At 65.5% G+C, this 115,343-nt stretch carries 98 protein-coding genes and 1 pseudogene (1 of these 99 cut by a window edge); 44 read left to right on the plus strand and 55 right to left on the minus strand.

The genetic code is table 11. The annotated features are described in order from the left end of the window. Together LV28_RS40705 and LV28_RS40710 are read right to left on the minus strand one after the other, a co-directional pair. Positions 1 to 83, minus strand: partial view of an EamA family transporter gene (locus tag LV28_RS40705; protein ID WP_023873583.1) — the start only. The gene continues 766 nt to the left of window position 1, outside the view; the window shows 83 of its 849 coding nt (coding positions 1–83); it begins with the start codon at positions 81 to 83; its stop codon lies off the left edge, out of view. A 351-nt stretch (positions 84 to 434) separates the two neighbouring features. Further along, positions 435 to 911, minus strand: coding sequence for a hypothetical protein (locus LV28_RS40710; RefSeq protein WP_023596931.1), 477 nt, complete (start codon positions 909 to 911; stop codon positions 435 to 437). Between the two features lie 331 nt (positions 912 to 1,242). Here LV28_RS40710 and LV28_RS40715 point away from each other — a divergent pair, with 331 nt between their 5' ends. Next, positions 1,243 to 1,746: an SLOG cluster 4 domain-containing protein gene (locus LV28_RS40715; RefSeq protein WP_081326917.1), complete on the plus strand. Its 504-nt coding sequence runs from the start codon at positions 1,243 to 1,245 to the stop codon at positions 1,744 to 1,746. Here LV28_RS40715 and LV28_RS40720 read toward each other — a convergent pair. From LV28_RS40720 to LV28_RS40740, 6 genes are all read right to left on the minus strand, one after another. Continuing rightward, positions 1,730 to 3,016: a ShlB/FhaC/HecB family hemolysin secretion/activation protein gene (locus LV28_RS40720; RefSeq protein ID WP_144347384.1), complete on the minus strand. Its 1,287-nt coding sequence runs from the start codon at positions 3,014 to 3,016 to the stop codon at positions 1,730 to 1,732. The two genes, LV28_RS40715 and LV28_RS40720, sit on opposite strands and share 17 nt — an antisense overlap. A gap of 239 nt (positions 3,017 to 3,255) precedes the next feature. Beyond that, positions 3,256 to 3,420, minus strand: coding sequence for a hypothetical protein (locus LV28_RS48840; protein WP_155252878.1), 165 nt, complete (start codon positions 3,418 to 3,420; stop codon positions 3,256 to 3,258). A gap of 82 nt (positions 3,421 to 3,502) precedes the next feature. After that, the gene (locus tag LV28_RS40725; protein ID WP_038620496.1) at positions 3,503 to 5,116 is read right to left on the minus strand and encodes a bifunctional aspartate transaminase/aspartate 4-decarboxylase; all 1,614 of its coding nucleotides are present in this window, start codon (positions 5,114 to 5,116) and stop codon (positions 3,503 to 3,505) included. 135 nt (positions 5,117 to 5,251) lie between these two features. Then, positions 5,252 to 6,937 carry an aspartate-alanine antiporter gene (aspT, locus tag LV28_RS40730; protein WP_038620493.1) on the minus strand — a complete coding sequence of 562 codons (1,686 nt, stop codon included), beginning with the start codon at positions 6,935 to 6,937 and terminating at the stop codon, positions 5,252 to 5,254. Between the two features lie 156 nt (positions 6,938 to 7,093). Then, positions 7,094 to 8,782 carry an aspartate-alanine antiporter gene (aspT, locus tag LV28_RS40735; RefSeq protein WP_038620491.1) on the minus strand — a complete coding sequence of 563 codons (1,689 nt, stop codon included), beginning with the start codon at positions 8,780 to 8,782 and terminating at the stop codon, positions 7,094 to 7,096. An 819-nt stretch (positions 8,783 to 9,601) separates the two neighbouring features. Further along, positions 9,602 to 9,934, minus strand: coding sequence for a YXWGXW repeat-containing protein (locus LV28_RS40740; RefSeq protein WP_063599102.1), 333 nt, complete (start codon positions 9,932 to 9,934; stop codon positions 9,602 to 9,604). Between the two features lie 283 nt (positions 9,935 to 10,217). Here LV28_RS40740 and LV28_RS40745 point away from each other — a divergent pair, with 283 nt between their 5' ends. Beyond that, positions 10,218 to 11,549 (plus strand): MATE family efflux transporter, encoded by a 1,332-nt coding sequence (locus tag LV28_RS40745; protein WP_023596938.1) that lies wholly within the window; start codon positions 10,218 to 10,220, stop codon positions 11,547 to 11,549. A gap of 67 nt (positions 11,550 to 11,616) precedes the next feature. Here LV28_RS40745 and hisN read toward each other — a convergent pair whose 3' ends face one another. Continuing rightward, positions 11,617 to 12,426, minus strand: coding sequence for a histidinol-phosphatase (gene hisN, locus LV28_RS40750; RefSeq protein ID WP_038620488.1), 810 nt, complete (start codon positions 12,424 to 12,426; stop codon positions 11,617 to 11,619). Between the two features lie 210 nt (positions 12,427 to 12,636). Between hisN and rarD the strand changes: the two genes are divergently transcribed. The 3 genes from rarD to LV28_RS40765 all read left to right on the plus strand — a co-directional run bounded on the left by rarD (position 12,637) and on the right by LV28_RS40765 (position 14,723). After that, positions 12,637 to 13,557, plus strand: coding sequence for an EamA family transporter RarD (gene rarD / locus LV28_RS40755; protein WP_038620485.1), 921 nt, complete (start codon positions 12,637 to 12,639; stop codon positions 13,555 to 13,557). A gap of 136 nt (positions 13,558 to 13,693) precedes the next feature. Then, positions 13,694 to 13,948: a hypothetical protein gene (locus LV28_RS40760; RefSeq protein ID WP_023596941.1), complete on the plus strand. Its 255-nt coding sequence runs from the start codon at positions 13,694 to 13,696 to the stop codon at positions 13,946 to 13,948. A 313-nt stretch (positions 13,949 to 14,261) separates the two neighbouring features. Next, complete coding sequence (locus LV28_RS40765) at positions 14,262 to 14,723, plus strand: universal stress protein (RefSeq protein WP_023873578.1); 462 nt, start codon at positions 14,262 to 14,264, stop codon at positions 14,721 to 14,723. A 102-nt stretch (positions 14,724 to 14,825) separates the two neighbouring features. Here LV28_RS40765 and LV28_RS40770 read toward each other — a convergent pair whose 3' ends face one another. The 14 genes from LV28_RS40770 to LV28_RS40835 form a co-directional block, all read right to left on the minus strand. Then, positions 14,826 to 15,710, minus strand: a complete 885-nt coding sequence (locus LV28_RS40770; protein WP_255315213.1) for a carbohydrate ABC transporter permease — start codon at positions 15,708 to 15,710, stop codon at positions 14,826 to 14,828. Then, on the minus strand, positions 15,707 to 16,603 hold the full coding sequence (locus LV28_RS40775; RefSeq protein WP_223272123.1) for a carbohydrate ABC transporter permease: 897 nt from the start codon (positions 16,601 to 16,603) through the stop codon (positions 15,707 to 15,709). Before LV28_RS40775 ends, LV28_RS40770 begins: the two co-directional genes overlap by 4 nt. Positions 16,604 to 16,696: 93 nt before the next feature. Further along, positions 16,697 to 18,001: an ABC transporter substrate-binding protein gene (locus LV28_RS40780; protein WP_023873577.1), complete on the minus strand. Its 1,305-nt coding sequence runs from the start codon at positions 17,999 to 18,001 to the stop codon at positions 16,697 to 16,699. An 85-nt stretch (positions 18,002 to 18,086) separates the two neighbouring features. Continuing rightward, positions 18,087 to 19,274 carry an ABC transporter ATP-binding protein gene (locus tag LV28_RS40785; RefSeq protein ID WP_023596947.1) on the minus strand — a complete coding sequence of 396 codons (1,188 nt, stop codon included), beginning with the start codon at positions 19,272 to 19,274 and terminating at the stop codon, positions 18,087 to 18,089. 235 nt (positions 19,275 to 19,509) lie between these two features. Continuing rightward, the gene (locus LV28_RS40790) at positions 19,510 to 20,379 is read right to left on the minus strand and encodes an alpha/beta hydrolase (RefSeq protein ID WP_023596948.1); all 870 of its coding nucleotides are present in this window, start codon (positions 20,377 to 20,379) and stop codon (positions 19,510 to 19,512) included. Positions 20,380 to 20,381: 2 nt separating this feature from the next. After that, positions 20,382 to 21,263: a DUF4118 domain-containing protein gene (locus tag LV28_RS40795; protein WP_023596949.1), complete on the minus strand. Its 882-nt coding sequence runs from the start codon at positions 21,261 to 21,263 to the stop codon at positions 20,382 to 20,384. A 255-nt stretch (positions 21,264 to 21,518) separates the two neighbouring features. After that, a complete protein-coding gene (locus LV28_RS40800) occupies positions 21,519 to 22,337 on the minus strand; it encodes a M55 family metallopeptidase (RefSeq protein WP_023873573.1) in 819 nt (272 codons plus the stop codon). A gap of 24 nt (positions 22,338 to 22,361) precedes the next feature. Next, on the minus strand, positions 22,362 to 23,510 hold the full coding sequence (locus LV28_RS40805) for a DmpA family aminopeptidase (RefSeq protein ID WP_023596951.1): 1,149 nt from the start codon (positions 23,508 to 23,510) through the stop codon (positions 22,362 to 22,364). Between the two features lie 20 nt (positions 23,511 to 23,530). Further along, on the minus strand, positions 23,531 to 24,439 hold the full coding sequence (gene gsiD / locus LV28_RS40810; protein WP_023596952.1) for a glutathione ABC transporter permease GsiD: 909 nt from the start codon (positions 24,437 to 24,439) through the stop codon (positions 23,531 to 23,533). Positions 24,440 to 24,449: 10 nt separating this feature from the next. Next, positions 24,450 to 25,370 carry a glutathione ABC transporter permease GsiC gene (gene gsiC, locus LV28_RS40815; RefSeq protein ID WP_023596953.1) on the minus strand — a complete coding sequence of 307 codons (921 nt, stop codon included), beginning with the start codon at positions 25,368 to 25,370 and terminating at the stop codon, positions 24,450 to 24,452. A 95-nt stretch (positions 25,371 to 25,465) separates the two neighbouring features. Further along, entirely contained in the window at positions 25,466 to 27,025 is a 1,560-nt protein-coding gene (gene gsiB / locus LV28_RS40820) for a glutathione ABC transporter substrate-binding protein GsiB (protein WP_023873572.1), read from the minus strand. A 197-nt stretch (positions 27,026 to 27,222) separates the two neighbouring features. Then, positions 27,223 to 29,109, minus strand: coding sequence for a dipeptide ABC transporter ATP-binding protein (locus LV28_RS40825; RefSeq protein ID WP_023596955.1), 1,887 nt, complete (start codon positions 29,107 to 29,109; stop codon positions 27,223 to 27,225). A gap of 117 nt (positions 29,110 to 29,226) precedes the next feature. Further along, on the minus strand, positions 29,227 to 30,183 hold the full coding sequence (locus LV28_RS40830; RefSeq protein ID WP_025249460.1) for an isoaspartyl peptidase/L-asparaginase family protein: 957 nt from the start codon (positions 30,181 to 30,183) through the stop codon (positions 29,227 to 29,229). Then, positions 30,180 to 31,319 carry a MurR/RpiR family transcriptional regulator gene (locus LV28_RS40835; protein ID WP_023596957.1) on the minus strand — a complete coding sequence of 380 codons (1,140 nt, stop codon included), beginning with the start codon at positions 31,317 to 31,319 and terminating at the stop codon, positions 30,180 to 30,182. Before LV28_RS40835 ends, LV28_RS40830 begins: the two co-directional genes overlap by 4 nt. A 424-nt stretch (positions 31,320 to 31,743) precedes the next feature. Here LV28_RS40835 and LV28_RS40840 point away from each other — a divergent pair, with 424 nt between their 5' ends. Then, positions 31,744 to 32,154: a hypothetical protein gene (locus LV28_RS40840; protein WP_038620482.1), complete on the plus strand. Its 411-nt coding sequence runs from the start codon at positions 31,744 to 31,746 to the stop codon at positions 32,152 to 32,154. Here the strand turns inward: LV28_RS40840 and LV28_RS40845 are convergent. The 3 genes from LV28_RS40845 to LV28_RS40855 all read right to left on the minus strand — a co-directional run bounded on the left by LV28_RS40845 (position 32,128) and on the right by LV28_RS40855 (position 35,161). After that, positions 32,128 to 32,685 (minus strand): YggT family protein, encoded by a 558-nt coding sequence (locus LV28_RS40845; protein WP_023596959.1) that lies wholly within the window; start codon positions 32,683 to 32,685, stop codon positions 32,128 to 32,130. The two genes, LV28_RS40840 and LV28_RS40845, sit on opposite strands and share 27 nt — an antisense overlap. A gap of 64 nt (positions 32,686 to 32,749) precedes the next feature. Continuing rightward, the gene (locus tag LV28_RS40850; protein WP_038620478.1) at positions 32,750 to 33,922 is read right to left on the minus strand and encodes an enoyl-CoA hydratase/isomerase family protein; all 1,173 of its coding nucleotides are present in this window, start codon (positions 33,920 to 33,922) and stop codon (positions 32,750 to 32,752) included. Between the two features lie 105 nt (positions 33,923 to 34,027). Beyond that, positions 34,028 to 35,161, minus strand: coding sequence for an acyl-CoA dehydrogenase (locus LV28_RS40855; RefSeq protein ID WP_023596961.1), 1,134 nt, complete (start codon positions 35,159 to 35,161; stop codon positions 34,028 to 34,030). Between the two features lie 447 nt (positions 35,162 to 35,608). Between LV28_RS40855 and LV28_RS40860 the strand changes: the two genes are divergently transcribed. The 3 genes from LV28_RS40860 to LV28_RS40870 all read left to right on the plus strand — a co-directional run bounded on the left by LV28_RS40860 (position 35,609) and on the right by LV28_RS40870 (position 39,253). Continuing rightward, entirely contained in the window at positions 35,609 to 37,270 is a 1,662-nt protein-coding gene (locus LV28_RS40860) for an AMP-binding protein (protein WP_255315212.1), read from the plus strand. 67 nt (positions 37,271 to 37,337) lie between these two features. After that, the gene (locus LV28_RS40865) at positions 37,338 to 38,105 is read left to right on the plus strand and encodes an SDR family NAD(P)-dependent oxidoreductase (protein ID WP_038620475.1); all 768 of its coding nucleotides are present in this window, start codon (positions 37,338 to 37,340) and stop codon (positions 38,103 to 38,105) included. A gap of 137 nt (positions 38,106 to 38,242) precedes the next feature. Next, positions 38,243 to 39,253: an AraC family transcriptional regulator gene (locus LV28_RS40870; protein ID WP_023596964.1), complete on the plus strand. Its 1,011-nt coding sequence runs from the start codon at positions 38,243 to 38,245 to the stop codon at positions 39,251 to 39,253. 89 nt (positions 39,254 to 39,342) lie between these two features. Here LV28_RS40870 and LV28_RS40875 read toward each other — a convergent pair whose 3' ends face one another. From LV28_RS40875 to LV28_RS40885, 3 genes are all read right to left on the minus strand, one after another. Continuing rightward, positions 39,343 to 40,698 carry an MFS transporter gene (locus LV28_RS40875; RefSeq protein ID WP_023596965.1) on the minus strand — a complete coding sequence of 452 codons (1,356 nt, stop codon included), beginning with the start codon at positions 40,696 to 40,698 and terminating at the stop codon, positions 39,343 to 39,345. A gap of 89 nt (positions 40,699 to 40,787) precedes the next feature. After that, positions 40,788 to 41,870 (minus strand): porin, encoded by a 1,083-nt coding sequence (locus LV28_RS40880; protein WP_023596967.1) that lies wholly within the window; start codon positions 41,868 to 41,870, stop codon positions 40,788 to 40,790. A gap of 406 nt (positions 41,871 to 42,276) precedes the next feature. Further along, complete coding sequence (locus tag LV28_RS40885; RefSeq protein ID WP_023596968.1) at positions 42,277 to 43,092, minus strand: IclR family transcriptional regulator; 816 nt, start codon at positions 43,090 to 43,092, stop codon at positions 42,277 to 42,279. 726 nt (positions 43,093 to 43,818) lie between these two features. Between LV28_RS40885 and LV28_RS40890 the strand changes: the two genes are divergently transcribed. Then, complete coding sequence (locus LV28_RS40890) at positions 43,819 to 44,214, plus strand: transposase (protein WP_024788698.1); 396 nt, start codon at positions 43,819 to 43,821, stop codon at positions 44,212 to 44,214. A 280-nt stretch (positions 44,215 to 44,494) separates the two neighbouring features. Here the strand turns inward: LV28_RS40890 and LV28_RS40895 are convergent, their stop codons facing one another. The 8 genes from LV28_RS40895 to LV28_RS40930 form a co-directional block, all read right to left on the minus strand. After that, complete coding sequence (locus LV28_RS40895) at positions 44,495 to 45,598, minus strand: NAD(P)/FAD-dependent oxidoreductase (RefSeq protein ID WP_025249465.1); 1,104 nt, start codon at positions 45,596 to 45,598, stop codon at positions 44,495 to 44,497. Positions 45,599 to 45,787: 189 nt separating this feature from the next. Continuing rightward, on the minus strand, positions 45,788 to 46,720 hold the full coding sequence (locus LV28_RS40900) for an electron transfer flavoprotein subunit alpha/FixB family protein (RefSeq protein ID WP_023873462.1): 933 nt from the start codon (positions 46,718 to 46,720) through the stop codon (positions 45,788 to 45,790). A gap of 14 nt (positions 46,721 to 46,734) precedes the next feature. Next, complete coding sequence (locus tag LV28_RS40905; RefSeq protein ID WP_025249466.1) at positions 46,735 to 47,484, minus strand: electron transfer flavoprotein subunit beta/FixA family protein; 750 nt, start codon at positions 47,482 to 47,484, stop codon at positions 46,735 to 46,737. 75 nt (positions 47,485 to 47,559) lie between these two features. Then, positions 47,560 to 48,789 carry an MFS transporter gene (locus LV28_RS40910; protein ID WP_023873564.1) on the minus strand — a complete coding sequence of 410 codons (1,230 nt, stop codon included), beginning with the start codon at positions 48,787 to 48,789 and terminating at the stop codon, positions 47,560 to 47,562. Positions 48,790 to 48,885: 96 nt separating this feature from the next. Continuing rightward, the gene (locus tag LV28_RS40915; protein WP_023873563.1) at positions 48,886 to 49,785 is read right to left on the minus strand and encodes an amidohydrolase family protein; all 900 of its coding nucleotides are present in this window, start codon (positions 49,783 to 49,785) and stop codon (positions 48,886 to 48,888) included. Between the two features lie 109 nt (positions 49,786 to 49,894). Beyond that, positions 49,895 to 51,307 carry an FAD-binding oxidoreductase gene (locus LV28_RS40920; protein WP_038620468.1) on the minus strand — a complete coding sequence of 471 codons (1,413 nt, stop codon included), beginning with the start codon at positions 51,305 to 51,307 and terminating at the stop codon, positions 49,895 to 49,897. 62 nt (positions 51,308 to 51,369) lie between these two features. Further along, complete coding sequence (locus LV28_RS40925) at positions 51,370 to 52,101, minus strand: FadR/GntR family transcriptional regulator (protein ID WP_023596976.1); 732 nt, start codon at positions 52,099 to 52,101, stop codon at positions 51,370 to 51,372. Positions 52,102 to 52,267: 166 nt separating this feature from the next. After that, positions 52,268 to 52,567: an antibiotic biosynthesis monooxygenase family protein gene (locus LV28_RS40930; protein WP_023596977.1), complete on the minus strand. Its 300-nt coding sequence runs from the start codon at positions 52,565 to 52,567 to the stop codon at positions 52,268 to 52,270. 410 nt (positions 52,568 to 52,977) lie between these two features. Between LV28_RS40930 and LV28_RS40935 the strand changes: the two genes are divergently transcribed. Further along, positions 52,978 to 54,180 (plus strand): ammonium transporter, encoded by a 1,203-nt coding sequence (locus tag LV28_RS40935; protein ID WP_023873560.1) that lies wholly within the window; start codon positions 52,978 to 52,980, stop codon positions 54,178 to 54,180. A gap of 116 nt (positions 54,181 to 54,296) precedes the next feature. On the opposite strand, the gene LV28_RS40940 is transcribed toward LV28_RS40935, so the two are convergent. Then, positions 54,297 to 55,592, minus strand: a complete 1,296-nt coding sequence (locus LV28_RS40940) for an MFS transporter (RefSeq protein ID WP_038620465.1) — start codon at positions 55,590 to 55,592, stop codon at positions 54,297 to 54,299. Positions 55,593 to 55,688: 96 nt separating this feature from the next. On the opposite strand from LV28_RS40940, the gene LV28_RS40945 reads away from it, so the two are divergent. Beyond that, positions 55,689 to 56,675, plus strand: coding sequence for a LysR family transcriptional regulator (locus LV28_RS40945; protein ID WP_081326919.1), 987 nt, complete (start codon positions 55,689 to 55,691; stop codon positions 56,673 to 56,675). 77 nt (positions 56,676 to 56,752) lie between these two features. On the opposite strand, the gene LV28_RS40950 is transcribed toward LV28_RS40945, so the two are convergent. Continuing rightward, complete coding sequence (locus LV28_RS40950) at positions 56,753 to 58,792, minus strand: hypothetical protein (protein ID WP_155765759.1); 2,040 nt, start codon at positions 58,790 to 58,792, stop codon at positions 56,753 to 56,755. On the opposite strand from LV28_RS40950, the gene LV28_RS40955 reads away from it, so the two are divergent. Further along, positions 58,755 to 59,714, plus strand: a complete 960-nt coding sequence (locus LV28_RS40955) for a flagellar brake protein (RefSeq protein WP_081326920.1) — start codon at positions 58,755 to 58,757, stop codon at positions 59,712 to 59,714. The two genes, LV28_RS40950 and LV28_RS40955, sit on opposite strands and share 38 nt — an antisense overlap. Next, positions 59,714 to 60,505 (plus strand): IclR family transcriptional regulator, encoded by a 792-nt coding sequence (locus LV28_RS40960; RefSeq protein WP_038620458.1) that lies wholly within the window; start codon positions 59,714 to 59,716, stop codon positions 60,503 to 60,505. Before LV28_RS40955 ends, LV28_RS40960 begins: the two co-directional genes overlap by 1 nt. A 118-nt stretch (positions 60,506 to 60,623) precedes the next feature. On the opposite strand, the gene LV28_RS40965 is transcribed toward LV28_RS40960, so the two are convergent. From LV28_RS40965 to LV28_RS40980, 4 genes are all read right to left on the minus strand, one after another. Continuing rightward, positions 60,624 to 61,370 (minus strand): aspartate/glutamate racemase family protein, encoded by a 747-nt coding sequence (locus LV28_RS40965; RefSeq protein WP_038620455.1) that lies wholly within the window; start codon positions 61,368 to 61,370, stop codon positions 60,624 to 60,626. A gap of 41 nt (positions 61,371 to 61,411) precedes the next feature. Next, complete coding sequence (gene hydA / locus LV28_RS40970; RefSeq protein ID WP_038620453.1) at positions 61,412 to 62,827, minus strand: dihydropyrimidinase; 1,416 nt, start codon at positions 62,825 to 62,827, stop codon at positions 61,412 to 61,414. A gap of 4 nt (positions 62,828 to 62,831) precedes the next feature. After that, complete coding sequence (locus LV28_RS40975) at positions 62,832 to 63,566, minus strand: maleate cis-trans isomerase family protein (RefSeq protein ID WP_038620450.1); 735 nt, start codon at positions 63,564 to 63,566, stop codon at positions 62,832 to 62,834. Between the two features lie 73 nt (positions 63,567 to 63,639). Further along, positions 63,640 to 64,938: an MFS transporter gene (locus LV28_RS40980; RefSeq protein ID WP_025249502.1), complete on the minus strand. Its 1,299-nt coding sequence runs from the start codon at positions 64,936 to 64,938 to the stop codon at positions 63,640 to 63,642. A 147-nt stretch (positions 64,939 to 65,085) separates the two neighbouring features. Here LV28_RS40980 and LV28_RS40985 point away from each other — a divergent pair, with 147 nt between their 5' ends. Beyond that, the gene (locus LV28_RS40985) at positions 65,086 to 65,826 is read left to right on the plus strand and encodes a GntR family transcriptional regulator (RefSeq protein WP_023596986.1); all 741 of its coding nucleotides are present in this window, start codon (positions 65,086 to 65,088) and stop codon (positions 65,824 to 65,826) included. 83 nt (positions 65,827 to 65,909) lie between these two features. On the opposite strand, the gene asd is transcribed toward LV28_RS40985, so the two are convergent. The 3 genes from asd to LV28_RS41000 all read right to left on the minus strand — a co-directional run bounded on the left by asd (position 65,910) and on the right by LV28_RS41000 (position 69,197). Then, positions 65,910 to 66,758 carry an archaetidylserine decarboxylase gene (asd, locus tag LV28_RS40990; protein WP_023596987.1) on the minus strand — a complete coding sequence of 283 codons (849 nt, stop codon included), beginning with the start codon at positions 66,756 to 66,758 and terminating at the stop codon, positions 65,910 to 65,912. A 440-nt stretch (positions 66,759 to 67,198) separates the two neighbouring features. Then, positions 67,199 to 68,218: a 4-hydroxy-2-oxovalerate aldolase gene (dmpG, locus tag LV28_RS40995; RefSeq protein ID WP_023596988.1), complete on the minus strand. Its 1,020-nt coding sequence runs from the start codon at positions 68,216 to 68,218 to the stop codon at positions 67,199 to 67,201. A 34-nt stretch (positions 68,219 to 68,252) separates the two neighbouring features. Further along, positions 68,253 to 69,197 (minus strand): acetaldehyde dehydrogenase (acetylating), encoded by a 945-nt coding sequence (locus tag LV28_RS41000; RefSeq protein WP_024788892.1) that lies wholly within the window; start codon positions 69,195 to 69,197, stop codon positions 68,253 to 68,255. 785 nt (positions 69,198 to 69,982) lie between these two features. Between LV28_RS41000 and pagP the strand changes: the two genes are divergently transcribed. Beyond that, positions 69,983 to 70,681, plus strand: coding sequence for a lipid IV(A) palmitoyltransferase PagP (gene pagP / locus LV28_RS41005; protein WP_081326921.1), 699 nt, complete (start codon positions 69,983 to 69,985; stop codon positions 70,679 to 70,681). On the opposite strand, the gene LV28_RS41010 is transcribed toward pagP, so the two are convergent. Beyond that, positions 70,657 to 71,889, minus strand: coding sequence for a sugar MFS transporter (locus tag LV28_RS41010; RefSeq protein WP_023596991.1), 1,233 nt, complete (start codon positions 71,887 to 71,889; stop codon positions 70,657 to 70,659). The two genes, pagP and LV28_RS41010, sit on opposite strands and share 25 nt — an antisense overlap. Before the next feature lie 392 nt (positions 71,890 to 72,281). Here LV28_RS41010 and LV28_RS41015 point away from each other — a divergent pair, with 392 nt between their 5' ends. The 7 genes from LV28_RS41015 to LV28_RS41045 all read left to right on the plus strand — a co-directional run bounded on the left by LV28_RS41015 (position 72,282) and on the right by LV28_RS41045 (position 78,264). Beyond that, positions 72,282 to 73,340, plus strand: a complete 1,059-nt coding sequence (locus LV28_RS41015) for a hypothetical protein (RefSeq protein ID WP_025249504.1) — start codon at positions 72,282 to 72,284, stop codon at positions 73,338 to 73,340. Positions 73,341 to 73,677: 337 nt separating this feature from the next. Continuing rightward, positions 73,678 to 74,148: an HU family DNA-binding protein gene (locus tag LV28_RS41020; RefSeq protein ID WP_023873541.1), complete on the plus strand. Its 471-nt coding sequence runs from the start codon at positions 73,678 to 73,680 to the stop codon at positions 74,146 to 74,148. A gap of 598 nt (positions 74,149 to 74,746) precedes the next feature. Continuing rightward, positions 74,747 to 75,544, plus strand: a complete 798-nt coding sequence (locus tag LV28_RS41025) for a transporter substrate-binding domain-containing protein (RefSeq protein ID WP_029754203.1) — start codon at positions 74,747 to 74,749, stop codon at positions 75,542 to 75,544. A 295-nt stretch (positions 75,545 to 75,839) separates the two neighbouring features. After that, entirely contained in the window at positions 75,840 to 76,487 is a 648-nt protein-coding gene (locus LV28_RS41030) for a PadR family transcriptional regulator (RefSeq protein ID WP_023596995.1), read from the plus strand. Beyond that, entirely contained in the window at positions 76,487 to 77,326 is an 840-nt protein-coding gene (locus LV28_RS41035) for a siderophore-interacting protein (protein WP_023596996.1), read from the plus strand. Before LV28_RS41030 ends, LV28_RS41035 begins: the two co-directional genes overlap by 1 nt. A gap of 96 nt (positions 77,327 to 77,422) precedes the next feature. Continuing rightward, positions 77,423 to 77,767, plus strand: coding sequence for a cupin domain-containing protein (locus LV28_RS41040; protein ID WP_224785326.1), 345 nt, complete (start codon positions 77,423 to 77,425; stop codon positions 77,765 to 77,767). Between the two features lie 149 nt (positions 77,768 to 77,916). Then, positions 77,917 to 78,264, plus strand: a complete 348-nt coding sequence (locus LV28_RS41045) for a hypothetical protein (protein ID WP_023596998.1) — start codon at positions 77,917 to 77,919, stop codon at positions 78,262 to 78,264. Positions 78,265 to 78,405: 141 nt separating this feature from the next. On the opposite strand, the gene LV28_RS41050 is transcribed toward LV28_RS41045, so the two are convergent. Beyond that, entirely contained in the window at positions 78,406 to 79,161 is a 756-nt protein-coding gene (locus LV28_RS41050; protein WP_038620446.1) for an SDR family oxidoreductase, read from the minus strand. A gap of 377 nt (positions 79,162 to 79,538) precedes the next feature. On the opposite strand from LV28_RS41050, the pseudogene LV28_RS49425 reads away from it, so the two are divergent. From LV28_RS49425 to dxs, 8 genes and pseudogenes are all read left to right on the plus strand, one after another. Beyond that, positions 79,539 to 80,219, plus strand: a pseudogene (locus tag LV28_RS49425) (CDP-alcohol phosphatidyltransferase family protein); the annotation flags it as partial. Then, positions 80,205 to 81,029: a HalD/BesD family halogenase gene (locus LV28_RS49100; protein ID WP_048806866.1), complete on the plus strand. Its 825-nt coding sequence runs from the start codon at positions 80,205 to 80,207 to the stop codon at positions 81,027 to 81,029. The pseudogene LV28_RS49425 and the gene LV28_RS49100, both read left to right, overlap by 15 nt. Further along, positions 81,030 to 82,052 (plus strand): flippase-like domain-containing protein, encoded by a 1,023-nt coding sequence (locus LV28_RS41060; protein ID WP_038620442.1) that lies wholly within the window; start codon positions 81,030 to 81,032, stop codon positions 82,050 to 82,052. Positions 82,053 to 82,067: 15 nt separating this feature from the next. Next, positions 82,068 to 82,832 carry a phosphocholine cytidylyltransferase family protein gene (locus LV28_RS41065; RefSeq protein WP_038620439.1) on the plus strand — a complete coding sequence of 255 codons (765 nt, stop codon included), beginning with the start codon at positions 82,068 to 82,070 and terminating at the stop codon, positions 82,830 to 82,832. Beyond that, a complete protein-coding gene (aepX, locus tag LV28_RS41070) occupies positions 82,829 to 84,538 on the plus strand; it encodes a phosphoenolpyruvate mutase (protein WP_023597003.1) in 1,710 nt (569 codons plus the stop codon). The genes LV28_RS41065 and aepX overlap by 4 nt, the downstream gene beginning before the upstream one ends. Beyond that, positions 84,531 to 85,718, plus strand: a complete 1,188-nt coding sequence (gene aepY, locus LV28_RS41075; protein ID WP_023597004.1) for a phosphonopyruvate decarboxylase — start codon at positions 84,531 to 84,533, stop codon at positions 85,716 to 85,718. The genes aepX and aepY overlap by 8 nt, the downstream gene beginning before the upstream one ends. Before the next feature lie 40 nt (positions 85,719 to 85,758). Further along, positions 85,759 to 86,832, plus strand: a complete 1,074-nt coding sequence (locus LV28_RS41080) for a 2-aminoethylphosphonate aminotransferase (RefSeq protein WP_038620436.1) — start codon at positions 85,759 to 85,761, stop codon at positions 86,830 to 86,832. A 22-nt stretch (positions 86,833 to 86,854) separates the two neighbouring features. Continuing rightward, positions 86,855 to 88,801 carry a 1-deoxy-D-xylulose-5-phosphate synthase gene (gene dxs / locus LV28_RS41085; protein ID WP_023597006.1) on the plus strand — a complete coding sequence of 649 codons (1,947 nt, stop codon included), beginning with the start codon at positions 86,855 to 86,857 and terminating at the stop codon, positions 88,799 to 88,801. 126 nt (positions 88,802 to 88,927) lie between these two features. Here dxs and hpnN read toward each other — a convergent pair whose 3' ends face one another. Beyond that, positions 88,928 to 91,591 carry a hopanoid transporter HpnN gene (gene hpnN / locus LV28_RS41090; RefSeq protein WP_038620435.1) on the minus strand — a complete coding sequence of 888 codons (2,664 nt, stop codon included), beginning with the start codon at positions 91,589 to 91,591 and terminating at the stop codon, positions 88,928 to 88,930. Between the two features lie 223 nt (positions 91,592 to 91,814). Between hpnN and LV28_RS41095 the strand changes: the two genes are divergently transcribed. The 5 genes from LV28_RS41095 to LV28_RS41115 all read left to right on the plus strand — a co-directional run bounded on the left by LV28_RS41095 (position 91,815) and on the right by LV28_RS41115 (position 97,150). Next, on the plus strand, positions 91,815 to 92,459 hold the full coding sequence (locus LV28_RS41095; protein WP_038620433.1) for an MlaC/ttg2D family ABC transporter substrate-binding protein: 645 nt from the start codon (positions 91,815 to 91,817) through the stop codon (positions 92,457 to 92,459). Between the two features lie 391 nt (positions 92,460 to 92,850). Continuing rightward, complete coding sequence (gene ispH, locus LV28_RS41100; protein ID WP_038620431.1) at positions 92,851 to 93,810, plus strand: 4-hydroxy-3-methylbut-2-enyl diphosphate reductase; 960 nt, start codon at positions 92,851 to 92,853, stop codon at positions 93,808 to 93,810. A gap of 23 nt (positions 93,811 to 93,833) precedes the next feature. Further along, positions 93,834 to 94,955: an adenosyl-hopene transferase HpnH gene (gene hpnH / locus LV28_RS41105; RefSeq protein ID WP_023597010.1), complete on the plus strand. Its 1,122-nt coding sequence runs from the start codon at positions 93,834 to 93,836 to the stop codon at positions 94,953 to 94,955. Continuing rightward, a complete protein-coding gene (gene hpnA, locus LV28_RS41110) occupies positions 94,956 to 95,951 on the plus strand; it encodes a hopanoid-associated sugar epimerase (protein WP_023597011.1) in 996 nt (331 codons plus the stop codon). It begins immediately after the preceding gene. Then, a complete protein-coding gene (locus LV28_RS41115; protein ID WP_023597012.1) occupies positions 95,948 to 97,150 on the plus strand; it encodes a glycosyltransferase in 1,203 nt (400 codons plus the stop codon). Before hpnA ends, LV28_RS41115 begins: the two co-directional genes overlap by 4 nt. A 155-nt stretch (positions 97,151 to 97,305) precedes the next feature. Here the strand turns inward: LV28_RS41115 and LV28_RS41120 are convergent, their stop codons facing one another. The 4 genes from LV28_RS41120 to hpnD all read right to left on the minus strand — a co-directional run bounded on the left by LV28_RS41120 (position 97,306) and on the right by hpnD (position 102,374). Then, positions 97,306 to 98,004, minus strand: coding sequence for a phosphorylase (locus LV28_RS41120; RefSeq protein ID WP_224785325.1), 699 nt, complete (start codon positions 98,002 to 98,004; stop codon positions 97,306 to 97,308). 23 nt (positions 98,005 to 98,027) lie between these two features. Further along, positions 98,028 to 99,992, minus strand: coding sequence for a squalene--hopene cyclase (gene shc / locus LV28_RS41125; protein WP_048806865.1), 1,965 nt, complete (start codon positions 99,990 to 99,992; stop codon positions 98,028 to 98,030). 280 nt (positions 99,993 to 100,272) lie between these two features. Further along, positions 100,273 to 101,526: a hydroxysqualene dehydroxylase HpnE gene (gene hpnE, locus LV28_RS41130; RefSeq protein ID WP_038620429.1), complete on the minus strand. Its 1,254-nt coding sequence runs from the start codon at positions 101,524 to 101,526 to the stop codon at positions 100,273 to 100,275. Next, the gene (gene hpnD, locus LV28_RS41135; RefSeq protein ID WP_024788929.1) at positions 101,526 to 102,374 is read right to left on the minus strand and encodes a presqualene diphosphate synthase HpnD; all 849 of its coding nucleotides are present in this window, start codon (positions 102,372 to 102,374) and stop codon (positions 101,526 to 101,528) included. The genes hpnE and hpnD overlap by 1 nt, the downstream gene beginning before the upstream one ends. Positions 102,375 to 102,608: 234 nt before the next feature. Here hpnD and hpnC point away from each other — a divergent pair, with 234 nt between their 5' ends. The 3 genes from hpnC (at position 102,609) to LV28_RS41150 (ending at position 105,857) form a co-directional block, all read left to right on the plus strand. Then, the gene (hpnC, locus tag LV28_RS41140) at positions 102,609 to 103,472 is read left to right on the plus strand and encodes a squalene synthase HpnC (RefSeq protein ID WP_023597017.1); all 864 of its coding nucleotides are present in this window, start codon (positions 102,609 to 102,611) and stop codon (positions 103,470 to 103,472) included. 132 nt (positions 103,473 to 103,604) lie between these two features. Continuing rightward, entirely contained in the window at positions 103,605 to 104,567 is a 963-nt protein-coding gene (locus LV28_RS41145) for a DMT family transporter (protein WP_306629538.1), read from the plus strand. A 114-nt stretch (positions 104,568 to 104,681) separates the two neighbouring features. Beyond that, the gene (locus LV28_RS41150) at positions 104,682 to 105,857 is read left to right on the plus strand and encodes an NAD(P)H-dependent flavin oxidoreductase (RefSeq protein WP_025249514.1); all 1,176 of its coding nucleotides are present in this window, start codon (positions 104,682 to 104,684) and stop codon (positions 105,855 to 105,857) included. A gap of 74 nt (positions 105,858 to 105,931) precedes the next feature. Here LV28_RS41150 and LV28_RS41155 read toward each other — a convergent pair whose 3' ends face one another. Continuing rightward, positions 105,932 to 107,362, minus strand: coding sequence for an aldehyde dehydrogenase family protein (locus LV28_RS41155; RefSeq protein WP_038620425.1), 1,431 nt, complete (start codon positions 107,360 to 107,362; stop codon positions 105,932 to 105,934). A 10-nt stretch (positions 107,363 to 107,372) separates the two neighbouring features. Next, positions 107,373 to 108,665: a 4-aminobutyrate--2-oxoglutarate transaminase gene (gabT, locus tag LV28_RS41160; RefSeq protein ID WP_038620423.1), complete on the minus strand. Its 1,293-nt coding sequence runs from the start codon at positions 108,663 to 108,665 to the stop codon at positions 107,373 to 107,375. Between the two features lie 266 nt (positions 108,666 to 108,931). Between gabT and LV28_RS41165 the strand changes: the two genes are divergently transcribed. The 5 genes from LV28_RS41165 to LV28_RS41185 all read left to right on the plus strand — a co-directional run bounded on the left by LV28_RS41165 (position 108,932) and on the right by LV28_RS41185 (position 115,278). Then, positions 108,932 to 109,666 (plus strand): helix-turn-helix domain-containing protein, encoded by a 735-nt coding sequence (locus LV28_RS41165; RefSeq protein WP_196759348.1) that lies wholly within the window; start codon positions 108,932 to 108,934, stop codon positions 109,664 to 109,666. Between the two features lie 356 nt (positions 109,667 to 110,022). Further along, entirely contained in the window at positions 110,023 to 111,750 is a 1,728-nt protein-coding gene (locus LV28_RS41170) for a hypothetical protein (RefSeq protein WP_038620421.1), read from the plus strand. Further along, the gene (locus LV28_RS41175; RefSeq protein ID WP_038620416.1) at positions 111,747 to 112,580 is read left to right on the plus strand and encodes a hypothetical protein; all 834 of its coding nucleotides are present in this window, start codon (positions 111,747 to 111,749) and stop codon (positions 112,578 to 112,580) included. The genes LV28_RS41170 and LV28_RS41175 overlap by 4 nt, the downstream gene beginning before the upstream one ends. Before the next feature lie 119 nt (positions 112,581 to 112,699). Further along, a complete protein-coding gene (locus LV28_RS41180) occupies positions 112,700 to 113,668 on the plus strand; it encodes a membrane dipeptidase (protein ID WP_038620413.1) in 969 nt (322 codons plus the stop codon). Positions 113,669 to 113,727: 59 nt separating this feature from the next. Beyond that, positions 113,728 to 115,278, plus strand: coding sequence for an acetolactate synthase large subunit (locus LV28_RS41185; protein ID WP_025249521.1), 1,551 nt, complete (start codon positions 113,728 to 113,730; stop codon positions 115,276 to 115,278). Positions 115,279 to 115,343: the final 65 nt, after the last annotated feature.

The raw sequence follows: 115,343 nt of genomic DNA on the forward strand, positions 1-115,343 counted from the left end.
GGACTTGCGTGGAGAAATGCGTTCCAGGTGGCATGCATGAGTGCCGAGAGCAGCACCAGCAGCACGACGGGCGAAGTGGTCATGTCGATGGGAGGTGGCGGGAGCGTGTCGGAAAACGCGCGGCGGCGTAGCGCTCCGGCACGGGGGAAAACGGCCATTGTCGCAGCAGCCAAATTTTCGACATAGAGCCAACAGGGCGGATTCCCACGGAGCCAGACACCCGTGGAGGCCAGGGCACGCAAAAGTTGTCCACACCCTTTGTGGATAACCCACTGGATAACCTGCCACCACCTTTCCGGATGCCCCGTGAACAGGGGCTGTCAAGAGCCTTGCTCAAAAAACGATCAGCACTGGAACAAATATTAGGCTTGACGGTCTGCCCCCTCCCTGCTCAAGCGCCCTCCCCCTGGCTTGCCGACATATCGGCCTCCTGCTTAAGCATTCGGGACCGTTTTGTCGGACGCGGACGAGGCCGCGGGCCGCGATCCGCCGGCCGGCGACTGCGGCACGGCGCGCAATGCGGCAACGACCTGACTTTGGCCGAGCACGGCGTCCGGCGCCTGCTGCAATGCCAGACGATAGCGCTCGCCAAACTCGGCGTCGGCGTTGCGGAACAGCTTCGCGGCTTCGTCGGCGAGCGCGATGCCCGCGTCCGCAACGGGCGGCGTCTGCTCCATCCACTCGTCGATCGCGACGATCAGGCGTGAGAGCGGATCGAGCCAGCGGAACCACGGATCTTCCGTGAGCAACTGCACGAAACGCCCCGTCGGCACCGGTCCGAATACTGCTTCGTATTGCTGACGATCGTTGTCGATGAGCACCTTGTGTTGTGCAAGCAGCGCGCCGCGAAGCGTCTTCATCGCGGCAATCTGGGCGGCATCGGCCGGGAGGGTATCAATCGGTTCGGTCATCTCTCGCCCCTGGAGCGTCAGAAAGGTTAGGAAACGGAATTGGAAAGCGTCTTACACGCAGTTTAGGACTTAGCCCATAGCCAAGCGCCGTCAGGATCACGATACTACACGGGTCTCGCACACACCTCGCGAGGCCAGGCTTTCACTTCCCCGTGGGAGGCCTGCTTCCTCAGCCCGCCGACCCGGCGGGTTTTTTTTGCGCCTCGTCCACGCAAACGGCCCGGCGCCGCCATCCGCCTCATCCGGTCATGCCGATTCGTTTATCATCGGCACCGCCCTCACTCCGCTTATCGCCATGTCCACTGTCCTACGTATGCAAACCGTCGGTGTCATGGGTTCCGGCAAACAGCCGTGGATCGAGCTCGCCGCACCACTGGGCCGCGCCCTCGCGCTGGCCGGTTGTCACTTGCTGACCGGCGGCGGCCGGGGCGTGATGACGAGTGTGAGCGAAGCCTTCTGCGCGGTGCCGCAGCGCGCCGGACGCAGCATCGGCGTCGTGCCGACCGAGCCCACGGGCGACGACGGCACGTACCGGCCATTGCCCGGCTATCCGAATCCGTTCGTCGAAATTCCCATCGTGAGCCCGTTGCCACGCCATCAAACCAATGCGCCTGCGGGTACCCTCTCGCGCAATCACATCAACGTGCTCTCGAGCGACGTCATCGTCGCACTCCCGGGCGCGCACGGCACCCGCGACGAGGTCGGGCTCGCCGTTCGCTTCGGAAAACCCGTGATTCTCTTCGGGGATAACGCGCACTTCGCGGACATGCCGGCAATGCTCGTGCGAACGATGTCGCTCGATGCCGTGATGGCGTTTGTCAGAACGGCACGGTGAGCTTCGCGTCGATCGACTGGAAGCGGTAGGACCACCCGGGCGGGCCGGCCGACGAGGGCATCCATGGAGCGTTCAGGCGCTGCATGACCGACAGGTCGAGCTTCGACGTGCCAAGGTAGTGCGTGTGGCTCAGGCCCACCTCGGCGTAGCTGTCGTACGTGTGGATCGCGTTCGGATCCTCGGTGCGGCTGCGGTTGTAACGCAACTCGATCCCGGTCGTGCCATTGGAGGTGACATCGAACGCACGGCGCACGCGCCATTGCAACGTCTGCGTCTGTGTAGTGCCGGCGGCGATCTGGTCGGTGGCCGCATTGGTCGAGCCCCGGATTCCGACAGTCCAGTCCGAGTCGAGCGGCACGGAATAATTGGCCGTCAGATCGCGGTTCATGGCGTCGCGACGCGCGTTCTGCAAATCCTGACTCACCGTGGTATTGAACTGTCCGTACATGCCTAGCGGGTTTTTCATCAGCAGGTTCGCGGTGCCCTGCATCTTGCCCGTGGTGGTCATGCCGCTGTTGTTCACGCCGACGTTGAACTTGTAGGGCTGCTCGTTGAGCACCTGCAAACCGACAGCACCCTCCCCGCTCGTGCGACTGCGCGTCACGATCAACGGCAATTGCTCGTCGCGCACCACGAGTCCGCGACGCATGAGCATGCGGATGTTGCGGTTCGCGAGGCTCTCGTGGCGCGGCATGCCGCGCCAGCACGACGCGCGCGCGAGAAATGCGTTCGGCGGCGCGACGTCGGGCAGCGGTGCCGGCTCGGCCGCCGCCGCGGGAGCCGAAGCGGCGTCGATGTCCACGGCGGAAATCGCGGTACCGTCGGCACTCAACTCCGGCGCGACGGCGAAATCCGCGGCCGGCAGCGGTGGCGACGCCGGTATGGCCTGCGCGCCGCCATCTGCGAGCGCGGCGCCCGCGCCAACTTGCGCGTCCGCTGACGACGCATCGGCGGCCGATGCTGCCGACGCGGGTTGCGGCGCTTGGGCTATCGCATCCGCCGGCGCCGCGGAAGGGGCCGAAGACGTCGACCGGGAGGAAGCGGAAGCAGGTGTGCCCGTGGCGTCGGAGGTGGTGGAAGTGGTGGAAGCGGCGGCACGCGACGCCGCCTCGCGATCGACCGTGGCGGCGACGGCACCCGGGTCGGCGCCTGCGAACAGGGCAATCGGATCGGTGGCGGCGCCCGGGTCCGGTGTCACCGGCTCGGGTGGCGGCGGGGGCGGCACGAGATACTGAGGCGACAGGCCGCGATCCCACAATCCGTAGGACACGGCATTCCGCTCAGTGAAACACGGCGGATTGGGATCCGAAAACAAGGATTGTGCGTGCGCGCCCACCGGGAGTCCGGCAACCAGGCACGCGGCCAGCAGGAGGCGACTCCGCACGACCGGCTTTACCGACATTCGACACCTGAAAATCCCGCCCCACGCTGGCGCCGTCCCTCGGCGTTGTGCACCGGTTCCGACACGAGAGGCGATATAGCGACAAGCCGGTATTTTACGTCGATCGCCTATCGCCCCGCCAGCCAGAAAACATCAGAAATCGCCGGGAACTCTTTCTCCATATTGCCACTCATATCGCGTGACTTCCCCTGTAGTGATTTTTGCCCGCCCCGCGCGGGCATTTTTATTAAAAAAGCCCGGGAAATGATTCCCGGGCAATGGTCGATCGTCATGGAGGGACGATCGAGGGGGGCCGACGGGTGCCTCGCCAAGGTCGCGCGGCACCGAAATCTTCGGGACGTCGCCCGGCGCGGCTTACTTCTTCTTGCCGCCCTTGCTGCCGCCCGCCAGATACCGCTCGTTGTACTCATCCATGAGTTTGCGCACCGTCGCGCCGATCTGGATGTAGTCGGGCTCGTTCAGGTTGGCAAGCGACACGCGGCCCGACGGGTGGAGTGTGCCGAAGCCTCTCCCGGGCAGCAGCACGACGCCACTTTCCTTGGCGAGACGGAACAGCACCTCCGACGGATCGATCGTCTTCATGAACCAATCGACGAAGCCCTTGCTGTAGATCTTCGTGCCCAATACCTCGAGATCGAGAATGTTGTAGTAGTCGACTGCGTTCGGCCCTGTCTCCTCCGTGATGCCGGCCGCGCGATACATAACGGCCTTGCGCCGGCGGATGATGCGCTTGACGGCGTGCTTGTAGGCTTCCGGCTCGTCCATCAGGCAGAACAGCGAGAAGAGCGCCATCTGCACCTGCTGCGGCGTCGACAGTCCGGCGGTGTGGTTGAGCGCCACGGCGCGGCTGTCAGCCACCAGACGGTCGATGAACTTGAGCTTTTCGGGTTCGGTCGTGATCGATGAGTAGCGGGCGTTGAGGCCCTCGCGCTGCGCCTTGGGCAGCTTGGCGATCCTGTCGTCGAGCAGATTCTTCTCGTGGGTGGCGATCGCGCCCAGGCGCCAGCCCGTCGCACCGAAATACTTTGAATACGAGTAGACGAGAATGGTGTTGTAAGGCGCGATGGCGAACAGCGAGCGGAAGTCGTCTGCAAACGTGCCGTAAACGTCGTCGGTAAGGATGATGAGATCCGGGCGCTTCTTGACGATGCCGGCCAGATGTTCGAGCGAGGCGTCGTCGAGCTTGACCGACGGCGGGTTGCTCGGATTCACCAGGAAGAATGCCTTGATCTTCGGGTCGAGCAGCTTGTCGAGCTCCTTCTTCGAGTATTGCCAGCCCAGCGCCGGATCGGCGTTCAGGTTCACCTCGTGCAACTGATAGTCCGCCAACTCCGGAATCTCGATGTACGGCGTGAAGATCGGCATGCCCAGCGCGATGGCGTCGCCCGCCTGCAGCAGATGGTTCGTCTTGAGTGTGTTGAACAGGTACGTCATGGCCGCCGTGCCGCCTTCGACCGCGAACACGTCGAAGTTGCCCACGAACGGGTGCTTGCCGACCATCTCCCGGCGCAGGTATTTCGCGGCGATCTTCTCGGTGTTGCGAAGCATGCGGTCAGGCACCGGGTAGTTGCAGCCGAGAATGCCGTGCACCATCTCCGTGAGGAAGTCTTCGACGACGAGCCCCATCTGGTCGCGGACATACGAGATCGCCTTCTCGAGAAACTTCACGCCCGGCGCGTGCTGATTCTCGCGCGCGAAGTCCAGCCAACGGGCCTCGACGCCCTTGCCCGGCGGAATGCCGCCGACGCCTTCGGGCATGTAGGTGAACTGGCGCTGCGCCTCCGACAGCGCGAACAGGCCCAGTTGGAAGAAGCCGTGACGCGGTTCGAGCGCGAGGAAATTCGGGTTGCCGCGGCCGGCGTTCAGCATCGAGCGCTGCGCGCCGTTGTCCTGCGCGAGTTCGATCAGCGTGTCCTTGAATTCGAACGGGCTGAGTTTGGCGAGTGCGTCGAGTTCCTTCGATTTCATAGCAATTTCTCCATGAACAACCAGTAACAACCGATGACGAATCCGTCGCAAGGGCCTGACGCGTGCGTCAGGCCGGGGGAAGACGACGGACGATCCGGGCGAATGTCCTCACGGCATCCGGCCTTGGGCCCGCCGCTAGGCGAGCGACACGACCAGCGGTCCGAGCAGCGTGAGCAGCACGTTGGCAATGGCATACGTAATGGCGAACGGCACCGTCGGTATGTTGCTCTCGGCTTTGTCGAGAATCTCGCCGAAGGCGGGGTTCGCACTGCGCGACCCCGACAATGCGCCGGCCAGAATGGCGACGTTGTCGTAGCGCAGCACGTAGCGCCCGAACAGGTACGTGAGCAACAGCGGCACGATGGTGACGATGACGCCGGCGATAAAGATCGACACACCGCTTTGCTGCAGCGTCTGCCACGCCTGCGCGCCGGCGGAAAGCCCCACGCAGGTCACGAACGTGGCCAGACCTAGTTCCTTGAGCAACGAACTCGCCGCGAGCGGCATGGCGCCGAACGTCGGGTGCTTGCCGCGCAGCCATCCGAACACCAGCCCCGCGAGCAGCGCCCCACCACCGCTGCCGAGCGTGAGCGGAATACCGCCGACCTTGACGACGATGTAGCCGATGAGCAAACCGACCACGATGCCGATGCCCATGTACACATAGTCGGTCTTCACGGAATAGGCCACGGGATAGCCGGCCTCCTTCGCGGCGCGTTGCACGTCGCTGTCGGCGCCGTATAGGGTCACCACGTCGCCGTGGTACACAACGGTGTCGTCGAGCACGGGCACGGGCTGTCCCATGCGCATGATCTTCGCGATGTACACGCCGTGCTTGACGTCGCGCTCGACGCCCGCCTTGAGTTCGCCCAGCGTCTTGCCGTTGCCGCCCTTTCGGGCGAACACCACCTCCTGCATGCGCAGCGCGATATCGAGGTCCTGCGACGGGCGCTGCTCGTCGCCGAGCAGGCGCCACGCGTCGGTGGCGGCCTCGCGGCGCCCGATGAGCATCACGTCGTCGCCCGCCTCGAGCACCAGATCGTCGGTCGCGATGATGATCTTGCCCTTGCGCCGCAGGCGCTCGATGGTCACGCCGTCGGTCAGCTGCTTCTCGACGTCGATCACCCGCTTGCCCGCGCCGGTCGTCACCCGATACACGCGACCGACGAGCGCCGGCAGCGAATCGACCTGATCGGCCGACAGCACGGCACGTCCGCCGGCCATCGCGAGCTCGGCCTTCTTCGCGTCTTCCTTGAGCGTTCGGCCCATGAGCCTGGGCACAAGCGACGCGCACACAATGATCGCCCCCAGGCTGCCGAAGATGTACGTCACGGCGTAGCCGATGGCCACCTCCGACTGCAGCCGCTTGACTTCGTCGACCGACAGGCCGAGGCGCGAGATGGCATCGCCCGCCGTGCCGATGATGGCCGATTGCGTAAGTCCCCCCCCGGCCACGCCTGCGGCAAGCCCCTTGTCGAAGCCGAAGAGCTTCGCGCAGATGAGCACCGTGACGAGGCCCGACGCCGCGAGGAACACCGCCATGGCGATCTCGCGCAGCGTCTTGCGCGAGAGCGAGCTGAAGAACTGCGGGCCGCTCTCGTAGCCCACGGCGTAGATGAACAGCGCGAACATGATGCTCTTCACACCCGCGTCCACCGAAATGCCGATCTGGGAGACGACGACGGCCACCAGCAGCGAGCCGCCAACGCCTCCCAACTGGAACGAGCCGAATTTGATCGCCCCGATGGCGTACCCGAGGGCGAGCGACAGAAAGATCGCGACCTCCGGGACATGATTGAGAATCGAATGTACTAGTTCCACCGCAGAACCTCCGTCAAGAAATGGGGGCGGCGCGCGGCGCGCCCCGGATCGTGTCCGTGAGGCCGTCGTTTGCCGATGAATTCTTGCGTCCTTCCCTGCTTGCCCCGCACACCGGGATGCGTTGTCGAGGCTTGAACCGTGCGACGTGGCCGACGATCAACGCGCGAACTGATGGGCCACGAATACCACCGCCGGCCCCATGAGCGGCAGCAGCACATTCGACAGTGCATAGGTCACCGTGTATCCCACCACCGGCAATGCGCTGTCCGCCGTTTGCACCACCGCGCTGATCGCGGGCGTGCTCGCCTGCTGACCCGCAATCGCACCGATCAGAATCGGCCCGTCGATGCGCAGCAGCTTGTGGCCGACCCAGAGCGACACCAGCGCGGGCACGAGCGACACGCAGATCCCGATGACCGGCAACGCCAGCCCGTGCTCGCGCAGCAATACGGCCGCCTGGGGTCCGGCCGACAAGCCGACGCACACCACGAAGACGGCCAGACCGAGATCCTTGAGCAATTCGTACGCTGCCGGCGGAAACGTACCCCATGTCGGACGCCGCGAGAGCAGCCAGCCACTGGCCAGTCCGCTGAGCAACGCGCCCCCGCCCGAGCCAAGGGTCATCGGAACACCGCCGATGCGCACCGACAGATGGCCGATGCACAGGCCCACGATCAACGCGAGCCCCACGAACACGAGACTCGTCTTGTTACCGTGCGGCACCGGCTTGCCGAGCACCTCGCCAGCGCGCTCGACATCGCTTTGCAGCCCCTGCAGCGTCACGACGTCGCCAATCTGCAGCGCGATCTTTCCGAGCGAGGGCAATTGCAGGCCCATGCGCTTCACGGACTTGACGAAGACGCCGTGGCGCACCTCCAGCGGCGCTTCGCGGCGCAATTCGGCGACCGTACGTCCCTCGGCGGCCTTGTTCGTCATGACATAGTCGCGCTCGACGAGCACGATCTCGTTGGTCTGCGTACCCGCCACTTCCGGGCCCACGAGCGCATGCGCTTCGAGCATGGCGTCGCGGCGCCCGACGAGAAGCAGTTCGTCGTCCACCTCCAGCACGAGCGGCTGGGCGACCGCCACCGCCGACGCGGCGCGCCACACGCGCTCGACCGCCACCCGCCCTTCGAACGCGCCTTCGACGGCCGCCACGGTCAGGCCGGGATGCGCGACGCGATAGCTGCGCCCCACCAGATCGGGAGCGGCAGGCGCCCCGAGCGTGTCGCCGTTGTCCTCGTCCATCTCGCGCGCGAGCCGCGCGCTGTCCTGCTTGAGATCGATACCCAGCAACTTCGGCGCCAGCAAATTGGTGAAGAGCACGATCGTGATCAGACCGAAAACGTAGGTAAGCGTGTAGGCCGTCACCACGTTCGCCTGCCAGGTGCTGAAATTGTCCGGCGCGAGGCCGAGGCGGTTGAGCGCTTCGATGGCCGTGCCCACCATCGCCGACTCGGTCGCGGCACCCGCCGCGAGACCGCCGGCCGTGCCCGGATCGAGCCCCAGCACCTTCACCGCGATCATCACGATGCCGAACACGAACACCACTTCGATTATGGAGAGCACGCCGAAGCGCAGCCCGCGCAGGTTCAGGTTCTCCACGAACTGAGGCCCGGCGGAAAAACCCATCGCGAAAATGAAAAGGGCGAATGCAAAATCCTTGAGCGACCCCTCTGCCATGCAGCCGGTCTGCCCGACAAGCAGCGCAACGAGCAACGCACCGCACACGCCACCGAGCTGAATCGGGCCAAGCCTGATGCGTCCGAGCCACTGGCCCAGCACCACACAGACGAACACGGTGATCAACGGCACGGCATCGAACAGCGGAATCGAACACTGCATACAGGCTCCTGCCTAAGGTGCACGATGAATCCCCGGGGGATCCACAACCGACGATACGACGAGCTTCGCAACGCAACCGGCTCACACCGGGCTTCCTGGTGCGGGTCGGGTCAGGGAAAATTCAGAAGACGACAGATCCCATGTCGCGCGACATGCGGATCGAGACAGCAGACCGGTATCTCCGGCCTAACCAGCTTGAGCATTGCACCTCGGCGTGAATCCGCCGGGCAATGTTGTGGGAACCACGAGATACCGGGAGACGAGGCGTATCCGGCAAAGGACACTTCGGTCAAAGCGTACGACGTTCATAGCGGATCCCAAGACGTTGAGACAACCCGATAATCGATGACGCTCGCCCCCTCCCGGAAGCCTTCAGGCGATACACCTCCAGTCACATGCGACGCATTGCAGTACTTTGCGCACATGCGCGATTCGCGCAACGGAACACATCAGTAATAAAAATTACGCGATCTGCGACTGTTCCGCGTTTCGTGGCGACGCGGTGTCGGCATAGTGTTGTTCAACGCTCTGGACGTGTCAATATGTTTCGCGTAACAAGCGCGCCGCGTGCGTGTCGATTGCTGTACGCATCGCGTTGAATTGGAATACTGACTAATATTCGTGCCCCCATAGGACCGCGCCGAGATGTCGATGAAGTCGATGAAGTCGCGGCACAGCGGTATCGGAAAGTTCGGTCGGCGGTCCGGGGGCGTCGTCCGCGAGGGTGAAAACGCTTCAAACAGGCGACTGACTGCGACGCCCTGTCACAGCCTTGTCACGCACGCATCGAATGCGCGTCGGAAGCCAGCGGGAGGCACATCATTCGGGTGCGCGAATTTCGTGGATCGTGCCCGGGCCCCAGCCGCTGCGATCCCACTTGCCCTCACGCAACGTCCATTGATGCTCGCCGGTTTCTTCCCAGTGCGGGGCGGTGTAGCGCATGCCGGGACGCCTGGCTTCCATGTGACCGTCGACCCAGTCGTAGCGGCCGTCTTTCCATTGCCAATACCCCGGCACCCAGAACTGCCCTTTCGGTGCGGCGGGGGGATTCTCGAAGCGCGGCGGCGGCGGGCCTCGCTGCAACGTGACATCGGCGAGCACGGGCAGGCTCGCCAGACACAATACGACAGCCAGCGCGTGGCGACGATGCACGCGTGACGTCGCGGCGCGCAGGACGCGTGTCGACAATGTCTGGAACGAGGAGCGCAGGGGGAACACGGTAGACAGGGTAGACGCGGGGGACGCTGTGGATGCAGAGGCGGACGAAGACGCACACACGGTGGGGAGCGACGCAGACGACATACGCACACGGTCAATGATGGCGAGGAAGTTATGCATTGTACCGCCCGGACTTTATAATCGGGCGCACGCACAACCTGCCGCCGCGCGCGGCTTCCGACGGGGCCGCCATGAACGGTCGCCGCACCGACATCCCATGAACCCTGCCCCCGCGGCCGCCGGTCACCGGCAATTGCTTCGCCTGGCGCTGCCGATCGTGCTCGCCAACCTCACCCAGCCCCTGCTTTCGGCCGTCGACACGGCGGTCGCCGGTCATCTGCCGGGGCCGGCCTATCTGGGCGGCGTTGCGCTCGGGGCACTGCTGCTGAACCTGATCTTCTGGGGCTTCTCGTTTCTGCGCATGGGCACCACCGGCCTCGCCGCGCAGGCATTCGGCGCACGCGACGCCCAGGGACTGCGCGACACCCTCGCCCGCGCGCTGGCGCTCGCGTTCCTCATCGGCGCGGCGCTGCTCCTGCTGCGTCATCCGCTCGTATCGCTCGGCGTGTCGTGGCTCGGCGGCAGCGAGCAGGTCCAGTCGCTCGCACGCGAATATGCGAGCATCCGCATCGTCGCCGCACCGCTCGCCCTGGGCAACTACGTCGTGCTCGGCTACCTGCTGGCGTGCCAGCGCGTGCGCCAGGGCCTGGCAGTGCAGGTATTTATCAATCTGGTGAACGTCGCGGCCGTGCTGGTCCTGGTGCGCGGCTTCGATCAGGGCGTGGCAGGCATTGCCACGGCCACGGCGCTGGCCGATGTCCTGGGCTTCGCCCTGGGCGCCTGGTTGCTGTGGCGCTCGCGCACGCCCGGACTGGCGCCGCTGCGCCTGGCCACGCTCACGGAGCGCAGCGCCCTGTGGCGTCTGTTGCGCCTGAATGTCGATATCTTCCTGCGAACGCTGTTCCTGCAACTGGCGTTCGCCTGGTTCGCCCGGGTCGGCGCCCGGCTCGGCGACACCACCCTGGCGGCCAACGCCCTGTTGCTGAACTTCCAGACGTTCATGGCCTACGGTCTCGACGGCTTCGCGCATGCGGCCGAAGCGCTGGTCGGCGCCTACGTGGGCGCGCGCGAACGACAGGCATTGCTGCACGCGATCCGGCTGTCGCTGGGTTGGGCGCTGGCGTGCGCGAGCGGTTTCGCACTGGTCTATGCCGTAGCGGGCGGTGCGATCATCGACGCCCTCACCGACCAACCGGTGCTGCGCGAGACCGCGCGCGAATTCCTGCCGTGGGCCGTGCTCTCGCCGATCGTCGCCGTGTGGTGCTTTCAGCTCGACGGCGTGTTCATCGGTGCGACCCGAACCCGCGAGCTGCTCACTTCGTCGCTGGTCGGCTTGCTGGTGTTCGGTGCGGTCATGCCTTTCACGCTCGACGTCTGGGGCAATCACGGCCTGTGGGTCGCGCTCATGGCGTTTCTCGCCACGCGCGGCATCGTGCTCGGCGCGCTGCTGCCGCGCATCTGGCGCGGCCTGCCGCATCGGTCCGCCTGACCGGTCGCAATGCCGCAAGCACGCGCGGCGCCTGCCTTGGCGCGGCGGGGTGGCGTCGGCTGCGGAGTCAGTCGACGCCAATGCACGCCAGTGCGGCGGCGTGCAAGTCCGCGTTGGCCGCGGCGAGCACGCGCCCCTGCGAGGTGAGCGTGAGCGGCTTGCCGTCCCAGTCGGTGATCACGCCGCCGGCCGCCTCGATGACGGGTGCCACGGCCAGATAGTCGTAAGTTTGCAGCCCCGCCTCCATGACCAACTCGATGTGCCCGCTGGCGAGCAGACCATAGGCGTAGCAATCGCCTCCGAAACGGCGCCGACTGACCGCCTTCGTCAACCGCTCGAAGCGCGCGTATTCGGCGGCATCGAAAATGTCGGGCGACGTGGCGTACACGGTCGCATCGGCAAGCGTCCGGACCGGACTGGTGGTGCACACCTCGCCACCGAACCGGGCTTCGCACAGCCCCGCTGCGGCATCGTTGATGCCGATCCAGCGCTCCCCCGTTGCCGGAATGTCGATCACGCCGACGACCGGCTTGCCGCGGTGCAGCAGCGCGAGCAGCGTGCCCCACAATGGGTGGCCGGTAATGAAACTGCGCGTGCCGTCGATCGGGTCGACCGACCAAACGTACTCCGCATCGAGCCCGGTCTTGCCGAACTCCTCGCCCCAGATGCCGTGCGACGGATAGCGCGCCGCGATCCTGTCGCGAAGCGCGGTCTCGACCTCGCGGTCGGCGATCGTGACCGGACTCTCGTCCGCTTTGTCGTCCACGGCAAGACGACGGCGGAACCAACCCAGCGACAGCGGCCGCACGGCGTCGGCGAGCGAGGCGGCAAACGCCGCATATTCGGCGACGGCAGGGGTGGCGGGGGCGGACGACATACACGATTCTCCTGCTGGGAAGCCACGCAAGGCGGCAACAATGGGAAACGTTCCGTAAAACGTTCGATCAAGCGCGATCATACGCGCGTGTGGATGCGTCATTCTGCACCCGACGTATGACAAGCGCCCGAATCTGGTGCAAATTTGCTATGCTCGCGGCCTGATTCCGGGGGTGCCAGGCCCCGCTTGACCTCATCTCACAGGATTCCCATGCTTTCCGGTCGCGGCGTCATGCTCTCTGTCTCGGCGTCGGTCATGTTTTCGATCATGCCGGCGCTCGTTGCGCAGTTGGCGCCCCTGTCCGGGCTGGACGTTTTCGCCTGGCGCATCCTGCTCACGCTGCCGGGCACGCTGGTCATCGTGGCCGCGCTGCGCCGCACGAACGTGCTGGCCAGCACGTTTTCCCACGTCTTGCATCGCCCCGGCCTGCTTGGCGCCGTGCTGCTTTGCGCCGCCATGCTGAGCGTCCAGTTGTGGCTTTTCGTCTGGGCGCCGCTGCAGCAACGCATGCTGGACGTCTCCCTGGGCTACTTCCTCTTGCCGCTGACCATGGTGCTGGCGGGCCGCACCGTCTACCAGGAACGGCTCTCACCGCTACAGACGGCCGCGGTCATTGCCGCCGCGCTGGGCGTCGCCCACGAACTCTGGGCAACGCGCGCCTTGTCCTGGGTCACCGCGCTCATCATGTTCGGCTATCCGCCATATTTCATGCTGCGCCGCCGCTTGCGACTCGACGCGCTGAGCGCGTTCATCATGGAGTTGCTCGCCATGACGCCCGTGGCCGCGGTCGTGCTGTGGCAGGCATGGCCGGACAATGCGCGGGTGATCGCCGAGCCGCGCTTCTGGTTCTGGCTGCCCGCGCTCGGGCTGCTCAGTGCCAGTGCCCTCGCGAGCACGCTGGCCGCCGCGCGCATGCTGCCCATCGGGGTGTACGGCATTCTCAGCTACGTGGAACCGGTGCTGCTGTTCGCCGTTTCCGTCTTCCTGTTGGGAGAGCCTTTCACCGAACGCGGCCTATGGACGTATGCCCCCATCTGGGTCGGCGTGGCATTGATCGTCTTCGACAGCCTGCGCACGCTGCGCCGCCAGCGCATCGTCGGCGCCTTTGGGAAATCGCCGCCGTCGGCCTGACCCGGGGGACCGGCGATCCGGCGATCCGACGATCCGCCGCCGTACCGGGAAGCCGGCGCGGCGAAGGCCGCCGGTGGCCCGGCGTGCAATGCCGAATCGCCGCGTTATACTCGCGAGAGCTTGTAAGACGACCCTTATGAAAAATCTCGCCAAGATCGCCATTCTGCTGTCCCCGGGGCTTCTCGCCGTCACCCTGTCCGCTTGCGGCTCGTCTGCGCCGCTGTTCACTTCGGACGGTCGTCCGACCCAGCAAATCCAGTGCTCGGCCACCGTGGCCGGCGATTGCGACCAGCGCGCGCGTACCCAATGCCAGCAAAAGGGCTACGACGTGCTTACGCGCGACGTGAGCGGCGGCGTGGCCAATATCGTGATTGCCTGCCAGCCGGGCTGATGCCGATCGTGGGCGCGCCATCACCCGGCGCCGGGGCATCGCGCTGAGGGGACCACACACCTCTGGCGTGCACACGCCGGCCGTTGGCATTACGATGCGTTATTGCGCGCGGTCAACTCCCACGCGTTGCGCGGGATGACTTTGGCCACGCGCGGTGCGAGAATGAAAGAGTCCTGAAGCGTTCCCGCCGGCCATCCGGCCACGAAAGCCTCCGGCCACCGCCCCTCCCATTTCCCTGTTGGGGAGCGACGTCGCAAGCGGCATCACGTCAGGCAGGCATTTCACGCAATCCCAGCCCAAAGAGGACACCATCATGTACGAACGCATTCTGGTTTCGATCGACGGCAGCACGCCCTCGAACCGTGCCATCGACGAAGCGGTCAAACTCGTCGCGCTCAGCCAGGGCAAGATCCGCCTGGTATCGGTTGTGCCGTCACTCGCCAACGCCTACGCCGCCGGCGCCTACAGCGGTTTCGTGCCGCTGGAAAGCCAGGAGTCGTTCGAGAAGGAAACGCACGAGATTCTCGCCACCGCTCAGGCCGACCTGAAGAAGCGCGGTGTCGATGCCGAGACAAAGATGATCACGCTCGAAGCCGGCACTGACGAAATCGCCGACGCCGTATTGCGCGAAGCGCAGGAATGGAATGCCGACGTGATCGTGCTGGGCACCCATGGCCGACGCGGCATCAACCGTCTGCTGCTCGGCAGCGTGGCGGAAACGCTGCTGCGCATCACCACCTTGCCCGTGCTGCTCGTGAAGGCCAGCGACAAGTAACTTCGCACGCCCAGGCACCCATGCGCCGGCCGGTATGTCCGGCGCAAATGAAAACGGCACGCCGCGCGCGTGCCGTTTTTGCGTGGCGCCTGCACCGCGCCGTCAGCGAATGCCGGCACGCATGAACGACTGCACGAATTGACGCTGAAACAGCAGAAATGCGATGAACAGGGGCGCTGCCGTCATCAACGTCGCCGCCGTGATCAGCGACCAGTCGATACCCTGATCGGTCGACGAAAACACCTGCAGTCCAACCGTGAGCGGACGCGTCTCGACCGAGTTCGTCACGATGAGCGGCCACAGGAAGTTGTTCCAATGGTGACTGATCGACACCAGCGCGTAGGCCACGTAGACCGGACGTGCGCGCGGCACATACACCCGCCAAAGCACTTGCCACGCACTGGCCCCTTCCACGCGCGCGGCATCGTCGAGCTCGCGCGGCACCGTCTTGAAAGCCTGACGCAACAGGAATATGCCGAACGCCGAGGCGAAGTACGGCAGCGCAATGCCGAGGATCGTGTCGCGCAGTCCCATCCAGGCGATCGTGCGGTAGTTCTCCACGATCAGCACGTCGGGCATCACCATCAATTGCAGCAGTACCACCATGAACGCGACCTCGCTGCCACGGAACGTGAAGCGAGCGAACGCATAGGCCGCGAGCGTGGCGAGTACCAGCTGCGCCGCCAGGATTACCGTCACGAGCACGAACGTGTTGACCAGATAACGCCCGAAAGGCGCGGCCTGCCATGCGTGCACGAAGTTCTCGAGCGTGAGCGGCGCGTCCAGGGAGAACCTCGTGGCATAGGCCGACGGATGAAACGCGCTCCACAGCGCATAGAGCAATGGCAGCAGCCACAGCAGGCCGAGCAGCCAGGCTCCTGCCACGTCGGGAAAACCGGTGTGGCCGGTCGAGGAAAACGCGGGCAGCGCCGCGCGGGCGTTGGCCGATGTGCCGCTCGCGGCGCCGGGATTGGCGGAAGTCGTCATTGATAGTGCGTGCGTGAGTCGAGCAGACGAAATTTCACAAGGGCCACGATGGCGAGCAGCGTCAGCAACACGACGGTGAGCGCCGCCGCATATGCGGTGTCCCAGAAGCTGAAGGCCACCTGATAGATGTAATACAGCAGCAGTTGCGTGGCGTTGTCCGGCCCGCCGCGCGTCATCACCACCACATGATCGACGAGGCGGAACGCATTGATGAGGGCATTGATCACCACGAAGACGGTCGTGGGCATGAGCAGCGGCCATTGCACCCGGCGGAAAAACTGCCAGCGCGAGGCGCCCTCGAGCGCGGCGGCTTCGGCAAGCGTGGGCGAGATCTGTTGCAGCGCAGCCAGATAGAAGATCATGAAGAAGCCGGCTTCCTTCCAGATCGTCACGACCATGAGCGCCGGGAGCGCCGTGCCGGGCTGGCCGAGCCAGTTGTGATCGCCCCAGCCCAGCGCCTGCGAGATCTGCGCAATCAGTCCGTACTGCGGTGTGTAGAAGAAGAGCCAGATGTTCGCCACGGCGATCATCGGCAGGATCGCCGGCGTGAAATACGCCAGACGCAGCAGCGCGCGCCCGGGCACCTCGCGATGCACCCACAAGGCCATGACGATCGACAGCCCGATCGCCACGGGCACGGTGACCAGTGCAAACAGCACGTTGTTGCGCAGCGCCTGCCAGAACACCGGGTCATCGAGCAGCAATTGATAGTTCTCGGTGCCGACGAAGATCGACGGCGCGCCGGCGCGCGCGGTCGAAAAGACGCTGTGCCACACCGTGGCGAGGGCCGGATAGTGCGTAAAGGCAACGAGCAGCACGAGCGCCGGCGCCAGCAGCAGCCACGGCACCCATGACGAGTGGCGCAGGTCGGCGCGAGTCACGGTACGGTTCACGGAACGGTCCATCGAATCGATGCGTGGGACCGGTGCACGAGCGACGTCTGCCGCACGACGCCGGCCCCACATGTCAGGGCATGGCGGCGGCGATCAGCGTGCGTACGGACGCAAGATGCGATCCGCTTCGCGCTGCGCGTCGTCGAGCGCCTGCTTCGGCGACTTGGTGCCGGTCAACGCCGCCTGAAGCGCGTCGTTGAGGGCCTTCGTCACGCGCTGGTTGTCGTGCGTCGAGAACTCCGCCACGCTGCTGCCGAGCTGGTCGCGCGCCACCGCGGCGGCAGGCACCTTCCGCACGTAGTCCTTCATCGCCGGCGTCTCCCACGCGGCCGGCGTGACCGCCACGTAGCCCGTGTCGATGCCGAACTGCGCGGCACGCTCCGGCGTGGTGGCCCACTTGATGAACGTCATCGCCGCCTCCTTCTCCTGCGGCGTGCTCTTCTTGAACACGTAGAAGTTGCCGCCACCGGTCGGACTGCCGCCCCGCACCTTCGACGGCATCTTGCCCACGCCGAACGGGAACGTCGCGTTGGTGCGAATGTTGGTCAGGTTGCCGGTCGTCGTGTAGATGATGGCCGCCTTCTTCTCCAGGAAGTCCTTCGGCGTGGTGCCCCATTCGATCGATCCCGTCGGCATGGCCTTGTACTTCGCCGCGAGATCCACCCAGAACTGCAGCGACTCCACGGCCTGCGGCGCGTTGAGGAACGTCTTGTTGCCCGACGCGTTCATCAGCTCGATCCCGGCCGGCGTGGTGAACGCCTGGAACAGCCAGTAGCCGAAGCCCGTCGACGGCACCTTGATGCCCCACTGCGTCACGTTGCCCGAAGCATCGCGCCGGGTGAGCTTCTGCGCGTAGCTGGCGAGCTCGGTCCAGTTCGCCGGCGCGCGCTCGGGGTCGAGCCCGGCTTCGCGGAACATGTCCTTGTTCCAGTACATCACGATGGTCGAGCGCTGGAACGGCACGCCCCAGGTGTGACCGTCGATGCGCGAATTCATCATCAGCGCCGGGTAGAAGCTGTCGAGCCACTGCTTGTCGGCCGGCGTGTTCGCAATGCTGTCGATCGGCACCACGGCGTCTTCGTCGATCAGCGTAAACACGTCGGCGGCGGCGAGCACGGCGACCTGCGGCGGCGTACCCGCCTTTGCCGCCGTCAATGCCTTGACGACGGAATCCTGATACGTCCCGGCGTACACCGGCTTGACCTTGATCGTCGGATGCGTCTTCTCGAAGTCCGCCACCAGATCGTTGATGATCTTCGTGACGGGCCCGCCCACCGCGACCGGGTAATAGAACGTCAGTTCGACCGGCTTCTGTTGTGCCACGGCCGTGCCCGTCAGGCCGCCCAATGCCAGCGTGGCCAGAGTGGCTGCAAACGTTTTCAGAATCGTGCGTCGCATATCGCTTGGTTCCCCATGTAAGCGTTGTGGTGGTGTGACTGAAATCGATGTGGGCCACGATGGCCCGTCGGTCCGAGGTCCTGGCTCAGGCGTGCGGTTCCGGCGCACACGCCGACGCGACCGTCGGGGCGAGCGCGAACGCCGCCGGGAACGTGGCCTGCGCGCCGTTCGTCCGCGCACCGGGCGGCGCGAGCTTTTCATGCGGCGCGTCGAGGGCCATGCGCGCGCCGGTCGCTACGTCGAACAGATGCTGGTCCTCGGTACGCCACTGCAACCCGATGGCGTCGCCCGGCACGAATGGACGATGCCCCGGCACGCGTGTGGCGACCTCTCCCGCCGCGCCCAGCCTGCAGGCGACAAGCGTGTCCGCCCCGAGGTATTCGACAGCGCTCACCGTGGCGAGCACCGCCCCCATCGACGTCGGCGACACCGCACGCACATCCTCCGGACGCAGGCCGAGCAACGCGGCGTCGAGCGCGCCGGCCGGCGCCAGCGCCGGGCCGGTCTGCCCGGCGGGCACGAGCGCATCGCCGTGACGCACGAGCTCGAGCAGGTGCATCGGCGGCGTACCGATGAAGCTCGCGGCAAAGCGCGTGGCCGGCGTGCTGTAGAGCGCGTGCGGTGCGTCGTTCTGCTCGATGCGGCCATGGCGCAGCAGCACGACCCGGTCGGCCATGCTCATTGCCTCGGTCTGATCGTGCGTGACGTAGATGAGCGTCATGCCAAGCTGCTGTTGCAGCGCGCGAATCTCGCGGCGCATTTCCTGGCGCAATTGCGCGTCGAGATTCGAGAGCGGTTCGTCCATGAGGCAGACCGACGTTTCGGCGATCACGGCCCGGCCAAGCGCCACGCGCTGCTGCTGACCGCCCGAGAGCTGGGACGGCTTGCGCTCGAGATAGGGTTCCAGGCCGAGCAACGATGCCACGCGCGCCAGACGCCGGGGATAGTCCCGTGCCGGCTCGCCGCGCACGCGCAACCCGAACAGCAGGTTCTCGCGCACCGACAGATGCGGAAACAACGCGTAGGACTGAAACACCATCGAGAGCTTGCGGCGTGCGGGCGGCAGTCCGGTCACGTCGTTGCCGCCGATCAGGATGCGTCCGGCGCTCGGTGTCTCGAGCCCGGCGATCATGCGCAGCAGCGTCGATTTACCGCAACCCGACGGGCCGAGCAGAACGACGAGCGTGCCGGCGTCGGCGGTGAAACTCACGTCGTCGAGCGCGTGTGTGTTGCCCCACTGCTTGCTGACGGATTCGATGACGAGCGATGACATGGAAGGCGCGCGGCGGCCGTTCGGAGACGGCGAAATCGGAAAAGCCCGACATTAACCGCCGATCGATGGCAGTTTGATGACATTGGCGTCGCGCGCGCACCGATGAAGGCCGCCGGTAGGGCGCACGGACGCCTTGCCTGTCTCGGGGGCTGGGAAAATCCGAGGAGATCGCAGTCGAGCGGCGCCGTCCGAAGACATGTGCCGCGGGCGATGGGCTGGTCCGTGCGGGCGGCTGTCAGGCCACGGCCTGACGGCGTTTGGCGCGCAGCAGCGCCTTGGAAATGATGCGGGTCTCCGGGCTCGCGGTCCCGGTGTGCCGGGCAATGGCGTCGCGGAAGAACCGACGTGTTTCGTCCGCCACGGTCTCGCGCTCGTTGTCCATCGTGAGGATGTGATAACTCTCGCCGAGCAGGCACTTCTGCTTCACTTCGGACGACACGCCGTCGTACACGATGCGCGCATTGTGCGGGCTGGCCGTATCGTCGTCGACCGCGTGCACGATCAGACAGTCCGCCGTCACGCGTTCGAGGCGCGCACGAACGTGCGCGGCAAGCCGCCGCGCGTTGTAGAGATGCGCGAGGGGCAACGAGGCCGATCCGATCTCGGAGGCGTCGTGCAACGACATCGACTTCGCGACGCGCGCGCGCAGGGCCTCGTTCTTCAGCCCGTACGGCGCCTTTTCCTGATAGCGATAGCGATGGCGCAGCGGCGTGTGAAACACCAGATCGATGAGCGGGTAATACCAGGGGATGGTCCAGCCGTCATACACCAGCGTGACGGCCAGCAGCGACAGCGCCGTCACGTCCGGCTCCGCCTGCGCGACCGCCAGGCTCAGCGTGGCCCCCATGCTCAGACCGCAGATCGATACCGTCTCGTGCGTCTCACGCAGCGCGCGAAACTTCGCGCGGGCGGCTTCGATCCAGGCGCGCCAGTCCGTGCACGGCGAGCCGAGTCCGTAACCGGCAATATGCGGCACCGATACGGTATAGCCATCACGCTGCAACGCCTTGGCCACCGGACGCATCTCGAGCGGCGTGCTGGAGAGCCCCGGCAACAGCAGTACGGCGTGCTCACCGCCCTTGTAGAAGATATCTTCCTGGAACATCGTCAAACCCCGCCGGAGACGACCGGCGTCTCATGGACATCGCGCGCATTGGCCGCCGGCGCAAGCGCATGCAGCGGCGTGACGGGACGCACGGCTGGCCCCGCGTGCAGACGCAGAATCACGTACGTGCCGACGTGGGCGCGAAAATACTGCAATTCGCAATGGAACGTCTCGTAGCCGCCTTCGCGCGTGCGGATGCGCAGATTGTGCGCACCGTGTTGCGGGCGCTCGCCGTCCGCCGAAAAAAGCCCTGCCAGTCGCACCGCATCGTCCGGGTGGAGCAAGGCGCGCAAGCCGTCGCGCCTGGCGACGTCCGCGGCAACGCCTGTCGCGCGGCGGAAGTGCTCGTCAAGGAATTCGTAATGCGTGGCCGGATTGGCCAGATAGAAGATCGTGTCGAGGTGCCGGGTCAGATACGTCATGAGCGCATTGCCCAACTGCACGGAATCGGACAGCACCATGCGCTCGTTCTCGGCGCGCAGCAGCATTTCATAGCGCGTCTGGGCCACCTCCGCGAACAACTCCGCGCGATACTGGGCGCGGCGCAAACGCTCGATCAGGACAACCGCGAGCGGCGTGACCATCAGGAAGCCCGCGACGATCATCGCGTCGCGACGGTCCAGTTGGGTCACGTCGCGAAACGGTGGCACGAAGAAGAAATCGAAGATGGGAATGCTGACGATCATCGCCATGACCGCCGGCCCGAGTCCCCAGAGAAATTCGACGATGATGACCGCACAGGCGAAAAATATGCCTGGCATCGCGTGGTCGAGCACCGGATGCAAAAGGCTGCGAACAAGGAACGCTGCCAGTACCACCATTAATGCGCCGACGTATCGTTTCGCGCCGGGTTCCGCCCAGCGTCGGGCGTTTTTGATATCCATGATTCCTCGCCGGCACGTCCCGGCGCTCGATGATCCGCTCTTGGCACCGATCATACGGTGCTGCTGTTACAAAATATTACGGATTATCGCACGCCGCCCCTTGACGTTCCGACGCGGGGAACCCTAATTCAGTGGCGCCTTAACAACAAGCCGGAGGCGGCCCAGCATCGGCGCGGGTTCGCGCGTGGCGCCGACGCGGTTGTCAGGGAAATCACGAAGGCCCGACCGCGCGGACTCCCCCAGCCGCCGCATCGTTCAGCGCAGCATGAACGACATGGCCGAGAGGCAATTGAGCATGCGCACGGCCGCTTCGACGCTCGGGGCGGCGAACTGCAGCGTCACGCCGTCGATCCGCTCCAGCGTCGGCCATTGGCAAAAGAGATCGGCCAGTGCCGTGGTCTGCGCCTGCAAACGCACTTCCACCGGCGTCTCCACCTTGAACGCATGCCATTTGCGCGGATCGGCGAGCGCTTCGCTGGCCGCGTCGCGGATCAGGTCGCAGGACTGGCTGGGGCTGAGCGTCATGCCGCTGCCCTGCCCCCAGGCAGCTTTCGTCTGCACGAAGCGCGCGTGCGGGAAGATCAGTTGCGTTTCTTCGCAGAAAACATCGTCGCCGCTGGCCATGACCACCGGCACCCCGCGCTCGCCCGCGAGCGCGCCGTAGAGCGCGGCCTCGCTGGCTTCGACGCCGCCCAGCCAGACACGTGCGAAGGCGAAGCTGTTGATCGTGTGCGCCAGAATTCCCGCACTTTGCGACTTGCCGTGATAACCGATCATGAACATGGCGTCACATCCGGCCTCGACCCCGGCGGCCATGCCGAGATAACGCGGCTTGCCCAGCACGAGGCGGGCGCGCGGATCGAGTTCGTCGGGCAGCAGGTTGCGAAAGCCGCCGTGCGAGTCGTTCACCATCACTTCGGTGGCCCCGCCAGCGAAGGCCCCTTCGACGGCCGCGTTCGCTTCGCGCGTCATCCAGCGGCGCGCACGTTCGTACTCGCCGTTGCCAGCGCGGGTCTGCTCGGCGTGGAATACGCCGGCGACGCCTTCGATATCGGTGGAGATCAGGATTCGCATGATGTCAGCCATGTCGGGAAAGGCTCACAGCGTCGCCCAGTCGGGCAGCACGTCGGCAAGCGCGCGCCGCACGTGCCCGTCACGCCCGAGCACCGATTCCGCCGCGAAGAGCGCGTGCAGAATCGCCTGTTCGGTGGCGTCGGCCGTGGCCTGAAAAATCGGATCGAGAAGGGGGTCGGGCACGAGCGCGGCCGGGGCGACACGCCCCATGGCATCGTGCGGCACGGTGTAGCCGGTGGTAAACGCCAGCGCCACGTCGCCGCTGCCGTGTCCGTAGACCGACCCGGTACGCGCCAGCCCGGCGCCGGTGCGCGTGGCCACACGGCGCAACTGGCGCGCGTCGAGCGGCGCGTCGGTCGCCACCAGCATGATGATCGACCCCCGCTCTGGCGCCGCATGCTGCGCCGGTTGTGCGAGCCGCTCGTCGAGCACCGGCCCGACGTGGCGGCCGGCGATCGTCAACTGCGATGGGCGCCCGAAATTCGACAGCACGAGTACACCGACGGTGAAGGTCGCCCCGGCCGTCTCGACGACACGCGATGCGGACCCGATGCCGCCCTTGAGCCCGAAGCTGGACATGCCGCGCCCCGCACCGACCGCGCCCTGCGCGAAGTCGGCTTGCGCGCTCGCGCGCGCCTGCGCATAGTGCGCCTCGGTCACGGCAAGCGCCTGCATGTCATTGAGGTAACCGTCGTTGCACTCGAGCACGGTCGGATTGAGCGACGGACCACCGCGCCCGATTTCCGGATTGGCGGAGATGGCCTCGCGCAACTGGCCGAGCACCACATGACTGACGGAAAAGGTGTTGGTGAGCGCTACCGGCGCCTCGATCACGCCGAGCTCGTCGATCTGCATCAGACCGACGCTCTTGCCGAAGCCGTTGATCACGGCCGTGGCGGCCGGGATCTTGGCGCGGAACGGGTCCCATCGGGCGTCGGGAACCGAGCCTGCCGGCAGGGCGGCCGCAGCGCCGGCGGAAGCGGCGGAAGCGGCGGAAGCGGCGGGCGTTGGGCACACGACGGTCACACCGGTCTGTAGCGGGCCGTCGGCCAGCGTGGCGTGCCCCACAAAAACGCCCGGTACGTCCGAGATCGCGTGGCGCGGCCCCGGGGGCAGAAGCCCCACATAGGGGGCACCGAACAAGGCCTCGCGAATGTCGGACGGCTGCGTCATGTCGCGCTCCGGCGAAATCGTCAGTGTCTGTCGAGCTTCGGATCGAGCGCGTCGCGCAGTCCGTCACCCAGCAGGTTGAAGGCGAGCACCGTCAGGAAGATGGCGAGGCTCGGGAAGATCGCGATGTGCGGCGCGTTGACCATGTCGGCGCGGGCCTCGTTGAGCATGGCGCCCCACTCCGGCGTGGGAGGTTGCGCGCCGAGTCCCAGGAACGACAGGCTTGCCGCCGTAATGATCGACGTGCCGATACGCATGGAGAAGTAAACCACGATCGACGACACCGTGCCCGGCAGGATGTGACGCATGATGATCGTCCAGTCGGAAGCCCCGATGGAGCGAGCCGCCTCGATGTACGTCAGATGCTTGAGCACGAGCGTGTTGCCGCGCACCAGGCGAGCGAACGCCGGAATCGAGAAAATCGCCACCGCCACGATCACATTGATCATGCCGTTGCCCAGCACGGCCACCACGCCGATGGCCAGCAAGATACCCGGGAAGGCGAAGAGCACGTCGGAGATGCGCATGACGATGCGGTCCCACCAGCCCTCGTAGTATCCGGCGAGCAGTCCGAGCACCGTGCCGATCACGGCGCCGAGCGCGACCGAGCCGAAGCCGGCGGCCAGCGAAATGCGCGTGCCTGCCAGCACCCGGCTGAAAATGTCTCGACCGAGCGAGTCGACCCCGAACCAGTGCGTGGCCGACGGCCCTGCGTTGAGCGCGTCGTAGTCGAAGAAGTTCTCGGGATCGAACGGCACGAGGTGCGGTGCGAGAATCGCGATGATGACCAGCAGCAGCACGAACGCCCCGGCCACCATGGCAATGTGCTGCTTCTTGAATTTGCGCCAGAATTCGCGCCACGGCGTGCGCACGCGACCTTGGCTGGCGACGGCCGCGCCATTGGCGGCGGTAGTGGTTTGACCCGCGTTCATGATGCGTGCCTCACTTGTAGCGAATGGTCGGGTTGATGACGGCGTACAGCACGTCGACCACGAGGTTGATCAGGATGAACTCGAGCGAGAACAGCAGTACCAGCGCCTGGATCACCGGGTAGTCGCGCATCTCGACCGAGTCGATCAGCAGGCGCCCCAGACCGGGCCAGTTGAACACCACTTCGACGACGATCGAGCCGCCGAGCAGAAAGCCGAACTGCAATCCCATCATCGTGACGACGGGAATCATCGCGTTGCGCAGTGCGTGCTTGAACACCACGCGCATCTCGTTCAGGCCCTTCGCACGAGCGGTGCGCACGAAGTCCTCGTGCAGCACCTCGACGAAAGCCGAGCGGGTGAAACGTGCCATCACGGCGGCCACCGCGGCGCCCAGCGTGATCGACGGCAGGATGTAGCTCTTCCACGAATCGGCGCCCATCGTGGGCAGCCAGCCGAGCTGTACCGAGAACACCTGCATGAGCAGCATGCCCAGCGCGAACGCCGGGAACGAGATGCCCGAGACGGCGAACGTCATGCCCAGCCGGTCGGGCCAACGGTTGCGCCAGACGGCCGAGGCCACGCCGAGACCCATGCCGATGATCACCGACCAGATCATGCTCACCAGCGTAAGCCACAGGGTCGGCATGAAACGGCTGCCGATCTCTTCGGAGACCGGTTGCTTGCTGCGCATCGACAGCCCGAAGTCGCCGCGCGCGGCGTGCGTGATGAAATGCGTGAACTGGGTGAGCAGCGGCTTGTCGAGACCCAGATCCTGGCGCACCAGCGCCACGGTGGCCTCGTCCGCCTGAGGCCCGGCGGCCAGACGCGCCGGGTCGCCCGGCAGCATGTGCACGAAGCCGAACACCAGCACTGCCACGATCAGCAGCGTGGGGATCAGGCCGAGCAGGCGTTTGAGAAAGTAATTGAGCATCGCAGTCTTGCCGAACGTCTTGCCAAACTAAGTCTTGCGGTTGGCCGCGCCGCCCAGTCCGGGCGGCGCGGGAACTTCACTTCAGCGCGATGCGCTTACTTCATCGAGATGTCGGTGAAGTTGAACGAACCGTCAGGCATGGTGTACACGCCCGACAGGTTCTTGTTACGCGCGTAAAGCAGCTTTTCCGTCACGAGGAACGCCCAGGGCGCGTCGTTCCAGATCTTCTGCTGCGCGTCGGTGTAGAGCTTGGTCTTCTCTGCACGGTCGGTCGTTTGCAGTGCCTTGTTGAAGTCGGCGTCCACGGTGTCGTTCTTGTAGTACGCCGTGTTGAACAGCTTCGGCGGGAACGACTCGGAGGACAGCAGCGGACGCAGCGCCCAGTCGGCTTCGCCGGTCGACGACGACCAGCCCACGTAGTACATGCGCACCGGCGCCTTCTCGGGGTCCGGAGCGGACTCGACCAGATCGACACGCTGACCGGCTTCCAGCGCGCGTACCTGCGCCTTGATGCCGACCTGCGCCAGTTGCTGCTGAACGAACTGGATCACCTTCTGCGCAGTGGTGTACGTATAGGCCGACCACAGCGTGGTCTCGAAACCGTTCGGGTAACCCGCTTCCTTGAGCAGTTCCTTGGCCTTGGCCGGGTTGTACGGCCACGGACCGGTCTTGGCCGCGTAGTCCACGCCGTTGGGCACCACACCGTCGGCCGGGGTGGCATAGCCGGCGAAGGCCACCTTCACCAGGGCTTCCTTGTTGATGGCGTAGTTGATGGCCTGACGCACGCGCACGTCATCGAACGGCTTCTGTTTCGTGTTCAGGCTGATGTAGCGCTGGATGATGGACGGGCCGGCGATCACGTCGACCTTGCCGCTCGACTTCAGGCCCGCGGCCTGCTCATACGGCACCGGGAAGGCGAAACCCGCTTCGCCGGTCTGCATCACGGCCGCACGGGTGTTGTTGTCGACCACCGGCTTGAAGGTGATCGTGTCCACCTTCGGATAACCCTTCTTCCAGTAGCCGTCGAACTTCTTCACCTTCACGTAGTCGGTGCGGTTCCACTCGACGAACTCGAACGGGCCCGTGCCGACCGGGTGCGAGGCGATGTCCTTGCCGTATTTCTTGAGCGCCTCGGGCGAGATGATCACGGCCGACGGGTGGGCCAGCGTGTTGATGAACGGCGAGAACGGCTCCTTGAGCGTGAACTTCACCGTATGCGGATCCACCACTTCCGTCTTGGCGATTTCCTTGTACAGGTTGTAACGCTTGAGCTTGTTATCGGGGTTCGTCACACGGTCGAAGTTCGCCTTGACGGCGGCGGCGTCGAAATTCGTGCCGTCCTGGAACTTCACACCCGACTTGAGCTTGATCGTGTAGACGAGGCCGTCGGGCGACACCGTGTAGCTGTCGGCCAGCACGTTGATGAGCTTCATGTCCTTGTCGAAACCGAACATGCCCTCGTAGAACGACTTGGCAACGGCCTGCGACAGGGTATCGTTCGCGTCGTACGGGTCCATCGTCGTGAACGTGGACTGCACGGCCATCACGACATCCTTGGCGGCGAACGCCGGGGCCGCACCGAATACGGCGGACGCCACGGCGACGGAAGCGAGCGCGGTTTTCCAGCGAGCGCCCAACAAAGCGTTTTTCGACATCTGTCTTTCTCCTTCTGGTCTGACGGGTTCGCCGCGAGCGAGTCTCGGGACTGCGCACCTTGGCGGGCCTAATGGCTACGACTTGCACTGCAACTGGGGACTGCCTGATCCGCCGGAACGTTTCATCGATCGACGTTCCGGACAAAACTCACATCGGGTACGGCTCACCGGACGCCGCCCCGATGCGTCGAAACTGTTCAATACGCGCCTGCCACGCGATGACGTGCGACGTAGTGCCCGGCGCCGACTTCCACGAGCGGTTGCACCTGCGGCTCGTCGCCGATGGCCCGAATCGGGCTCGGAATCTCTTCCGTGAGCAACTCGCGCTTGGCGTGACGGCGGGCCGGATCGGCAATCGGCACAGCGGACATCAGCTTCTTCGTGTACGGGTGTTGCGGATTCTCGAAAATGGCGCGGCGCGGCCCGATCTCGACGATCTGACCGAGGTACATCACCGCCACACGGTGACTGATACGCTCCACCACCGCCATGTCGTGCGAGATGAACAGGAACGCGATGCCGAACTCCTTTTGCAAGTCGAGCATCAGGTTGATGATCTGGGCCTGCACCGAGACATCGAGCGCGGAAACGGATTCGTCGGCAATCACGACCTTGGGCTTGAGCGCGAGTGCCCGCGCAATGGCGATGCGCTGACGCTGTCCGCCCGAGAACTCATGCGGATAGCGTTGAGCATACTCGGCCGGCAATCCCACGCGCTCGAGCAGCTCGGCCACCCGCCTTTCGGCTTGCGCGCCGCTCGCGACCCCATGCACCAGCAGCGGCTCCATGATCGAGAAGCCAACGGTCAGGCGCGGATCGAGCGACGCGAACGGGTCCTGGAAAATGAACTGGATATCGCGACGCAACGTTTGCAGCGCGCGCCCGGCGAGATCGTGAATCGGCTTGCCGCCGAATTCGATGGAACCGCCCTGGCTGGCGACGAGCCGCAGCAGCGCACGACCCGTGGTCGACTTGCCACAGCCTGACTCGCCCACCAGGCCGAGCGTCTCACCCGGGTACAAGTCGAAACTCACCCGCTCGACAGCATGCACGCGTTGCGTGACGCGGCCGAAGAAGCCCGACGGCACGTCGAACCGGGCCACGAGGTCCTTGACGCGCAGGATCGGGCCGGCGTCGATGCGCACGGTCTGCTGCGGCGTTTCGGCAGCGGGCTTGGCGTCCGCCGGGGCGTCATAGCGCAACAGCGGAAAACGTGCCGGCAGGTCGGTGCCCTGCATCGAGCCCAAACGCGGCACGGCCGAGAGCAGCGCCTGCGTGTAGCGCTCGCGCGGCGCGGCGAAGATCTCGGCCGAGGGCCCCTCCTCCACCTTGTCGCCCCGATGCATGACCAGCACGCGATCGGCCACTTCGGCCACCACGCCCATGTCGTGCGTGATGAACACGACGCCCATGTGCATCTCGTCCTGCAATGCACGAATCAGTTGCAGGATCTGCGCCTGAATGGTCACGTCGAGCGCGGTGGTCGGTTCGTCGGCGATCAGCAGCCCGGGCTTGCAGGACAGCGCCATTGCGATCATGACGCGCTGGCGCATGCCGCCCGAGAGTTGATGCGGGAAGCGGCCGAGCACGCGACGGGCCTCGGGAATGCGTACGAGTTCCAGCATCCGCAGCGCTTCGGCGCGCGCGGCGGCGGCGTCCTTGCCCTGGTGCAGCCGGATCGACTCGGCGATCTGCTCCCCCACCGGGAACACCGGGTTGAGGGAGGTCATCGGCTCCTGAAAGATCATTGCCATGTCCGCGCCGCGAATGCTGCGCATGGTGTGTCCGCTGGCGCGCGTGAGGTCGACGAGCTTGCCGTTGCGCCGGCGCATGATCATCGAACCCTGCGTGATTCGGCCACCGCCGTTCTCCACCAGACGCATCGCGGCGAGCGACGTCACCGACTTGCCCGAGCCCGATTCGCCCACGATGGCGAGCGTCTCGCCACGGTCGACATGGAAGGACAGGTCGCGCACGGCCGTGACCACGCGCTCGGACGTCGCGAACTGCACGGAAATGCCACTCACGTCGAGCACGCGCTCGTCGGGCAACGAAATCGTTGGGGTTGTCTTGCGCTCTGCCACGCCTGTCCTCGCTAATCTTCGCTTGCTGAATCTGATGCTCTGGGTGTTGCCGATGCCAGCGGCCGGTGTCCGCTCGCGGGTGCCTTGCACGTGTCCTGGAGGTGACTTACACGTGCTTTATGCATGGATGGCCGTGACGGGCGTTTCGCCCACGCGCGCCACACCGCGATACATGCCTTCTGTGTTGAACGGCAGCGCCACGTTGCCTTGTGCGTCCACGGCGATCAAGCCGCCGCGGCCCTGCACGCGCGGCAAACGCTCGTGGATCACGCGCTCGGCCGCGTCCGCGAGCGACAATCCGGCATAGGCCATCAACGCCCCCACGTCGTAGCACGCCACGGCGCGAATGAACGCCTCGCCCGTGCCCGTCGCCGACACGGCGGCGGTGGCGTCGTTGGCGTAGCAACCGGCGCCGATCAGCGGCGAGTCGCCCACGCGGCCGACCGCCTTGTTGGTCATGCCGCCCGTGGATGTGGCGGCAGCCACGTGCCCGTGGACATCGCACGCCACGGCACCGACGGTACCGAACTTGGTATCCGGATCGATCGGCTCGCGCTTGAGCGGAAAGTCGTGATCGAGGGCGACAGCGCTGTCCGCCAGCGCGCGCTGCCACTGAGCGTAGCGCGCTTCGGTGTAAAAGTACGACGGATCGACGAGCTCCGCGCCGTGGGCGGCCGCGAAAGCCTGGGCCGCGTCGCCGATGAGCAGCACGTGCGGGCTGTGTTCGAGCACCGCGCGCGCCGCAAGAATCGGATTGCGCACACGATGCACGCCCGCGATGGCGCCCGCTTCGAGCGTGGCACCCTCCATGATCGCCGCGTCGAGCTCGTGCGTGCCTTCGTGCGTGAAGACCGCACCGCGACCTGCGTTGAACCGGGGGCAATCCTCCAGATGACGCACGGCTTCGGTGACTGCGTCGAGGGCCGAGCCGCCTGCGGCCAGCACCGCCTGACCCGCACGTAGCACTTCGGCGAGCGCATCGTGGTAGGCGTTGAGTTCCTCGGGCGGGGTATCCCGGCTGATGGTGCCGGCACCGCCATGGATGGCGATGACCGCACGTTGCGCGTGACTCATGATGCTTTGTCCTTTCTGTCCTGATTGCCCGGCACGGGGCGGGGCGTGTTCGGTGCGCCTTGCGGGGCGACGCTCGTTGCAGTGGCTGTCTGGGTCGTCTGCGCGGACGTTCCGGCACTCGCCCGCGCAGCGCCGCTCGCATTCGCGGCCGGCACGCCCTGGGCGACGACGACGCGTCCCATCACCGAGGCGGCGGTGGCCGCCGGGGCATTGGCCGGCGCGTTTGCCAGACCTCGGCCAGGCGCCGCCGGTGCAAGCGACGCCGAGTCGAGCCACGGCAACAGGAAATCCGTCATCTCGGTCGCGCGATCGACCGCGTGTTGGGCGCGCTGAGCGACGGCGTCGCACAACGCGTCGATCATGGCCAGCACACTCGCCTCGGAGTTGCTCGACAATCGCGGCTTGCTGCGCACGAAAATCACGATGTCGCCCAGCGGCGCGAGCGGCGACGTCGGGCTGTCGGTCAACACCATGACGGGCACGCCGCGCCCGCGCAGACGCCGGCAAAGCGTGATGGTGTCCGAGACATATCGCGGGAATCCGAGCGCGATCACCAGGTCGCCTTCGCGCAGTTTGAAGAGTTGCCGTGCCGCATGCGTCGATCCGCCCACACCCACGACGGCCTGCACGTTTTCGCAATACGGATCGAGTCCGTGGTGCAACAGGCCGGCAAGATAGCCGCTCGCGCCCAGGCCTAGCACATAGATGCGGCGTGCGTGGAGTATGGCGTCGACGGCACGCTCGCACGTCGCGGCGTCGAGGTTGCGGCGCGTCCAGTCCAGATTCTCGATGGCCTGCGCCAGCGCTGCCGCCATGACGTCGGCACTCGCGCTTGCCTGCGCCTTGCTCGTGCGCAGACTCTCGATCGGCGCGAGCGTGGCTTCGAACCCCCGCACCATCGCGGCGCGACATTGCGGATAGCCGTCAAACCCCAGGGCGCGCGAGAATCGATTGACCGTGGCCAACGACACGCCGACAGCATCGGCAAATTCGTCGATTCGCATGGTCGCCGCACGAAACGTATTGTCGAGCACGAACGCCGCCATGCGCTGTTGCGCGGGCGTCAGATCGGGCATGGCACGCACGATGCGCTCGGTGAGCGGCAGATCGGCGGGCAACGAGTCGGCGTCCATCATGAAGGCAGGTAATCGATCAGAGTGAAGGAAAGTATATTTTCATTGGCACCCCGTCAAAAGAAAAAAAATAGTTCAAATGATGCGATGACACGATGCCGCGCGGCCGAAAACCTTCCAAACCCTGTCAAAACAAGGGGGACACGTCCCCACCATACGTAAAATGCGGTCATACTAGGGGAAACCCGAATGCACGAACTTGCCGGACGCTTTGCGATCCGACATCAGGACAATTGCAGTCCACGCACTACCTCGCGACGGCCATGCGTCCGCCGCGAAACGTCAGGCAGCAAATTCACCGGACAGTCGCAGGACCGCCTGGGGAGGCTTGGTCGGAGGCGAGTCGTAACGTGCGGTAAATATCGCGTAGCCAAGGGCCGGTTTCGGCCCGGTACGCTGACGAGAATTCGCCTCAAGGAGTAGGACCATGCTGAGCCCGCATGAAATTGCCACGCTGTTGCTGGCAGCCGCATCCCTTGGACGCATCGATGCCGACGCGCTCGAGCCGCCGGAACTTGCCGCGCTCGAACAGGCGCGTCTGGTGCATGTCGACGTCGATGCGGGACAAGCGAAAGTGATCGTGACCGAAGACGGTCATCGCGTATTGCGTCGTCTGGGCCTCGAGCGCCCCGTCGGCGAACGCGGCGACGCGTCGCGCATGGCGCGCAATTTGGGAGATGCCGAAAAACATGGGAACGGACGGCTTGCAACGATGCCGGCCACCGAATCGGCGAGCGCATCGTTCGACGCGCCGCCTCCGACCGGAACCGTCCGTGAATTGACGCGGGCAGCGGCGCTGCCCGCCGACGCGTCAGAGCGTCGCGAAAAACAGGCTTAGGCGCGCCAGCACGATCAGCAGGATCTGCATCAGCAGGAACAGCCCCAACGGCGACAAGTCGAATCCACCCACCATCGGAATGACGCGACGGATCGGGCGCAGCAGCGGATCGAGCAGGTGCTGCAGAATCGGCATCGCGGTCGCGCGCGGATTGACCCACGACAGCACGGCCATCAGCAGTGTGAGCCACATCACGAGGTTGGCGCCCCACTTGGCCACCAGCACCAGTGCCACCAGAAGACCGCGGGGAAACACCGATACGGGTGACACCCCCACGACCGCGGTGATCAGCACCAGATAGACGACGGCGCAAAGCCAGGCGCCAACCACGCACGCCCAGTCGATCCCGCCCACGCCCGGCAGAACGCGGCGCAACGGCAACACGATCCAGTTCGTGAACTGGAACACCCCTTGCGAGAGCGGATTACGCGGCGGCAGACGGGTGGCCTGCATCCACACACGCAGCAGCAGCAAGGCGCCGAACAGCGAGAAAACAAGGTCTAGCAACAGACGGGCGATTTCGACGAGCATCTGGACTCCAACGGATAGTGCGGTCTTCCGCAAAACCGGCATTGTCGCACGCGTTCGCCCGAGTTCAATCGTGTCCTAACGCTTTGAGCGGGTGCGCCTCGTCCGTCCAGGGTGAGACAAAGAAGGCGTCGACGGCGGACACCGGAACATCGTCCAGCGTGGCATAGCGCCAGCGCGGCTGCTTGTCCTTGTCGATCAGCAGTGCGCGCACGCCCTCGACGAAGTCGCCGGTGGCGAACGCATGATGGCCGAGCCCCAGCTCCATGCGAAACGCGTCGGCCAGATCGAGACGACGCCCCTTCTGCAACTGCCGGTCGGTCACGCAAAGGCTAAGCGGCGAGCGTTGTATGAGCATGGCCAGCGTGTCGGCTGCCCATGGCGTCTGCACATCCTCGGCGAGCGACGCCACGATACCGTGGACATCCAATGCACTGAAATGTCGATCGAGCGTGGCGCGTACTTGCGCGAGCGGTGCGGCGTCGGCCCACGTCAGGCCCAGAGGCAGGATGGCCGCGCGCAGTTGCGCGAGCGGATCGTCGGTGCCAAACGGGCCGGCCGTCATATTGCCCGCCAGGTCGCCATCCCTGTCGCCCGCAGGCGGCGCAGACCAGTCGAAACGGCGGATCAACTCGCGCAGTCGCTCCGGCGCATCGCCCTGCAGCCAGACATCGGCCAGCCCGCAGTACAACGCGTCGGCGGCGGTAACGGTCGCGCCCGAGAGTCCCAAATAGCGCGCAAGCGTGGGCGCAAGATGTCCGAGGAACCAGCTCGCCCCCACATCGGGGAACAATCCGATCCCCGTCTCAGGCATTGCCAGGCGCGTGCGGTCGGTCACGATGCGCAGCGCGGCCCCCTGGGCAACCCCCATGCCGCCGCCCATCACAATGCCGTCGAGCAGCGCGATATACGGCTTCGGATATCGGTGGATCAGATAGTCCAGACGATACTCGTCGACGAAAAACGCCTGATGCGCGTCGCGATGCTGAATGCGGCTGTCGTAAAGCGCGCGGACATCTCCACCGGCACAGAATGCCTTCTCCCCCGCACCTTCGATCAGCACCGCACGCACCGCCGGGTCGGCGGCCCACGCATTGAGCTGCGTCCACATGCTGCGCACCATGCCGTGGGTGATCGCATTCAAGGCGCGCGGCCGGTTCAGCGTAATGACGCCAAACCCATTGATCACGTCGAACAACACTTCGTCTTGCGCCTCAATGGCGCCGTCACGCAAATTCACTCGCCCTCCTTCCGGATCATGTCCCGCGGCACACCCTGCCCGCGCCAACGGGAGTCATCTCGCGAAATCGTTCGTCTCGCGCCACCACGGGTATCGATGCGTGACTCAGCCCAGCGCGCGGGCGATCACCTGGCGTTGAATCTCGCTGGTGCCTTCGTAAATCTGGGTAATGCGGGCGTCGCGGTAATGACGCTCCACCGGGTAGTCCTCGAGATATCCGTACCCACCGTGGATCTGGATCGCATGCGAGCACACCCACTCGGCCAACTCGGAAGCGTAGAGTTTTGCCTGCGACGCCTCCGACAGGCACGGCATGCCCTGCGTTCGCAGCGCCGCCGCGTGAAGAATCAGGAATCGCGCCGCATTGATGCGCGTGGTCATGTCGGCCAGCATGTTGGCGATGCTCTGGTGTTCGCGGATCGGCTTGCCGAACTGCTGACGCTCGTTCGCATATTGCAGCGCCGCCTCGAATGCCGCACGCGCAATGCCAAGCGCCTGTGCCGCAATGCCGATGCGGCCGCCTTCCAGGTTCGACAGCGCGATCTTCAGCCCCTGTCCCGGCTCGCCCAGCATCGCGTCGTCGCCCACTTCGCAATCGACCAGGGTGATCGGACACGTGTCTGAGGCCCGGATACCGAGTTTGTGTTCGGGACGCCCCACCTCGAAGCCCGGGGTGTCGGTCGGCACGATGAACGCCGAGATGCCGCGCTTGCCCGCCGCGGGGTCCGTCACGGCAAACACGATCGCCACGCCGGCCCGCTTGCCGTTCGTCACGAACTGCTTGCTGCCGTTGAGCACCCATTTGTCGCCGTGGCGCTCGGCGCGCGTGCGCAAGTTGTTCGCCTCGGATCCGGCCTGGGGCTCCGTCAGGCAGAACGCGCCGATCTTCCGGCCGGCGGCGAGATCGGGCAGCCAGCGCCGGCGCTGCGCGTCCGTGCCGAACTTCAGGATCGGCGCGCACCCCACGGAATTGTGGACGGACATCATCGTCGCGGTCGACGCACAGCCGACCGCGATTTCTTCCATTGCCAGTGCGTAGGCCGTGTAATCGGTGTAAGAACCGCCGTACTGCTCCGGCACCATCATGCCAAGCAGGCCTAGCTCGCCCATCTGCGCGACCATGGCGTCGGGCAGTGCACAGTCCCGATCCCATTGCGCGGCGTTCGGCGCCAGCTGTTCGCTGGAGAACGTGCGCGCCATGTCGCGAATCATGCGTTGGTCTTCGGTATAGAAATCCATGTTCTGTCTCCCGCGCCATGGCGTTGTCCGAATGGACCGCCGGCGCCTTTGCGATGTCGATGGATCCAGTGTAGGGATCGCACCGTATTGGCACCATAGCCAAAAACGGCAAATTGCATGAGCGGAATTGCCATCGGAATCGACCGATCTCCCCCTCGGTAAAACCCTTACCGCATCTGACGCAATGATCGGGGCCAGTCCCCGTAACGCCCGTCGCCCGGTCCCCGCGCGGGTTTCGGAGTGGATAAATCCATCACCAACTCTGACCCGTTTGGACATTGCCTGCGCCTGACGCCACGCATTACGATGAATTTCGACTTTGCCCCACCCAGCCCCGATAGCGTCGCGCCCCCACCCAGACGGCGCAAGGGGCGGTCGGCGGCCGGTATTCGCCCGATCGGATGGCGAATCCCCCGACGACCGGCTTCCGACTACAGGAGACAACCCATGATTTCGGATTATGCCGACACGTACCGGACGTTCGACCTCGATGCCACGGTGCGCGCCGTGCTGCACGGCAATCTCGAGGCGATGAACGCCTGCGTCGAGTGCTGCGACCGCCACGCGCTGCCCGGGCGCATCGCCCTTTTCTGGGAAGGCAGGGACGGCACGAGCCAGACCTGGACGTTCCGGCAATTGCAAACGCTCTCCGCACGCTTCGCCAACTTCCTGCGCGAACAGGGCGTGCAGCCGGGCGACCGCGTGAGCGGCCTGCTCCCGCGCACGCCGGAGCTGCTCGTGACGATTCTCGGCACCTGGCGCGCGGGGGCGGTGTATCAGCCGTTGTTCACGGCATTCGGCCCCAAGGCCATCGAACATCGGCTGAGCAGCGCGCAAAGCAAGCTCGTCGTCACTGACGGCGCCAACCGCGCCAAGCTCGAAGAAGTGGCCAACTGCCCGCCGGTGGCAACGGTCGGCGGCCCCCGCGGCCAGGGCGTGCGACGCGGCGACTTCAGCTTCTGGCACGAGATCGAGCGGCACGGCGCCGACTTCGAACCCGTCATGCGCCGCGGCGACGACCCTTTCCTGATGATGTTCACTTCGGGCACCACGGGCGCGGCCAAACCGGTCATGGTGCCGCTGCGCGCCATCATCGCATTCGCCGGCTACATGCGCGACGCCGTCGACCTGCGACCGACCGACACGTTCTGGAACATTGCCGATCCGGGGTGGGCCTACGGGCTCTACTACGCCGTGACGGGGCCGCTGGCGCTGGGCATCCCCACCACCTTCTACGACGGGCCGTTCACGGTCGAGAGCACCTACCGGATCATTCAGAAGCTGGGCGTCACCAACCTTGCCGGTTCGCCGACCGCGTATCGTCTGCTGATCGCCGGCGGTGACACCGCCGCCGCCCCGCTCAAGGGGCAGTTGCGCGCGGTGTCGAGCGCCGGCGAGCCGCTCAACCCCGAGGTCATTCGCTGGTTCGCGCAGCACCTCGGCGTCACGATTCACGACCACTATGGACAGACCGAACTGGGCATGGTCGTGTGCAACCATCATGCGCTGTCGCATCCCGTGCAGGCAGGCGCCGCCGGCTTCGCCTCGCCTGGCCATCGCGTGGTCGTGCTCGACGACGAGGGCCGCGAATGCCCGATTGGCCAGCCCGGCGTGCTCGCGCTCGACCGAAAGCAGTCGCCGCTCATGTGGTTCGGTGGCTACTGGGAGCGGGAAACACCGGCATTCGTTGGTGACTACTATCTCTCCGGCGACACCGTCGAGCGCAATGAAGACGGCAGCATCAGCTTCGTCGGGCGCAACGACGACGTGATCACGTCGGCGGGCTATCGCATCGGCCCGTTCGATGTCGAGAGCGCCCTGATCGAGCACCCCGCGGTGGTCGAGACTGCCGTGGTCGGCAAACCGGACCCCGAGCGCACCGAGCTGGTCAAGGCCTTCGTGGTACTGCACCCGCAATTCGCGCCAACGGACACCCTCGCGCGCGAGCTGCAGGAGCACGTCCGACACCGCCTGTCCACGCACGCCTATCCGCGTGAAGTCGAATTCGTCGCCGAGTTGCCCAAAACGCCGAGCGGCAAACTCCAGCGATTCATCCTGCGCAATCAGGAAATTGCCAAGGCCGCGCAGGCGTCGGCCGGCGCTCACTGAGCATTGACGCGGCACATCGTGGGCGTCGCACCTCGTCGCGTTTTATCACTTTCAGGACTCGCAACTCATGCAAATCAAGGATCGTGTTTTTCTTGTCACCGGCGCATCGTCAGGTCTGGGTGCGGCCACCGCCCGCATGTTCGTCGACGCAGGCGCCAGGGTGGTGCTCGGTGACATCAACGCCGAGGCGGGCGCGAAGCAGGCCGACGCGTTGGGCAAAGCCGCCCGCTTCGTTGCGACCGACATTACCCGGGAAGACGACGTGCAGCGTCTCGTCGACACGGCGACGTCAGCCTTCGGGCAACTGAACGGCGTGGTGAACTGCGCGGGCCTCGTGACCGGCGAGCGCATCCTGGGCAAGCAGGGTCCGCACCGGCTCGACAGCTTCGCGCGCATCGTCAACGTCAATCTGATCGGCACATTCAACGTACTGCGCATCGCCGCCGCCGCCATGGCGGAAGGCGAGGCGGATACCGAAGGCGAGCGCGGGGTGGTGGTCAACACAGCGTCGGTGGCGGCGTTCGACGGGCAGATCGGTCAGGCGGCGTATGCGGCGTCGAAGGGCGGCGTGGCTGCGCTCACGCTTCCCGCGGCGCGCGAGCTTGCGCGCGTGGGCGTGCGCGTGGTGACGATCGCACCGGGGATTTTCGAGACGCCCATGATGGCCGGCATGACGCCGGAAGTGCAGGCAGCGCTGGGCGCCTCGGTGCCCTTCCCTCCCCGGTTGGGCCGTCCGTCGGAGTATGCGGCACTGGTGCGCCATATCGTCGAGAACACCATGCTCAACGGAGAAGTGATCCGCCTTGACGGCGCTCTGCGCATGGCGCCGAAATGAAGCACCCGGCGCAACCCGCGCCGAAAGCGAAATCGGACAGCACCGATCCGTGATTCGGATGGTGCCGGATTCGTCGATGGAGGCCGGACTGCTAGAATCCTTGCGTCCCCCTGCTACGACGTTCCGTTTCGCGACGCATGGAAAAAGGCAGCATCTCGATACACTTCGTTATCAACGCATTGGCGCACGTCGAGCGACTCGGCGGCGATTCGGCGGCATTGCTGCGAGCCGCCGACATCGCCCCGTCGTTGCTCAACCATCCGCAGGGCCGCGTGTCGGCTGACCGCTATGCGCATTTGTGGCGACTGATCAGCCTCGCACTCGACGACGAATTCTTCGGGCAGGATTCGCGGCGCATGAAGGTCGGCAGTTTCGCGATGCTGTGTTACAGCGTTGTCGCCTGTCATACGCTGGAGCAGGCGTTGCAGCGTGCGTGCCGCTTCATGGGTCTGCTGCTCGACGACCTCGAAATGCAACTCGTGCAGGACGGCGATCTGGCGCGGCTCGAAGTGCATGAGCGACCGGATATGCAGGCGCCGAGGATCTTCGGTCATGAAACCCTGCTGATTCTGTTCTACGCCCTGACTTGCTGGCTGATCGCCCGCCGTGTGCCGTTGAGCACCGCCTATTTCGCCTATCCCGAGACGGTCTACAGCGACGAATACCGAACGATGTACTCGCCGCGGCTGGTCTTCAACGCGCCGCACACGGCCATCGAATTCGACGCGACGTGCCTCGCGTTGCCGGTGGTGCAGAACGAGGTCTCCGTGAAGGACTTTCTGCGCGCCGCGCCGGGCAACATCATCCTCAAGTACAAAAACACGAAGGGAATGGTGGCTCGCGTGCGCCGACGCCTGAAGGCGATGCCGACAGACAGCTGGCCGGCATTCGACGCGTTGGCTGGCGAATTCCACACCACGGCCTCGACGTTGCGACGTCGGCTGGAAGAGGAAGGCCAGTCGTATCAGTCGATCAAGGACCAATTGCGACGCGATCTCGCGATCCATGCGCTGTGTCACACGTCCAAGCCGATGATGGAGATCGCCCTGTCGTTGGGTTTCGCCGATCCGAGCGCGTTTTTTCGCGCCTTTCGGAAGTGGACGGGGGCCCGTCCGGGCGATTACCGGCGGCAGGCCGTAGAGGCCTGACGCGGCGCGACCGACCCGGTCCGCGCCGACGGATACCGCTCGCGCCCGATTCGGCCGGATCGGACTTCAGCCGTTGGGCGAACCTGACTTCAGGCGGTACGTGCCTTGGCTTGCGCCGGGTTGTCCTGCGCGTCGTCATCGAGTTCGATGCGCTTGACTTCGCCGAGCAGAAGCAAATAGCAAAGCACGCCCGCAATCGCGAACAGGCTGATGAGGCCCAGGGCCCAACCGAACGATCCGGTGGCCTTGACGATGAACCCAATGGCGATCGGCGTGACGATGCCCGAGAGATTACCCGCGAAGTTCACGGCCCCGCCCGTGATTCCGACCATGCCCTTCGGCGCGATGTCGGCAACGAGCGACCACGATGCCGAAGCCACGCCTTGCGCGAAGAACGCGAACGACATGATGGCGATGACGAGCCAGTTGGCGTCCGTGAGGACGGTGAGCGACATCGTTGGCACCAGCAGCAAGCCGGTGACGATCGGCGTCTTGCGCGCGGTCCCCACGGCAACGCCGCGCCGTAGCAACCAGTCCGAGAGCAGGCCGCCGCAGACCACGCCGATCGACGCGGCGACGAACGGCACCGAGGTCATGCCGCCGGCCTTGAGCACCGTCATGTGACGTTCCGTGATCAGGTAGGTCGGGAACCAGGTCAGGAAGAAATACAGCGACGACAGCGACGCGAATTTGCCCACGCAGATCGCAATGATCTGGCGGTTGCGGAACAACACCAGCAGCTTGCGCCACGGGAATTTCTGCGGCGCCGCGCGAGCTTCGGAGCGTGATTCGACGAGCGCGCCGCCGCTGCGGATATGCGCGAGTTCGGCGGCATTCACCCAGGCGCACTTGTCCGGATCCCGGTAGCCCGCGAACCAGACACCGGCCCAGACGATGCCCATCAATCCGGTGGCGTAGAAGATCTCACGCCAGCCCCACGTATGCGCGATCCAGAACAACAGCGGGGTGAGCGCCGCCATGCCGATGTACTGGCCGACAAGGTAAATGCTCGTCGCCACGCCTCGCTCGCGTTGCGCAAACCAGATCGACACCACGCGGTTGTTCACCGGGAACGTCGGCGCTTCGGCTACGCCCACGCCAAGGCGCATGCCGAACAGCGTGACGAAGCGTGACGTGAATCCCTGCAGGAACGTCAACACCGACCAGCTCAGGATGGCGATCCCGTAAATGGCGCGCGTGCCGAACCGATCGATGACCCAGCCGCCGGGAATGTTGGCGATCACATAGGTCCACGCGTACGCCGAAAAAATGAAGCCGAGCTCCACGGGGCCGAGACCGAACTCCTGTTTGAGCATGGGTGCGGCCACGGAAAGATTGGCCCGGTCGACATAGTTGATGACCGTGCCGACGAAGACCAGAAAGAGCATCCAGTAGCGCACGCGCGACGGGCGCTGCGAGGATGACGGGGTCGGAGAAACTGACATGATGAGTCTCGTTGAATCGGGCAATGCGTGGGGGTCGATGCCCCGCCGCGGGAAAACCTGCGCTCGCCCACGCAGGAGGACGTGGCGACTTAGAAGCTGTGATACATGCCCAGGCGCAGCAATACCTGATCGTGGTTGCTCGATGCACCGATCGGATACGAAGCGGCGTGGTTGTTGCCGGCTGCGGCGATATACGTCACTTGCGCCTGCAACTGGGTACGTTTCGAAAACGAGTACAGATCACCCGCTTCCATCTGGTTGTAGTGCGTATGGTTGAACGACGAATAGGAATAGCCCAACGTGAGCGCGTTCGCTTCCGTCACGCGATACTCCGTACCGACGTCGTAGTTGAACATATTGCCCGAGCCACCCGGGGCGCGAACCTCGCTGCGCGTGTAGAGCGCGTGCACATTCCAGCGCGACGAGATGCGGTACGAGGCGCCGATGCCCGTATTGTTCACGGCGTCCGACCTGAAGACATTCGTTGTCGACAGCCCTGACTGGCCGAAGATGGACGAGATGCCCAGACGCGACGAGAAATCGAACGTCCGCTTGTTGATGCTCACGTAGGTCGCCGCCACGGACAGCGGTCCGTTGTCGTACTTCAGGTATGCCCCCATCGTGCGACCCAGCGCATTGCCGCCGGCAAAGCCATACATCAGACCACCGGTCAAACCATGGAAGCTCGCGCTGTTCCACTTCACCGCATTATCGATCTGCGAAGAATTGGCCAGATTGTCCAGGTTTCCCGGATGATAAGCGTACAGATTGTGTTGCCAGAAGCCGTTCGAATAGCGAATCGAGACATCCTGCATGAAATCGGTTTGATGGCCGATCGACACCGTCCCGAAACGGTCGCTCGACAGACCGACCCATGCCTGACGGTTCCAAAGCACACCGCTGTTGATCAGCGCGCCGGTATTCGTGTTGAAGCCCTGCTCCAGCTGGAACACGGCCGCCAGTCCGCCGCCAAGATCTTCCCGCCCCTTCAGACCGAAACGATCCGGTTGCCCGATGCCGGCATCCGTCTTGAACAAACGACCGCCGCCCTGATTGCTCACGTACGTGAGGCCATCGTCGACCGTTCCGTAAATCTGCAACGAATTGCCTGCGGCATGTGCCGCGCCAGCGCATGCCAAAAGGCAGGCGATGCCGATATTGCGTCTCTTCACCTTCAACTCCTGTTGGGCTCCCTGACGTGTCGAGGCGGGCCGCGCCCCCCCTGTGCCGGAACCGTCGACGTCATCGACGTTCCGTCCAATGCGTCATTTTTGTCTTATCTATGAAACGATGGTTAATAGGTGAGACAATTATGTCGAAGAGGATTTGGCGCGACAAGCAGAAAATTAGTTGGGAGTCATTGATGTTGCGCAAACGCTAATGAAAAAACTTGCGCGCAGCAGGGCGAAGGCGCGGAGACATCGCAGGGGCGCGCCGTGGGCTCTGAACAGAGAAGGCACCGGGTCCGACGGGCCGAGGGCGGGGATACGCGAGGTCGTTCGACCGCCCTACCCGTCTGGGTGCAATGCTGAGGTGGACCGGCGCGAGACGACGCGCCGGCCAATCGGAAAACCGGCGTTACTTCGCGGTTGCGGACAAGGCGCCTGCGCCGTGGCCCCGATAATTGAGTTTGTGCGAGAGTTCGTCGGCCGCCGAAACGACTTTCTCGACGATCCCGCTCTCCAACAGATCCGCTTCCACGCGGGCCTGGGGAATCGTCACGCTGATCACCGCGCAGATTTGACCGCGATGGTTGCGTACAGGAGCGGCGATCGTCGAAATATTCTGCTCGAAGAACGCCTGACTCATGCTGTAACCACGAGCGACATCTTCCTGCACGACACGATGGAGCGCTTCGACCGTCGTCGGCGTATGCGCCGTGTAGGCCTCGAGCTTGCGCTCCGGGTACAGCTGCTTGAGCGACGTCAGCGAATAGTCTCCGAGCAGAATGTGCCCGACAGCCGTCGCGTGCGCGGGCAAACGCGTGCCCACGCGCACCGTGCCGAACACCAGTTCGCGGCTGGCCGCCTTCGCCACGAAAACCGCATCGCGCTGGTCCAGAATCAGGATATGGCTCGAGAAGCCCGTCACGTCGCGCAGCTTCTCGATGACCGGCGTGCCGAGATCCGTCAGCTCCAGCGAATTCAGATACTCGAAACCCAGCCGGAGCACGGCCACCCCGAGCCGATAATGACGGTCGTCGCCCGCCTTCTCGATGAAACCCTCCGCTTCGAGCGTCTGCAACAGCCGGAAAACCGTCGAGCGGGGAATGTCCAGACGCCGCGCGAGATCGGCACCGGCGAGCACGGGCTCGCGGGCCGAAAACGTCATCAGAATGCGCAGGCCTCGCTCGAGGCCCGGTACGGAATATTTATTATCGCTGTCGTTGCTCATGCCGTTTGCGCACAGTGGCGCCGACCGGCGTGCGGGCGAGTCCGCGCGGCCGATAGACGATATCCATGGGAGGCGCACATTATAGGCTACGGTCCCGCCGCTCGGCCATGACGATGGCGCACGCCCCCGCCGGGCCACTTTCTCACCCGGCGATAACCGGTTGCGCCCTTCGTGTGCCGGGTTGCGCCCGTTCGCGCGACACCGTGCCCAAGATGGGCGCAGACGGGCACCCATCTTGGGCGAACCGCCTTGCACGAGGGGCATGCACCGCAATGGGGGTAATTCCGAAGCGCGTCGACTCCCGCTTTTTGTCATCATTGCGGCTGCAAGCTTGACAAGCTGGCGCAAGTGGAGCGAGACATCATGGCCGGAGCCGAGAAAAACAAACGATCCGGACTGGCCAAACCGCCGTATCCCTTTTCTCCTGACGCTTTTGCGATTGCCTATCCCAATAGCCGCCCAGGAGCTGCGCCCACCTGCCAAGTGGGCGTTTTTTTGCTGGCCGAACGCTCCCTTCGCAGTGTGGTTCGACCCGCCCTCGGCGTTCTTCACGAGAGAACCCGATGCCCTGGCATGCTTGTTGCTTGTATTTCCAGCATCGGGGAACGACGCCGCCTTGGCCGAGGTTTCACAGAGAAGCACGTACTGGATAGCATCGGTGCGGCGCGATCGTGAAGTCCGGACTCGCCCCCTGCGGCGCCTCCGTTTGTTTTGGGTCGAGGTGTTATGTTTACTGAACTGAGCGACGTTGAATGGCACGCCCTGCGTGATCTGATTTGCGACCGACCGGTCCGTACGGAACGACGCGGGCGCCCTCAAGTCGAGCAGCGCACGCTGACCAATGCTGTCTTGTGGGTGCTGTTCACTGGCGAGAGCTGGTCCAAACTGCCCATGCAGTATCCTTCCGTTCCGACTTGCCGCCGCAAGCTGAACGAATGGCGCGAGTCGGGCATGCTCGATACGATTCTGAAACGCCTGCAACAATCGGGGCGCGACATCAGCGCCTGCGCGGGTCAAATCAGCAAGCCGGCGCGCAGCACGCCGTGTGGCGACACCGATCGCCTGCGCGGTGTGTTCTGGACGAACCCGGCGTCCTGGAAACCCCCGGTCGCCGTGCGCTGAACGGGGTTCGCATGGCGCCAGTGCCGCCTCGGCACGGGCCATCACACGGTTCTCCCCCCTCAGGCATGCCGCGCCACGTTCGCGGCACCGTGGTTCGAGACCGACGGGGTTGGTCAGAGCGTTGAAATGTGCGGGACGCGACCGGGCAGCGATGCCTGGCGCCTCCTGCGCCAGCGCGGGTTCGACACCGCGCCGCTCCTTCGCGAGATTTGTACGGAATTTGTACGGAATCGGTGCTCGAATCGTCGTCGCCGCGGTCCTCGCCGGACGCGTTGCAACGTCAGAGTAACGCGCGCACCGCCTCGGCGATCGCAAGCGATGCCGTCAATCCCGGGGATTCGATGCCGAACAGGTTGACGAGCCCGGCCACACCGTGCACTTCGGGCCCATCGATACGGAAGTCCGCAGCCGGCTCCCCCGGTCCGCTGATCTTCGGTCGGATGCCCGCGTAGCCCGGCTGCAGCGTATTGTCTGCCAGCCCCGGCCAATAGCGGCGCACTGCCGCGTAGAATCCATCGCCATCCGACGGATCGACCGTGTAGTCGATCTCGCTCACCCACTCCACATTGGGGCCGAAACGCGCTTGTCCGGCGAGGTCCAGCGTGAGATGCACCCCCAGGCCTCCGGGCTCCGGAACCGGATAGATCAGGTGCGTGAACGGAGCACGCTGCGCGCACGAGAAATAGCTGCCCTTGGCGAAGTAGCGCAGCGGGATGTGTTCGGGTGCCAGTCCGTCGAACGTGCGCGCAATGTCGACCGCGCACAGCCCGGCGCTGTTGATGACCGTATTGGCGAGCAGCGTCGAGCGCATGCCGCCGGTCTCGACGTCCAGCTCGATGCCATGGATGCCGCCCACGCGCGCGCCGACCACACGCGCGTCGAACGCGAGCATGGCGCCGGCATTTTCCGCGTCGCCCTGCAAGGCGAGCATGAGACCGTGACTGTCCACAATGCCCGTGGAAGGCGACAACAACGCCCCGAACGTGCGCAATGCGGGCTCTCGGCGCGACACCTCGTCGGCCGTGAGCCACTGAAGGTCGTCGACGCCGCTGGCCCGTGCGTTCGCCGCAATCGCTTCGAGCTCGTCCACCTGGTGATCGGTGGTCGCCACGATCAGCTTGCCGCAGCGACGATGCTCCACGCCGTGCGACGCGCAGAATTCGTAGAGCCGATGCTTCCCCTCGACGCACAGCGTTGCCTTGCGCGAGCCAGGCGGGTAGTAGATGCCGCCATGGATCACTTCGCTGTTGCGCGAGCTCGTGCCGGTACCGATCGCTCGCTCGGCCTCGAGAATGACCACCTCACGACCCGCCATCGCCATTTCCCGCGCGACGGCCAATCCCACCACGCCCGCGCCGATCACGACGCAATCGACCTTGTCCATTGCTCTTCCCTGATTCACTTTCGATACCCCGGCAATGCCCCGGGGCTTCCGATTCGCATGAAGACGCTCCCAACGCACCGACGTGACCGCCACGCCTCCTCATGCGGATCGGTTGCGGGGCCGGCGCCAGCTCGATTGCTCATGCCGAGGCCAGCCCCGCAACGTCACGACTTCACTGTCCTCACCGGCTTACAGCGCGCCCGTGAGCTCCGGCACCACCGTGAACAGGTCGCCCACCAGGCCGTAGTCCGCCACCGAGAAAATCGGCGCCTCCGGATCCTTGTTGATCGCCACGATCACCTTCGAATCCTTCATCCCGGCCAAATGCTGGATCGCACCCGAGATACCCACCGCGACATACAGTTGCGGCGCCACGATCTTGCCCGTCTGGCCCACCTGGTAGTCGTTCGGCACGTAACCCGCGTCCACCGCCGCGCGCGACGCGCCCAGCGCCGCACCCAGCTTGTCCGCCAGCGGCTCGAGCACCTTCGTGTAGTTCTCGCCACTGCCCAGCCCACGCCCGCCCGAGACGATGATCTTCGCGCTCGTGAGCTCCGGACGGTCCAGCTTCGTCACTTCCCGCCCAACGAACTGCGACACGCCCGCGTCCGGCGTCGCCGCCACCGACTCCACCGCCGCGCTGCCTCCCGTGGCCGACACCGCGTCGAAGCCCGTCGAGCGCACCGTGATCACCTTCACCTTGTCCGCGCTTTGCACCGTCGCAATCGCGTTGCCCGCGTAGATCGGGCGCTCGAACGTGTCCGCACTGTCGACCTTCGTGATGTCCGAGATCTGCGCCACATCCAGCAGGGCCGCCACGCGCGGCGCAATGTTCTTCCCGTACGCCGTCGCCGGCGCCAGGATGTGCGTATACCCGCCCGCGATCGACACCACCTCGTCGGCAATGTTCTCCGCCAGGCCGTCGCCGAAATACGCCGCCTCGGCCAGCAACACCTTCTTCACGCCCGCGATCTGCGCCGCGGCGTCTGCCGCCGCCTTCGCGTTGTTGCCCGCCACCAGCACGTGCACGTCCTCGCCGCATTGCAGCGCCGCCGCCACCGTGTTGAGCGTGGCCGCCTTGATCGACTGGTTGTCGTGTTCCGCAATTACCAGAATGCTCATCTCGTCGTCTCCCCTCAGATGACCTTCGCTTCGCTCTTGAGCTTCTCGACGAGCGCTGCCACGTCCGCCACCTTCACACCCGCGCTGCGCTTGGGCGGCTCGGCCACCTTCAGCGTCTTCAGCCGCGGCGTCACATCCACGCCGAGATCCGCCGGCTTGACCGTCTCCAGCGGCTTCTTCTTCGCCTTCATGATGTTGGGCAACGTCACGTAACGCGGCTCGTTCAGGCGCAGGTCCGTCGTGATCACCGCCGGCAGCGACAGCGACACCGTCTCCAGCCCCCCATCCACTTCACGCGTGACTTGCGCGCGGTTGTCCGCCACCGTCACCTTCGAGGCGAACGTCGCCTGCGGCAACCTGGCCAGCGCCGCGAGCATCTGCCCGGTCTGGTTCGAATCGTCGTCGATCGCCTGCTTGCCCAGGATCACCAGTTGCGGCTGCTCCTTGTCCACCACCGCCTTGAGCAACTTCGCCACCGCCAGCGGCTGAAGCTCGTCGTCCGACTCGATCAGGATTGCGCGGTCCGCGCCGATCGCCAGCGCCGTGCGCAGCGTCTCCTGCGATTGCGACACCCCCGCCGACACCGCGATCACTTCCGTCGCCACGCCCGCTTCCTTCAGACGCACCGCCTCTTCCACCGCGATTTCGTCGAACGGATTCATCGACATCTTCACGTTCGCAATGTCGACGCCACTGCCGTCGCTCTTCACGCGAACCTTTACGTTGTAATCCACTACCCGTTTGACCGGTACCAGCACCTTCATGCGGAACTCCCTTGAATCAGAAAAACGGGGTGGCAGACGGTCTTCGCCGCGCCTGCCACCCGCGAATCCATGAACTTACTCGATTTCCCGACCTTTCGTCTCGGGTAACAGGAACGCGGTAATCAGCACGACGAGGTATGCCCCACCCGCAAACATGCCGATAGCCGTACCAAGACCGCTGGTCTTGGCGAGATAGCCCACCAGACTCGGAAACAACGCCCCGATGCCACGCCCGAAGTTGTACGCGAAGCCTTGTCCGTTGGCGCGCACCGCCGACGGGAACAACTCCGTCAGATAAGCCCCCATGCCGCTGAAGATGCCCGATGCCGCGAACCCCAGCGGGAAGCCGAGGATCAGCATCTGATCGTTGCTCAGCTGGAACTGCGTGTAGGCGTAGATACTCACGCCCGAGAGCACGGCGAAGATCAGCAGGTTCGCGCGACGCCCCAGCCGGTCGGTCAGGTAAGCGCCCGTCAGATAGCCGATGAACGATCCGAGAATGATCACGAGCAGGTAACCGCCCGTGCCGATGACCGACAGGTGACGCTCCGTCTTCAGGAAGGTCGGCAACCACGTGGTAACCGCGTAATAGCCGCCCTGCACCCCCGTGCACAGCAATGCCGAGAGCGCCGTCGTCTTGATCAGCGCCGGCGAGAAGATCGCCAGTGCCGACGTGCGTGTGGCCGAGGCCTCTTCACGCTTGCGCGTGCGCTCGAACAGTTCCGGCTCGGGCACGTGCTTGCGAATGAAGAGCACGAACAGCGCGGGGATGACACCAATCCAGAACAGCGCGCGCCAGGCATAGGTCTCCGGCAGCACCGAGAACGACACCGTGTAACACAGCGCCGCCACGGCCCAGCCGATCGCCCAGCCGCTTTGCACCGTGCCCACGGCTCGCCCACGGTACTCGGTACGCACGATCTCGCCCATGAGCACCGAGCCCACGGCCCACTCGCCGCCGAAGCCCAGGCCTTGCAGGGCGCGCAGCACGAAAATCTGCTCGAAACTCTGCGCGAACCCGATCAGGATCGTACAGATGGAGAACCACAGAATCGTCGCCTGCAGGATCCGCACACGGCCGAAGCGATCTGCCAGCACGCCGGCCAGCCAGCCGCCGATGGCCGAGAACAACAGCGTCACGGTGGCGAGCATGCCCGCCTGCGCCTTGTCGATGTTGAAAATCGTGATCAGTGTGGTGATCACGAAAGTGAATACCATGAAGTCGAGCGCATCGAGCGCCCAGCCACCGAACGCGGCGATAAACGTGCGCCGCTCGGTCTTGTTCATCTGGCGATACCAGTTCATCTTGTCTCCCCTTGTTTCCCTGTGTTCCCGCATGAGCGCAATGCGCGCCCGGTCGTGATAAAAATGCCGGCGCGTGGTGCGCGCCGAATGCTTGCCTTACACCGTCGCCGCAAACCCATACAGACGCGCCGGGTTATCCACCAGAATGCGACGCCGCACCTCGGGGTCGGGCGCCCACTGCGGCAAGAGGTTGCGCAGCGCGCCGGTATTCGGCATGCGCGTGAGCGACACGTGCGGCCAGTCGCTGCCCCACACCATGCGATCCGGGGCGTCGTCGATCAGGGCCTGCGCGAACGGCGTCACATCGTCGAACGTCGGAAAACGCTCGCTGATACGGTATGCCCCCGAGAGCTTCACCCAGTAGCCGTGGTCGCGCACGAGCGAGCGCAGCGCCGAAAAACCCGGCGCGTCGAGGCCTTGCGCCACCGGGGTATGCCCCATGTGGTCCACGATGCCCGGCACCGGCAGCCGGGTCATGCGCGGCATGAGCTCAGGCAAGGCATTGACGTCCATCAGGAACTGCATGTGCCAGCCGAGATCCTTGATGCGATGCGCGAGCGTTTCCATCGCCGTGAAGCCGATGCCGCCGCCGAAGAGCACATTGATACGCAGCCCGCGAACGCCGGCCGCGTGCATCGCTTCGAGTTCCGCGTCGGTCACTTCCGGCGCGACGACGGCAATGCCGCGCAGGCGATCCGGATGGCGACGCAGCGTCTCGAGCATGTAGCGGTTGTCGGTACCGTAGACGCTGATCTGCACCAGCACGCCGTACGTCATGCCCGTCGCATCGAGCATGGCGAGGTACTTGTCTTCCGGGGCCGGCGGCGGCGTGTAGCTGCGCTCGGGCACCATCGGATACGCGTCGCTCGCCGCCACCACGTGCGCGTGCGTGTCGACCGCGCCGAACGGCACCTCGAACGTGGGCGGATCGATCTCGGGCAGCGGGCCGAGGCACAGGGGTGCCCCGGCGGCGGGATGGGCGGAACTGGCAGTCATGTCGACTCCTCAGGAGGCGCGAGGGCGACAATCGCAATGTCGGGCTCACGCGGGGGATGGAACGAACCGGGCGCCGCGTCGATGACAGCCCCCGGAAGTGAACGAATCTTTACAGCAGCTTGCCCGGATTCATGATGCCGGCCGGATCGAAAACCGCCTTGATCTCGCGCATGAGGCGCAGCTCCAGCGGCGACTTGTACTTGGCGAAATAGTCGCGCTTGAGTTGCCCGATGCCATGCTCGGCACTGATGCTGCCGCCGTAACGGGCAACCTCATCGAGCACTTCGGCGGTGATCGCCTCGCCGTGCCGGGCCATGAAGTCGGGCGCCTCGCCCGCCGGGCGCGAAAGGTTGTAATGCAGATTGCCGTCGCCGAAGTGGCCGAAAATAAACGGACGCACCTGCGGGCAGACGCGGCGCACCCGTGTCAACGCACTCTCCATGAACGCCGGAATGGCTTCGATCGGCAGCGAGACGTCGTGTTTCAGGTGCGGGCCGTCGGCGCGCTGCGCCTCGGAAATCTCCTCGCGCAACTTCCACATTTCCTCGACCTGGCCAAGCGTGGACGACACCACGGCGTCGGCACAAAGATCGCGCTCGATGGCCGACTCGATCACGCGCTCGAGCAATGCCGCGAGCGCCGGCTCATCGTCCGTGTCGGCCAACTCGACCAGCACGTAGCCGGGGTGTCGTTCGCCAAAGGGCGCGCGAACGCCGGGCACGTGCGCCATCACGAGATCGACGCACTCGCCGGTGAAGAATTCGAACGCCTGCATGCGCGGCCCGCACGCGGCGAACAGCAGCTCGTACAGCGACAGCGCCTGGGCCGGCGACGCCACGGCGGCAATGACCACCTGGCGCACGGGCGTCGGCGCATATAGCCGCAACGCAGCGGCGGTGATGACCCCGAGCGTGCCTTCCGAGCCGATCAGCAACTGCTTCAGGTCATAACCGGTATTGTCCTTGCGCAGCGTGCGCAAGCCGTGAAGGATCTCTCCGTTCGGCAACACGGCCTCGACGCCGAGCACCAGTTCGCGCGTCATGCCATAACGCACGACGTTCACGCCGCCGGCATTGGTCGCGAGATTCCCGCCGAGCTGGCACGAGCCTTCGGCCGCCAGGCTGAGCGGGAGCAGTCGGTTCGCATCGCGCGCGGTGCGCTGCAGGTCTTCGAGAATGCAGCCAGCTTCGGCCACAAGCGTGTTGGCGATGGTGTCGAGACTACGCACGGCGTTCATGCGATCCAGACTGAGCACCACGTTGCGCGCGGACGCGTCGGGCGTCGCACCGCCACACAGGCCGGTATTGCCGCCGCGCGGCACCACGGGCGTGGCCGTGCTCTGACACAGCGCCAGCACCTTCGATACGTCGTCCACCGTGCGCGGGCGTACCACCGCCTGGGCGTTGCCGCGATACAGGCCGCGCCAGTCGGCGAGCCAGGGTGCGATGTCGTCAGGCGAGGTGAAGACGCTGTCGACACCGACCGCATCGATGAGACGTTGGGCAAAAGCGGAAAGAGTCATGGGTTCACGCGTCAGGGTTACGGTATGAGGCTTGCGCCACGGAGTACGGTTGCGCTCCAGGTTCAGGCCCGCGTGGGCGCAATCGCGCCGGTGATGACATCGCGTCCGGGCAACGTGAGCCCCAGACGCGCCGAAGCACGCAACAGATGCGAAAGTGACGCCGCCCGCGCCAGCAGCGGATCACGCGCCTTGATGGCGTTGAAGACCGCCACGTGCTCCTGGTGCACCTGCGCGGCCAGTCCCTCGTGACGCAGCGTGTTCTCGCGCGCTGTCTGCACGACTTGCCGGATTTGCAGATTCAGATACTGAAGCAGGTCAGCGTAGTACCGGTTGTGCGTGGCACGGGCGATGGCCGCGTGAAACGCGGTGTCGTACTCCACGCCGTTGTCCGCGTGATAGAGGTTCGTTTCGAGCTTTTCCAGAATGCCCGCCAAAAGCCGGATGTCTTCATCGGTGTGACGCACGGCGGCGAGCGCCGCAGCGGTGCTCTCGAGATCCAGACGCAACTCGTAGACGCTGGCAAGGTCCGCGGCGCTTTGTCCAACCGGCACCTGAAAGCCGCTCGAGGGCGTGCGCGACTTGACCGTCACTCCGGCGCCCTGACGGCTGTCGATCAGGCCCTGTGCACGCAGACGCTCAGTGACCTCTCGAATCACCGCCTGGCTTACGCCATAAGTCTCGGACAGTTGCTTGCCGGTGGGCAGCCGGCTGCCGATGGGGTACACGCCCTGTCGGATCGCGTCCTGCAACTGCTGAGCCACCTGCTCGGTCAGGGTTTTGGGCTTGGTTGTCATCCTCTCGCGTCGTCCCGTATTTTTCTGGTTTGCATGTTATATGAAAACTTTTCCTGAATTTCATCACGTTTACCCTAGGTCATGCACGGATCCCCAGGGCATGAAAAAGCGGCAGCGGAGAATCGTCTCCGCCGCCGCGCTTGCCCGTCCTTGCGAGTCGTGCGGATCAGAAGCCGATCAGCGCCTCGGTGACGTGATGCACGTTGGGCGGCGCAGCGAAGCAGTCGCTCACCAGCGCGCGCCACTGCGTGAAGGCTTCCGAGTTGCGGAAATCGACCGTGTGGTTCTCCAGCGTTTCCCACGTCACGACAAGGCTGTAATGCGTCGGCGCCTCGATGGACTTGAGCAGACGCATGCCGTGGCAGCCTTTCGCCCCCTTGAACAGCGGCGCGGCCTTCGTTACGCCCTGCTCGAATGCGGCTTCCGTGCCGGGTTTCACTTCGATCTGGGCAATTTCAAAGATCATGGGATTTCCTCAGTGGTTTGTGCGTGATGACGGTTGATGCGCGAAACGAGAACGCCCGATTCTATACCGCGCCTTGCGCTCACGCACCGCGCGCGATCACCACTCCCCCTTCATCCACATTGCACTGTCTCTGCAGCGTCATTTCGTCGGCGACGCGTCGGCCCGCCGGATACGTCGGATATGTCGGAAACGGCGGAAACGTCTGCCAATACCGCCGCCCCCTGCTGCCGGCCCGGCGATGCACGTCGATCGAACATGAGCGCGCTTAGCGGCACCATCGCCGTGCACTCTCGCATGCTCCCCGTCATATCACACAATAAAACACCTATATAAATCAACGCGTTGAAAAATCTGGCATCGCTCTTGCGTATCTCCTTTCTTCTTTCCGTCTGCACCAAAAGAGCACATTCATGCCCAATACCAATACACCCGGCGACGTGCTGTTCCTTCTGCTCGGCGCAATCCTGGTGCTTGCCATGCACGCCGGCTTTGCGTTCCTCGAGCTCGGCACCGTTCGCAAGAAAAACCAGGTCAACGCCCTCGTGAAGATCCTCACGGACTTTGCTGTCTCGGGGCTCGCGTACTTCTTCATCGGATATCCGCTCGCCTATGGCATCGACTTCTGGTCGGGCGCGGCAACCCTTGCGCAACACAACGGCTACGAGCTCGTTCGCTTCTTCTTCCTGCTCACCTTCGCCGCGGCGATTCCCGCCATCGTCTCTGGCGGCATTGCCGAACGCGCGAAGTTCCACCCGCAGTCGGTGGCGACGTTCTTCCTCGTGGGCGTGATCTATCCCTTCTTCGAGGGCATCGCCTGGAATGGGCACCTTGGCGTGCAGGACTGGCTCACGCACGCGTTCGGCGCGCCATTCCACGATTTCGCCGGTTCGGTCGTCGTGCACGCGGTCGGGGGTTGGATCGGACTGGCCGCCGTCGTGCATCTCGGCGCTCGGCATGGGCGCTACAACGGACAGGGGCAGGTCGCGGCGCACCCGCCGTCGTCGATTCCGTTCCTCGCCCTCGGGGCGTGGATTCTGATTGTCGGCTGGTTCGGATTCAACGTGATGAGCGCGCAGCGCGTGGGCGGCATTTCCGGTCTGGTCGCGGTGAACTCGCTCATGGCGATGGTCGGCGGCACGCTCGCGGCGATGTGGGTCGGCAAGGACGATCCCGGCTTCATTCACAACGGCCCGCTCGCCGGCCTCGTCGCCGTGTGCGCCGGGTCGGACGTCATGCATCCGTTGGGTGCGCTCGTCGTCGGCGCCATTGCCGGGGTGTTGTTCGTGAAGCTTTTCACCGTGACGCAGAACCGTCTTCACATCGACGACGTGCTGGGGGTGTGGCCGCTGCATGGTGTGTGCGGTGTCTGGGGCGGAATCGCCGCCGGACTGTTCGGGCAGACCTGGCTGGGCGGACTGGGCGGTGTGAGCTTCGTCGCGCAGGTCGTGGGCACGGTGATGGGCGTGGCGATTGCGTTCGCCGGCGGATATGTCGTCTACGGTGCGATCAAGCGCCTTGTGGGCCTGCGGCTCGACAATGAACAGGAATACTACGGCGCCGATCTGTCGATCCACAAGATCACGGCCACGCCAGAGCGGGAAACAAACTGGTAAGACCCGGCCGCGCGATACCGAGGTCGTCGCTGCGCGTGCGGCGGCGCCTCGATTCGCACCGCACGTCGCCGACGCGCGCCGACACGCACCGACACGCACCAATACGCGCCGCGGCATTACCGTCCGCGCGCTTGCCCTGCACGATCCACCCAGCCGCAGACCAGCAATAGCAGCGCAAGCGTGAGCGCAAGCATACAAACGCCGCTCCATCCGGCCCACGCCCACGCCGCGCCCGACAGCGCGGCGCCGAATGCCCCGCCAATGAAGAAGATACCCACGAAGAGCGCGTTCAGACGGCCGCGTGCCAATGGGTTGATGAGGTTGATCGCCCGACGCCCGAGCGTCTGATCGGTGATGACACCGGCGTCCAGCGCGGCAGCGCCCGCCACCAGCAGCCCAAGCGCCAGCCCCGGATGCGCCGCCGCCGAGAAGCCGCCCCAGCCCGCACCGGCCGCGCCCAGCATCAAGATCGCCGCAAGCATGACGAGATGCGCAACAATCTGCGTGGAGCGCCCGGCGCCCCGGTCGCCGAGATACCCCGCGAGCGGCGTCACGATCGCACCGGACGCGCCGGCAAGCGCAAATACTGCCACGCCACGCATGCCGAGCGAGAACGGCGGTTGCGCGAGCCGCAGCGCAATCGCCGTCCAGAAAGCGCTGAAGACACCGAGCGCCAGTGCCGCCTGCGTCGCTCGATGCCGCAACACCGGCTCGGTGCGAAGCAATGTCCACAGCGAGGCCAGGAGCGCCGGATAACGCGCGCCGATCCGCGGGGTGTGATCCGGCAGGCGGAAATACAGCACCACGGCAATCATTGCATCGGCCACCGCCTCCACACCATAGAACGCCCGCCAACCGAACGCCCCAGTGACAACACTTGCCAAGGGGCGCGATAGCAGAATGCCGATCATCAGTCCGCTCATCACATTGCCCACCGCGCGTCCACGTCGGTTCTCTGCCGCCATCGATGCAGCCATCGGCACGAGCATCTGGATCACGCTCGACGTTGCCCCCGCCAGGAATACCGATATCAGGAATACGACGCCGGAATGCGCCATCGACGAAACCGCGAGAAACGCCGCGCAACACGCGAGCGTTCTCACGACAAGACGCCGATTCTCGAGCAAATCGCATAGCGGCACGAGCAACAGCAAGCCGATCGCGTAACCCAACTGCGGCAATGTCGCGATGAGCCCGGCCAGCGACGCAGGCAGATGTAGCGACTGGCTGACCGGCCCGATCAGCGGTTGCGCCGCCGACAGGTTCACGACAATAACGCCCACGGTTCCCGCGAAAAATACGGTCTGCGCTCTCGTTAGGGAACCGAACGTTTCGGTCGATGACGACGCGGCAGTCGAAGGCGCTGCGGCAGCAGCGATATGTTGCGCACAAACAGAGGGACCCCTGGACATTTTTTCCGATCCTGCGAGTGACGTTGCGGCCAATTGTAGGAACGCGTTTGCTATGCCACAATTCAATAATGTTCATATTTATTATGCGAGTTTGTTTTGAACACACACGACTTGCAGGCATTCGTCGCCGTCGTCGAGAGTGAGTCGATGGTGAAGGCGTCCGAGAAGTTGTTTCTGACCCAGCCTGGATTGACGCGCCGCGTGCAAAATCTGGAAAGGACACTCGGCATGGAGCTTCTCGACCGTCAGAGCAAGCCGCTCAAACCGACGGCGGTAGGTAATGAGGTGTACGGCCTCGCGCGCTCGGTATTGCGCGCCGTCGACGACCTGATGGCGGTGGCCTCGCACGAACGCGAGCCGACCGGCGAGTTTCGGATCGGGGTGCCGCCCTTTCTCTCCGAACTTGCGCTGGCGCAGCCGATCGACCGCTTGCGCGAGGCATTTCCGAGACTGACGCTGCGGGTGACGGCGGGATGGTCTCCGGGACTATTGCAGAGTCTCGAGCGCGCGAAGGTCGATGCTGCGGTTGTCTTGATGCCTGAACATGCTCCGCTGCCGGAGGGCCTGCAAGCCTCATGCCTCGCACAAAAGCCGACCGTAGTCGTCGCGCCCAGCACGCTGTGCTTGCCGGACTCCCCCATAACGCTTGCCGCGCTGTCCCGCTATCCGTGGGTTCTCAACCAGGACGGCTGCGGCATGCGTTCGGCATTGAGCCGCGCGGTGTCGGCCGCGGGCCTGCCGTTCAATGTCGCGGTGGAAGCCTTCGGCTCGGAACTGCAACTCTCGCTCGTGGCGCGCGGCATGGGCGTGGGACTCGTCGCACCTGAAGCGCTCGCGCGCAGTCCGCATCTCGACGCCCTGCAAATTGTCGACGTTGTTGACTTTCAGAGCCGACTGAATGTTTGGCTCGTGCATGGCGCGCTGCCCAAACGTTTGATGCGTCCGATCGCACTGATGCGCGAAGCGTTACTCGAAGCGCTTGAACACGATACCGCTGAACTGCCCACGACACGTCCGGCCAACGCCGGCCCCCGTAAGCCGCGAGCCGGGGCAATGGCAGATCGGACGCGCAAACGCGCATGAAATTCGCTGGCGCAGCATACGGAACCACACGTGCCAGGCCTCGATATTCCGTCATGACGTCGTCGCCATCGAAACCATCATGAGGGCCGAACGATGCCCGGCAAGGCGTGCTTGGAAAGTGGGCGACGACACGACTGGGCCTCGCGATCGGTTGCGCAGGCGAACGCGCGTTGCCCGGGTCCGGGATGCCCTATGTCACGCCGGGCGTCGAGCTCGATGTACACCACGCCGTCCCGCGTTCGGGCGAGCCCTGCCGGATCGGTCGAGGTCGCCGCCGCGGCCCCGTCGTCGTCTTCCCGGCGCGCGGCGGCCATCAGGCGTTCCGGCAGCGCCGAGCTCCAGTGCTGATAGGACAGCAGCAGACGATACGAAGCACGTAACGGCGTGGTGCTCACACTCTCCCAGGCGCAGCCCGTCCACCGGCGACCCCACGCACTTTCCGCCGGGCTCGCACTGAGCGCCTCCCGATCGCCGTCCCGATACCTGTGGCAACGCACGCCGAATGCCTCGCAAGCCAGCGCGATCCGGCTCGCGCTCAATGTTTCGCACGAAGCTAGCAAGTGCTCGCGCAAGGCTTCATGCGCGGCAATCGTCGCGAGCAGCGCCGTGTCGCAATGTGTGGCCAGGCTTGCGACCCGATCGGCACGCACCATGGTTGACACGCGCATGTCCTCGGGAACCTGCGCCAGCCGCGTGCAAAGCGATTGCCACCGCCGTGTGAGCCCCTGCGCGTCGATTGTGAACGCCTCGGTGCGCGCCCATGTCCCGAGCAGGCTGGTCACCGCACGGCAGGAATCGAGCATGAGGCCGGCCACCCGCAGTATGCCGCGATAGCCGTCGTTCGCGGCAGAGGTCGCCGAGAACCACGATGGTATCCAGAGACCCAACCGGGCAGGCGGCACCGCGGTATTGGCTACGGTGAAGAGTGTTGCCACGTCGCGCGCGCGGGTGAGCGTGCCAAGCGTGTCCCGCCAGGATGATCGCAACGCCGCCGACGGCGGGCGCGACGCAGAGTGCCGCGGCGTCGGCGACACGAGACAGGCTTCGAGCAGCCGGCACCCCGCTTCCATGCGCTTGAGCACTTCGTCGACCGCATGGTGGCGAATCAATGTGGGCGACCCGAGCGATTGCGTGACAGCGCCCTTGGCACCCTCGAACGCCAGGAGTGTCCAGTCGGCCCACGGTACGCCGAACGGCGTGTTCGCCACCGCCGCCCCCACCACCGCATCGGGCGGCCCGTCCGTGCGATAAAAGCACGCGGCGAGGATCGCCAGCATCGACAGATTGCCCGCCAACGACAGCGCGTCACGTGCCGCGCGAAAGCGCCATCCCCGTTCCCCGGTGGACGCGAGGCTCTCCAGCCACCGGTTCACATCACGGCACATCGCATCGATTCCGCCCCGCCCGATCGAATCCGCATTTTCGTGAGTGGGCGCCAACATCGCCTCGACCTGCGCCAAATTTCGCGCCGCTCGTGCGTCGCGTTGGTGAGCGAGCGCAAACTCCGGGCGATAAAACTGCTGGCAGGCACCGGTCGTCGCCCACAGGCCCGCCCAGGCAGCGCTGAACGCGCGCGCCAGCGCCGGATCGAGCCCCGGCGAAGACGTCGATGCGCGGCGTTCGGCGTGACACGTCGCGCTGTTGCCGATGTCGACGCGCCCATTCGTCACCCCCTTCACCCCCTCGCCAGGGCCGCCTCGCTGTGCGCGATGCTGTACTGAGGCCTCGCGCCGGCTCGCCGGCGCGACACCCGCCCAGCCCGACGTCGTTGCGTACTGCTGATACTCCATGACACCCCCCCATCGCGTCGTCACCGGCGCACCGGCAAAGCGCCGACTATAGGCAGGCGGCATCGAACACGCGGCACCTCGTCGAGCGGCAACGCGGGCATTGCCCGGCACGTCGCGCCGATGACCCAAGTCGCAACGCCAGGTGCCCACCCCAGCGAGCACACACTTACGCAGATTGCGCAACACCATGGCGGCCGGCCCCTCGCCAAGTGCCAATGCGTCGCGGTAGACTTTCGGGCAACTGACGTTCGCGGTCGTCCTACGCGCACCGAGCTCCTGATCCGTCCTTATGTCGACAGCCTCCACACCTGCATCCGCCTCCGCCACCGCGGAGTCCGCCGCAACGGCCGCGTCCCTGCTGCCACTCGTGGCGCTCACGCCCGACGACATTCCGCTCGGCGAAGCGTTGCCCTGGGCCATTGTCGATCGCAACGGCGAGCCATTGCTGGCGCAAGGCGACATCGTGCCGACAGCGGCCGGACGCGATTGGCTCTTCGTCTCGTTCGCGCCGCATCGCGTGGCGAATCTCGGGACGGACAACACGACGGGCAGCGACGCCGCGTCGCCCCCGCAAGTGCTCACTGACAACACGCCAGCGCCGCAGTACGGACTCAACGACCTCAATCTGCGCCCCGGCGACTGGCTACAGATCCAGTTGCCGCCGGGCGTCGGGTCACAGCGGGTGCGTACGCGCGTGATCGGTCATGCACCCAATCACATGCTCTTCGTGACCACGCCGACGGGACGCGCCGCCCCCCCTACCCTCCAACCGAGCGAGCGGCTCGAACTATGGACGTTCTCGGGCGAGGACATCTTTCACTTCGTCTGCACGGTGGAACGTGTCGAGCGCGCACCTTTCGATTACGTGGTGCTCTCGGCGCCCGCACAGATTCGCCGCAAGGTATTGCGGCGCTCGCAGCGCGTGCCCGCCAGACTGATTGTCTCGGTGCAATCGGCGGCCGCAGGCGAGGCGCACCAGTTGGCGTTGTTGCAGGATGTCAGCGCCGAAGGCGTGTCGCTGCTGGCCAACGAACCGCTGGGCACCCCCGGCGACACGTTGCAGCTCGCGTTTCGCGTACGCGTGGGCGACATCGACATGCCGATCGCTGCCACAGGCACGATTCGGGGCGTGCAGCAAGGCGACGACGGTCATCTGCACGGCATCGAACTACCCATGCTGGAGCCGGCGCATTACGTGGCGCTCAAATGCTATGTGTACGAACGCCTGCTCGCGCTCGGGGGGGCGTGATGGCAAAGCCGAAGTCGGCAGACGCCGAACGACCCCGCACGCTCGCCAGCCAGACGCTCTTTCGAGGACTCGACATCGTCGAGGCGGTCGCCGCCGGCATCGACACCGTGCCGGCGCTCTCCGCGCATACCGGCATCACGCCGTCGACCACGCATCGCATCGCCTCGGCGCTCGTGCACGCAGGGTATCTGCGCTTCGAGCCACGCCGTGGTTATCGGCTCGGCAACAAGCTCATCGAACTGGGTTTTCTCGCGTATCGACAGATCGATTTGCCGCGCCTGGCCCGGCCGGCACTGGAACGCCTTGCCAGCGACACACAGGACACGGTGCATCTGGCAGTCGCGGACGGTTGGGAGGTGATGTACCTGGACAAGCTGCCAGGACAGCGCGCGGTGGAAATCAGCTCGCGTATCGGCGGACGCAAGCCGATCTGCGTCACAGGCGTGGGCAAGGCGCTGCTGATCGACAAGACGGAAGACGATTGGCGCGCCCAGCTCGATCACTATCGGACACAGTCGCCGTCGCATCCGGTCGATACCGAAACATGGCTCGCGCGCATGCACGATTACGCGCGCCTGGGCTATGCCTTCGATCTCGAGGACGACACGCCGCAGATTCGCTGCGTGGCCGCACCGGTCTATGACGCGAGTCAGCGAATCGTGGCCGCCATCAGCGTATCGAGCACGACGAAATACATGAGCCGCGAGCGCATGCAGGAGCTCGTGCCGCGCGTGAAGGACGCCGCCGCGCAGATCAGCCGTCAGCTCGGCTGGTCCGGCGACGCGCGCTGACAGGCCTCGCTTCGGGACACATGCCGGATCGGCGCAGCGATCCCCACGTACCCGGGACGAACGGCGCAAACCGTGGCGTCCGGTATCCCCTCACCGCCGGTTCCGCCGGAACCCGGCATCACTCCGGCGCGCGGAGCAACCGGCCGAGCGCAGGTGGCATGCCCGCATTGGGCTTGGACGGCGGACGCTGAAAGCTCCCCTGCATCGCCGCCCCGGGTTGCAGCGCAACCAGCGACTCACAATGCCGCACGGCGCTCGATACGCCATCGACGACCGGCACCGGAATTCGGTTACGCAACGTGCGGGCCAATCCGGCCAGCGGCGCGCCTGCAACCACGATCACATCAGCGCCGTCTTCGTCGACCGCTTGCCGGGTGAGCGCAATGAGTCGTTCGGCGTGATCCTCCTGAACCGTCGCAATGTCCCGCAACGGCGATGTCAGACTGCGAATGCTCGCCAGCCGCGAAGCGAGTCCGTTCGCTTCCACGCATTCCCGATACCACGCCTGGATGCGATGCGAGATGGCGATGATCGAGAACCGCGCCCCCAGCAGGCAGGCGCTCGCCAGCGCGGCCTCGGTCATGCCGATGACGGGCACGTCGAACAGTTCCTTGAGCCCGCCCAGTCCCGGGTCGCCGAACGCCGCCACGACCAGCCCATCAAACGTGCCGGCCTGCTCCGCTGCCGCGCACGCCGTGGCGTAGCCCCCGACCAGCGCTTCGAACCGCGTTTCGATGTAGGCGACACCGAAGGCCGCCGTGGCGAACGACAACGCCGTATCGGGCGACGCCGCACGGCGTGCTTCGGCTTCGATGAGTGCCGTCACACTGGTGGAGATGTTGGGATTTACCACGAGTAGGCGCATAGCCGCTCCTGCAAGTTGCGTCGATTGACGTGAGGCCGGCGTTACACCAGCGACGGGCTGCCTGCCGGCAGAAAATGACCTCGCCCGGCAGCGGGTTCCAGATACTGCCCATTGGCGACCAACTGTTCGCCTCTCGAGAAGCAATGCATCGGCCAGCCCGTGACTTCGCGCCCCTCGTAGGGCGTGTAGTCGACGGCGTGATGCAACTGCGCGTTGCGAATGGTCATGCGCGCATCGGGGTCCCACAGCACGATGTCGGCGTCCGCGCCCACCGCGATCGTGCCCTTGCGCGGATACAACCCATAGAGGCGCGCGGGTCGATATGCCGTCAGCTCGACGAACTGATGAAGCGAGATTCGTCCCTGCCGCACGCCATCGAACAGCAACGGCAGACGCGTTTCGATGCCGGGAATGCCATTCGGGATATGCTCGAACGACTGTGGCTTGCCGCCTGGCTTCTTGCCCTGCGGGTCTTCGTAGTTGAACGGCGCGTGGTCGGACGAAAACACGGAGAACACGCCTTGCCGGAGCGCCTTCCAGACGGCCTCCTGATTATCGGTGTCCCGTGGCGGCGGACTGCACACGCATTTCGCGCCGGCATAACCGTCGTCGCCCGGATGCCCCATGTCTTCGGCACTCAGATAGAGATACTGCGGACACGTTTCGGCGAGGATCTGCATGCCCCGGCCCTGTGCCCAGCGGATCTGTCCGATGGCCTCCTTGCCAGAGACATGCACGATGAGGATCGGCACGTCGACCAGTTCGGCAAAGGTGATCGCGCGGTGCGTGGCTTCGCGCTCGACGGCGGCCGGCCGCGCGAGGCCGTGAAACTTCGGGGCGATGCGTCCCTGCCCCACGAGCTTGTCCGTCAGCCACGCGATGCAGTCGGCATTCTCCGCGTGCACCATCACCAGCGCATTGTGCTCGCGAGCGACGGACAGTACTTCCAGAATCTCGCGGTCGGAGAGCTTGAGATCGTCGTAGGTCATGTAGATCTTGAACGACGTATAGCCTTCCTGAATCAATTGCGGCAACTCCTCGCGCAACACCGTCTCCGTCGGGTCCGACACGATCAGGTGGAAGCTGTAATCGGCAACGGCGCGCCCATGCGCACGGCGATGGTAGTCCTCGACCGCGGCGCGCAGCGAGCCGCCTTTTTCCTGCGCCGCGAACGGGATCACCGTGGTCGTGCCGCCACAAACGGCCGCACGCGTACCGGTATGGAAGTCGTCGGCCATGCGCAGCCCGTCCGGCATCGGCTGGTCGAGATGGCAGTGACCGTCCACGCCGCCGGGAAGTGCCAGCAGCCCGGTCGCATCGATCTCGCGCGCCCCACCGGCAAGGTGTTTGCCCAAGGCCGTGATCACACCGTCGCGCACGCCGATGTCGCATTGAAAGCGGTCGGACGCCGTCACGACGTCGGCGTGACGAATGACCAGATCGAAGGTGTCGCCCATTGCCTTATGCTCCTTCGGTAAACAGTTGTCCCCAGCCGCGCAGCTCACGCGGGTCGATCCCCGCGAGCTGCATCGACTTCCAGATGACGGTCGAGATCGTGTCGTACATCGGGATGCCGGTCCTCGCTTCGAGGTCGCGCGCGAGCGGCGCCGCATGCAGATTGGTGCAGAAGGTCGTGATCGCCTGCGGACGCGACTGCGCGACTTCGCCGACAAGACGCGACAGGGTCTCGCCGCTGACCTCCGAGAACTCGAAGTTCCTGCTCAGGCTCAGATGGCGCTCCGACGTGCACCGAATGCCCATGCGCGCGTAGTTCGCGACGATGCGTTGCTGCACGTCTTCCAAATAGGGCGTAACGAGCCCCAGTTCGGTCACACCGGTGCGCGTCAGAATTTCGTTGAGCGCGAGCACCGACGTGGTGGCGGGAATGCCGGTCGTCTCGGTGATCTGCCGGCACAGCGCCTCGTCCGTCTCGAACCCCAGCCAGCCGGCGGACGTGCCGTTCCACGCGATGACGTCGACCTGCGCGTCGGCGAGCAGTCGCGCCGCATCGAGAATCTTGGGCAGGTCGAATTGCCCCAGGGCGCTCGCCCCGAGCGAAATCTCGGTGACGCGAAAGCGCGAGAAGTGAACCGACACATTGTCGAGTCCCGACACCATCGCGCTCGTGATCGGCTCGAGCGCCGTGTTCGAGGACGGCGTGAGCATGCCAAGCAGCTTTCTTTTTTTCGTCGTCATGGTCTTACCTGAAGCACGGAGATCGGCCAACGGACAGGCTGGCCGATCGTGGTTTGAAAAGGTTGCGCAACTGTCAGACGGGCAGCTTGCGTTCGTAGTCGATCAGCGTGGAGCACACGAACAGGCCAACGCCGGCGGCCGCGAAGAACATCAGGGCGAGGAAGTACGAACCCGTGGTCTGCACGATGAGGCCGACGATCAGCGGGACCGAAATACCGCCGATGTTGCCGCCGAGATTCATCACTCCCCCGAGGAAACCCACCTTGTGGCGCGTGCCGAGAATCGACGGAATGCACCAGTACAGCCCGCACCAGCGAAGGAAGAAGAGCGTGGAGGACAGCAGTGCGACCGTCGCGACATCGCTCTTGACATAGGCCACGGAAAAGATCGAAACGGTCGCGACGATCGCGGCGATGCCGAACAGGGTGCGCATGACCTTATTGGCGGACCCGCCCGCGGCTTTCCACTTGTCGCCGATCCAGCCGCCAAGCAACTCGCCGACGAAGCCGCAGAAGAAGATCACGAAACTCGCACCACCCATTTGCCGGATATCGAATCCGTGCACCTTGTGGAGGTAGTTCGGCATCCAGGTCAGCAAGCCGTAAAAGACGGTGTTGAAACACATCCAGCCGAGGGCCATGCACCATACGGAACGGTACTTGAAGAAGTCGAGCGAGCGGCCGGAGAGATTGGCGGGTTCGGCCTGATGTTCGCTCGCCTGCGCCTGTTCGATATGGGTCGCTTCCTCGTCGTTCACGCCCGGGTGTTCGCGAGGGGTGTTGCGGATATAGCGCCACGCGACGTATCCGGCGAGCACCGTCCCGACACCGGCAACCACGAACGCCAGACGCCAGGATCCCAACAGCGTGATGAGCCACGTGATGATGATGGCCCCGAGCGCGGCGCCGAGCGGAGCGCCGCCGTCGAGCAGCGTTGCCCCGCGCCCGCGTTCATGCTGCGTCATCCAGATTGCGTTCAGCTTCCCGCCCGCCGGATAAATCGGCGCTTCGGCCGCGCCAAGCCCGAATCGCGTGAGCAGCAACGACGTGGCGCTCGTGCAGAACGCGGCCGCGGCCTGGAAGATCCCCCAGAAAACGGTCGCCAGCGCGATCACGATCCGGGGTTTGTATTTGTCCGCCAGCATACCCCCTGGAATCTGCATCACCGCATAGGTCCAGAAGAAGCCGCTCAGAATCAGCCCTTCCATCGCGGGCGTGAGATCGAACTCCTTGGCAATCAACGGCATGGCCACAGACAACGATGCCCGATCGATGTAGTTGATCGAGATCAGACACAACATCAAGAAAAAAATCTTCCAGCGCACGGCACTTTTTGCAGTTGCCAAAGTGGCGACCCTACCTGTCGACTGCATGGTGACTCTCCCGAGTAGATGACCTGAATACGATTCGTCGCGCGACTTGGGATGGAGTATAGGATCTGTAATCTGTAATTACAATATCGGTAAATAATTGATTTTATTAGACTTGATTTAGGGAATTCCCTATATGGTAGGATATTTATGACACTGCTAAACACGCCAGAGACCGTGACCCTTCCCCTTCAGAAATCCCATAAGCTCCGCACGCTGGGCATGGCAGCCGAGATCACGGCGCGCCTGCGCATGATGATCGAGGAAGGTGAATTGCCGCCCGGTGAGCGCATCGACGAAAAGGCCCTTTGCGAGCTGTTCGATGTCTCCAAGACCCCATTGCGCGAAGCGCTGAAGACGCTGGTCTCGGAAGGTCTTGTGCTGCACCGGCAATACATCGGATATCGCGTGGCGCCGCTGGATCTCGAGGAGCTCCGGGCCACGTTCGAGACGCTTCACGGGCTCGAGCACATGGCGGGTGAACTGGCGGCCCGGCGTCTGACCGACAAGGCGCTTGCCGCCATCGAGAAGCAGCACGGCCAGATGCTCGATGCGCACGGCAAGGGCCTGCGCACCGAGTACTTTCGAACCAATCAGGCGATCCATCAGATGATCGTCGATGGCGCCGGCAACCCGGTGCTGGCGTCGATCTACGCAAGTCTGATGAGCAAAGTGCATCGGGCGCGCGGCGCCGCCAACGCGGACATGTCGCGATGGCAGGCCTCGCATGAGGAGCACGACGAGATCATCGCGGCGCTGCGCGAACCCGGCCGTCCGCGTCTGGCGGAGGTACTGCGGGCGCACTCGGAAAACACGGCGCGGGAAGTGCTGAGCGTGGTGGCGGAAGCCATCCGGCACGGCGCGCAGCGCAACGCGGAAAAAGCGGGCTAGGCGTCAGAAGACGGGCAAACGGAAGGGTGCGAGCCTGCACATGGCACGAGCGCACGAGCGCGCCACGCGTCGTCGCACCGCGCTCAGACGATCATCGCCTCGCCCATGCGAACCTGGCAGCCGGCAGACCAGTCCGGGCTGAACCGTCCCATCCCCGGCGGCACGAGCAGCACCACCGTCGAGCCGAGCTGGAAGTGCCCCATCTCCTCGCCCTGCTTCAGGAAAACGTCGCGCTGCGCATAATCCCACGTACTCACGCCCGCTGCCCCACCACCGCTGCGCGGATTGACAATGCCATGCCACACGGTCGCGATGCTTCCGACGATCGCCGCGCCGACCAGCACCATGGCGAAAGGCCCCTGCGGAGAATCGAAGTCGCATACGACACGCTCGTTGCGCGCGAACAGGGCGTCGACGCCACGCGCGGTCGCGGGGTTCACCGAGTAAAGCGCCCCCGGCACGTGTCGCATCGAGCGAAGCCGCCCGTCGCACGGCATGTGGATGCGGTGGTAATCACGCGGGCTCAGGTAAATCGTGGCGAACTGGCCGTCGTTGAAACGACTCGCCTGCGCGGGGTCGCCGGCCAGCAGCGCGCCGCTGCCGAACGTTTTGCCCTTGGCCTGAAAAATCTGGTCATGTGCGATCGTGCCGAACTGACTGACCGCGCCATCGGCCGGGCAGATCATCTGCGCCGAAGCGAGCGGGCGCGCACCGGGGCGCAGTGCCCGGGTAAAGAAGTCGTTGAAGGTCGTGTACGCCTCGGGCGCCTGCCGCTGAGCCTCCGTCATGTCGACACCGTAGCGGGCAATGAAGCGCCGAATCACCCAGGGCGTCACGGCACCCAGGCGCCGATTCGCCAGGCAGCCGAACGCACGCGTCATGAGCGTTTTGGGCAAGACATGTTGTAGCAATACGAATGCGCGGTCGGACACAGGTGGATTTCCTAGGTATCGATCAGGGTACGAAGTCATGCGGCGCCTGGCGGCATCGGTGCCGAATTTACCATCGGCGCGATTATGCACAATCGGCGAGCGCCGCAGCGCACTTTCGACCAAAGTTCGCGATTATCCCGGAAATCCGCCAACGTTCTCGCATTTTGGCGATGGGGGGCGTTTTGCGTTGCGAAGCGAGGTCGACGAGCCGCACGATAGCCGCCTGCCGGGCACGTGGCGGGCACATGGCGAGCACGCGGCGCGCAGATATCCGGCCCCCGGCGACCGCGACGCGATCTGGCCCCGCGATGGTAAATCACGCGGATTCAAGACGCAAAAAAACCGGCCCGTCTGACGAGGGGCCGGTGTGGGCAGGGGAGTGCCGCGCCGCGGGTACCGCCGGGGTACCCGGTTCGACGCGCGGCCGTGTATGCCGACGATCAGGCGGCGCGACGCTTGAGCAGATCGAGTGCAACGTCGACGATCATGTCCTCCTGACCGCCCACCATCCGACGCTGCCCCAGCTCGACCAGGATGTCCACGGTCTTGAGGTTGTAGTGCGCGGCGGCGGCTTCCGCATGGCGCAGGAAGCTCGAATATACGCCTGCGTATCCGAGCGCGAGCGTCTCGCGATCCACACGCACCGCACGATCCTGCAGCGGACGCACGATGTCGTCGGCGGCGTCCATGAGCGTGTACAGGTCGCAGCCATGGTTCCATCCCAGGCGCGACGCCGCCGCGATGAAGACCTCGAGCGGCGCATTCCCCGCCCCTGCCCCCATGCCGGCGAGACTCGCGTCGATCCGGTCGCACCCCTCTTCCACCGCAACGATGGAGTTCGCCACGCCGAGGCTCAGGTTGTGGTGCGCGTGCATGCCGGTAAGCGTCTCGGGCTTGAGCACGTCCTTGAATGCGCGGAAGCGATCGCGCACATCGTTCATGCCGAGCGCACCGCCCGAGTCCACCACGTAGATGCACTGCGCGCCATACGATTCCATGAGCTTGGCCTGTTCGGCCAGATGCTGTGGCGTGGTCATGTGGCTCATCATCAGGAAGCCAACGGTGTCCATGCCCAGCTCACGCGCATAGGCAATGTGCTGGCGCGAGACGTCGGCTTCCGTGCAATGCGTGGCGATGCGCACCACGCGGGCCCCCGCGTCATACGCCTCGCGCAGGTCGTGCACAGTACCCACGCCCGGCAACAGCAGGGTGGCGACCTTGGCGTGCGTGACCGTCTCGGCCACGGCGGCGATCCACTCGAGATCGGTGTGCGCGCCGAAGCCATAGTTGAAGCTGGAGCCGGACAGGCCGTCGCCGTGCGCGACTTCGATCGAATCGACACGGGCGGCATCGAGCGCGGCCGCAATCGCCTTGACGTTGGCAATGCTGTACTGGTGACGAATCGCGTGGCTGCCGTCGCGCAGCGTCACGTCGGAGATATAGAGCTTTTTCTGCGTCATGATGGTGTGAGTCTCCTGATAGCGCGTGCGACGTTCAGGCCGCGAGCGCCAGGCGCGTCGCGGCGATACGGTCGGCGCAGGCCAGCGCGGCGCTGGTCATGATGTCGAGGTTGCCCGCGTAGGCCGGCAGGTAGTGCGCGGCGCCTTCGACTTCGAGGAACACCGACGTCTTCAGGCCCGTGAGCTTGCCCAGGCCCGGCACGTTGAGCGGACGCGAGGCGTCGAACAGCTCGAACTGCACCTTCTGCTTGAGGCGGTAGCCCGGCACGTAGCTGTGCACCTTGTCGACCATCGCCTGAATGCTCGCTTCGATCGCGGCCTGATCGCCCGGCTCCGACAGCACGAAGACGGTGTCGCGCATGATGAGCGGCGGCTCGGCCGGATTGAGCACGATGATGGCCTTGCCGCGCGACGCGCCGCCGAGCACCTCGATGGCCTTGGAGGTCGTTTCGGTGAATTCGTCGATGTTGGCGCGGGTGCCAGGTCCAGCCGACTTGCTGGAGATCGACGCGACGATCTCCGCATAGTGCACCTTGGCGACCTGCGAGATGGCGGCGACCATCGGAATCGTGGCCTGACCGCCGCACGTCACCATGTTGATGTTGCGCGCATCGAGGTGCGCGTCGAGGTTGATCGACGGAATCACGTACGGACCGATCGCCGCCGGCGTCAGGTCGATGACCTGCACGCCGCGCGCTTGCAGCAGTTCGTTGTGATGCGCGTGCGCCTTGGCCGACGTCGCGTCGAACGCGATGCGGATGTCTTCGAATCCCGGCATGGCAAGCAGGCCGTCGATGCCGCCGGCCGTCACCGGCACGCCCAGACGCTCGGCACGCGCCAGGCCGTCCGAGGCCGGGTCGATACCGACCATCGCGCCCATCTCCAGATGCTCGCTGTTACGCATCACCTTGATCATCAGGTCGGTGCCGATGTTGCCCGAGCCAATGATCGCCACTTTCTGTTTGCGTCGTTCTGTCACTGTCGTCTCCTGAACGTGTCCGTCGACCGGTATGAGGCGCATAGTATTTCCCCGCCGACTAAAATGTCAACATGTAAACATTGATCTCATATATTGGGATTTTAAGAGTGCAAAGCCTGGCACGGCTTATCCACATTTTTTGTTCACAAGCCCGTTGATAACTTGCGGAAAAGCATGCCAAGTGACTGATTCGACAGGGAAGAATGACGACGCGCGAAAGTTGTGCCGCGTGCGCGAAAACCAGGCGCGGCGCGGGTTTTCGGTGGATGCCGTTATCCACAGAATCTGTTTGCAAGCCAGTGGACAACTTCAGGATAGGTCGCCCAAGTCCTTGATCGGACGCGGGAAAAGTGTCGCGCATATTTGCTGCGCCATCGCCCCGATCCTCGAGACGCGGCATGGTGGGCCGGTCGGGCGCACTTCGGCGGGAGGCGTCATCGCATGCGTTATCCACAGAAAATGTTCACAACCCGGTGAATAACACGTCGATATCCGGCGTATGCCTTTGACGCAAAAGGCTTTCTTTTCGTCGCAGCCGGATCGGTCACGTCTTGCAAGAGCGGCGGGCACCGGGAGAGGCGCGGGTCGCGAGGCGAACTTTTCGCCGGCGAGGGGGGTCTAGAAGACACGCGAATGCGGGGCAGGCGCGCCGTCGTCCATACCGGCACTGACTCCGGCACCGGCACCGACACCGACACGTTACCCGCCCCTGCCCGCGCCACGCGTCGCCCCGCGATGTCGACGATCACAATCGACACGCGTCTCGCAACATCGCTCGCACAACCATGACTACGCCCCCCCAATGCATCGGGCGGCTCGCGCCATCGATCTCACTCGCATCGCTTGCCGTCCACACCCGAATCGTTCTCTCTCCCTTGCGCGTCCATCCGCTACGCCGCGCGTTTCAGGCGTCGCGTCGCCATGCGCTCGCGCTGGGTGCCGCCGTCGCCTGCCTGTCGCCACTTGCCGCGCGGGCAAACGACGCCCCCGGCGTCATGTCGACCTGGACCGGTGCGATCGTCGACGAAGTGCGCGACGTGGCCACGCAAGGCGCCAGCGATCTGTACGTGCCCTTGCACACGCATCATCTGCGCTTCGCCTACACGGCCGACAAGATCGCCCAATACAACGAAAATCCCTGGGGCCTGGGCTACGGCCGGGTGTTGTCCGACGGCAGGAATGGCTCGCGCATGCTCTACGCCATGGCATTCAAGGACTCGCACAACGACTGGTCGCCGATGGCCGGCTACGGCCGCATCTGGAACGTCGCGAACGCGGGCCCCGTGCGCTTCGGACTCGGCTACACGGTGTTTCTGATGTCGCGCTCCGACACGCTCGGCGGTGTGCCCTTCCCCGGCGCGCTCCCGCTCGCCGAGATTGGCGTGGGACGCGCGTCTGTCTCCACCGCATATGTGCCTGGCGGCAAGGGCAACGGCAACGTGTTGTTCATCTTCGGGCGCTACACGTTCGGCAAACCCGGCTGATGCCGCGCGGGGTCCGTCGGCACCATGGCGCGCGCACTCCATGCGCCGAACCCCGCGATGTACAGATAGGCCGCCGCCGGCACCAGGAAAGACAACATGAGCCCGGCGGCGTCGGCGAGCATGCCCTGCAGATAGGGCAACACCGCACCGCCCACGATCGCCATGCAGATCAGGCCGCCCCCCTCGCTCACGCGCGCCCCCAGTCCCCCCACCGAAAGCGAGAAAATCGTCGGAAACATGATGGCATTGCCCAATCCGCAAGCCAGCAGCAGCCACATCCCGAGCGACGCCGGCACCGCCAGCGACGCCACGATCAGTGTCAGGTTGTACAGCGCGCATACGCTGAGCATCTTGCCGGGAGACACCCGGCGCAGCAGCCATGCGCCGACGAAGCGCCCGACCATCGCTCCGCCCCAATAGAACGGCAAATATCGGCTCGCATGCGCGTGGTCGGCAATGCCCGTCTGCGTGTTCGTCAGAAAGACAATGAGAAAGCTGCCGATACTGACTTCCGCGCCGACATAAAGAAATAGCGCCACGATGCCGTAACGCAAGGGACGGTGCGCGAACAGGCCGCCAACGTTGGCGCGCACACCCGGTCGCGGCGTCCCGGTGGCGCCCGGCTCCGGCAGCGCCAGGCGCCACAGCACGATACCGCCCAACGCCAGCACGCCCGCCAGCAGGCCATAGGGTCCGCGTACGCTGTCGGCGGCGTGCCCGGCGACCGCCGACGATTGCGGCGCGAGGATCCAGAGGGCGGCGAGCGGCGGACCGATCGTGGTGCCCAGCGAGTTGAATGCCTGAACGAGCGTCAGACGGCTCGCGGCCGCACCGCGCGAGCCCAAGGTCTCCACATACGCATTGACGGCGACCTGCAGCAGTGTGACGCCGCTCGCGAGCACGAAGAGTGCAGCGAGGAAACAGGGATACGAGACCAGTGCCGCGGCCGGAAAGAACAGTGCGCAGCCAAGACCTGCCAGCCACAGCGAACTCGCCAGGGCGCGCCGGTAACCGACGCGCGCCGTGTACTGCCCCGCCGGGTACGACACGACGAAATAGGCGGCGAAGAAGCTCGACTGGATGAGCGCCGCGTCGCGATACGTCAGGTCGAACGCCGCCTTGAAGTGAGGCACGAGAATATCGTTGAGCGACGTGATGAGTCCCATCGCGAAGAACAACGTGGCGAGCACGGCAAGCACGCGGTTCACGGAAGGCCGGGCCGCCGGAGCCGCATTCCAGGCATCGGGGCCGCAAATGGTTTGGTCCGGGGTTTGGTCGGCGGTTTGGGGGGCGGTTTGGGGGGCGGTTTGGGCTGCGGTGCGGGGTTCGCAGAGGCGATCGTCGGGCATGCATCTCTCCAGAGGGCAACGGCACTAGCGCGTTGATGCGCAATGAAGGGGGGCAGACGTAAGGAGTGTAGACCGCACTATCCATGCCAGGATACGGGGGAAATCTCATATTTGCGTGACGCGGCGATGTTTCCGATACGCCGTGGAGCGCGCGTTTTATCTAGTTGTTCGCTGTTTTCGGCGCTTGTCAGCCGACATCTTTTGATCGACTATCCGCAGCACGGGATAGGCCGCACATTCGGGGATACATCATGCGGGGATTGGCTTCATTCAAGATTGCGACAGCATGGCTAGTCGCGGGCACGCTCACCTATGCGGGCCACGCGCAGGCGCAGCCAGCGCCTGCCGCGCTCGCACCGCTCGCCTGCAACTGTGCGCAGATCGTCGCCGACTGTTCGGCTTCCGTATCCGTTCTGCCCGTACGCGCCCTCAACGGCGCGTTCTCGGCCGACGTGACGCTGCAGACCGACGCGCCGTCATGTGCGAAGGTCGACTACCAGCTCGATGACACGGCGTACGTGACGATTGTGCAGAACGGCGCGCAAAGCGCACTGCGTCTGTACGGCACGCGCCCGCTCACGCGCAACAACCTGTCGCACATGTCCTGCCACGTGTGCGCGTCGGCTTCGACCCCTGTGCCCAACGACGGCTTGCCGCCGGAGATGGCGCGCGTCGACGGCGCCCCGGGCACCTACAGCGCAGCGCCGACCGCGCCGATCGCGTATGCAGCGCCGGCCCCGCTGGCCGGCCACGGTGCGCAAGTGCAGCCGCTCCCCGCGACCGCCGACGCCACCAGCGCAGCCGCGACGCAGCCGCCGCCGAGCCAGATCGGCGACACGGCGGGACTGAACGCGGTGAACGCCACCCGCGCGGGCACCCCCGACGTTGCGCGCGACGTCACGTCGATCGACGCACCGACACCGGCCGGCGTCACCGTCGTGACCCCACCGATTCCGCCGGGCACGGTCATGCAGGCGAACGCGCAGGTGCCGGCACGCGTGGTGAACCCGTCGGGACGCTGGCGCGGCCTGTGCACGAACGCGCCGCTATGGTGGCAGTTGTGGGGCTCGCCCATGACGCGACTTATGTCGCTCGCGCTCAACGGCGCGCAGGTCACGGGCAGTGTCGACGATGTCGAGCCGAATGTTCACACCTCGGTACAAGGTACGCTCGTCGGCGAAAAACTGCAGATGGCCGGCAGTTTCGGCGCAAAGCACGACATCACGTTCGGCGCCGACGGCACCACGCTCACCGACGCCTGGTGCAATGCCGACGGTCGCTGCGAAACCTGCGAAATGCAGCGTTTCTGAGGGTTTACGGGCGATCGAGGCGTTGCCGCGCACGGCGCTTCACACGGAAAATTCGGTGTTACGTCGCCCGCAATGACGCGAGGAAAGGCGCGCCGGCGTCGCGGTGAAAAAAACGCGACGGCGCGAACCCGTCGATACGCCGCGAACAAAAGCGCGATAAATCCCGCGGGAAAACCGCTGCGATCCGGCGCGCAGCCTTGTGCGGCAAGCGCGCAACATTGTGCGCGCACTACTCGCACGAAGCCATTTCTTAGGTAGAATCGTCGGCGCAGCAAGACGTATCATTCGGGTGGCCGTTCTCCGACGGCACTTTCTTATTCTCATCGATTGGATCGATATGGCAACGGCAAAGAAAGCAGCAGCAAAGAAGGCCCCTGTGGCGAAAAAGGCCCCGGCCGCCAAGAAGGCGCCGGCAGCGAAGAAGGCTGCTCCGAAGGCAGCCCCGAAGACCGCCGCGAAGGCAGCTCCGAAGGCCGCCGCGAACGGCAAGGTTTCGCCGATCAAGGAAGCACTCAACAAGACCCAGCTCGCAGCACACCTCGCCGAACAATCGGCAGTCGCCGTGAAGGAAGTCAAGGCAGTGCTCGCCGCACTCGAGAACACCATCATCAGCTCGCTGCACAAGAAGGGCGTCGGCGAATTCACGCTGCATGGTCTGTTCAAGGTCACGTCGCAGCAAATCGCCGCCAAGGCGAAGCGTTTCGGCAAGGACCCGTTCACGGGTCAAGAGCGCTGGTTCCCGGCCAAGCCGGCTTCGGTGCGCGTGAAGGTTCGCCCGCTGAAGAAGGTGAAGGACGCCGCCCAGTAAGTCCTGCGCTCACGCCGCCGTGCACGCCACGGCGCGACGAAAAGCGAAGGCCTGGCAGGCTGCGCCTGATAACGGTGCCGATTTTTCGGCACCGTTTTTTTTGCCCCCCGTTCGCTATCTCGCCATCCCGCGCCCCTGCTGCACCGCCCTCCCCCTCGCGACCGCCGTCCCCGGACGCCACGATTTCGCGAACTCCCCACGGCCCGACGCGCGCACCCCCTGCGCTCCCGCATGTGACTGATTTCGTCATCCTCATCACTTTTACGACGGCTTCGTCGCGCCGCGCGGCGTCGCCGAACCTCGGGTTTTCGCTCGGGTAATTGCTGAGTGGACGCCTTTATTGCCGCCCGCTACCATCGCTCGGGACGCCCGTCGGCCAGTGCGCTGACCGGTCGCGGCATTTCGCTCGCGCCACACCATCGGCCACGCCGGTGGTGGTTTGCCCGGCTTCAGGAGACTCAACATGACTCGCAAGTTGTCGCGTCACCCTGTACCAGAACGCACCGCGTTGCCACACCCGGCCAGCCGCCGCACGCCCGCTGGCGAGATCGATCCGCATTCGCGCCGCGGATTTCTCGCGACGCTCGGCGTGGCGGCGATGCCTGCGGGCTTCGTCGGCTCGCTCGGCGGCACGCTCGGGAGCGTACTCACCAGTACGCTCTCGCTGTTCGCCACACCCGCCCATGCGCAGACCGTTGCCGACATCAAGAAGAAGGGAACGCTCAACGTGGGGATGCTCATCGACTTTCCTCCCTACGGCACCACGAACGCCCAGGCGCAGCCCGACGGCTACGACGCCGACGTCGCACGGCTGCTCGCGCATGACATGGGCGTGAAGGTGAATCTGGTGCCGGTCACGGGACCGAACCGGATCCCGTACCTGCTGAGCGGCAAGGTGGACGTTTTGGTTGCATCGCTCGCGATCACGCCGGAGCGCGCGAAACAGGTCCAGTTCTCCAAGCCGTATGCGGCCGCGACCATCGTGCTGCTCGGCAAGGCAGGCACGGCGATCAAATCCGCCGCGGACCTCAAAGGGCTGCGGGTAAGCGTGGCGCGCGCGAGCACACAAGACATGGCCGTCACGAAAACGGCCCCCGTCGGCACCGAGATTCGTCGCTTCGAAGACGACGCCTCCGCCATGCAGGCGCTGCTCACCGGCCAGGTCGACGCCATTGGTTGCTCGGTCACCGTCGCGAATGCGATTCGCCAGCGCGCGCCTGGCCAGTTCGAGCCAAAGTTCAACCTGCTTCAACAGGCCATGGGCATCGCCATGCGTCCCAATCAGCCAGAGCTGCTCGCGGCGGTCAATGACTTCGTCACGCGGAACACCAGCAATGGCGAGCTGAACAAGTTGTATCGGAAGTGGCTCGATACGGATCTGCCGAAACTGTCGTAGCCGCCGTCCGCTTCGGCGCATCGGGGTCGCGCCGAAGCCATCGATATCGCCCGCTGCACATTGCCCCGCCTTCACAGCCCTGCCCTTCTGCCGCCCCTCCCACACCCGACTGTATCGAAATGCGCATTTCGATACAGTCGATGCGTTCACCATCGAAGTCAGAATCGCCTCAAATCGCCTGCCGCACGGGCATTGCCGCGTCCCGACCCGAAGCACGGCAAAAAATAACTTTGCTTTCGATTCAATTTAGATATATCGTAAACACATCTTAACTACATCGAAAAGGAGTCGCATCATGCGTGGATCACGTGGCGATTTCATGGGCCGGGGCCCGCTGGACCTGGACAAAATGGACTTTGGCGACGAACGCCGCGGCGGGCGGCATGGGCGGCGCAGCGGTGGCGAGGGATATGGCGAGGGTCGCTTCGGACGCGGCGACGACGCGCGTGTGGAACGCGGCGGCCGGGGCGGACGAGGCGGCGGCCGGCTGTTCAGCCATGGCGGCCTGCGCCTCGTGCTGCTTCACCTCATCGCTCAACAACCGCGTCATGGTTACGAGCTCATCAAGGCCATCGAAGAAAGCGTGAACGGCACTTACAGCCCCAGCGCGGGCGTGGTCTACCCGACGCTCACGCTCCTGGAGGAAATGGGCTTCATCCGTGTGCAGGAAAATACGGGGGACAGCCAGCGCAAATCTTACGAAGTCACCGACGCCGGCCGCGAATACCTGGCCGAGAACGAGGATTCGGTGACGGAACTGCTCGCACGGCTGGCCACGCGGCGTGAACGTTCGGAAGACATGCCGCCGCAGGTCATGCGCGCGCTGCACAACTTCAAATATGCCGTGCACCTGCGTCTTGGCGGCGAGCCGCTTACGACCGATCAGGCCAATGCCTTCGCCGCGATTCTCGACGCGGCCGCACAACAACTGGAGCGACTCTGATGCAAGACAACGCTGCACCGAACGCCATCCCCGATCGCACGCCACAACGCGTGCGCCACGAACTTCGCATGCGTTTGCTCGAAGTGCGCGACGTCGAAGCGCTGACGCCCAACATGCGGCGTGTGACCTTGGGCGGCGACGATCTCGAGGGTTTCGAAAGCCCCGGCTTCGATGACCACGTCAAGCTCTTCTTCCCCGACCCGCAAACCGGCGAACTGGTGCTACCCAGGGTCGGCCCGGAAGGGGTGGCCAAACCCGCGCCCGGCGATGCGCCGCGTCTCATGCGCGATTACACGCCGCGCCGGTTCGACGCGGCGACCCGCACGCTCGTCATCGACTTCGCGCTGCACGACTCCGGCCCGGCCACCGAGTGGGCGCGTTCGGCGAAGCCGGGCGACCGCATTGGCGTTGGCGGACCGCGCGGCTCGTTCATCATTCCGATGAATTTCGAAGGCTACCTGCTCATTGGCGACGACACCGCCCTGCCTGCCATCTCGCGACGCCTGGCCGAATTGCCGGCCGGCTCGCTGGTCTTCGTGTTCGTGGAAGTCGACAGCCCGGCCGATCGGCTTCGCTTCGCGAGCGATGCCGACGTCGTGGTCGAATGGATCTATCGCGAAGGCATCCCCGCGGGACAGAGCACCGCGTTGCTCGACGCGCTTCAGGTGGCCACGCTGCCCGACGGCGACCTCCACGCCTGGGTCGCGGCGGAAGCCGGCGTGGCGAAGGCCATCCGTCGCTACCTCGTGGACGAGCGCGGCCTGAATCCGAAGTGGGTCAAGGCGGCGGCATACTGGCGACGAGGCGACGCCGCCGTGCACGAGAATCTCGACGACTGATCGCCGGGGTCGCCGTCCTGCGCAGGGCCGTGGAAAACAAGGCCGCGCGGATATTCTTCTCAACCCCACGCTCGAGCGTCTCACCTTCGTATGCACATGCCCCTCATACCGGACACGAATCTGTTCGCCGGCCTGCCCTCGCACCCCGATCCGGCGGCCGCCGAGCAGTTCGACAGGCTGATCGACCGGCCCGGGCTGCGCGTCGAGCGCATCGTCTCGACCGGGCAGGCATCTCCACCCGGGTTCTGGTACGACCAGCCGCAACACGAGTGGGTCGTGCTGCTTGCCGGCAGCGCCGGGCTGGCGTTCGCGGACTCGGCGGGCGACACGCTCGTTCTGCGGCCCGGCGACGCGGTCACGATCGCCCCGAATCGGCGTCACCGCGTGGAATGGACCGCGCAGGGCGAGACAACCGTGTGGCTCGCGATCCATTACGACTGAGCCGTCGTCGCCCCTTTGGAGAAATTCCCTGCCGCCTTTCGGAATTGCCTGATAGAAATGCCGGGAACAAATTCCGACTATGGAAACGCGCCCGGGGATGTCGAGTCCCGGCATTTCAAGGGCGGTTCACCCAAAGGGGGTACGACGACATGGAGCAACGCAAACGACACGACGGTTTCGAACGTTGGGCCGCGGGCGCGACGGCGCGTCAGGCAGGCAGGGACGATGCGCGTTGGCGCGTCTTTCGCCCCCCCGAGCAGGCCGATTTTCACGGGTTCGTCGTTTGGTGCTACACGCAGGGCGTGTTTCTCGGGCAGGAGTTCGATCGGCGGACCGACACCATTACCCACTGCTACGTGCGCAATGGCGCGTGGGCGGTCCAGTTCGATTCATACGGTGAAGCCTGCGAGCGCGCGTTCGATATTCACACGCCTACGCTGATCCTATATGCGCCTGAGCGCAATGGCAGTGTTTTCATTACCGGCACCGAACAATAGACGCCGGGCGTCACCGCTGCGCGCGACCCGACGCACGATCCAAACGAAAACACCGGGCAGCCAATCGGCTGCCCGGTGTTTTTCACGCCTCGCGAAGCGATAGGCGCGCGTCGACGTTCAGCCGCGGCGCTTGCCTGGGCGTCAGGTGTAGTTGCGAATATCGTCGATTTCCGTCTGACCGAAATCGTCGCGCTCGGTCAGTGCCAGAATGCGGCGAGCGACGTCCTCAGGCGACGACAGCTTTCCGCTCGCCTTGAGTTCCTGGAACCGGGCCAGCGCCGGGAAGCTTTCCTCGCTGCTGCTCCGAATCGCCTCCTGCATGCCGGTGTCGACCACGCCCGGGGCAAGCGAAACGGCCTGCACACCGTGCTCGCGATGTTCGGCGTTCACCACGCGCGTATACATATCCAGCGCGGCCTTCGTCGAGCAGTACACGGCCCAGCCGGCGTTCGGATTGCGTCCCGCTCCGGATGAGATGTTCACGATCTGGCGGCGGGCCTGCAGGCCCTGCGTGGCCGCGAGAAAACGCGAGGTCAGCAGCATCACCGAGGTGACGTTCAGCGCGAACGCGGCGCCGATGGCCGCCGGGTCGTTCAATGCAGCGGAATTGGCCACCGGATGCACCGTGCCCGCGTTGTTGATCAGCAGGTACCGGCCTGCATTGCGGGGCAATGCGGCAAAAATGCGCTCGGCAACCTGCCCCGCGGCGGCCGTGTCGGCCAGATCGACGCAAATCTGCTCGAGCTCGACGCCCTTGGCCGCGGCCTGCGCGGCGAGGTCGTCGTCGGTGCGGCGTGCCATCGTGACAAGGCGGGTGCCAGGAGCGAGCAGGCCGCGAGCGAGTGCGGCGCCGAGACCGCGGGACGCACCGGTAAGCAAGGCAATCGTTTGGGACATCGGGAGATGGGCGGCTGGAGCACGCCGCAAAAAATGACGAATGGGACGCCATTATCCGCGCATCGACGCGGTGCCGCTATCCTGACTTTGCGTCGCTTTTCTCGCCGAGCCGGCGTGGCCGCGTCAAAACGACGCCACCGGGCTGCAAAGCGAAATGGTGTATTGCAGAATATAATCGCGAACTTCGCGCGCTGATGACCTACCGTAGTCATAGCGGACTCGGCGAGCCCTCTGCACAACGGTGCGAAGCCGCGCAGCGCTTCGGCGCCATCGCGCGCCAATGCGCGTCAATGCGCCGAATCCCCAAGGTTGTCCGGCCGATACGGGGTTTTGAGTGCTCTGCACATTACCGCCTTATGGGTATATATTCCCCCCTCATGGAAACGATACCGAAAATCATTTCGGCACCTGATGCTGCGTCCGAACGCCCCGTGCCGCCACGTCCGCGTCAATACGACGCGCGGCTCGCACGCTGGCTCGTCACGCCGCTCGTCGACACACGCGTCACGCCGAACCACCTCACCACGCTTCGCCTGATCGTCGGCCTGGCCTGTACCTGGGCATTCGCGCAGGGTGGCTACGCCATGGCCAATCTGGGCGCGGTGCTGCTGGTACTGTCGAACTTCATCGATCACACCGACGGCGAGCTGGCGCGCATCAGCGGCAAGAGCAGCCGTATCGGCCATCTCTATGACCTGGCCTCCGACGCCCTGGTGACCGTGCTGCTGTTCGGTGGCATCGGCATGGGCGTGGATGCCATGGCCCCGGAGCAGTACCCGCTGCCCGTGCCGCTGTCGGCCTCGGCGCTCGGCTGGATCGCCGGCGTTGCCGTGGCGCTGATTTTCTTCCTGCGCATGCGCATCGAGGACCGCGTGGGCAAGGCCGGTACCCGTCAGGCCTCGGTCGGCGGATTCGAGACCGAAGACGTGTTGTATCTCATGCCGCTCGTGACGCTGTTCGATGGCACACGTGGCTTTCTGATCGCCGCGGCGATCGGCGCGCCGGTCTTTGCGCTGTTGGTCATCGCCGATTATGTGCGCGTGATGCGTCGCGCGACGCACGCGAGCATGCTTGCGCCGGACACGGCCAACGGTGCCGCACCGGCGGCCCCAGTCTCCACCGAACCCGCCGCCTTCGCGGCCGACGCCGAAATCGAACGTGCGCTCGACGCCCTCGACATCGACGATGTCTCCCGTGAATTCAAATCGCAGGACGCCTTCGTCTATCTCGAGAAATTCCTGCCGGAGTCGGTGACGCAGCAACTGATCGCCGCCGCGCGCGCGGTCACGCCGAACGTGAACCGCAACTATCTTCCCGGGCACAAGCAAGGCGGCAGCGTGAGCCGACATACGCTCGACGAGCGCGCGCCGTTCGTGGCCGAGCTGTATCGTTCGCCGGCCCTGATGCGGTTTCTCGAGCGGCTCGCCGGCGAAAAGCTGCTCCCCTCGCCGCAGGACGACCCGCACGCTTACGCGCTGTATTACTACACCCGCCCGGGCGACCACATCGGCTGGCACTACGACACTTCCTACTACAAGGGCCGCCGTTACACGCTGCTGCTCGGCGTGGTGGACCAATCGAGCTGCAAGCTCGAATACCGGCTCCACACGCGCAACCCGGGCGCCGCGCAGATCGACGGCGCCGTGGCGTATCCGCCGGGGGCGCTGGTGTTCTTCGACGGGGACAAGTTGCATCACCGGATTACGCCGCTCGGCGACAACGAAGAGCGAATCTCGCTCACGTTCGAGTACGTGACCGATCCTCGCATGGGCACCTGGCAGCGCTTCATCTCCAACATGAAGGACGCCATTGCCTACTTCGGATTCCGGCAAGTGTTTCGTCAAGTACTGGGACGGACGAAACGCTAGATGAACCGGACCGCCATCGTCTCTCTCACCCTCGGTTTTGCCCTTTTCGTGGCCCTGCTGATCTGGCAGGGCACGGGATCGGTGATGTCCACGCTGGCCGGCGCCGGCTGGGGACTGCTGCCGATCGCCGCCTTCCACCTGGTGCCGTTGGTGCTCGACGCCGCCGCGATTCAGGTGCTGGTGGCAAAGTCGTGCTCGCTGCGCCGTGCCACGCTCACCCGCTGGGTCGGCGAATCGGCCAACAGCCTGCTGCCGGCCGGTCAGATCGGCGGACCGATCGCGATGGTTCGCCAGATGAAGCAAAACGGCATGGCCGGGCGCGAGGCGGCGGCGGGCATTACCGTGAGCACCACCTTGCAGGCCGTCGCCCAGATCGTTTTCGCGCTGCTCGGCCTGGCCGTGTTCGGCATTGGCGCGACGCGCGGCACCGGCGACGGCCTGTGGATGCCGATGCTGCTGGCGACCGGGCTCATCTCCGTGCTGCTCTATGGGTTCTATGTGGCGCAACGACGCGGCATCTTCGGCTGGGCGTTCCGCACGCTCTCGAAAATGTCGTCTAAGCGCGACTGGTCGTCGCTGCTCGACCGCGCTGACGCCGTCGACGAGATCGTCCTGCGCATGTACGGCCAGCGCCGCCAGGTGATTGCGAGTTTCCTGCTCAGCCTGGTCGGGTGGATCGTCGGCACGGCCGAAGTGTGGTTGATCTGCCATTTCATGGGCTTCCCGGTCAGCTGGGTCGACGCCCTGCTGCTCGAAAGCCTGGGCCAGGCGATTCGCGGCGCCGCGTTCTTCGTGCCGGGCTCGCTCGGCGTTCAGGAAGGCGGCTACCTGCTGCTCGCTCCGCTCGTGGGCCTGCCGGCCGACGCCGCGCTGGCCCTTTCACTGGCCAAACGCACGCGCGAGTTGCTGCTCGGCGTGCCGGGCCTCGTCTATCTGCATTTCTCCGAACGTGGCTGGCGTCGCCAGCGCGCGGCGCAACAAAGCGTGCCGCTGCCGTCCGCCACGGATACTGCACCGCTCTAAAGAAGGAAATCGATCATGCGGGCCATCATTCTCGCCGCAGGCATGGGCCTGCGTTTGCTCCAGCCCGAGGACAAGCAGTCGCCCAAGTGCCTGCTGAAGTTCGACGGCATGTCGCTGCTCGAGCGCCACCTGCGCATGCTGGCGGCCGCCGGTATCACCGACGTCGTGCTCGCGCTCGGCTTTCACCACGAACAGGTGAGCGAGGAGCTCGATCGCCTGAACTGGACGCCGCGCCCGAAGATCTGCCTCAATCCCGAATTCCATCTCGGCAGCGTGCTCACGCTGCATACCGCCGCGGAGGCCATGACCGCCGGCGGCGACGTGCTCGTCATGGACGCCGACGTGCTCTACGACCAGCGCATTTTCAACGCGCTCGTGGCCGGCGAGACCGCCAATCGCCTGCTCATCGACCGTGATTTCGAAGTCGGCGACGAGCCGGTCAAGCTATGTCTGCGCGACGGCGTACCGGTCGAATTACGCAAGCAGGTCATGGTCGGCCTGACGTACGACACGGTCGGCGAATCCGTCGGCTTTTTCCGTTTCAACGAAGCGACGGCCTCGCGCCTTGCCGAAATCACGCGCGATTACGTCGAAACAGGCCGCGCCAAGATGCCGCACGAAGAGGCCGTGCGCGATCTGCTGCTCGAGCGCGGTGCGCAATTCGAGACCGCCGACGTCACCGGCTTCCCCTGGATCGAAATCGACTACCCTGAAGACGTGAAGCGTGCCGCCGAACAGGTGCTGCCGCAGCTCGAACCATTGACCATGGTGTCCGAATGAACGCTCCCGACGCATTTACCCTCCCGCCGACGGCAACGCGCGCCGCGCGCCTGCGCGCCATGCTGCGCAGCCAGCAACTCGAATTTCTCATGGAAGCCCACAACGGCCTGTCCGCGCGCATTGTGCGCGAGGCGGGCTTCAAGGGCATCTGGGCATCCGGTCTGGCTATCTCGGCGCAGTTCGGCGTACGCGACAACAACGAAGCGAGCTGGACGCAAGTCGTCGACAACCTCGAGTTCATGGCCGACGCGAGCGATCTGCCGATCCTGCTCGACGGCGACACCGGCTACGGCAACTTCAACAACATGCGGCGCCTCGTGCGCAAGCTCGAGCAGCGTGGCGTGGCCGGCGTCTGCATCGAAGACAAGGTCTTCCCGAAGACCAACAGCTTCATCGGTGGCGAGCGCCAGCCGCTGGCCGACGTCGACGAATTCTGCGGCAAGATCAAGGCAGGCAAGGACTCGCAGGGCGACGACGACTTCTCGATCGTCGCACGCGTCGAGGCCCTGATCGCAGGCTGGGGCATGGAAGAAGCCCTGCGCCGCGCCGAGGCGTACCGTCTGGCCGGCGCCGACGCCATCCTGATCCACAGCAAGCTCAAGCGTGCCGACGAGATCGTGCAGTTCGCCCGCGAATGGGATAACCGCTGCCCGCTGGTGATCGTGCCGACCAAGTACTACAGCACCCCGACCGACGTTTTCCGGGACGCCGGCATCAGCGTGGTGATCTGGGCGAACCACCTGATCCGCGCGGCCACCTCCGCCATGCAGGCGGTCGCCGCGGAGATCCATCGCAGCGAAACGCTGGTCAACGTCGAGGACCGCATCGCGACCGTCGACGAGATTTTCCGCCTGCAGGACGCCGAGGAATACGCCCGGGCCGAAGATCGTTACCTGTCGGCCGCGAATGCGCCGCGCTCGGCCATCGTGCTGGCGGCGAGCCGTGGCAAGAATCTGGAAAGCGTGACGACCGATCGCCCGAAGGTGATGCTGCCTGTGGCCGGCAAGCCGCTGCTGCGCTGGCTGGTCGATGGCTTCAAGAAGCAGGGCGTGAACGACATCACGGTCGTGGGCGGCTACCGTGCCGACGCCATCGACACGGCCGGCATCACGCTGGCCGTGAACGAACGCCACGCCGAAACCGGCGAACTGGCCTCGCTCGCGCAGGTGGCCAACGCGTTTGCGCACGACACCGTGATCTCCTACGGCGACCTGCTGTTCCGCAGCTACATCGTGCGCGATCTGGTCGAGAGCGAGGCTGACTTTACCGTCGTGGTCGACTCGAGCGCCGCGACCACGGCCAACGCCGCGAACGCCAGCGTGCGCGACTTCGCCTATTGCTCGTCTGGCGACGATCGCGGGCTTTTCGGCCAGCAAGCGCGGCTCGAGAAGATCAGCGGCGACGCATCCGACGCCGGGCGCACACCGAACGGCCGCTGGATCGGCCTGCTGGGCGTACGCGGCGACGACGGCCGCGCGCGACTCCAGCGTGTCTTCGCGGCGTTGCAGACGCGCCCGGATTTCGACCGGCTCGGCATGCCGGAGCTCATCAACGCGCTCGCGGCCGACGGCGCCGCCATCGCGGTGCAATACGTGCACGGCCACTGGCGAGGGGTGAACGACATGGAGGAATTCCGCCGCGCGGGCGACTTCGCCCACGGTCAGACGCCCTTCAGCGGCGCAGCGTCGGAGGCACAAGGTGATTGAGGCGGGACAATTCGTCGAAGCCGCGCGCAAGCATGGCTTCACTTGGTACACCGGCGTGCCCTGCTCGTTCCTCACGCCGTTCATCAACTACGTGCTGCAAGACCCCACGCTGCACTATCTGTCGGCGGCCAACGAAGGTGACGCGGTCGCCATTGCGGCCGGCGCGACCCTCGGCGAGGGCCGTGGCGCCCGTTCGGTCACGATGATGCAGAACTCGGGGCTGGGCAACGCCGTGAGTCCGCTCACGTCGCTCACATGGACGTTCCGCCTGCCGCAGTTGCTGATCGTAACGTGGCGCGGCCAGCCCGGCATCACCGACGAACCCCAGCACGCCCTCATGGGCCCCATCACGCCGGCCATGCTCGATCTGATGGAAGTGCCCTGGGAGCTGTTCCCGACCGAACCCGAGGCGATCGCGCCCGCGCTGGCGCGCGCCGTTCGCCACATGGACGAGACCGGACGCCCCTACGCGCTCGTGATGCAAAAAGGCAGTGTGGCGCCTTACCCGCTGCAACCGGCCGAGCGTCCGGCGCGTGCGGCGCAGCCGGCGCCCGTGTCGATGATGCGCGGCGTCGCGCCGTCCGGGCTGCCGACCCGCCGCGACGCGCTCGAACGCGTGATCGCTCACACGCCGCTCGAAGGCACGGTGGTGCTGGCGTCCACGGGCTTTTGTGGACGCGAGCTCTACGCACTCGGTGATCGCGCCAACCAGCTGTACATGGTCGGCTCGATGGGATGCGTCACCACGCTGGCGCTGGGCCTGGCGCTCGCACGTCCGGACCTGCGCGTGGTCGCGCTCGACGGCGACGGGGCCGCGCTCATGCGCATGGGCGCATTCGCGACCCTGGGCGCCTATGGTCCGTCCAACCTCGTCCATCTGCTGCTCGACAACGCCTCGCACGACTCTACCGGCGCCCAGGCCACCGTCTCGCCGAGCGTTTCCTTCGCGGGCGTGGCCGCCGCCAGCGGCTATGCGCTCGCGCTCGAGGGCGACACGCTCGACGTGGTCGAGGCACTGTTCGACGCCCGCACGGCCAGCCTGAGCGAAGGCCCGCGTTTCGCGTGCCTGAGCACTCGCCCGGGTACGCCAGACGGGCTGCCGCGGCCGAAGGTCACGCCCGAGACGGTCAGGGCGCGACTGATGGACCATATTGCACAACGCGCCCCGGCTTCGGCCTGAGCGACCGATCATTCACGATATCCGACGAGGAAGCTTCGCCATGCTGTTACTGAATCCGGGCCCCGTTACGCTGACCGAGCGCGTCCGCAAGAGCTTGCTGCAACCCGACCTGTGCCACCGCGAGCCGGAATTCTTCGATTTGCAGGAAGAAGCCCGCACGCGCCTGAACGCCGTGTACGGCCTCGACCCCGCAGTTTGGACGCCGGTGCTGATGACCGGCTCGGGCACGGCCGCCGTGGAGAGCATGACCGCCGGACTCGTGCCGGAAGGCGGGCGTTTGCTGATCGTCGAGAATGGCGTTTACGGCGAACGGATCTCACAGATCGCCAGGCAGTACCGCATCGATCACGACATTCTCCATTTCGAGTGGATGCAGGCGCCCGATCTCGCGCAGATCGAGGCCAAGCTCGACGCGGCCGGGGATCGTCCGTACACGAATGTCGCGATCATCCACCACGAAACCACCACGGGCCGCCTGAATGCGCTCGCGGGTGTGGCAGCCGCGTGCCGCGCGCGTGGCATCGACCTGCTCGTCGACGGCGTGAGCAGCTTCGCGGCCGAAGCCATCGACTTCGACGATACGGCGATTGCCGCCGTGGCCGCCACCGCGAACAAATGCGTGCACGGCGTGCCGGGGGTGTCGTTCGTGATGGTGCGCAAGACGGCGCTGGCCAAGGCCTTCAGTCGCACGTATTACCTCGACATCGCGCGCCTGGCCAAGCTGCAGGCCGAGCGCAACACGCCGTTCACGCCTTCCGTGCATGCGTACTACGCGCTGGTCGAAGCGCTGCGCGAACTCGAAGACGCCGGCGGCTGGCAAGCGCGCCATGCTCACTACGCCTCGCTGGCCGAGCAGGCGCGCGCCGGTCTGGCCGCACTGGGCATCGACAGCGTGCTCCCGCCCAACGAGTCGTCGGTCGTGCTGCGCGCGTACAAGCTGCCCGCGGGGGTGGACTATCCGCGCCTGCATGACTGGCTCAAGGCCGACGGCTTCGTGATCTATGCAGGCCAGGGCGGCCTGTCCAGCGAACTGTTCCGCATCTCGACGATGGGCAACCTCACGTCCGCCGACATCGACCGCCTGCTCGCTTCGTTCGCCCGCCTGGTGAAGTGAGCGCGGGGACGGACGTTCAGCCATGACCGATTTGCTAGCCAGCATCCACTCCCCGACCGATCTGCGCGCACTGTCGCGCGCCGACCTGCGGCGCCTGGCCGACGAGCTGCGCGCCTGCGTGCTCGAAAACGTCTCGCGCACCGGCGGGCATCTCTCGTCGAACCTCGGCACTGTCGAGTTGACGATCGCCCTGCACTACGTCTTCGATACCCCCAACGATCGCATCGTCTGGGATGTGGGACACCAGACGTACCCGCACAAGATCCTCACGGGACGCCGCGAGGCCATGCCCTCCCTGCGTCAGTGGCAAGGCTTGTCGGGCTTTCCCAAGCGTGACGAATCGCCATACGACACGTTCGGCACGGCGCATTCGAGCACGTCGATTTCCGCCGCGCTGGGCATGGCGCTGGCGAGCAAGGTCAAGGGCGAGAAGCGACATTCGATCGCCGTGATCGGCGACGGCGCCATGACGGCGGGCGAAGCGTTCGAGGCGCTCAACAACGCCGGCGTGTACGACGACCTGCCGTTCCTTGTCGTGCTCAACGACAACGACATGTCGATCTCGCCGCCGGTGGGCGCGCTCAATCAATATCTCACGCGCCTGATGTCCGGCCAGTTCTATTCGGCGGGCAAGGAAAGTGTGCGCAATCTGTTGCGCAATGCCCCCGCGCCCATGCGCGAGCTGGCCCACCGGCTCGAAGAGCATGCGAAAGCCATCGTCTCGCCCACGGGCACGATGTTCGAAGAGTTCGGCTTCAACTATCTTGGTCCCATCGACGGCCACGATCTCGACGCCCTCATCCCCGCGCTGGAAAACATCAAGGCGCTCAGGGGCCCGCAGTTTCTGCATGTCGTCACGCGCAAGGGGCGCGGATACAAGCTCGCCGAGGCCGACCCCGTGCTGTACCACGGCCCGGGCAAGTTCAACCCGAGCGAAGGCATTCGCCCCGCCGCACCGGGCACCGCGGCGGCCAGGACGTACACGCAGGTCTTCGGCGAGTGGTTGTGCGACGCCGCGGCGGCGGACAAGCGCGTGGTGGGCATCACCCCCGCCATGCGCGAAGGCTCCGGGCTCGTCGAATTCGAGAAGCGTTTTCCCGAGCGGTATTACGACGTCGGCATTGCCGAACAGCACGCAGTCACGTTTGCGGGCGGGCTCGCGACCGAGGGGCTGCGGCCTGTGGTCGCCATCTACTCGACGTTCCTGCAACGCGGCTACGACCAGTTGATTCACGACGTCGCCTTGCAGAATCTGCCAGTCGTCTTCGCGATCGACCGCGGCGGCCTGGTCGGCGCCGATGGCGCCACGCATGCGGGTGCGTACGACATGGCCTATCTGAGATGCATTCCGAACATGGTCGTCATGGCGCCGGCCGACGAAAGCGAATGCCGCCAGATGTTGCAGACGGCGCTCGGCATCGAGGGCCCCAGCGCCGTGCGCTATCCGCGCGGCACGGGTCCCGGCGTCAAGACCGAAGCGCAGCTGTCGACGTTGCCCTTGGGACGGGCGCAGACACGCCGACGCAGCGCCGCCCCGGCGGGCCGTCGTGTGGCCATCCTGGCCTTTGGTTCGATGGTGGCGCCAGCGGAGCAGGTGGCCGGCGAGTTCGACGCGAGCGTGCTTAACATGCGCTTCGTCAAGCCGCTGGACGAAGCGGCGGTGCTGGAGGTCGCGCGCACGCACGATCTCGTTGTCACGCTGGAGGAAGGGGCGATCATGGGTGGCGCGGGCACGGCGTGTGTCGAAGCGCTCAATGCCCACGGCGTGCAGGTGCCGGTGCTGCAACTGGGACTGCCCGATATTTACATCGATCAGGGCACGCCCGCGCAGCAGCTCGCGTCGGTCGGCCTGGACGCCACGGGCATCGCGGCGTCGATCCGTCGCGCGCTGGCCGCGCGCCTCGGCGGCAAGGTCGAGGCCGTCGGGACAGGCGTCGCGGGCGAGGCGCTCGACTCGCCGCACCCGTAAGCGCGAAGTGCATCACGGCCCCTCGGACGCCCAGGGGGCCGGTCCCGAAAGAAAAACGGCACCTCGCGGTGCCGTTTTTCTTGCCTAAGCAAATCCGTCGACCGATTCGCAGGCGCGTCCGTGCCGTCAGGATTTCGGTGGCGGCACGTGAGGCTCGCGCGGCTTGCCCATGAGCACGGGCTGGAAGAACACGGCGCCGATGAGCGTGCACACCAGCGACAACGCCAGCAGCTTGCCCATGCTCGACGTGCCCGGGTGGTGCGAGAGCCACAGGCTGCCAAAGGCGATGCCGGTGGTGGCGGCGGACAGTACGATCGCCTGCGTGAGGCTCGACGCCAACAACCGCGTCTTGCCTTCGCGCCAGGCAATCACGTAGTAGATCTTGAAAGCCACGCCCACGCCAAGCAGCAACGGCAGCGCGATGATGTTCGCGAAGTTCAGCGGCAGCCCGATCAGCACGGAAATCTCCAGCGTGACCGCCGCCGAGACCAGCAGCGGCACGAGCGTGCGCAGCACGTCGCCAAACTTGCGCAGTGCCAGCCAGAGCAACACGGTGATCGAAAGCAGCGCCCAGGCGCCCGCCTCGATGAACGAGCGGATGATGGTGTCGGCCGAGCGAAGAATCGAGATCGGCCCGCCGACGGCGTCCGGGGTCGTCGCCAGCACGGCTGCGCTGAACTTGCGCAGCATGGCGTCGTCGCTCGGATCGGCGCCCTTGTCAACGCGCGGCGAGATATTCACGAGCGCACGGCCGTCAGCCGCCACCCATTGCGAGACGATGTCGCGAGGCAGCGTCTCGCGCGTGACCTCGTGCGGCTGCAACGCATCGCGCAGTTGGCCGAGCGCCAGCTTGAGCGGGTCGGCAATCGCGCGATCCGCACGGTCGCGCGTGGCGGCGTCGGCCGCCGCCAGTTTGCGCAGCGCAGCGGCAAGGCGCTGGGCCTCCCTGGCGCCTTCGCCCGGATGATCGAGCGCGGCATCTTCCAACTGCCCCGCTGCCGTCCTGAGCGACGACACGCGGGCGGCGTCCGCCCCCGGCGCGAGCGGCGTTTGCGTGAGCACCGGCATGAGCGACGCGGAGGCCGTGGCAATTTGCGCGAGCTTGGCCGGCTGATCGGCCGGCATGAACGTCGTGAGCGTGACCACGCGGCCCACCTCGGGCACCGCGCGAAGCCTTGCGGCATCGGCGTCGGCGGCGGCGAGATTCGGTGCGAGCAGTTGCACGTCGTTTACGCCGGCCTCCGGCGAGTTGGCCAGGTCGTTGAGCGTGGCCATCGACTCGGTCTTCGGGTCCTTCAGGTGAAGCGGATTGAAGTCGAAGTGCAGATGCGCGAGCAGCGGCAGACCGGCCACCACCAGCGCCAGCGTGCCGTACAGCAGCGGATTGCGGTACCTTTCGGTGAAATCGTCCACCCGGCCGAGGCTGCGAAAGCCCGGCGGGCTGGCCTCGCCCCTGGGCTTGAGCACGCTGATGAGCGCAGGCAGCAAGGTGATGGCCGACGGGAAGGCTACGCACAGAATCCCCACACCGGCGATCAACCCGAGTTCGGACACACCGCGATAGTCGGTCGGCAGAAACGAGAAGAAGCTCGCGGCCGTGGCGGCGGCGGCCAGCGACAACGGCATCGCAATCGCGCGGCCCGCGGCAACGAGCGCGCCGCGCAACGCTGCTTCGCCCTCGTGCCCCGCCTTGCCGCCGCGCTCACCAGCCTCGCCACGGGCGTCCCACCGATGGCGCTCCTCGCGGTATCGCACACCGAACTGGATACCGAAGTCCACGCCGATGCCAACGAACAGCACCGCGAACGCGACCGAGATCATGTTGAGCGCGCCGACCATCATCAGGCCCAGCGCAAATGTGACGGCCAGTCCGGCGAGCAGCGTAATGAACACCGCCAGAATCATCTTGCCCGAGCGCACCGCCAGCCAGAGCACGACCAGCACGGCAAGCAGCGTGATGACGGCGTTCGGACCGGCGTCCTCGCGCACCGAGGCAAACTCCTCGTCGGACAGCGGCCGCGACCCGGTCAGGCGCACCCGGGCGCCGTAGCGCTCGGCAAGCTTGAGCTCGGCCGCGGCCTCGCGAATGCGCGTGGCCGCGTTCGCCCCGGCTTCGAGCGACGCGTAGTCGACCACCGGCTGCACCTGCACATAACTGCGCGCCACGGTGTCGGGCGTGACGAGCCCGCGCCAGGACATCGCCGCCGCACGACCGGCCAGCACGGCCTCGGTCGTATCGGCCGCGTGTCCCAGAAGGTCGCGCATGTCCGCAAGCTTCACCTGCCCGGTGAGCAGCGGCGTTTGCAGCGTGACCGACAGCAGGTTCGACAGGCCGGTCAGGCTCGGGTCCTGCGCCAGACGATTGAGCAGGGGCTTGGCGTCTTCGAGCTTCCCTGTGAGCGACTTCACGTCGTCCAGCGTCGCGAAGAGCAACGCATTGTGCGCGAAGAATTCGCCCGCTCCCGGCCGGCTCACCGCACGAAACACGTCGGTCTCGGTCGCGAGTCGGGCGGCCAGCTCGGCGGCCGCCTTGTCCGCGAACTCCACGGCGGGCGCGTCCACGACGGCCAGCGTCATGTCGGTTTTCTGCGGGAAGGCACGATCGATCTCGCGGCCACGCTCGGCGGCCGGCGTGTTCGAGTCGATCAGGCTCGAAATGTCGGTGTTGATCGCAAAATGTTTGGCGACGTACACACAACTCGCCATCACGAGCAGCAGCGAAGCGAAGATGACCGGGTACGCGTGCTTCGCCGAAAATCGGACGATGCGTACCACGAGCGAAGTCAGCATGTAGCGGTTCCGGAAGGTAAAGACGGTGTCTCCGCCGCGCTCGCAGCCCCCAAACACGTAACGAAACGTTAGCCGGAGGGCCTGGCGGGGAACCAATCGCGGACGTTGTCCGTCGATCAGCCATTGAAACGCGGGGAAACGGTGTATTGACGAAATCGCAGCAGTATACAAGGCCGCGTGCACTACACTACCGCCTACCCGATTTAAACCGACGATCTCAGGTATGAACAAATTCCTCGTGACAGCATTCAGCGCTGTCGCCTTCAGCGGCATCGGCATGTCGAGCGCCTGGGCGCAGGCCGGCACGTCCAATCCGAACGACATGGTGAAAACGGCCGTCGAGACGGTCGTCAAGGCCGCCAAGGCCGACCCTGCCGCGCGCGACGGCGACGTGGCGGCCACGGCCCGCGTGGTGGCGCGCGACTTTCTGCCCTACACCGATTTCCTTCGCACCACGCGCTACGCGGTCGGCCCGAAGGCCTTCGACAGCGCCACGCCGGCGCAGCAGCAGCAAGTCTTCGAACAGTTCCAGCAACTGCTGGTCAATACCTTCGCCCTGCAACTCTCGCAGGTGCGCGGCACACAGATTTCGTTCAAGTTCGCCCCGGCCAAACTCACCGCGACCAGCAACGACGTCGTGGTCGGCGCCACGGTCAGCGGCACCGGCGACAATCTGTCGGTGGCCTACCGATTGGCAAAAACCGACAAGGGCTGGAAGATCTACGACATCAACATGATGGGCGAGAACGTGGCCAATGCCTGGCTCATCCAGTTGTATCAACCTCAGTTCAAGGCGCGCATCGAGCAGGGTGGCATCGACAGCCTGATTGGCTACCTGCGCGAGAAGAACGCAAGATTTGGCAAATAAAACAAGGACTTGACATTGATTTTCAGGGCCGGCGCGGTCCTCCGGGCGCGCCAATCCCGGCGCCGGACTCGTCTGTGCGCGGCGTTGGCGGGAGACGGGCGCCGGACAGGGGCAGGACAAGCTCCGGATCGGGGGACGGATAGGGGCGGAACAAGGCGTGATGGATCGACGTTTTCGCAACACACCGCGACGCCCGTCAACCGGGGGTCATCAGCAATAATTGGCCGCGGCGGTTACAATCGTCGCTTGTCAAACGACCGGACGGCGGTCCCCTCGACGGGTACACGCGATTTGCCATCAAAACTGGCCTCGCGCGTTCCATGCGGCCACATGCACGACATGGGAACCCGATAGCAACCGCCATCCCGGCCGACCTGAGCCGGAGAGCTGAATGCAAGTCATACTTGCCCAACCCCGCGGGTTTTGTGCGGGTGTCATACGTGCGATCGATATCGTCGAGCGCGCCCTGGAAAAATACGGCGCCCCCGTCTACGTGCGTCATGAGATCGTCCACAACAAGCACGTGGTCGACTCGCTCAAGGCCAAGGGCGCGCGCTTCATCGACGAGTTGTCCGAAGCCCCCGCGGGCGCTGTCACCATCTTCAGCGCGCACGGCGTCGCGCGCGTCGTCGAACAGGAAGCGGAAGTCCGCGGCCTGAAGGTGCTCAATGCGACCTGCCCGCTCGTGACGAAGGTGCACATCCAGGGCAAGAATTACGTGTCCGCGGGCCGCGAAGTCATTCTGATCGGTCACGCCGGCCACCCGGAAGTCGAAGGGACCATGGGGCAGATCGACGGCCCCGTGCACCTGGTGCAGACCGAGGACGATGTGGATGCGCTCGCGCTCGCCATCGACACCCCGGTGTCGTACGTGACGCAGACCACGCTGTCGGTCGACGAGACTCGCGGTATCATTGCTGCGCTGCAACGTCGTTTTACCGACATCGTCGGCCCGAACACCAAGGACATCTGCTATGCCACGCAGAACCGCCAGACCGCCGTGCGCGAGCTGTGCGAGCGTGTGGAGGTGCTGCTCGTGGTCGGCGCGACGAACAGCTCGAATTCGAACCGCCTGCGCGAAATCGGCGCCGAAATGGGGCTGCCGAGCTACCTTGTGGCCGATGGCTCCGAGGTAAATCCGGAATGGGTACGCGGTCAGGCCCGCATCGGCATTACCGCGGGGGCGTCCGCGCCCGAGCGCATGGTCGAAGACGTGATCGACGCGCTGCGTCGCATCGACACGGTCGAAGTGACTCTCATGGACGGCATCGAAGAAACCATTCAGTTTCGCCTGCCGTCGGAATTGACCAAAGACGAGCCGGTTACCGCGCGCCACGCGGTCGCCGGCTAACGCAACACGAACAGGAGCCGAACTTGGCCATCCCCTTTCTCCAACAGGCGTACGTTGGCGCCTACCTGATGAAGCAACGCTTCAAGGGCAACAAGCGCTACCCGCTGGTGCTCATGCTCGAACCGTTGTTCCGTTGCAACCTCGCCTGCTCGGGCTGCGGCAAGATCGATTATCCGGACCCCATCCTGAATCAGCGCGTCTCGCTCAAGGAATCGCTCGACGCGGTCGACGAGTGCGGCGCCCCGGTTGTCTCCATTGCCGGTGGCGAGCCGCTGCTGCACAAGGAAATGCCGCAGATCGTCAAGGGCATCATCGAACGCAAGAAGTTCGTGTATCTCTGCACGAACGCACTGCTGCTCGAGAAAAAGATCGACGATTACGAGCCGAGCCCGTTCTTCGTTTGGTCGATCCACCTCGACGGCGACCGTGAAATGCACGACGCGGCCGTGTCCCAGGAAGGTGTGTACGACCGTGCCGTGGCCGCCATCAAGCTGGCCAAGTCGCGCGGCTTCCGCGTGAACATCAACTGCACGCTGTTCAACAACGCCGATCCCGAGAAAGTCGCCAGGTTCTTCGATTCGACCAAGGACCTGGGTCTCGACGGCATTACCGTCTCGCCGGGCTATGCCTACGAGCGCGCCCCGGATCAGCAACACTTCCTGAATCGCTCGAAGACCAAGCAGTTGTTCCGCGACATTCTCAAGCGCGGTGACGGTGGCAAGAAGTGGACGTTCAGCCAGTCGAGCCTGTTCCTCGACTTCCTCGCCGGCAACCGCTCGTATCACTGCACGCCGTGGGGCAACCCGACGCGCACCGTGTTCGGCTGGCAGCGCCCGTGCTACCTGCTTGGCGAAGGCTACGCGAAGACGTACACGGAACTGATGGAAACCACCGACTGGGACAAGTACGGCGTGGGCAACTACGAGAAGTGCGCGGACTGCATGGTCCACAGCGGCTTCGAAGCCACTGCCGTGAACGAGACGATGTCGCACCCGCTGCGCGCGCTGGGCGTGGCGCTCAAGGGCGTGCGCACCGACGGTCCGATGGCCGACGACATCTCGTTCGCAAAGCAGCGGCCGGCCGAGTACGTGTTCTCGAAGCACGTCGAGATCAAGCTCGACGAACTGCGCCGGGCCAAGGCGTAAATGCCGTCGCGAGTGCTGGTCACCGGCGCCTCCGGGTTCGTCGGTTCCGCGGTGGCTCGCACGGCGCTTGCACGCGGTCACGAGGTTCGCCTGCTGGTGCGTGGCTCCAGCCCCCGCGCGAATCTCGCCGATCTGCCTGTCGAGGTCGTGGAAGGCGACATGCGCGACGCTGCCTCGATGCAACGCGCGCTCGCCGGATGCGACGCCCTGCTCCACGTCGCCGCCGATTATCGACTCTGGGCAAAAGATCCCAACGACATCATGCGGGCCAATATCGACGGTACGCGCACGGTGATGGACGCCGCGCTGCGCGCCGGCGTCCAGCGCGTGGTGTATACGAGCAGCGTAGCCACGCTGCGCGTGCACGATGCCGTCGGCCCGGTCGACGAAACCCGCCCGAACGACGAAGCCACGACCATCGGCGTCTACAAGCGCAGCAAGGTCGCGGCCGAGCGACTGGTCGAGCGCATGATCGCCAACGACGGCCTGCCGGCCGTCATCGTCAATCCGTCCACCCCGATCGGCCCGCGCGACATCAAGCCTACGCCGACCGGACGCATCATCGTAGAAGCGGCGCAGGGCAAGATTCCGGCGTTCGTCGACACCGGCCTGAATCTCGTGCATGTCGACGACTGCGCCGAAGGGCACTTGCTGGCGCTGGAGCGCGGCCGCATCGGCGAGCGCTACATTCTCGGCGGCGACGATGTGCTGCTGCGCGACATGCTCGCCGGCATTGCCGACATGGTCGGCCGCAAGGCGCCCACGATCGCCCTGCCGCGCTGGCCGCTCTACCCGCTGGCGATGGCCGCGCAAGGCGTGGCGCGCTTCACGGGCAAGGAGCCCTTCGTGACGGTCGACGGCCTGAAGATGTCGCGCTATCACATGTTCTTCTCGTCGGAGAAGGCCAGGCGCGATCTCGGCTACACTGCCCGCCCCTACGCCGACGGCCTGCGCGATGCGCTTGCCTGGTTTGGTTCCGCTGGATATCTCTCATGACTGTTCTGGCCTGGATCGCCGCGCTCTCGCTGGCCATCTGGATCTATCTGCTCAGCTCGCAAGGCGGCTTCTGGCGCGCCCGTGAGCGCGACGATCTCGACGACGACACCCTGCCCGTTCCCGCGACGTGGCCGGCGGTCGCCGTCATCATTCCCGCGCGCAACGAAGCCGAGTCGATCGGCCAGGTGGTGGAATCGCTGTGTCGTCAGGATTACGCGGGGCGCCTGCGCATCGTGGTGGTCGACGATCAGAGCAGCGACGGCACCGCCGATCTGGCTCGCGACGCCGCCGCGCGTGCCGCCGCCGAAGGGTTCACGCGCCGCGTGGACGTGCTCGGCGGCCAGCCCCTGCCGGGGGGATGGACGGGCAAGATGTGGGCCGTGCGTCAGGGCGTGGCGTTTGCAAGCGACCCCGCCACGAACGACGACGGCGTGCCGCCGGACTACCTGCTGCATACCGACGCCGACATCGCGCACTCGCCAGATAACGTACGCCGTCTGGTCACGCGTGCCACGGGCGACGATCGCGTGCTCGTCTCGCTCATGGCGAGGCTGCGCTGCACGGCCTGGTTCGAGCGCACGCTAATCCCGGCGTTCGTGCTGTTCTTCCAGATGCTCTACCCGTTCGCGTGGGTCAACGATCCCAACAGGCGCATGGCGGCCGCGGCCGGCGGGTGCATGCTGATTCATCGCGCCTCGCTTGAAGCGGGCGGGGGAATCGAAGCCATTCGCGACGAGATCATCGACGACTGCGCCATGGGCCGTCTGCTCAAGAAGCAGGGATCGATCTGGCTGGGACTCACGCAGCGCGCCGTGAGCGTGCGTCCGTACGACAACCTCGGCGAAATTCGCAAGATGGTGTCGCGCACCGCGTACGCGCAGTTGAAGTATTCGCCGGTGCTGCTCGCGGGCACGCTCGTGTCGCTGCTGCTCACATTCATCGTGCCACCGGTCATGACGATCTTCGCCACGGGAATCGCCCAGTGGCTGGGGTTGTTCGCCTGGCTGGCCATGACGCTGGCATATCTGCCGATACTGCGCTTCTACCGCCAGCCGTCGAGCTTCGGTCCCATGCTGCCGCTGGTGGCTGCGCTTTACACCGTCTTCACCTTCGACTCGGCGCTGCAGCATTGGCGCGGTCGCGGCGGCATGTGGAAGGGACGCGCACAGGCCCGCGGGCAGCAATCCTCGGACGCATGATCCGACGCCATCACGAACGTCGGCGCCATTGCCTCCGAGAAAAAAATGCCAGCGTGTTCAAAGACACGCTGGCATTTTTTTAGACACGCGGCGCCAGCAACCTTCCGACCGTCTATCCGGTGCCTGCCGATACCGGGCGTCGCGCACGAATCGCGTCAGATACCCGCCGCGTCCGCACCGAAGCCTTCGCCCAACTTGAGCGCGACGATCTGGCGGCCATGGCGCAGCGCCTGCCTGGCGCGGCCGGCGTCCTGTCCGACGCGCAGTAGCGCGGGCAGTTGCCTCGGATTGGCGGCGAGCGAGCGCAGCACGCCGAGGATATCGGTGGAACCGTCGCTGCGCATGCCCGCCAGCGCCGCCGGCGGCAACGTCCGCTCGGCCGGATCGATCACTACCCGCGCCACCACGAACGGCAGGCCGTGCGCGTGAGCGACACGCGCGACGATGTGCGACTCCATGTCGGCCGCCGCCGCCCCGCTCTCGCGGAACAGGGCTGCCTTGTCGCCCACGCTGACCACCGGCGCCGTCACGCCCGCCATGTCGGCACGCAGGGCGCCGGGCATCGCGCGATGCAACGCGTCGGCCCAGGCGATGGACGTGACATACTCGTGCGCCTGTCGCGGCATGTCGAGTACCTTGTGCGCGATGACCCACTGCCCGGGCGTCAGACCGGGAATCAGCCCACCGGCCGTGCCGAAGCTCACCAACCCGCGCGCGCCGCCCGAGGAGGCGATCGCTCCCTCCAGATCGGCGGCAAGCGTGGCATTTTGCGCGCACACCACCCGTACGCCGTCGCCGCGCGCAATGCGCGCCTCGAACGGCATGCCGGTCACCACGATGACGGAGGGACGCATGAGTGTTTGCGCGCGCTTGGTCATTACATGCCGCAAGGGACCGGGCAGTCGTTGCGAACCGTCAGGTTCCGGTAGCGGGCGAGTGCCCACAGCGGGAAGAACTTGCGATAGCCGTGGTAGCGCAGGTAGAACACACGCGGGAACCCCGTGGCCGTGTAGAGGGCTTCGTCCCACAGCCCCTCATCGTTCTGCGTGTCGAGGAGATAGTCGATGCCGCGCTTGACCGCCGGGTCATTGGCCTTGCCCGCCGCCATCAGACCGAGCAATGCCCAGGCGGTCTGCGACGACGTGCTCGGCGCCGATTCGTAGCCCTTGTACTCGAGCTTGTAGCTGTCACCGTCCTCGCCCCAGCCGCCATCGGCGTTCTGGATCGAGATCAGCCATTGGGCCGCGCGCGCGAGCGCCGGGTGCTCCGGCGTCAATCCCGCGGCCTGCAAGCCGCACATGGCGGACCATGTGCCGTACACGTAATTCATGCCCCAGCGGCCGTACCAGCTGCCGTCGGCTTCCTGATCGTCGAGAATATATTTCAGTGCCAGTTCAGCCGAGGCGCGACGCTCGGGCGACGACGGCAACTGGGCGAGCATCGACAGGCAACGGGCCGAGACGTCGACGGTGGGCGGATCGAGCAGCGCCCCGTGATCCGAGAACGGAATGTTGTTCAGATACAGATGGGTATTTTCCGGCTCGAATGCGCCCCATCCGCCGTTACTGCTTTGCATGCCGATGACCCATTCCGTGCCCCGGTCGATGGCATGGCGCATCGGACGAGTGCTGGCGTCGACCTTGTCGTTCTCGAACTTGCCGGCAAGCTTCTCATAGCGGTCCATCGCCATCGCCACCACGGCGGTATCGTCCACATCCGGGTAATGTGGATTGGCGAACTGGAATGCCCAGCCGCCGGGGCGCACGTTCGGACGACGCGAGATCCAGTCGCCGCGCACGTCCAGAATCTGCAACGGGATGAGCCACTCCAGCCCCTTGCCCGCCATTTCGATGGCGCGCTTGTCTCCCGTCTCGAGCAATGCGTGCGCCGACAGCGCGGTATCCCACACGGGCGACAGGCAGGGCTGCACATACGTTTCGTGGTCGGCCGGCGTGACCAGCTTTTCGACCGACTTGCGGGCAATGGCGCGGCTCGGATGATCCTCCGGGTAGCCGAGCACGTCGTACATCATGACCGCATTGGCCATGGCCGGATAAATCGCACCGAGCCCGTCCTCGCCGTTGAGCCGCTCCTCCACGAACGCCACCGCGCGATCGATCGACTTCTGGCGCAGCCGCTTCGGAAAGCACGGGTCGAGCGCGCGCAGCACGTGATCGACGCCCGAGAAGAACGTGAACCAGAAGCGGCTCTGATGCGGGGCCCGCTTGGGCGGGCCCACGTCCTTCGGGTTGCCGATGAACAGCTCGTCGATCTGCACGCCTTTCGGGTTGCGCGCAAGCGGACGCCGGGCCTGCAGCACCAGCAGCGGCACGATCACCGTGCGCGCCCAGTACGACACCTTCGACAGGTGGAACGGGAACCACTTCGGCAGCAGCATGATTTCGACCGGCATCATCGGCACCGCCTTCCAATCGAGCACGCCGTACAACGCGAGCAGGATGCGCGTGAAGACGTTCGAATTCTGAGCGCCCCCGCGCGACAGAATCGCCTCGCGGGCGCGCACCATGTGCGGCGCGTCGATCGGCTCGCCGATCATCTTCAGCGCGAAGTACGCCTTCACGCTCGCGCTCATGTCGAACTTGCCGTCTTGGAACAGCGGCCAGCCGCCATGTTCGCCCTGGATGCGACGCAGATAGGCGGCGATCTTGCCTTCGAGTTCAGCATCGACCTTCTCGCCCAGATGATGGCGCAGCAGCACGTATTCGGCCGGGATCGTCGAGTCGGCCTCCAGTTCGAAGAGCCAGTGGCCGTCGTCCTGTTGCAGGTCGAGTAGCGCGGCGATCGAGCGCTCGATGCCCGACTCCAGCGTCTGCGTGGCCATTGCCGTGCTCACCTTCTGGGCGAGCTCGGTATGCAGCTTGAGGTCCACCGCCGTGGCGGTGGCCGTGCGTCGCGCTTCCTTCTCGGAAGCATCGCGTATCGTATCCATGGCGTTCTTGCCTGTTCAAAGGCGTATCGACGGCGCGCCGGGCGCACCGGTTAAACATTCACACTTGCGTTGGCAGCCGGCTCTGCGACCGGCTCGGGCGAGAAACGTTACCGACGTTTGCGCTTCGCTCGTGCTGCATTTGCGCTTCATTTGCGCCGCGTTGATCCCTGGCTCACGCAGGCCGGAGCAGATCGGCGGCGCGGTTGCCGCTGCGCAGCGCCCCTTCGATGGTGGCGGGCAGCCCGGTGGCCGTCCAGTCTCCGGCCAGCGCGAGATTGCGCCAGCGCGTGCGCGCGCCGGGCCGGCGCTTGTCCTGCGCCGGCGTTGCCGCGAACGTGGCGCGCTTCTCGCGCACCAGTTGCCACACCGGCATCGGGGTCGACTGCACCTTGCAGGCACGCGCCACCTCTTCCCAGATACGAAGCGCGAGCGACTCGCGCGATTCGTCGAGCAGATGGTCCGCCCCGCTGATCGTGACCGACAGACGACCGTCGAAAGCGAAGATCCAGTCGCTCACGCCGTTCACCACGCCGATCATCGGCGGGCATCCCGGCGGCGGCGCAATCTGATAGTGCGCATTGACGATGGCGCGATATTCGTCGGGCGTCGTCAGACCCGGCACCAGCGAGGCCGCGACATTCGGCGGGACGGCCAGCACGACGGCATCGTCCACGGCGAGCGCTTGCGGCCCATCGCCGAAATCGATCGCGTCGACGCGGCTGTCGTCCTCGGCAAAACCCAGCGCGCGCACCCGGTGCTGCATCATCACGCGGGCGCCGTTCGCCTCGAGGAACGCGAGCGCCGGGGTGACGAACGACACGTCGAGTCCTTCACTGGCAATGAGCGGATGGCACGCCTTGCCGCCCGCGGCAAGCGTCTCGCGAATGACAGCGGCCGCCATCTGCGCCGAACCCTCGGCGGGGTCGGCATTGAGTACAGCAAGAAACAGCGGGTGAATCAGTCGCTTGTACAGCGCTGGCGGGCAACGCATGGCGTCGGTCATCGTCGCGTCGGGTCCGGCGCGGAGCAACGGCGCCAGCGACAGATAGTCCGACCATTTCGTGCCGGGCACGCGCGCTTGCTTGTCGAAAATCCACCATGGCAGGCGTCCTTCCGAGAGTCGCACTGTCCAGCGCTCATCGCTGTCGAGATCCACGAAGGCGAACTCCGCGCGATCCGGGCCGGTCAGCGTGTGCGCCGAGCCGATCGTGCGCGTGAACTCACGCATCGTGCCGTTGCCGGAGAGCACCAGGTGATTGCCGTTGTCGATCACGGCGTTCAGTTGACGGTCGAAATACGAACGGCAACGCCCGCCCGCCTGTGGCGCCGCTTCGTGCAGCACGACCGACTCGCCGCGGGCGGCAAGCCTGACCGCGGCAGCCAGGCCCGCAAGGCCGGCGCCGATGACGTGAACCGTGCCCACCATCAGAGGATCATCTGCCGCAGCAGCATCAGGATCAGACGCCAGCGCGGTACACGCACGCGCTCGCGGGGCACGGCGAAGCCGCGCGCAATCAATTTATCGAGGATGGCGCCGTATGCCTTGGCCATGACGGCGGGCGCGACGACCACGCGGCGCGGGTGACGCGCCATGATCGCGCGCGCCTTGGCGTAATGCGCATGGGCCTCGGCCACCAGCGGCGCACAGGCGCGATCGAGGTTGGCGGCGACCACCGACGCCGGCGTCGGGTCGACGACCCCGGCGTCCGCCAGCGTTTCGCGCGGCAGATAGACGCGACCGATGCCGGCATCTTCGTCGATGTCGCGCAGAATGTTCGTCAACTGGAGCGCCCGGCCGAGGTGGTGCGACAACTCGATACCGTCCTGCTCGGGCATGCCGAAGACCTTGACGGACAGCCGGCCCACGGCACTTGCCACGCGATCGCAATACAGATCGAGCGTGGGCAGATCAGGCGCGACGATCGGTCCGCACGCGTCCATTTCCATGCCGTCGATGACCGCGAGAAAGTCGTCGTGCTTCAGGCCGAACTGCTTGACCACACGGGCAAGGTTGGCGAGCGACGGCGTCGGGCGTCCGTCGTAAAGATCGGCCAGATCGCGTCGCCAGCTTGCCAGGCGCGCCATGCGGCTCGCCGGGGAATCGTCGCCATCGTCGGCAATGTCGTCCACGGCGCGGCAAAACGCGTAGATCTCGAACATGCCTTCGCGCTGCGCGGGCGGCAGGATGCGCATGGCGGCGTAAAAGCTGCTGCCGGAGGCCACGCGGGCGTTGCTCTGCTCAGGCGAAATTTCGATCGGTTCGGCGACGCTCACGAGGCTCCTCGTCGTGCAGGGGAACAGGGTGACACCACGAAAAAAACTCTGGGGGATTCTTGCAAGGAAGGAAGTATACCGGGGATTGGCGTGACTTTCCCGCCAGAATTCGGAACGATAGCATAGAATCTCGGGGGTTCCGGATTGTCCCGGTTTCTGCTATCGCAGCCCTTCCCGCACCGGGCGCACCGCCCGGCCGGCGAACGGCAATGCCCCTTTTGCCGCCCCCAGTCGATGACTTCCGACGCCAAGATCGAGCACTACGAGAACTTCCCGGTCGCCAGCCTCCTGTTGCCGCCCGAAATGCGCGCGCCGGTGGGCGTGATCTACAACTTCGCCCGCACGGCCGACGACATCGCCGACGAAGGCGACGCCACCAATGCCGAGCGTCACGCCGGCCTCGCCGCCTATCAGGCAGAACTCGACAAGATCGCCGCAGGTCTGCCCACGTCGCCCGACAAGCCGCTGTTCGCGGCGCTCGCGCGCGTGATCGCGCAACACCGGCTCAGCGTCCAGCCCTTCTCGGACCTGCTCAGCGCGTTCGACCAGGACATCGAGACCAAACGCTACGCCACGTTCTCCGACCTGCGCGACTACACGCGGCGCTCGGCCGATCCGGTCGGGCGCATCATGCTCGCGCTGTTCAAGCTCGACACGCCCGAGAACATCGCCTGTTCCGACGACATCTGCTCCGCGCTGCAACTCATCAATTTCTGGCAGGACGTGGAAGTCGACTGGCGCAAGGCGCGTGTCTACCTGCCGCAGGAGGACATGGCCCGCTTTGGCGTGAGCGATGCCGACATCGGGGCGCGGACCTTCGACGACCGTTGGCGCGCACTCATGCGCTACGAGGTCGATTTCGCGCGTCGCATGATGTTGCGCGGCGCCCCGCTCGCCAACCGCGTGCCGGGCCGCTTCGGCCTCGAGTTGTGCTGCGTGGTGCATGGCGGCCTGCGCATCCTCGACATGATCGAGGCGGCCGATTACGACGTCTTCCGTCACCGTCCGCAATTAGGCAAGGCCGACGGCTTGCGAGTGTTCCTGCGCGGCCTGTGCATGAAGATGCGCGGCAGGCCGCCCCGGGATCGCGCGGCGTAACGACCCACCCACCGGCGTGGCACCACCGATTGCGTCGCCTTTGGCGCTTCTCGGCGAACCACGATTCCCTTACCGTGATGGCAAGGCGCGTTCCGCCCGAACGCCCTGGCCGCCACCCGAGGGAGTCCGCGCGTGAATCTGCCTGCCAGCCTGCAACGCCTTGCATCGAAGCGCGCCCCGTTGCGCTCGCATGCCGGCGCGCTCTTCGCCATCGTGATCGTGGCCTGGGGCGTGAACTGGCCGGTCAGCAAGGCCTTGCTGGCCCATGTGTCACCGTGGTGGAGCGCGGCGTTGCGCTCAGCCGTCGGCATGACCACCCTCTTCGTGATTTGCGCGCTCACGCGGCGTCTCGTGCTGCCGCGACGGGGTGATCTGCCGGTGATCCTGAGCGTGGGGTTGTTGCACATGGCGGTGTTCTCCCTGCTCGTCGCGCTCAGCCTCCAATACGTCAGCGCTGGGCGCTCCGCCGTGCTTGCCTACACCACCCCGCTCTGGGTCATGCCCGCGGCGCGCCTCTGGCTCGGCGAGGTGCTCACGCCGCGGCGACTGTCGGGACTCGGTTGCGGCCTGATCGGATTGGGCGCGATGTTCAATCCGCTCTCCTTCGACTGGCACGATCACCTGGCGATCCTCGGCAACGGCCTGGTGCTGGTGGCGGCCTTCGTGTGGGCCGTGGCCATTGTCCACATGCGTGCCCATCGTTGGGTCAATGGCCCGTTCGAGCTCAGTCCCTGGCAGTTACTGCTTGCGACTGTCGTAATGACGGCGATCGCCTGCATTGCCGACGGTGCGCCGCACGTGAGCGGATGGGCGGCCTTTACGGGGTTGATGGCGTACGGCGGTGTCGTGGGCGGCGGCATTGCCTATTGGCTCGCAGGCGTGGTCACACGGCGCCTGCCGGCCGGCGTCACCTCGCTTGGCTTGCTCGGCGTGCCGGTCGTGGGCACGCTCGCATCCGCGCTCATCCTGCGCGAACCGCTGGGATGGGATGTCTGGCTCGCCCTCGCACTGATCGTTGGCGGCATTGCGCTCGGCACCGTCCCGGGCGGGCAGCCAACCGCTGCGACGCCATGCCGCACCGACCGCGCGCCCTGAGCCGCGTCACGCTTGACCCATCGCAACATTCGTTCGCCGCGCCGATGACAGACTGCCATCTCGCGGGTGCGGACCCTCGCACCGCGCGCGCAATCCTCGACGAACGGAACTGACATGAACGAGCAATGGTTGACGCTGGCCGGCCGCCGGCTGGTGCCGGTGGTGCAAGGCGGCATGGGAATCGGTATCTCGGCGCACCGGCTGGCGGGCACGGTGGCGCGGCATAACGCCATGGGCACGATCGCGAGCATCGATCTGCGCCATCATCATCCGGACCTGCTCGCCCGCGTCGAAGGCATACGCGATAAAGCGGCGATAGAAGCCGTCAACCTGATCGCGCTCGATCGGGAAATCCGTGCGGCCAAGGCCATTGCCGACGGCCACGGACTCGTGGCGGTCAATGTCATGAAAGCGGTGAGCGCGCACGCCGCGCTCGTGCGGCAAGCGTGCGAGAGCGGTGCCGACGCCATCGTCATGGGCGCGGGCCTGCCGCTCGACCTGCCCGAACTCACGGCGTCGCACCCCCACGTCGCGCTCATCCCGATTCTGTCCGATTCGCGCGGCGTGAGCCTCGTGCTGCGCAAATGGATGAAGAAAGGACGCCTGCCCGACGCCATCGTGATCGAGCATCCCGCACATGCGGGCGGCCACCTCGGAGCGTCGCGCATCGAGGATCTCGGCGACGCCCGGTTCTCGTTCGAGCGCGTGCTCGGCGAGTGCCGCGAGATCTACGCCACGCTCGGCATCGAGTGGCATCGCGTGCCGCTGATCGTTGCCGGCGGCATCCACCGTCATGAACAGGTTCGGCACTGGCTCGCCCAAGGCGCGGCCGGGGTGCAGTTGGGCACGGCATTCGCCGTGACCGAGGAGTCGGACGCGCATCCGGCATTCAAGGCGGTGCTCGCGAGCGCGCAGCCGCAGGACATTGCAGAATTCATCAGCGTGGCCGGACTCCCTGCGCGCGCCGTGCTCACGCCATGGCTCAAAAAATATCTATCGCGCGAAACCGCGTTGCAGGCCAAGGCGAAAGTGCGCCAGTGCCTCGAGGGATTCGATTGCCTTCAGGCATGCGGCCTTCGTGATGGCGTGGCGCGCATCGGGCAGTTCTGCATCGATCTGAAGCTGGCGCAGGCCGTGCGCGGCGACGTGGCGCGCGGCCTGTTTTTCCGCGGCCGCGACCCCCTGCCGTTCGGTGAACGCATTCGCCCCGTGGCCGAGCTCATGCGCTATCTGCTCACCGGCGAGCGGCCGGACGGGCCGAACGACATCGCGCCGGCCGCCTCCCGGTAACACGCCCGGCGCCCGGGCCTTGTTGTCCCAACGTCGCAAAGTCGGGCCAACGCGGCCCATCCAGCCTATGCGGCCTATGCGGCCACGTACGACGTCTTCACGGTCGTGTAGAACTCGACTGCGTAGCGGCCTTGCTCGCGCGCCCCGTAGCTCGACGCCTTGCGTCCACCGAACGGCACGTGATAATCGCCGCCGGCCGTCGAGACATTGGTCATCGTCATGCCTGCCTGCGCGTGCCGCTTGAAGTGATTCGCATACTTCAGCGACGTGGTGCAGATGCCGGCTGACAGGCCGAACTCTGTATCGTTCGCGAGCGCGAGCGCGTGCTCGTAGCCATCGGCCGGGATCACGCAGGCGACCGGACCGAAAATCTCCTCGCGCGCGATGCGCATGTCGTTGTGGGCATCCACGAAGAGCGCGGGCGAAAGGTAGTGACCCGGGGTGGCGCGCGTCAGCTGCTCGCCGCCAAACGCCAGCGTTGCCCCTTCCTCCTGACCGATGGCGATGTACTCGAGATCCGTGCGCAATTGCGCGTCGCTCACGACTGGCCCGATATGGGTCGACGGATCGCGCGCGTCGCCTACACGCAACGTCGCCAGCCGCGCCGTCAACGCTTCGACGAAGCGCCGATGAATACGCTTGTCGACGATCAGGCGGCTTGACGCGGTACACCGCTGCCCGGTCGAATAGTAGGCGCCCTGCACCGCACATTCGACCGCAACGTCAAGATCGGCGTCTTCGAGCACGATCAGCGGATTCTTGCCGCCCATCTCCATCTGCACCTTGGCAAGACGCGACGCGGCGCTCATCAGCACACTCTTGCCGGTCGCCACCGAACCGGTGAAGCTGATGCCGTTCACGTCGTGCGATTCGAGCAATGCCTGACCGACGTCGCGCCCACGTCCCATCACGAGATTGAACGCGCCGGCGGGCAGCCCCGCACGGCTGATGATCTCGGTCAGTGCCCATGCCGACGCCGGCACGAGGTCGGCGGGCTTGAACACGACCGTGTTGCCATGCGCGAGCGCGGGTGCGATCTTCCACGCCGGTATGCCGAGCGGGAAGTTCCACGGTGTGATGATGCCGACGACCCCGAGCGGCTCACGCGTGACATCGACGGTGATCCCGGAGCGCAGCGACGGGACGTGTTCGCCCCCCGCACGCAATGCCTCCCCGGCGAAAAACTTGAAGATCTGCCCCGCACGCGCGGCCTCGCCAACGGCCTCGGGCAGCGACTTGCCTTCCTCGCGCGCCAGCAGTTCGCCGAGCACCTGCTTGCGCGCGAGCAGTTCGCTGCCGATCGCGTCCAGCGCGTCGGCGCGCGCCTGTGGCGTGGCTTGCGCCCATACCGGTCCCGCCTCGCGCGCTGCGGCAATGGCGTCGCGCGCGCTCGACGCATCGCCGCGAGCGTACTCGCCGACGACGTCGTTCGTATCGGATGGATTGATGTTCGCGGTCGCCGCCGCCCCCGGCACCCATGTGCCGTTGATGTAGTTCGGTTGCATTCCCGCCACCTCAGGCCGCACGTGCCGAGCGAATCGATTCGACGAGTACCGCCAGCCCTTCTGCGAACACCTCATCCTCGATCGTGAGCGGGAAGAGGAAGCGGATGACGTTGGCGTGAACCCCGCAGATGAGCAACAGCAAACCGCGCCTGAGCGCCTCGGCCTGCACGCGACGCGTCATGTCGGCGTCCGGCGCGCCAGTGCCTGCATCGCCGAACTCCACGGCGATCATGGCGCCGAGTCCGCGCACGTCGACGATGCCCGGCACCTCAGCGCGCAACCCCGCAAGTACACAGGTCAACTGATCGCCCAGCACCGACGCACGCTCGGCCAACCCTTCTTCCTCGATCACATCGATCGCAGCGAGCGCAGCGGCGCAAGCGAGCGGGTTTCCCGCATAGGTGCCGCCGATGCCGCCCGGGCCCGCGGCGTCCATCAACTCGGCACGCCCGGTCAGGGCCGAGAGCGGAAAGCCGCCGGCAAGGCTTTTGGCCATCGTGACGAGATCGGCATCGACATCGTGATGCGACAGCGCGAACGGCTTGCCCGTGCGCGCGAAGCCCGTCTGCACTTCGTCCACCACCAGCAGAATGCCGTGCTTGTCGCACAACGCGCGCAGGCTCGTCACGAAAGCCGGGGGCGCCACATAGAAGCCGCCTTCGCCCTGCACCAGTTCGATGAAGATGGCGGCGACGCGGCGCGGATCGACATCGGTCTTGAACAGGGATTCGATTGCGGCGATGCTGTCATCCACGCTCACCCCGTGCAGGGCCACCGGGTACGGGGCGTGAAACACCTCTGCCGGCATCGGCCCGAAACCCTGCTTGTAGGGCGCGACCTTGCCCGTGAGCGCCATGCCCATCATCGTGCGACCGTGGAAGGCGCCCGAGAAAGCGATGATCGCGCTGCGCCCCGTGGCGGCACGCGCTACCTTGATGGCGTTCTCCACCGCTTCGGCCCCAGTCGTGAACAACGCCGTTTTCTTGGCGAACTTGCCCGGGGTAATGTCGTTGAGCCGCTCGCACAGCGCCACGTACCCCTCGTACGGCGTGACATGAAAGCAGGTGTGGTGAAACTGCTCGAGCTGCGCCTGCACGGCGGCCACGATGCGAGGGTGTCGATGACCGGTCGCCAACACGGCAATGCCGCCCGCGAAATCGATGAAGCGATTGCCTTGCACGTCCCAGATCTCGGCGTTCCAGGCACGGGCCGTGAAGTGCTGCGTCATGACGCCAATGCCTTTGGCGCAGGCGGCGTCCTTGCGCGCCTGAAGCGATGCGTTGCTGCGGGCTGAATTCAACATGAGGAGTATCTCGTCAAGAATGCATGCCGGTCGGCGCCGGCGGTTCGTATGCCGATGATGGCGGGGCCAGTGTAGATTTGTCGTGAAAATTTTGCAATTAATTTTCATTAATGTGAAAATCAGAACAAAATTTTCCGCATGATGATGTCGGCCTGTCCTGGTAAAGCGCTTCCGACGCCCATGCGCCGGCAACACCGGCGCGTCGGCTAGAATTCGGGACGCGACGCGCGCGAGCGAGTCGTTTGCGCAACATGTTGGGGATCGGGATGCCAGTACACAGGAAATCGGGGAATACATCGCGCGGCAAGACCGGAGGATCCGGGGAAGCCGCCGGGCAGACGGGCTCGCGGGCCAAGCGGGTGCCGGTCGCGCACACGCGAGCGGTCATCGACCAGTCAACGATGCGCGACAGCGCGCTCGCGTCCGGCGATGCCGACGATGCGGCACCGCTCGACTGGATCGGCCCCGAGATCAAGAGCCTGCGCAAGGCACGTGGCTTGTCGTTGCAGGGCCTGTCCGCGCTTTGCGGCAAATCGATCGGGTTCCTGAGTCAACTCGAGCGCGGCAAGAGCAAACCCACCGTCGGCGCGCTGCACGACGTGGCGGCAGCGCTCGGCGTGCAGGTCAGTTGGTTCTTTCCCCACGGCGAGAGCGCCGAGCCTTCCGACGGCGGCGTGGTCGTGCGGCGCGAACGGCGCCGCCAGCTGACGTTCGACTCCGGCATCGCCGACTACCTGCTGTCTCCCAACCTGAGCGGTCAGCTCGAACTGCTTTGGTCGGTGATGGCGCCAGGGTCGGACAGCGGCGACGCCTACCAGCACCGGGGGGAGGAAGGCGGCGTCGTCATCAAAGGCACGCTCGAACTGTGGGTCGGCGATCAGCACTTCTTGCTCGAAGAGGGCGACAGTTTCACGTTCGGGAGTCACACCCCGCATCGATATCGCAACCCGGGTAACGCACCTGCCGAAATCGTGTGGGTCGTCACTCCGCCCTCGTATTGACCGTTGCCCGCGGGCCGCGATCTGAGCTGCCCGCCCCTCGTCCACTCACCCACTCGCCCACTCGCTCCCTACCGCCTCTCCGACAGCCCGGCCCTGCGCCGGGCTTTTTTTTCCGGCACCCGAATTCGCGCCCGCCGGACGCGCCTGCGCGATCGTGCGCAACGCCCCGTGCCACGCGGTTTTCGGGGCAGCGACTCACGGTCGCCCACAAAAATCACTTTCCCTGAATGAAACTTTTCCGTTACGATGATTTCATGTGAATCATGCGTATTCATATAGAATACATCCATTCGACGAACCTGGCGGATGGATGCAGCCCTTACCGGCCCCCGGGGCCGATTCTGGAGACGTCCGTCATGGCCGCCGTGCCTTCTGAAATTGCCGATCATCGCGATGCGCCTCCGAGTGCGCGTCATCCCGATGTCCTGATGCGTCCGGAGCGTCTGGCCGCGTTGCAGCCGAGTCGTCTGTCGATGACGCGCAGCTTCATGCGTCAGGCGGTCGACGAGCGGTGGGATATCCAGCGACTGGCCTTCGACATCGACGCGCAGTCACGCGGCACTGCGCACTACCGCATCGATGCGAACGGCGTGCCGCTCGATTTCGTGTTGAGTTCGTTCGAGTATCAGGAAGCGGGACGGACCGGTCGCATCATCGGGCGCGCGTGGGACATGATGGGCGGACTGCTCGACGGCCCGGCCACCGACGCGCAGATCGCGCAAACCCGCGTCGAACTGCCCAAGCTGTACGAGGGACGCGCCACGCCGAACACCCTCACGTGGGCGCGCGCCAATCGCAGCTCGCGCGTGTTCGCCCATGCGGTCGAGGCTCTGGCCCGCGGCCAGCAACCGGACATCGCGACGGTGGCCCAGGTCTGCTATCTGATGCGCAACACGGGCATCGACGGCAACGGCACGTTCGGGACACGCTCGTACAAAGCGCTGGAGCGCCGCCATCCGCTTCGCAAGACGCTGGCCGCGCAAATGGCGTCGGCCTACATGATGCGAGTGTTCGCGGTGGACCTCGTGAACCGCCTCGCCCGGGCGCGCTCGTCCCAGGCCGTGGAACTCTCGCCCGAATATCAGCAGTTTCTGGGCATTGGCAACGGATCCGCGCTGGGACTTATCTTCTTCCTGCACAATCATCCGCATCTGATCAACCGCTGGCTCACCGCACGCGAGCAGGCCGTCGTCGCCGCCAAGTCGCTCAAGGTCGACGCCGGCAGCCCGGTCGTGCTGCATCTGCGCAATCTGCTCGACCGCGCGATCGCGTTCCGGCGCGAAGACCGCATGGAGTACGAGCATTTCGCGCCGAGCGCCCTGGTCGCCAGCGAACTGGCCAAGGCACGTGAGGACGTCGACACGCTGTATCGCACCGGCCTCGTGCGCGGCCGGCGCACGACGTACCCCCTGAACGTGCTCGCCGATGTGCTCGAAGGCGAAATCCATATCGAAGCGCACGAGACACTTCTGGCGCTGTACATCGAACTCGTGCCGGAACTGGCGGACCGACTGGTAGCCGACGTGCTCGATGTCGAGGAAGAGATGCCGGTGCAACCGGAAATGACCGCAGGGTATCTGCGTGACATCCTTCACGCCGAGTATGCATGGGCGCTGGCGATGGACCTGACGACCGAGGCCTCGCGCCGCTACGTCTGGTACAAGTCGGCGACGGCCGAGGAACCGCGGCGCGGCCCCCGCGAGGAAGTGGGCGACGCGCATCAGCTCGGCCTGGACCTGCCGCGCTACGTGCAGCAACTCGAACAGGTGCTGGCCGGGGTGCCCCCACGGACCCGCATGGCGCACGTGCTGCTTCGCCATCCGCACCTGCGCGCCATTGTGGCCCGCATCCAGTCGCTGCGCGGGCTGCCGTATCACTCGCCGCAAATGAACATCATGGGCGAGGACTTCATCCCGATTCACATCGTGCGCCTGCTCAACGTCGCGATTCACGGCGTGGATCGCCCACGCGACTATCTCGGTCGCAATCTGCGCGGCGTGTTGTTCCTGGGTGCGCCCACGCCCGACGCAATTCGCGCGGGCACCGATCACGACTGGTTCTGCCCTCTGGAGCCCAAGCAATGAGTTCGACCTGCACCACCATGACAGGCACGCTGCAAGTCAGCCTGCGCGAAGCCCGCCTCACCCTCGATCGCGCGCTGTTGGAGACCGGCATGCCTTACGGCTTCAATCATGCGGTGCGCGAATGCGTTCTCGTGTCGGAGGCCTGTCGCGCCGCCCGATCAGCGGCCGCGCCAACCACCACGTCAACCACCACGTCAACCACCGCATCGGCCGATGCAACGGGCGCGGTGCACGAACCGGGCGGATTCCGGCTTTTCATGGACCGCTACGACAGTCTTCGCCAGGCGAGACCGGACGCGCTGCAGGTCGCGCCGGCGACACTGGCGGACCCGGTGCGGGTCGACTGCGGCGCTCAGCACGCGTGGGTGGTTGCGCAGATGCTGCTTGACCTGCTGCTCGCGGAACACGCCGAGCGCGAGGCGACATCGCTCGAAGCGGTAAACGTGACCGATGCACAAGAGTTGCAGGCAATCGAGTGGCTCGCCCAGCGACATGGCGCGATGGTGCGCGTACACGTCGCGCCGCACGACGCGCGCGCCACGCTCACGTTGCAGGCACGCCGACTCCCGCCAAAAGACGCGGCGGACGACGCCCTGCGCAGCATCATCCACCATGGTATGCCGGTCGATGCCACGCTCTGGTGGTCGATGTACCACCTTGCGTTGGGCGCGCTGGCGCCGGACAACGTGGTCTCGCGCCGCCATGCGGGCGCGAACATCGTCGACGAGACCGGCACGGTCATCGGCCGTCCCACTGACGACGACACCGACTTCTCGCTGCTCACCCGCATCGACACGAAAACCGCCGCGACGGGCAAGACGCCCGCCTGAGCACGCGGTTCGGGTGGGTGACGAGACCCGAACCACGAGAAGCGACATCAACCGACATTCGAATCAAACATCGCGCCCGGGGCAACGGGCCGACGGCGCGTTCCTCTGGAGCCATGGCAATGATTATCGACGGTCTGCAATGCGGTCACTTCGACCGCGAGGTGTTCGAAAGCCTCAAGAAGGGCAATATCGGATGCGTGACTAACACGCTCGGATTCTGGGAAGGTACGGTGGCCTCGATGGACGCCATCGTCAAGTGGCGCAACATGGCGATGGCCAACGCCGACGTTTTCGGTATCGCCACGACGGCAGCCGAAATCGAGGCGCTCATCGCCCAGGGCAAGGTCGCCGTGCTCATGGGCTTCCAGAACACGGACCACCTCGAAGGCCGCATCGGCTATGTCGAACTGTTCGCCGACATGGGGGTGCGCGTGATGCAGCTCACATACAACAATCAGAACAGCCTGGGCGGTAGCTGCTACGAAGCGCACGACTCCGGCCTGGCGCGATTCGGCAAGGAAGTCATTCGCGAAATGAATCGTGTTGGCGTGCTGATCGACGTCTCGCACGTGGGCAACAAGACGTCGCTCGAAGCGATTCGGTATTCGGAGAAACCGGTCGCGATCACCCACGCCAATCCGGATTCCGTCTTCCCGCACAAGCGCAACAAGACCGACGACGTTCTGCACGCGCTTCGCGAGAACGGCGGCGTGATCGGCTGCGCGGCGTATCGCAATATCGCGGGGGACTATTTCTGCCTGACGGTGCGTAACTGGTGCGAGCTGGTAGCGCGAACCGTGGATATCGCCGGCATCGATCACGTAGCCATCGGCACCGATCGCAGCCACAACACGACTCAGGTCGACCTCGACTGGATGCGCATGGGTCACTGGACGCGAGGCGTCGACTACGGCGCGGGATCGGCGGCGCGTCCGGGCAAGGCCGCGCGCCCGGAGTGGTTCCAGGAAGTGCACCAGCTCGGCGACGTGCATGGTGGCCTGCGCGAAGTCGGCTTCTCCGAGGCCGAAGTGGACAAGATCACGCACGGCAATTGGCTGCGCGTGTATCGCGAGGTATTCGGCGGCTGACGCCGGCGAATGCGGCGAGACAATGAATTGACGAATGAAGATGCGAGGAGTCGCGTGAAATGAACGGTGCCGATGTCTTGTGCGATACCCTGCTGGCAGGCGATATCGACGTCTGTTTCGCCAATCCCGGCACGTCGGAGATGCACTTCGTCGCCGCGCTCGATCGCAAGCCTGCCATGCGTTGCGTGCTGGGCCTATTCGAAGGCGTGGTGACCGGCGCCGCGGACGGCTACGCCCGCATGGCCGACAAGCCCGCGGCCACGCTGCTGCATCTCGGACCCGGGCTCGCCAACGGCCTCGCGAACCTGCACAACGCGAGACGGGCGGGCTCGCCGGTCGTCAATATCGTCGGCGATCACGCCACGTACCACCTGCCTCACGACGCACCCCTCACCAGCGACATCGAATCGCTGGCGGGGCCCATGTCGGCATGGGTCGGCCGTATCGCCGCCAGCGACGATGTCGGCGAGCAGGCCGCGCGGGCGATTGCGGCCTCGCGCGCGAACGGCGGTGGTGTGGCGACGTTGATCCTGCCCGCCGATGCCGCATGGGGCGAGACGACGCGCACGGCGCCGCGCGTACCGCCCGCGACACACGCCGGCCTGCCCGACGACTCGGTGTTGAGTGACGTTGCCGCACGGTTGCGCAATGGTCGCCGCACCCTGCTGCTGATCTCCGGCAAGGGACTGCGCGCCGATGCCCTCGCCGTCGCGGGGCGCATTGCCCAGTCGACGGGGGCGCGCTTGCTGGCGCAGCAGTCGAACGCTCGTATCGAGCGCGGCGCCGGTCGCGTGCCGATCGAGCGTGTGCTCTACAACATCGACGCCTGTGTGGCCGATCTGGCGGACATCGATCAACTCGTGCTGGTCGGCGCACGTGCCCCCGTGGGGTTCTTCGCGTATCCGGGCAAGCCCAGCGACATGCTGCCCGCCGGCTGCGAGGTCATCCGGTTCACGCAACGCGATCACGACGCACTGGCCTCGCTGCAGGCACTGGCCGAGCGGCTTGGCGTCAAGGCCGATGCGCCGGTGACGCTGGCGGCGCCGGCGACACCGGAACGACCGGTCGGCGCGCTCACGCCGGCGAGCATCGCAGCCGTGGTCGGGCGGCACCTGCCGGAAGGCGCAATCGTCTGCGACGAGGCGATTACGTCCGGGCATGCGTTCTTCAAGCACACGTCGGGCGCGGCACCGCACGACTTCCTGGCCCTCACCGGCGGGGCCATCGGCTCGGGCATGCCAATGGGCACGGGCGCCGCGATCGCCTGCCCCGAGCGAAAGGTCGTTTGCCTTCAGGCGGACGGCAGCGGCATGTTCACGCTCCAGGCACTCTGGACGCAGGCGCGCGAACGGCTGGACATCGTGACGATCGTCTTCGCGAATCGCGGCTATGCGATTCTGCACAACGAACTCAAGCAAGTGGGCGCCGGCGTGGCCGGTCACAACGCGCGCCGGATGCTCGACGTGGTCGACCCCACGCTCGACTGGGTCCGGCTCGCGGCGGGCATGGGTGTCGAAGCGGCATGCGTGGACACCCTCGCGGCGTTCGACGACGTATTCGCCATGGCCATGCGCCGGCGCGGTCCTTTCGTGATCGAGGCGCGTATCTGACACTGAACGAATGACGACGGCGGCGCCGCGCACGCACCGTCAACCGGGCACTGCAACCTTCCGAG

It is taken from the genome of Pandoraea pnomenusa (assembly GCF_000767615.3).
In the GTDB taxonomy this organism is placed as follows: Bacteria; Pseudomonadota; Gammaproteobacteria; order Burkholderiales; family Burkholderiaceae; genus Pandoraea; species Pandoraea pnomenusa.

What these genes read in the sequence shown, in the direction of transcription:
- LV28_RS40710 (WP_023596931.1), bottom strand. Translation starts at nt 911, where the DNA reads ATGACCGAACCGATTGATACCCTCCCGGCCGATGCCGCCCAGATTGCC.
- LV28_RS40715 (WP_081326917.1), top strand. Translation starts at nt 1,243, where the DNA reads ATGGGTTCCGGCAAACAGCCGTGGATCGAGCTCGCCGCACCACTGGGC.
- LV28_RS48840 (WP_155252878.1), bottom strand. Translation starts at nt 3,420, where the DNA reads ATGACGATCGACCATTGCCCGGGAATCATTTCCCGGGCTTTTTTAATA.
- LV28_RS40725 (WP_038620496.1), bottom strand. Translation starts at nt 5,116, where the DNA reads ATGAAATCGAAGGAACTCGACGCACTCGCCAAACTCAGCCCGTTCGAA.
- aspT (WP_038620491.1), bottom strand. Translation starts at nt 8,782, where the DNA reads ATGCAGTGTTCGATTCCGCTGTTCGATGCCGTGCCGTTGATCACCGTG.
- LV28_RS40745 (WP_023596938.1), top strand. Translation starts at nt 10,218, where the DNA reads ATGAACCCTGCCCCCGCGGCCGCCGGTCACCGGCAATTGCTTCGCCTG.
- hisN (WP_038620488.1), bottom strand. Translation starts at nt 12,426, where the DNA reads ATGTCGTCCGCCCCCGCCACCCCTGCCGTCGCCGAATATGCGGCGTTT.
- rarD (WP_038620485.1), top strand. Translation starts at nt 12,637, where the DNA reads ATGCTTTCCGGTCGCGGCGTCATGCTCTCTGTCTCGGCGTCGGTCATG.
- LV28_RS40760 (WP_023596941.1), top strand. Translation starts at nt 13,694, where the DNA reads ATGAAAAATCTCGCCAAGATCGCCATTCTGCTGTCCCCGGGGCTTCTC.
- LV28_RS40765 (WP_023873578.1), top strand. Translation starts at nt 14,262, where the DNA reads ATGTACGAACGCATTCTGGTTTCGATCGACGGCAGCACGCCCTCGAAC.
- LV28_RS40770 (WP_255315213.1), bottom strand. Translation starts at nt 15,710, where the DNA reads ATGACGACTTCCGCCAATCCCGGCGCCGCGAGCGGCACATCGGCCAAC.
- LV28_RS40780 (WP_023873577.1), bottom strand. Translation starts at nt 18,001, where the DNA reads ATGCGACGCACGATTCTGAAAACGTTTGCAGCCACTCTGGCCACGCTG.
- LV28_RS40785 (WP_023596947.1), bottom strand. Translation starts at nt 19,274, where the DNA reads ATGTCATCGCTCGTCATCGAATCCGTCAGCAAGCAGTGGGGCAACACA.
- LV28_RS40790 (WP_023596948.1), bottom strand. Translation starts at nt 20,379, where the DNA reads ATGTTCCAGGAAGATATCTTCTACAAGGGCGGTGAGCACGCCGTACTG.
- LV28_RS40795 (WP_023596949.1), bottom strand. Translation starts at nt 21,263, where the DNA reads ATGGATATCAAAAACGCCCGACGCTGGGCGGAACCCGGCGCGAAACGA.
- LV28_RS40800 (WP_023873573.1), bottom strand. Translation starts at nt 22,337, where the DNA reads ATGCGAATCCTGATCTCCACCGATATCGAAGGCGTCGCCGGCGTATTC.
- LV28_RS40805 (WP_023596951.1), bottom strand. Translation starts at nt 23,510, where the DNA reads ATGACGCAGCCGTCCGACATTCGCGAGGCCTTGTTCGGTGCCCCCTAT.
- gsiD (WP_023596952.1), bottom strand. Translation starts at nt 24,439, where the DNA reads ATGAACGCGGGTCAAACCACTACCGCCGCCAATGGCGCGGCCGTCGCC.
- gsiC (WP_023596953.1), bottom strand. Translation starts at nt 25,370, where the DNA reads ATGCTCAATTACTTTCTCAAACGCCTGCTCGGCCTGATCCCCACGCTG.
- gsiB (WP_023873572.1), bottom strand. Translation starts at nt 27,025, where the DNA reads ATGTCGAAAAACGCTTTGTTGGGCGCTCGCTGGAAAACCGCGCTCGCT.
- LV28_RS40830 (WP_025249460.1), bottom strand. Translation starts at nt 30,183, where the DNA reads ATGAGTCACGCGCAACGTGCGGTCATCGCCATCCATGGCGGTGCCGGC.
- LV28_RS40835 (WP_023596957.1), bottom strand. Translation starts at nt 31,319, where the DNA reads ATGATGGACGCCGACTCGTTGCCCGCCGATCTGCCGCTCACCGAGCGC.
- LV28_RS40840 (WP_038620482.1), top strand. Translation starts at nt 31,744, where the DNA reads ATGCTGAGCCCGCATGAAATTGCCACGCTGTTGCTGGCAGCCGCATCC.
- LV28_RS40845 (WP_023596959.1), bottom strand. Translation starts at nt 32,685, where the DNA reads ATGCTCGTCGAAATCGCCCGTCTGTTGCTAGACCTTGTTTTCTCGCTG.
- LV28_RS40855 (WP_023596961.1), bottom strand. Translation starts at nt 35,161, where the DNA reads ATGGATTTCTATACCGAAGACCAACGCATGATTCGCGACATGGCGCGC.
- LV28_RS40860 (WP_255315212.1), top strand. Translation starts at nt 35,609, where the DNA reads ATGATTTCGGATTATGCCGACACGTACCGGACGTTCGACCTCGATGCC.
- LV28_RS40865 (WP_038620475.1), top strand. Translation starts at nt 37,338, where the DNA reads ATGCAAATCAAGGATCGTGTTTTTCTTGTCACCGGCGCATCGTCAGGT.
- LV28_RS40870 (WP_023596964.1), top strand. Translation starts at nt 38,243, where the DNA reads ATGGAAAAAGGCAGCATCTCGATACACTTCGTTATCAACGCATTGGCG.
- LV28_RS40875 (WP_023596965.1), bottom strand. Translation starts at nt 40,698, where the DNA reads ATGTCAGTTTCTCCGACCCCGTCATCCTCGCAGCGCCCGTCGCGCGTG.
- LV28_RS40885 (WP_023596968.1), bottom strand. Translation starts at nt 43,092, where the DNA reads ATGAGCAACGACAGCGATAATAAATATTCCGTACCGGGCCTCGAGCGA.
- LV28_RS40890 (WP_024788698.1), top strand. Translation starts at nt 43,819, where the DNA reads ATGTTTACTGAACTGAGCGACGTTGAATGGCACGCCCTGCGTGATCTG.
- LV28_RS40895 (WP_025249465.1), bottom strand. Translation starts at nt 45,598, where the DNA reads ATGGACAAGGTCGATTGCGTCGTGATCGGCGCGGGCGTGGTGGGATTG.
- LV28_RS40900 (WP_023873462.1), bottom strand. Translation starts at nt 46,720, where the DNA reads ATGAGCATTCTGGTAATTGCGGAACACGACAACCAGTCGATCAAGGCG.
- LV28_RS40905 (WP_025249466.1), bottom strand. Translation starts at nt 47,484, where the DNA reads ATGAAGGTGCTGGTACCGGTCAAACGGGTAGTGGATTACAACGTAAAG.
- LV28_RS40910 (WP_023873564.1), bottom strand. Translation starts at nt 48,789, where the DNA reads ATGAACTGGTATCGCCAGATGAACAAGACCGAGCGGCGCACGTTTATC.
- LV28_RS40915 (WP_023873563.1), bottom strand. Translation starts at nt 49,785, where the DNA reads ATGACTGCCAGTTCCGCCCATCCCGCCGCCGGGGCACCCCTGTGCCTC.
- LV28_RS40920 (WP_038620468.1), bottom strand. Translation starts at nt 51,307, where the DNA reads ATGACTCTTTCCGCTTTTGCCCAACGTCTCATCGATGCGGTCGGTGTC.
- LV28_RS40925 (WP_023596976.1), bottom strand. Translation starts at nt 52,101, where the DNA reads ATGACAACCAAGCCCAAAACCCTGACCGAGCAGGTGGCTCAGCAGTTG.
- LV28_RS40930 (WP_023596977.1), bottom strand. Translation starts at nt 52,567, where the DNA reads ATGATCTTTGAAATTGCCCAGATCGAAGTGAAACCCGGCACGGAAGCC.
- LV28_RS40935 (WP_023873560.1), top strand. Translation starts at nt 52,978, where the DNA reads ATGCCCAATACCAATACACCCGGCGACGTGCTGTTCCTTCTGCTCGGC.
- LV28_RS40940 (WP_038620465.1), bottom strand. Translation starts at nt 55,592, where the DNA reads ATGTCCAGGGGTCCCTCTGTTTGTGCGCAACATATCGCTGCTGCCGCA.
- LV28_RS40955 (WP_081326920.1), top strand. Translation starts at nt 58,755, where the DNA reads ATGTCGACAGCCTCCACACCTGCATCCGCCTCCGCCACCGCGGAGTCC.
- LV28_RS40960 (WP_038620458.1), top strand. Translation starts at nt 59,714, where the DNA reads ATGGCAAAGCCGAAGTCGGCAGACGCCGAACGACCCCGCACGCTCGCC.
- LV28_RS40965 (WP_038620455.1), bottom strand. Translation starts at nt 61,370, where the DNA reads ATGCGCCTACTCGTGGTAAATCCCAACATCTCCACCAGTGTGACGGCA.
- hydA (WP_038620453.1), bottom strand. Translation starts at nt 62,827, where the DNA reads ATGGGCGACACCTTCGATCTGGTCATTCGTCACGCCGACGTCGTGACG.
- LV28_RS40975 (WP_038620450.1), bottom strand. Translation starts at nt 63,566, where the DNA reads ATGACGACGAAAAAAAGAAAGCTGCTTGGCATGCTCACGCCGTCCTCG.
- LV28_RS40980 (WP_025249502.1), bottom strand. Translation starts at nt 64,938, where the DNA reads ATGCAGTCGACAGGTAGGGTCGCCACTTTGGCAACTGCAAAAAGTGCC.
- LV28_RS40985 (WP_023596986.1), top strand. Translation starts at nt 65,086, where the DNA reads ATGACACTGCTAAACACGCCAGAGACCGTGACCCTTCCCCTTCAGAAA.
- dmpG (WP_023596988.1), bottom strand. Translation starts at nt 68,218, where the DNA reads ATGACGCAGAAAAAGCTCTATATCTCCGACGTGACGCTGCGCGACGGC.
- pagP (WP_081326921.1), top strand. Translation starts at nt 69,983, where the DNA reads ATGACTACGCCCCCCCAATGCATCGGGCGGCTCGCGCCATCGATCTCA.
- LV28_RS41015 (WP_025249504.1), top strand. Translation starts at nt 72,282, where the DNA reads ATGCGGGGATTGGCTTCATTCAAGATTGCGACAGCATGGCTAGTCGCG.
- LV28_RS41020 (WP_023873541.1), top strand. Translation starts at nt 73,678, where the DNA reads ATGGCAACGGCAAAGAAAGCAGCAGCAAAGAAGGCCCCTGTGGCGAAA.
- LV28_RS41025 (WP_029754203.1), top strand. Translation starts at nt 74,747, where the DNA reads ATGCCTGCGGGCTTCGTCGGCTCGCTCGGCGGCACGCTCGGGAGCGTA.
- LV28_RS41030 (WP_023596995.1), top strand. Translation starts at nt 75,840, where the DNA reads ATGCGTGGATCACGTGGCGATTTCATGGGCCGGGGCCCGCTGGACCTG.
- LV28_RS41035 (WP_023596996.1), top strand. Translation starts at nt 76,487, where the DNA reads ATGCAAGACAACGCTGCACCGAACGCCATCCCCGATCGCACGCCACAA.
- LV28_RS41040 (WP_224785326.1), top strand. Translation starts at nt 77,423, where the DNA reads ATGCCCCTCATACCGGACACGAATCTGTTCGCCGGCCTGCCCTCGCAC.
- LV28_RS41045 (WP_023596998.1), top strand. Translation starts at nt 77,917, where the DNA reads ATGGAGCAACGCAAACGACACGACGGTTTCGAACGTTGGGCCGCGGGC.
- LV28_RS41050 (WP_038620446.1), bottom strand. Translation starts at nt 79,161, where the DNA reads ATGTCCCAAACGATTGCCTTGCTTACCGGTGCGTCCCGCGGTCTCGGC.
- LV28_RS49100 (WP_048806866.1), top strand. Translation starts at nt 80,205, where the DNA reads ATGCGTCGCGCGACGCACGCGAGCATGCTTGCGCCGGACACGGCCAAC.
- LV28_RS41060 (WP_038620442.1), top strand. Translation starts at nt 81,030, where the DNA reads ATGAACCGGACCGCCATCGTCTCTCTCACCCTCGGTTTTGCCCTTTTC.
- LV28_RS41065 (WP_038620439.1), top strand. Translation starts at nt 82,068, where the DNA reads ATGCGGGCCATCATTCTCGCCGCAGGCATGGGCCTGCGTTTGCTCCAG.
- aepX (WP_023597003.1), top strand. Translation starts at nt 82,829, where the DNA reads ATGAACGCTCCCGACGCATTTACCCTCCCGCCGACGGCAACGCGCGCC.
- LV28_RS41080 (WP_038620436.1), top strand. Translation starts at nt 85,759, where the DNA reads ATGCTGTTACTGAATCCGGGCCCCGTTACGCTGACCGAGCGCGTCCGC.
- dxs (WP_023597006.1), top strand. Translation starts at nt 86,855, where the DNA reads ATGACCGATTTGCTAGCCAGCATCCACTCCCCGACCGATCTGCGCGCA.
- hpnN (WP_038620435.1), bottom strand. Translation starts at nt 91,591, where the DNA reads ATGCTGACTTCGCTCGTGGTACGCATCGTCCGATTTTCGGCGAAGCAC.
- LV28_RS41095 (WP_038620433.1), top strand. Translation starts at nt 91,815, where the DNA reads ATGAACAAATTCCTCGTGACAGCATTCAGCGCTGTCGCCTTCAGCGGC.
- ispH (WP_038620431.1), top strand. Translation starts at nt 92,851, where the DNA reads ATGCAAGTCATACTTGCCCAACCCCGCGGGTTTTGTGCGGGTGTCATA.
- hpnA (WP_023597011.1), top strand. Translation starts at nt 94,956, where the DNA reads ATGCCGTCGCGAGTGCTGGTCACCGGCGCCTCCGGGTTCGTCGGTTCC.
- LV28_RS41115 (WP_023597012.1), top strand. Translation starts at nt 95,948, where the DNA reads ATGACTGTTCTGGCCTGGATCGCCGCGCTCTCGCTGGCCATCTGGATC.
- LV28_RS41120 (WP_224785325.1), bottom strand. Translation starts at nt 98,004, where the DNA reads ATGCGTCCCTCCGTCATCGTGGTGACCGGCATGCCGTTCGAGGCGCGC.
- shc (WP_048806865.1), bottom strand. Translation starts at nt 99,992, where the DNA reads ATGGCCACGCAGACGCTGGAGTCGGGCATCGAGCGCTCGATCGCCGCG.
- hpnE (WP_038620429.1), bottom strand. Translation starts at nt 101,526, where the DNA reads ATGGTGGGCACGGTTCACGTCATCGGCGCCGGCCTTGCGGGCCTGGCT.
- hpnC (WP_023597017.1), top strand. Translation starts at nt 102,609, where the DNA reads ATGACTTCCGACGCCAAGATCGAGCACTACGAGAACTTCCCGGTCGCC.
- LV28_RS41150 (WP_025249514.1), top strand. Translation starts at nt 104,682, where the DNA reads ATGAACGAGCAATGGTTGACGCTGGCCGGCCGCCGGCTGGTGCCGGTG.
- LV28_RS41155 (WP_038620425.1), bottom strand. Translation starts at nt 107,362, where the DNA reads ATGCAACCGAACTACATCAACGGCACATGGGTGCCGGGGGCGGCGGCG.
- gabT (WP_038620423.1), bottom strand. Translation starts at nt 108,665, where the DNA reads ATGTTGAATTCAGCCCGCAGCAACGCATCGCTTCAGGCGCGCAAGGAC.
- LV28_RS41165 (WP_196759348.1), top strand. Translation starts at nt 108,932, where the DNA reads ATGCCAGTACACAGGAAATCGGGGAATACATCGCGCGGCAAGACCGGA.
- LV28_RS41170 (WP_038620421.1), top strand. Translation starts at nt 110,023, where the DNA reads ATGGCCGCCGTGCCTTCTGAAATTGCCGATCATCGCGATGCGCCTCCG.
- LV28_RS41175 (WP_038620416.1), top strand. Translation starts at nt 111,747, where the DNA reads ATGAGTTCGACCTGCACCACCATGACAGGCACGCTGCAAGTCAGCCTG.
- LV28_RS41180 (WP_038620413.1), top strand. Translation starts at nt 112,700, where the DNA reads ATGATTATCGACGGTCTGCAATGCGGTCACTTCGACCGCGAGGTGTTC.
- LV28_RS41185 (WP_025249521.1), top strand. Translation starts at nt 113,728, where the DNA reads ATGAACGGTGCCGATGTCTTGTGCGATACCCTGCTGGCAGGCGATATC.